We start from the raw sequence: 115,343 nt of genomic DNA on the forward strand, positions 1-115,343 counted from the left end.
TAAGGTTTTCTACACCTTCTGTTGTGCTTTCTCTTTTCTTTACAAGCATTGGGTTAAAAGAACCTTCTCTATCTCTAGGAACTTGGATCTCTGTTTCTCCTAAGGTGGTTTTTAATTTCTTTTTTGAGTAACCATTTCTAGAATTAGTAGTACTACTCTTTTTATGCTTTTTATAATCTAAATGAGCGGATAATTCGCCTTCTAAAATCTTTTCAACTCCTCGCTTGTGAAGCTGTTCTAGAAAACTGGTTAGCTCTGAACCGTTTTTAAATTGTTCTAAAAAAGCGTCGTTTAATAAATCTTCTGGTTTCATAAATGTGTTAAAGTTAATAAATAAAAAAATCTCGAGGGTGAATTAAACCCCGAGATTTTTAAACTTACACAGTTTATGAGATACTGCCCTCATAAGAAAGTGGATTTAATATAAGATACTTTAAACTAGAGGCGTTTTTAATATTGTAGAACAACATGCATATTAAAGCCATCTTACATTTTGTAAGATGGCTTTATTGTTTTAATATTCTTATTTAATTCCAACCACCACCTAAAGCTTGGTATAGTTTTACATTTGCTAAGAGTTGTTCTTTTTTTGTATCTATGATTTCAATTCTAGAATCCAAAGCTTCTCTTTGAGTTAGTAATACTTCTGTATATTCTGCTCTAGCAGATTTAAAAAGTCTAATTGATAAATCAATAGATTCTGATAAGGCTTTTACTTGGGCTTCCTTCAGTCTATAACTCTCTTTTAAATTATTAATATTAGATAGTGCGTTAGCAACTTCAATATAACCATTTAAAATAGTTTTCTCATAGTCGTAAACAGCTTGTAATTGCCTGCTATTTGCATTTTTATATTCCGCTTTTATTGCATTTCTATTAATTAAAGGGCTCACAACATCACCGACTAAAGAATATAAAAGGGATTCAGGTGTACTTGTAAGATATTTAGGTTTGAAGGCTTGTAAGCCAACTCCAGCCTTAATACCTATACTGGGGTAAAAATTAGACTTCGCTACTTTAACATCTAATTTATAGGCTTCTAATTCATATTCAGATTGCTTAATGTCTGGTCGATTAGCTAGAAGTTGAGACGGGACACCTGTATGGATAGGATTTATGATTTTATTTAAAAAATACTTCGGATCTCTATCAATAGTTTGCGGGTAACGCCCTAAATAAAAATTAATGTTATTTTCGATTTCAACTATTCTTTGTTGAATTTTGGATTTATTACTTTTATTTTTATAAACCTCTGCTTCAAAACGTCGCACGGCTAATTGTGTTACTCGTGCAGCTTCTTTCTGAAGTTTAACCATTCTTAAGGCATTTTGCTGAATATTTAAGTTTTGCTCAATAATCGTTAACTGATTGTCTAAAGCTAATAATTCATAATAAGAATTCGCAATTTCAGAAACCAAATTAGTAACCATAAAGTTTTTACCTTCAATGGTACTAAGATATTCAAAAACGGCAACTTTTTTACTATTGCGTAGTTTTTTCCAAATATCTAATTCCCAGGATGCTGAGAGTCCAATAGAAAAATCGGTTAAAGGTTCAGGGAATGCTTCATTTTCGCGAATATTTAAATGTTGTTCAACAGCTCCTTTTCGAGTAAATTCGCCTACTTTTTCTAGCTCTGCGCCTGCATATACATCTACAAAGGGTAAATACTCTCCTTTTCTTACTTTAATTTCATTATTGGCTCTAACTATTTGTTGCAACATAATGTTAAGCTCTTGATTGTTAACTAATGCTGTGTCTATTAATTTAACAAGATTAGCGTCTAAAAAGAAATCTCTCCATTTTACAGTAGCTGTATTAAGTGTATCTGCTAATTCTTTTTGATATTGCTTAGGTACCGTTTTGTTTTCTTCTCTAACTGCTATTTGCGTTGGAACACAAGAGTAGAGAAGTAGGATGCTAAGTATATTAAATAGAACCGTTTTTTTTATTTTAATGATTTTATTCATCGTTCTTGTTTTTTCTTAGTTTTCTTAGCAGATTTGTTAGTTTGCTAATTTTTAATGCATTTTTACGACTTTGGCTTTCGGTTTCACTATTCCGTATAAATTCTTCAGAAAGCGGTTCACTAACTTCATCTTTAATAAGGCTTTTCCCTTCTGACATTTTTGCGAAAATATAGTAAAGTCCAGGGATGATTAAAACACCAAAAAGAGTTCCAATGAGCATACCGCCTAAAGAAGAGCTCCCTATAGTTCTATTACCTATAGCACCTGCTCCAGAAGCAACAACTAAAGGGATTAATCCTGCAATAAAAGCAAAAGAGGTCATTAAAATAGGTCTAAATCGTGCTTTAGAACCTTCAATGGCTGCTTGTAAAACTGTAGCACCTTGCCTGTGTTTTTGGACAGCAAATTCAACAATAAGAACGGCGTTTTTCCCCAATAACCCAACAAGCATAATAACGCCAATTTGCGCATAAACATCATTAGCTAATCCCATTGTTTTTAATAGAATAAACGATCCAAATACTCCAATAGGTAATGATAATATAACAGCAAAAGGTAACAGGAAGCTTTCGTATTGCGCTGCGAGTATAAAATAGACAAAGACAAGTACGATAATAAAAATGTATATAGATTCATTGCCTCTTTGAGCTTCATCATAGGTAAGCCCTTCCCATGCAATATCATAACCTTTGGGTAATTCTTTTGCAGCCACCTCTTTAATTGCAGTAATAGCATCTCCACTAGTAAAACCGGGAGCCGGTAATCCTCTTATAGATGCAGAATTGTATAAATTATATCGTGTTATTTCATTAGGACCTAATTTTTTTTCAATACTCATAAAAGCAGAATACGGAACCATTTCACCGGCTTCATTTTTAACAAAAAGTTTTTCGAGGTCACTTGGTAAACGTCTATATTCTGGCGCAGCTTGTGTGTAAACTTTAAAAAACCTTCCAAAACGAATAAACCCTTGTTCGTAAGTACTCCCTATTAAAATATTAAGGTTTTCCATTGCTTTTCCAATAGTTACCCCTTTTTGCATTGCTATTTTGTTATTTATTTTTAACTGATATTGTGGATAATTTGCTGAGAAAAAAGTAAATAATCCCGTAAGTTCTTTACGTTTGGATAATGCAGCTATAAAGGCATTATTTATGGATTCAAAATGGTGATAATCTGTTGAGTTTGTTTTATCTAATAAACGCATAGCAAATCCGCCAGAAGACCCAAATCCAGGCACAGCTGGGGGTTCAAAATACTCTATTACAGCACCTAAGTTTTTGGTTTCTTCTTCTAGTTCTTCCATTATTTCATGGACAGAATGTTGTCGTTTAGACCATGGTTTTAGATTAATTAAACAGGTCCCTGCATTAGAGCCTCTACCTTCGGTCATGATCTCATATCCAGCCAAGGATGTTACCGATTCTACACCTTCGGTTTCTTCACAAATTTTTTGAAGTTTTTTTGCTACTTCATTTGTGCGTTCTAGAGTTGCTCCAGGCGGTGTTTGTATAATAGCATAAATCATTCCTTGGTCTTCGTTAGGAATAAAGCCAGCAGGTAATACTTTGTTTGTAAAGAATATTCCTGCACAAAATGCGGCTAATATTCCGAAGGTTACAAGACGTCTAGCTACAATTTTGGTTAAGAGGTTAGTATATTTACCTGTTAAGTGTTCAAATCCTTTATTAAACCAATTAATAAACCTGTCTATTGGTGTTTTTCTTTTTTTATTATGATTGTTCTTTAATAACATTGCGCAAAGCACAGGAGTTAGTGTGAGAGCGACAATAGCAGAAATAACAATAGCCCCAGCCATAGTTATCGAAAATTGTCTGTAAAAAACACCTACAGGTCCTGTCATAAAAGATATTGGGATAAAAACAGAAACCATAACTAATGTAATGGCTACAATAGCACCTCCAATTTCTCCTAAAACCTCATAAGATGCTTTATATGGAGAGCAGTGTTCTTCTTCCATTTTTACATGAACAGCTTCTACTACAACAATGGCGTTATCTACAACAATACCAATAGCGAGTACCAATGCGAAAAGTGTAATAAGGTTTATAGATAACCCGAAAATCTGCATTACAAAGAATGCGCCAATTAACGAGACAGGAACTGCTATTATGGGAATTAAAGTAGAACGCCAGTCCCCTAAAAACAAGAATACAACAATAGCAACTAAAATAAATGCATCTCTAAGAGTATGAATAACCTGCTCAATAGAGGCGTCTAAGAAGTTTGAAACATCGTAGCTTATTTTAAAGTTTACTCCTGGAGGCAAATCTATTTTTAGTTCCTCTAATTTTTCTTTTACGTTGGCAATAACAGCACTACCATTACTTCCAAAAGTTTGCTTTAAAACAATGGAGGCAGAGGGTTCACCATCTAAATTTGAATAGATGTCAAAAAATTCACTACCTAGTTTTACATCAGCGACATCGGCTAGTTTTATAATGTGACCTTCTTTGTCGGCACGAATTATAATATTTTCGTATTGGCTGGGTTTATCATACCTATTTTGATAGGTTAAAACATATTCTAAAGATTGTGCTGTTTGTCCTGAACTTCTTCCTAAACGCCCTGGTCTAGCAAGAATACTTTGTTCTTCCATAGCTTCTAACACATCTTCTGCCGAAATGTTATAGGCACGCATTCTATCTGGTTTTAGCCATACACGCATAGCGTATTTTCTGCTTCCTAAGATTTTTGCGCTTGCAATACCTTTTATACGTTGAATTTCTGGAATTATTTTTGTGTATGCATAGTTATATAAAAACTTTTCGTCGTTATTTTTATTTGTGCTAGAGAGGTTAACGTACATTAACATACTTGGTTGAACAGGAGTAATAATAACCCCTTCTCGCTGAACCAGTTCAGGAAGTAAAGGCATAACTTGATCCACTCTAGTTTTTATTCTAACTACAGCTTCGTTGGGGTCTGTTCCTGGTTCGAAAATAACACGTAATGTTCCTTCCCCTGCGCTGGTAGCATCAGAAGCAATATAGCGCATATCTTGAACACCATTTATAGCTGTTTCTAAAGGAATAAGTGTTGAATTAACTAATACATCAGCACTCGAGCCTGGATATGCTATAAAAATATTTACTGTAGTAGGCGCTATTTGTGGAAATTGAGAGATAGGCAATTGCTTTATCGCTAGGCCTCCCATAAATAGTATTATAACCGAAATGACAATCGCCAAAACGGGTCTTTTTATAAATTGTTTAAACATGTTTTTATGGATTTAATAAATACTATTCTGCGTAAAGCTCTAAATTGGATAAAACCATTTCTGGTTTTATAAATTTAGTATGTATCTGTTCTTTATTTTTTACCATCCTAATGCCTTCAAGGAGGATTTTATCATTTACAGATATTCCTTTTTTTATAATAAATAAGTGAGGTATTTCTGCTTCAATTTCTATTTCTTTTTGTGTAACAGTATTGTTTTTATCGACTATAAAGACGTATGTTTTATCTAAGATCTCAAAGGTGGCTTTTTGTGGTATAATAATAGCACCTTTATAAGGTGTTGTCATTAGAATACTTCCTGTTTCTCCGTGTCTTAACACGTTTTCAGGGTTTGGAAAAGTCGCTCTAAATGCGATATTACCTGTTTCATTATTGAATTCACCTTCAATGGTTTCTACAATTCCGCTATGACTAAAAATTTTATTGTTGGCCATTAAGAGTTTAACTTCTTGATTACTCCTGTTTTTATTAGTAATGTAATTTAAGTACTGGGCTTCTGGCACATTAAAATAAACCCACATTTTACTATTGTCTGAAAGTGTCGTTAATAATTCCCCTTCTTCTAAGAGACTTCCTTCTCTTACTTCAAGCAGGTTCATAATTCCGTTAAATGGGGCTTTTACACTCGTGAAATTTAAATGTGTTCTAGCGAGTGTGACTTCAGCATTCGCTTTATTAAAATGAGCTTTAGCCATAGCGAGCTCATTAGGAGATACAACATCACCATCTGCTAATAGCTTAGTGTTTCGTAGTTCGATTTCAGCTATTTTAGATTCTGATTTAGCTTTTTGAAGTTCTGCTTGATAGATGTTAGGCATAATTTGAAACATATTTTGCCCTTTTTTTACATACTGTCCTTCATCTACAAAGATCTGTTTTAAATAACCGCGTTCTAAAGCTCTTAATTCTATATGCTTGATGGCATGAATTTGACTCACATAATCTTTAGTTATACTAGTATCTTTTTTTAGTGGATTTGTTATGAGAAATTGGACTTTTTTTTCTTTTTTTTCTTTTTTTGTTTCGCAGTTTGTTAGAAATAAAAATGCGAATAAGCCTATGAAAACGGCAGTTTTCTTAATAATTTTCACTTGTTAAGTTTTTTGTAAAATGATAATGATTTATAATCAACCCCGAAATGATGGGGGATTATTTAAAATTCTAAAAGGTTAGATTTAAAATAGACTTATATGCTAAAAAGTCTGATTTATTGTTATCAAATTAAGAAAACTTGGAAGCGTAAGTGAAGCTTTACTTTTTGTGCTTTAACAATCCTTAGCGGACGTGCTACGTTTTTTTGAAGTTCATTAGAAAAACTTTTAAGAATAAAAGCAGTGCTTAGGCGGTCTTTAACATATAACTGTTTTAAAGGTGTGGGTTCCTCATTTTCTATTTCGTCATGCTCTACAAGGTCAAAAAATAAGTTGTGTTTTGAATGTTTGTGGAATGAGTTATAAGAAAGTACAGTTGTATTCTGATTAAAGGCATGTTCTACAGAATAATCTAATGAATTAGAATACTGAGTAACAACATTGCTATCTATAGTACCAGTAACATTATTTGCTTGTACATTAGCAAATGTGTTTAGTATTAGAACAGCAATTAAATATAGATATTTATTGAAAACAATATTCACTTGAATAGCAAAATTATACTAATTGATTTATATAACCAAAGATGAGCTGCCTAAAAAAGACAATTCTTTTATTAGTATTAAATAAAAGTTTAGTTTTAAAACGGAATAGTTTTAGAATATTAACAGGAGTATTCCTAATAAAAAAAACAAAAAATTAAAGTTATTCTGTAGATTTGAAATGAATGTTATCTTATTGTAATACAGTGGATTCAATGTTTTTTATTCTATATTAGGCAATATGGTTAAAAAGTAGTATTTTTGCACTCCTTTTAACGAATTATAGGAAGAAGAAAGGCACTTAAAAACGAAATTAAACTTAACACTTCTGTGTGTTATCGTTAACCATCTTCCAAAGCGTACAGAATACAAATTATTATCTGCAATGGCTGAAAAAGCAAAACAAGCAGAAGTTGAAGCTAAAGAAGCAACAACAGTAGAGGCTCCAGTAATTTCTGAAGCACAAGCAAACCCAGAAAAATTCTTAGCAGAATTCAATTGGCACAATTACCAAGAAGGAATTGATGAAGTTGAAGATTCTCAATTAAAAGAATTTGAAAAATTAGTATCAGAAAACTTCGTAGATACTTTAAATGACGAAGTTGTAGAAGGAGAAGTAATTCATATTACAGATCGCGATGCTATTATCGACATTAATGCGAAGTCTGAAGGTGTTATTTCATTGAATGAATTCCGTTACAATCCAAACTTAGCAGTAGGAGACAAAGTAGAAGTATTAATTGATGTTCGTGAAGATGCAACAGGACAATTAGTATTATCTCACAGAAAAGCACGTGTAATTAAAGCATGGGATCGTGTAAACAATGCGCACGATACAGGTGAAATCGTTAATGGTTTTGTAAAGTGTAGAACTAAAGGTGGTATGATTGTAGATGTTTTCGGAATCGAAGCATTCTTACCTGGTTCTCAAATTGACGTTAAACCAATTAGAGATTACGATCAATACGTAAATAAAACTATGGAATTCAAAGTGGTGAAAATTAACCACGAATTCAAAAACGTAGTTGTATCTCATAAAGCACTTATTGAAGCTGATATTGAAGTACAGAAGAAAGAAATTATTGGTCAATTAGAAAAAGGTCAAGTATTAGAAGGTATTGTTAAAAATATTACTTCTTACGGTGTATTTATTGACCTTGGTGGCGTTGATGGATTAGTTCATATTACAGATTTATCTTGGTCTAGAATTAATCATCCAAATGAGATTGTTGAGTTAGATCAAAAATTAAATGTTGTAATCCTTGATTTTGATGAAAACAAATCAAGAATTCAATTAGGTCTTAAGCAATTAAGCAAGCACCCATGGGATGCTTTAGGTGAAGAAGTAAATGTTGGAGACAAAGTAAAAGGTAAAGTTGTTGTAATCGCAGATTACGGTGCATTTATTGAAGTAGCAGAAGGTGTTGAAGGATTAGTTCACGTTTCTGAAATGTCATGGTCTACACACTTACGTTCTGCTAACGATTTTGTATCTGTAGGCGATGTTGTAGAAGCACAAGTATTAACATTGGATAGAGAAGATCGTAAGATGTCATTGGGAATCAAGCAATTGTCTCAAGACCCATGGACAGATATTACGACTAAATACCCTGTAGGTTCTAAGCACTCAGGGATAGTACGTAACTTTACAAACTTTGGTGTATTTGTAGAATTAGAAGAAGGTATCGATGGATTAATTTACATCTCAGATTTATCTTGGACTAAGAAAATTAAACACCCATCTGAGTTCTGTGCCGTAGGCGATAAATTAGATGTAGTAGTACTTGAGTTGGATGTTGAAGGACGTAAATTATCTTTAGGTCATAAACAAACAACAGAAAATCCATGGGATAAGTATGAAACTGAATTTGCTTTAGATACAACACATACAGCAGAAATTGCTGAGGTTGTAGATAAAGGGGCTACTATTGAATTTAATGACGATATCGTTGCTTTTGTTCCTTCACGTCACCTTGAAAAAGAAGATGGTAAGAAACTTAAGAAAGGGGATACCGCTGAATTCAAAATTATAGAATTTAATAAAGAGTTTAAGAGAGTAGTAGCATCGCATACTGCACTTTTTAAAGCAGAAGAAATGGCAAATGTGAAAGCTGCTGCTAAAAAAGCTGCGAATCAAGCTGCAGAAGCAAAACCTACTTTAGGTGATGCTAATGATGCTTTACAAGCTCTTAAAGATAAAATGGACGGAAAAATATAATTCATTTTCCTGTTTAATAGCAGGGAAATACCATCCTAAATATAAAGGCCTCTCGATACGAGAGGCTTTTTTATTTTACAATTGTAGCCGTACTAATCTTTATTACGTGTAGGCTTAATAGTGTTTTATATACATAAAGTATGACTATAACTACAGTCTGTAAATCACTTTTAACTAGGGGAAAATAAACCACACTATTTCTTTTGTTAATGACGCAATATAATACTAACAGAAAACAGCTTTTAATATCTAAATATTTACACTAACTTTGTATACCAAATACGTTTGGAAAATATGAGTCAAAAAGTGTTACTTAACGCAACAGAGGTAAACATCATTCTACATAGATTGGCTTGTCAACTTATTGAAAATCATCATGATTTTTCTAATACAGTTTTAATAGGAATTCAACCCAGAGGAAAATATTTAGCCGATCGTTTGGCTGAAATACTAAAAATAGAATATAAAATTAAAAATGTAGTGCTAGGACATCTAGACATTACATTTTATCGTGATGATTTTCGTCGTGGGGAAAAAATACTAGAAGCCAATACCACACAGATTAATTTTGAAGTAGAGAATAAAAAGGTTGTTTTTATAGACGATGTTTTATATACAGGCCGGAGTATTAGAGCCGCATTAACAGCAATTCAATCTTTTGGAAGGCCTAAGGAAATAGAATTACTTACGTTAATTGATAGGCGATTTAGCAGACATTTACCTATTCAACCAGATTATAGAGGTAGACAAGTAGATGCAATTAATAAAGAAAAGGTAAAAGTAAACTGGGAAGAAAATGAAGGAGAAGATTGTGTTTACTTAATTAATAATTAAGAGCGGTAATAAATAACTAAACGCATTGGTTTAGATTTCAGTACAGTAATAAAATAACAGGCAGCGTAATGTGCGCTTACAGAATACTTAAAAAAGATGAGCGAATTAAGTGTAGATCACTTATTAGGAATAAAATACCTTCAAGAAAAAGACATTCAACTTATTTTTGAAACAGCCGACCATTTTAAAGAGGTTATTAATAGACCGATAAAAAAAGTCCCTTCGCTTAGAGATATTACCATAGCCAATCTGTTTTTCGAAAATTCGACACGAACAAAATTATCATTCGAGTTAGCAGAGAAACGCTTATCGGCAGACGTGATTAATTTCTCGGCAGGACAATCTTCTGTTAAAAAAGGAGAGACTTTAATAGATACAGTAAATAATATATTATCTATGAAAGTAGATATGGTTGTAATGCGCCACCCTAATCCAGGGGCAGGTGTATTTTTGTCTAAACATATCAATGCTAATATTATAAATGCAGGCGATGGTGCCCATGAACACCCAACACAAGCTTTGTTGGATTCATATTCTATTAGAGAGCGTTTAGGAGATGTCGCAGGAAAAAATGTAGTAATTGTTGGCGATATATTGCATAGTAGAGTCGCATTGTCTAATATTTATGCTTTAAAATTGCAAGGCGCAAATGTTATGGTATGCGGTCCAAAAACACTAATACCAAAATATATAGATAAATTAGGCGTTACTGTAGAAACGGACCTAAGAAAAGCACTTAATTGGTGCGATGTAGCTAATATGTTACGCGTTCAAAATGAAAGAATGGATATTAGCTACTTTCCATCCACAAGAGAATATACACAACAATTTGGAGTGAATAAAACCATTTTGGATTCACTAGATAAAGACATAACTATTATGCACCCAGGCCCTATAAATAGAGGTGTAGAGATTACAAGTGATGTTGCAGATTCTAAGCAAGCTATTATTTTAGATCAAGTACAAAATGGGGTTGCCGTTAGGATGTCAGTTATTTATTTATTAGCTTCAAAGATAAAACAGTAGATTATGATTTTAAACAAAGACGGAAACATTTCCATAATTACGCAAGAGAAGGCTACTATAATAGAACTAGTAAAGAAAATAAATGTACTATATCCCAAATTTAAGAATGACAATATTATTGTAAATCTAAGTGCTTTAGACGGCATAAGTATTGAAGATATTGTTGAGTTTCTTCAAATTTCTAATACGCATAGACGTCATCATTTGTCATTTGTATTGGTAACATCTAATACAAACTTAGATGAAACACCAGATGAGATTATTGTGGTACCAACGTTAAAAGAAGCTTATGACATTATTGAAATGGAAGAGATGGAGCGCGATCTAGGATTATAACTATATTCTATGAATTTGTAACACCTTGTTGCTGTTGTTCTATGTTTCTTTTTAAGCGTTTGCTATTAAAGTAAAAACAAAATTATAACTATAGTATGTCAATACAGAAAACTATAATAAATAAAATCATTAGATATTAAAAGTACCAATTTGAAACTAAACATTCTAGGCTGTTATAGCGCAACACCCCGAACATTTACTAACCCTACAGCACAAGTATTAGAAATAAATAATCATATTTTTTTAATAGATTGCGGCGAAGGAACACAAGTACAGTTACGTAAGCATAAAATAAAATTTAATAGAATCAAGCATATTTTTATTTCGCATTTACATGGGGATCATTTTTTTGGCTTGATAGGTTTAATCTCAACTTTTAGATTGCTAACTCGTGAAGCAGATTTACATATTCATGGCCCTAAAGGGTTAAAGGAATTAATAACTCTTCAACTTAAATTAGCGAATTCTTGGACTAATTATAACTTATATTTTCATGAACTTACCAGTGATGTTTCTGAAGTTGTTTTTGAGGATGATAGCGTGGAAGTAAGTACAATACCTCTCGATCATCGCGTGTATACTAATGGGTTTTTGTTTAAAGAAAAGGAAGGGGAGCGCAAATTAGATATGAATGCTGTTTTAAATGCAGATATAAATACCGCTTATTATAGAAAATTAAAACAAGGTTTTGATGTAGAGAATGAAGCAGGACTACTTATAAAGAATGAAACGGTTACAAAATCAGGAAGAAAACCAAAGAGTTATGCTTTTTGTAGCGATACCGCTTATAAAGAAGACATTGTCCCGCTTATAAAACATGTGGATGTACTATATCATGAATCTACCTTTTTAGAACAACATGCTAAATTGGCTCCTAAAACTAAGCATAGTACAGCAAAAGAAGCCGCTAAGATTGCAAAACAAGGACATGTAGGGATGCTAATACTTGGACATTATTCTACACGTTACAATAATCTAAACCTATTTAAAGAAGAAGCTAATGAGTATTTTGAAAATGTAGAATTGGCAGACGATGGGAAAATATTTGAGTTTTAAATTTGTAGATAAATTATAAGCATTTAATTATTTTAATACTAAAAGCAGGTTTTATAAAATTAAATAAGCGATCATAAAGGTGGCATTGTTTGTAATATTTTGTTGTATGTCGGAATTAAATTAGAAACTAAAAACAATTAATAAGTCACCTAGTATTGTTTGTGGAAAATCAATTTTGTTCAATATAAGATTTAAACTGTTCTAACCATTTTTGTACTTGCCTTTTAAACATTTTAGGATATACTTTAGCAAGTACTTTTATAAACAAATTATTAAATTTGGTGTACTCAATTTCGGTTATATATTGTGTTTTATCGTTGAGTAAAGGCCGTAATTTAACAGACATAGTATTAGTCATATCTTCATGTTCATAAAGCCCTATAAACTCTTTAGGTAAATCATTTTTAATGATTGTTTCTATTAATTCGAATTTTTTATAGATTATTTTAGATTTAGCTCCTTTTGTGTTAATAACACCACTAATATATTCTTTAGACTTGAATCCATCCTGGTAGTATTGTAGTGTGTTATTATCTAAAAAAGTATCTTGAACTTTATCTATTTTAGCATTAATGTTTATAACGCAAGTAAATTTCATCAGAGTACATTTTGTATAAAGTTACTAAAAATCATCTTTAAAATAATTTAAAATCTTGTAAATTGCACTATGGAAAAAGACTTAGGCGATTACAGAAGATCTTATGAAAAAGGGGAGTTGTTAATAAATAATACTCCAGAAAACCCTTTAGAATTATTTAGAGATTGGTTTCATGAAATAGATGCTAATTTTCCCGAAGATGAAACCAATGCAATGACTCTTTCTACTACAGGAGTCGATGGTTTTCCAAAAAATAGAATTGTGCTTCTCAAGAAATATACTTACGAAGGGTTTATCTTTTATACTAATTATGAAAGTGAAAAAGGCAAGGCTATAGAAGCAAATCCTAATGTTTGTTTGTCCTTTTTTTGGGCAGGCGCAGAGCGGCAAATTATTATTAAAGGAAAGGCCGAAAAAATAGCAGCAAATCTTAGTGATGGTTATTTTGAATCTAGGCCACGAGGAAGCCAACTAGGAGCTATAGTTTCTAACCAAAGTGCGGTTATAAAAACAAGAGCGTATCTAGAGTTAAAAATGAAAGAATTAGAGCAAAAGTTTGAAGGAAAGGAAATTCCTAGGCCAGAATTTTGGGGCGGCTTTATAGTCAAACCTATAGAAATTGAATTTTGGCAAGGCCGCGCTAATAGATTGCATGATAGAATAGATTATAAGTTGAATTCTGATTGGGATTGGGTGAAAACTCGATTGTCGCCATAATAAATCGAAATCACTTTTTAATCACGCAATGAATGGAATTAAAAGCGCAATGAATTTATAAGCAATCAAGGCTATAAATTTTGTAATGTAATAGGTGTTTATTTTAAATTAGTAAAAGCTATGAAAACTTTATATTTAGTAAGGCATGCTAAGTCTTCATGGAAATATAATCTTGAAGATCATAAAAGACCATTAAAAAAAAGAGGTGTTAAAGATGCTCAAAACGTTAGCGCTTTTTTAAAGCATAATATTTCATCCCCAGACTTTATTCTTTCCAGCACAGCTACTAGAGCGAGAGAAACAGCAACTATATTTATAAAAAATCTAGATTTAGGAACTGTAGATTTTTTATTAAATGAGAGTCTTTATGATTTTTCAGGAAATGAGTTAACTAATGTTATAAGGTCTTGTGAAAATGCTGTTGACAAGCTAATGGTTTTTGGACATAACTATGCTATGACTCATTTTGTAAATACTTATGGGAATTTAATAGTCGAAAATGTGCCAACATCTGGTTTTGTTGAAATTCATTTTAATATTAACTCCTGGAAGGAGCTTAAAAAAGGAAAGACCGTTAGAACTGTGTTTCCAAAAGGATTAAAATAGTTATTACAATAAAGAATATTTAATTAAATTTATACGAAAAATATGATGAAGAACACGCCAGGTAATGTTTATATAAACAGAGAATTAAGTTGGTTACAATTTAATGCACGTGTCCTTCAAGAGGCATCAGATACAACGGTTCCTTTAATAGAGCGTCTTCGGTTTTTAGGTATTTTTTCTAATAATTTAGATGAATTCTTTAAAGTAAGGTACGCAACAGTAAAACGTATTGATTTCGCTGGTAAAGGGGGGAAAAATCAATTGGGTGGTATTAAGGCCTCAGAATTATTAGAGATAATCACGCAAACGGTTATTAAGCAACAAGCGCAAAGTTTAAAAATTCTAAAAAACATTCAATGCTACTTAGAAGACGAGGACATCTTTATAATTAATGAAACACAAATAACGCCTTCCCAACATCTTTTTATAAAAGCATATTTTATTCAAAAAGTAAGCCCAGCCTTAGTTACTATTATTTTAAATGATTTAATACAATTACCGCATTTAAAGGATAGTGCTGCATATTTAGCCATAAATATGGCTTTGGAAAGTAACGGAAATCAGTTTGCTTTAATAGAGATTTCAAAAAACATGGAACGGTTTATAGTTTTACCAGAAGAAAATGGTAAAAGCTATATTATTATGATAGATGATTTACTGCGGTATTGCTTAGATGATATTTTTAATATTTTTGATTATAAGTCCATTTCAGCTCATATGATAAAAATTACTAGAGATGCAGAGTTAGATCTAGAAAGCGATTTGAGTAAGAGTTTTATGGAAAAAATAAGCAATAGCGTTAGAGATAGGCAAGATGGAGAGCCTATTCGTTTTGTGTATGATAAAACAATTGCCAATGAAACCCTTCATTTTTTAATGAGTAAAATGGGAATTGAATCTAAGGATAGTATTATTCCAGGTGGACGCTATCATAATAGAAGAGATTATATGGGGTTTCCAAGTTTAGGGAGAGAAGATCTACTTTATGATAAAATAGAACCTTTACCTATAAAAGGTTTGAGCCTACAAAATAGTATTTTTGAAGCTATTTCAAAAAAAGATTATTTGCAATATGCACCTTATCATACTTTTGCTTATGTTGTTAAGTTTTTAAGAGAGGCAGCCTTAGATCCAAAGGTAAAAACCATAAAAATTACTATATATCGATTAGCGCAAGTTTCACATGTCGCCAGTTCATTAATAAATGCCGTTAAGAATGGAAAAAAAGTGACTGTTTCTATGGAAATCCAAGCACGTTTCGATGAACAAGCAAATATTGATTATGCCGAGCAAATGCAACGTGAAGGAATCAATTTATTATTTGGAGTTCAAGGGTTAAAAGTACATAGTAAAATGTGTATTATTGAAAGAGAAGAAGCGAATAAAATAAAGCGATATGGTTTTGTAAGTACAGGAAATTTCAACGAATCTACAGCTAGAATTTATACAGACTATACGTTGTTTACAGCTAATCAGAATATATTAAAAGATTTAAATAAGGTCTTTAGTTTTTTTGAAGTAAATTATAAAATATACCGATACAAGCATATTATTACATCGCCGCACTATACGCAAAAATCTTTTTTTAGATTAATAGATCAAGAAATTTTAAATAAAAAAGAGGGGAAGCCTGCCTATATAAAACTTAAAATGAATAGTATATCTAGTTATAAGATGATAGATAAACTATATGAAGCTAGTAGAGCAGGAATACAAATAAAAATGATAGTAAGGGGCATTTGCAGCCTAATTCCAGGGGTAAAAGGAATGAGTGAAAATATAGAAGTTATTAGTGTTATCGATAAGTTTTTAGAGCATACACGATTGTATATGTTTTGCAATAATAATGATCCAAAGGTGTATATTTCTTCAGCAGACTTTATGACTAGAAACATTGAAAATAGAGTAGAAGTAAGCTGCCCTATTTATGATAAGGAAATAAGAGAGGAGCTTATAGATACCTTCGAGATTTGTTGGAATGATAATGTAAAAGCACGGATTTTAGATGAATCTCAATCTAATCTTTATAAATTCAATACTCATGAGAAAGTAAGATCTCAATATGCAACTTATAATTATTTAAAAAACAAGTTAGAAAATTAGAATGCTTAAAATTGAAAAATATGCAGCCATAGATATAGGATCTAATGCTGTAAGATTACTTATATCAAATATTATAGAAGAAGAAGGGAAACCAGCAAGATTTAAAAAAAGTTCATTGGTTCGTGTACCTATTCGTTTAGGTGCAGATGTATTTTTAAAAGGTGAAATTTCTGAAGAAAATAAGATCCGTATGATGGATACAATGCAAGCGTTTAAATTACTTATGAAATCCCATAAAGTAAGTAAATATAAAGCCTGCGCAACATCTGCCATGCGTGAAGCTAAGAATGGAGAATTAGTTACAAAAGCAATATTAAAGAAAACAAGTATTAAAATAGATGTTATCGAAGGAGATGAAGAAGCAGCAATAATTGCAGCTACAGATTTACATGCCCATATCGATAGTAATAAAACGTATTTATATGTAGATGTAGGAGGCGGAAGTACAGAATTTACTATAATACATAATGGGGAAAATAAAATATCCAAGTCTTTTAAAATAGGAACTGTTAGATTACTAAATGATATTGTAAAAAAAGAAACTTGGCAAGAATTAGAAGCTTGGATTAAAGCACAAACAAAGGGCTATGATAAGATAGAAGTCATGGGATTTGGGGGGAATATTAATAAAATTTTCAAAATCTCAAGAAAAGCTGCAGGCAAGCCATTGACATATTTTTACTTGACCTCTTATTACAATATGTTACAGACTTATTCTTACGAAGAACGTATCTCAGAATTAGATCTAAATCAAGATAGAGCAGATGTAATCATACCAGCAACTAGAATTTATTTGTCTGTAATGAAGTGGAGCGGAGCCAAAGATATATATGTACCTAAAATTGGATTAGCTGATGGAATTATTAAAAGTATATATAATGATACGGTTTTGAGTTATACACAGTTAAAATAATACACTTTATCTTATTATTGTATCTTATTTATGAAAATAATATATATTAGCGGCACTTAAATTAATCAAATAAAAACAAAATAATTATGAAAAAAATACTACTCTCTTTAACATTATTCACTTGTATGTTTTACGGATTTTCGCAAGAATCTATGATAGGAGCAAGAATCGGGTTTAATATGTCTAATTTAAATTTTGATCCAGAGGTTCCTGAAGGTATAGCGAATGAGCATAGAAATAGTTTTGCAATTGGTTTTTTTGGAGAGTATAGTTTGTCAAAAAGTTTGGCAATAGCGCCAGAGCTTCAATTTTCAGCTGAAGGAGCTAAAGATGAAAATTTGGACATAAATTACATACAGCTACCAGTACTTTTTAAATATGGCGTAAGTGATAAAATAGCTTTAGAAGTCGGTCCACAAGCAGGTTTAAAGACGCATAAACACGAAGATAATTTTGAAGATATTGCATTTTCTGGTGTTGTAGGTATTGAATATATGTTGACTGAATATTTCTTTTTAGATGCAAGGTATACTTACGGATTTACAAATGTTTTTGATGATGAAGTAAACATAGAAGCAGTAAATACTAATATCCAAGTCGCATTTGGAGTAAAATTCTAAACCACAATCAAACCAACTAAATCTTAAAAGCCAATGCACTTAAGTGCATTGGCTTTTTTAATTTACTTATAAAACATAAAAACAAAATACTGTATTTATATGTTTAAAAAGTAATGTAAAATAAAAGCGTCTTATTTTAGGCACTTTTATTTCATTATTCGGTTAAAGTTATGACTCTATTTAGAACATAACCTTATTTATTTTTTAAAATCGGCAGGACTTATATTTTTATTATTAAATGTTATATCAGACCAATTCACTTGTATCCATGATGCATCATTTACAACTGCATCCCAATTGGATTGCTTATATTTACGCTTTGTTGGAATTAATAAACCTTCAATATTTTCATATTCTATTTGCATTAAAAATGGATCCATTTTATCAAAATCCGCAACAGTAAAAAGAAACTGGTCAACTAATGTTGTGTTTTTATTAATATAGAGCTGATAAATATCTTTAGGTTTATTGTCCTTAATCTCAAAAGTAACTTTTACAATATCATAGTCAACGCCATTAATATTTTTTTCTCCTAAATAGTCATAATGTAATCCTGGATCTAATAGTTTAGGAAGCATCGCAAACCAATAAAAATTTGTAGGTCTATTAAATGCAACTTTTTTTAATAGTTTTTTATCAGTAACAAAGGTGTCATTGTATTTAAGCCAATAACTACTACCATCGTAACCTTGCTCTACTATTCCTTCTAGTTCAGGGTAACTACGTTCATGTTTTTTGTAAGCTCCATAAGATAATTCGCCATTAAAAATATATTTTTCTGTAGACATATCCGTTTTTCCATCTGGTGTTTGGTAGGTATATGTGTACATTACATTTTTCTTTTTAAGAAAGGCATTATAATCTCCTACTTTTTGTACCATATTATAAACTAATTGGTAACCTTTATTTTTAGAATTTAAAATCGTATCCTCAGCATTATTTACCGATGATTGCTTTTCTATTGGCTGGTTTTCATTTTTGCATGCAGCCAAAGCATATAGCATAAATATGCTACTTATTAGTGTATTAAATTTCATTGTGTCATTTTTAGTGTTGTGTATTATAAAGCTAATCAATTATTTAAAAGGATTAATTCCTTTTTTTAAAAGATGATCTAGTGCCCAGTCATTATAACTTAAATGCCATAAAAGAAAAGCAAAAATTGCAGCATGGATTAATTGAGAATTAATGACAGACCAATTTTCTATCATTGTACTCCCAAAAACCAAAAGTAACATCGTGATAATACTTGCTACTAATGCTTGTTTTGTAAAAAAACCTATGATTAATAGTAATCCTAAAATGAATTCCATTAATGTTAAAAGGTATCCAAAAGGTTCCACTAAAATGGTTGGTAACATTGAATCCCCAAACTTTTTTACCATATAGTTGCTAAACGCTACAATTTTAGGGAGCCTTACTAAGCCGTGGCCAAACATACTAATGCCTATAATTATTCGCATTAAAAAATAGGCTGATTTTTTGTCCTTAATGCTTTTTGAATAAATATTATTAATCATAAGTTTTTAATTAATGTAACTGCAATTTTTACTTTATTTTTAAATTAAGAAAAACTCTCAAATCTTTTATCTAAAGGTGTTTTGGCAATATGATTTGTATAATTACTAATCACTTTTTGGGATAAGCCTAGAATGATTTCAAGTAAATGTTTTTGATTGAAGCCAGCATTATAAAAGGTATTTAGCTCTTCCTGTGATATATTACCTCTATTTCTAACCATAGATAAAGTAGTATCGTGTAATACTTGTAAATGCTGTGTTGGCAATTCTGTTCTATTTCTTAATGCAGTAGTAATGGCATCGTCGACTTTCATCAAGCTGGCTATGGCTGCATGAGCAGGAATACAATAATGGCATTCATGTTCTACGTTTATGGTTTGCCAAACAACAGTAAGTTCATCATTATTAAAGGAAGAGTTTAAAAATAACTCATGTAATGTTTGATAAGCATCTAATAAGGCTGGTGATTCCGCTAGTACGCCATGTAAATTTGGAATAGAACCAAACGATTTTATAGATTTTTCTAATAATACTTTGCTTTCTTCTGAAGCAGATTCAATAGTATGAATTTTTAGTGTGTTATTTGTTTGTAAAGTACTCATAATTTTTATTTTTCAATTGTTATTTATATTAAATAACTAAACAAGTGTTTAGTTATTGGGTAAAAAAAAGTTATAAATTTTTAAATATATTTTCTATATAATGATTTAGCTGTAGGGTGTTAAAGACTCGGGTTGCAGCAGATAATCCAAACATTGAGATGATTAAAAAATCGGCTTGTTGTTCAATAATAGTTAAGGTCTTTGTTTTATCTTGTTTTAAACTATCCTTAAATACTTCTCTTACCTCATTTGTGAAATTTATCAATACTTCTTTAATTTGTGAGTCTGCATTCTCACCTAATTCATTAGCTGTATTGGTTACTAAACATCCTTTTCCGTATTCTGTTTCTTTAGAAAATTCTATAAAGTTGTAAAAGTATTGCTTAATACCATTAACACCATTTGTCGATGCTTTTAATGGGGAAATAAGCGTGTTTAACTTTTGTTTGTAGCACTTTAAACTTTCAATAAAGAGCCCTTTTTTATTTCCAAAACTAGAATAAATCGAAAATTTATTTATTCCCATTTCCTTTTCAAGCATTTGCATAGATGTCGTTTCATAGCCATTACGCCAGAATACATTCATGGCTTTATCAATAACTTCATTTTCTTTATATTCTTTTTTCCTGGCCATACTTTCTAATTACCATACAAATCTAAACAATTGGTTAGTAATAAAAAAAAGTTTAACTTTTCTATAATTTTATGAAAGGAAATGAATTGCGTATAAAGTATTGTTTTTAATAATCTAAGGCCTTATGTTATGACGTTATATTTAATCCAAGATTTTAACCTTTCTATATAGAACATTTTAAGATAGTTTTGAGTTAAAAAAATATTAGAGTAATCAAATCTTTGAGCTTGAATGCCAAGGTAAAAGAGAAACACAGCTAATCCTGCTTTAGGAATAAATGCTAATTCGTTATTAGAAAGCGGGCGAATACTTTGGTAGCCTTGTAAAAAAGAGTGCTTTTTTAACTCATATTCTTTTTTGTCGGTTTCTATATGAAACAAATGTTTACAAAAATAACCAAGATCTAAAATTTGTACCCCATTTCCACAAAAATCAAAGTCATATATTGTAATCTCTTTTTCGTTTGTAATGGACATATTATCATACCATATATCCATATGAACGATTCCCTGAGGAAAGTTTTCAAAATCGGATTTTTGAAATAAAGAACTTAGTGATTTAATATACTGCATTTCAGAGAGGTTCTCTTCAAAAAACGGTTTTAAATGTTCGTAAGGTTTTTCTATGAGGGACTGTTTGTTATAATGAACACGGTTAATCGTTTTTTGAGATGTAACCTTATGAATTTTAGCGATTAATGTTCCAATAAGTGCACAAGTTTCTTTGTCTATAAATCTAATTTTTTCTCCTTTTGCGAACGAAAAGAGAACAACATACCTAATTCCTTCAGGCGCCTTTATCTCTTGAATATAATCGCCATTTGTATCTGAAATAGGAAAAGAAATACTCAAATAATTATTTTGTAATGTTTTTAAAAGGTTAACTTCTTCAATAATTTCAGTTTTTGATCTCCAATTATAGCAATACACTCTTATTAGTATATTGCGTTTCATGATTAGAAAGGAATTAGGTATGATTCATTCCTGTTCTAAATAATTTACAATTAAAATCTGGATGTAATTGGTATTTTTCTTTTATAAATTCACCGAGTTTTTTAGGGGTAATTATAGATTTTGTTACAGGTAACACTTTCATCGTTTTGTTGTTAAAAAAAACTTAGCAGATAACTGCTAAGTTTTTTATGAATTTATTTTAAGTTTTCTTTAAATCTTATTTTTACTGGTTACCAAGAAGCGCTATTATTTGCGTGGCTAATTCGGTTCCTATTCTATCTTGAGCTTCATTAGTAGCTGCACCAATATGCGGTGTTAAAGAGATCCTTCCATTCATTAATAATTGTACTGCTGGTTTGGGTTCGTCTTGAAAAGTATCTAAACCAGCAAAGGCAACTTTACCGTTTTCTAAAGCTTTTACTAATTCTACTTCGTTTACTATACCACCACGAGCGGCATTAATTAGCCCTACACCATCTTTCATTATGGCAAATTCTTTCTCAGCAATAATGTAGTCTTTTTGAGCAGGAATATGTAAGGTAATAAAATCCGATTGCTTTAAAACATCTTCCATAGATTGAGTTTCGAGAGTAAAACTTAAAGATTGTCCGTCAAAAAACTCAAGAGCAACATTTGTTTTATCAATATATAAGTCACTCGCTATAACACGCATACCAACACCTAAGGCAATTTTAGCAACTTCTTGACCTATACGCCCTAAACCAATAATTCCTAATGTTTTTCCTCTAAGTTCTATACCTTTAGCATAATTCTTCTTCAGTTTTTTAAATTGAGTATCGCCATCTAGAGGCATATTCCTGTTAGAGTCATGTAAGAAACGGACACTTCCATATAAATGTGCAAAAACTAATTCTGCAACAGATTGTGAAGAGGCTGCTGGTGTATTGATAACTTGTAATCCTTTTTCGCGTGCGTAGTCTACATCTATATTATCCATACCAACGCCGCCACGGCCAATAATTTTTAAGCTAGGGCAAGAGTCGATAACATTTTGTCTTACCGTTGTGGCACTACGTACCAAAAGAACAGCAATAGTGTTGGTGTTAATATAATTTATTAGTTGTTCTTGTGCTACTGTTGTTGTTGACACTTCAAAACCTGCGGCTTCTAAAGCATCAATTCCACTTTGTGAAATACCGTCGTTTGCTAATACTTTCATAGAAAATTTATTTTTTCATTTCCGATTTATGGGAAATATTAAAGTGTTTATAATTTAAATTATGCTTTTGCTTCAAGTTCACTCATAACTTCAACAAGTGCCTTTACACTGTCTAGTGATAAGGCATTATACATAGAAGCTCTATAACCACCAATACTTCTATGTCCATTAATACCATTAATACCAGCTTCTTTACACATTGTATCAAAGGTTTCTTTTAAATCTTCATTTAAAAGTGTGAATGTTGCATTCATGTAAGAGCGATCTTCTTTAGCAGCATAGCCTTTAAAAAGAGGGTTTAGATCTATTTCAGAATACATTAAACGCGCTTTTTTTTCATTTTCCTCCTCTATAGCTTTAATCCCTCCAAGATTTTTTAGCCATTGCATCGTTAGCATCGAGGTATATACCGCAAAAACAGGAGGGGTATTAAACATACTACTTTTACTAATTTGTATTTTGTAATCCATCATAGAAGGAATTTTACGCGATACTTTCCCTAAAATAGCTTCTTTAACAACAACTAAAGTTGTTCCTGCAGGCCCCATATTTTTTTGAGCTCCAGCGTATATTAAATCAAATTTTGAAAAATCTAGAGTACGTGAAAAGATATCACTACTCATATCGCAAACCATTGGAATGTCGCATTTCGGAAATTGCTTCATTTGCGTACCATAAATGGTATTATTGGAGGTACAGTGAAAATAATCGTAATCTGAAGGGATATCGTAGCCTCTTGGGATGTAATTATAACCGGCATCCTTGGAAGAGCCTACTTCGTATATATCATCATATAATTTAGCTTCTGTAATGGCCTTGTCACTCCATGTTCCTGTATTTAAGTAGCCAGCTCTTTTTTCTAGCAAATTTAAAGCGACTTGTAAAAATTGCATACTTGCGCCGCCTTGTAAAAATAAAGCTTTATAACCTTTGCCTTCTAAGCCTAAAAGCTCTAGAGCTAATGCTCTTGCTTTCTCCATAACATCTACAAAAGCTTTACTTCTGTGCGATATTTCAATTAGTGACAGACCATTATCAAAATCTAAAAGTGATTCTGAGGCTTTAATAATGACTTCTTTAGGTAATACGCAAGGTCCTGCGCTAAAGTTATGTATTTTCATAAAAAACAATATTTTGTATTTTCGTAGATACGAATTTTTTTAATTTAACCTTTACAAAGGTGATAATTTATGTTGTGAATTTTACTAATAAAATAATAATTTATAAACTATAAAGCTAATAAGAATGCGATAGTATCTTTATTATCGGCATAATCCCATAGCGCTGGTTTTTGTGTGTTTCCAAATTTAACAGTGTTATTTGTAATGTGTTTACTCACAACGCATTGAATGTTGTCTTTTTCGTTTTCTATCTTTTCTTTTAGTAACTGTTTATCATCATAATATTCATAGAATATGGTGGCAATGGGTGAGGCATAACTCTTATCTTCTTTTACCATTAAAAAGCCATTTTCTAACATATCAAACTCACTCATTAAATAAACCGCTTTATTATAATCATAATTGTTAGCATATTTAGCTTCGTCTATAATGGAATGCCAAGAATACATTGCTTTAAAAAAAGCATCAAAATTATAAGCTTTAGGGACAAAAAGTTTAGATACATTTCTACAGCCCAAACCATAATATCTAAAAATATCTTCAGAGAGATTTTTCATCTCTTCTTCACTTTCTTCTCCGGTTATTATGGCGACCGAATTTCTGTTTTTACGTATAATGGAAGGTTTATTTTTAAAATAGTACTCGAAATACCTTGCTGTATTATCACTACCAGTTGCAATAACAGCATCAAAATTTTCCACTTTACCTTCTGTAAACTCTATTAAACCCTTAAAATCAGGCGCAACATATTCCAAGTATTTTGCTAAAAAAGGCAGCAGGTGTTTGTCGTTAGACGATTGTTTAACTATAACAGAATGCCCAGAAATTAAAACACTTAAAAAATCATGAAACCCAACCAAAGGGATATTACCAGCCATAATGATGGCTACTTTTTTTTGCGATACAGTGTTGATCTTGTAGGTATTAAGCCATTGGTTTAATGACTCTGTTTGTAGTAATTCCGACCAGCCTTTCAAAGCAAATTGAATGTTTGTGGTAGTAAACCAACCATTGTGTTCATTGGCTAGTTTTATTTGATGTTTAAAGCCTTCAAAAAACAGATCGTTATGAGGGATGTTGTTTTGTTTCTGAAATTCTCCTGAAGAAAACTGATCGATAAAAGCACCTAAGCTCACAAAGGCGTTAATTCTTTGTTGTAAATTCATTTCGTATTTGCGTAAGACTAGTTTTGTCGTTATTTTTGCAATTGCAAATTTAAGCAAACAAAAGATAAGAATTACTATGGCGATTATTATAACAGATGAATGTATAAATTGTGGTGCATGTGAACCAGAATGTCCTAACACAGCAATTTATGAAGGAGCAGATGACTGGCGCTATAAAGATGGAACGAGTTTAGACGGTACTATAGTGTTACCAAACGGAAAATCGGTTGATGCTGATGAAGCACAAGAACCTATTAGTGATGAAATTTATTATATCGTTCCAGATAAATGTACAGAATGTAAAGGATTTCATGAGGAACCACAATGTGCAGCGGTTTGCCCTGTAGATTGTTGTGTGCCCGATGATGAATATGTAGAAACAGAAGACGTACTTTTAGGAAAGCAGCGTTTTATGCACCCAGAGGAGTAAAATAAAAATATTTTCAAAAAAAATCTCAAGTTTAGCTTGAGATTTTTTTTTGAATTAAACATTAAGTGATTCTCTTTTAATAAAACCTGCTTTTTATATTTTAAAATAGGAGTAGCTGTAATGTAGTAAATGGATATTAATTTAGAGCTCTGAAAGTTCAAAAACAAAGAACTCCATAACTCTATCTAAATCTGTAAATCCTTCTGCAGTTCCATGTGTATGAAAAGAAGAGTAAAATACGCCACCATTTCCAACTTGAAACGTGAATGCTAAGTCTTTCTCTTCAGAAATGATACTAGCATCATTATCGGTATAACTAACAGGACCTTTTAGCCAAGGTAGAGTTGTCTCTGGGTTAAAGGAATCGACCACTTGCCATTGTGGTAAAAAACCATCTATTTCAATAACACCATCTATAGTAATTCCAAAATTACTAAATAACCACTCTGCAGCATTCTCATTTAAAAGAGTTGCTTGTGAACTAAGTGAAGTTCCACTTTTTTCCGGTTGGTAAAATTCTAAATAGTCTGTATTATCATTAGTAATAGCACTTAGGTATTTAAAGGCCCAATCTGTAGCATATAAAATACCACCGTTATTAACATAATTATATAGATTGGTATTGAAATCTGTTTTAGAGTCATCCAATCCACAGTTTAAAAATATAATATCATATTGTGCTAAAAGTTCTGGGGATGCTATTAAATCTCCAAAATTAAAGGTTACGTTTGGTAATAAATTCGCGTTATTAGTTTTTTCTACTCCTATATTTCTATGGGAATAATGGTTTTTATTAGAAATATTTATCCCTTCTACAATGTCAAATAACGGCATTTGTGTAATGGGATTAACCAAACCTATATTGTACAATATATTTTCAATATTATCAAAATGCCCAGTTACTACAGCAATTTTAGGTAGGATGTCTAAACTAAAACTAGGGAGGTTGTTTTCTTCGGTAACAATAATTTCTTTTTGAGTAGAGAATTTTCCTTTTTTTAGTACAATACTATAAGTTCCTTTAGGAACCTTTAACGAAAAAAAACCTTGATTATTTGTAATAGTTTCTGCAACTATTGCATTATTTTTATTAAAGGAAACGGCACCACCAGAGATAGGATCTATTGCATTTGGAGCTAATAATTGTCCTGAAATAGTCACCGTTTCGGAAAGAGGTACTGCGTCTTCATCTTTAGAACATGACGCTAGAAAAAGTAACGTTAAACACGATAATAGAAATGATTTCATAATAGTTTGTTTTAAATTAAATCAGATTAAATTAACCGCATTCTGTATTGGTTAGGGATAAATAAGTCCGTCGGTTTTATAGTATAACAACTTAAAAGTAAAAAATCCTAACATTTTTTTTAAATAAATTCAGGTTTAATTAATTGATAATTAGTGGTTAATGTGTTTTTTGTGTTGGGGGTGAAATATAAATTCATAAAGTGATAGGTCGTTTTGTAGAAATAATATTTCGCTTCTCTATGGAAATAAGTATTAGAAAAACTTTCTTTAATAAAGATGGTTATAAAGTATAAAAACGGTTATTTCTTATTAGAATAACCTCAGAAGAAATAGTATATTTGCGCTTCAATAAAATTACAATATGAAAGCAGGAATCGTAGGCTTACCAAATGTAGGAAAATCAACTTTATTTAATTGTTTATCTAATGCTAAAGCACAAAGTGCAAATTTTCCATTTTGTACTATAGAGCCTAATATTGGCGTGGTTAACGTACCAGACCCTAGGCTTCAAAAGTTAGAAACTTTGGTAAATCCGGAGCGAGTACTGCCTGCTACGGTAGAGATTGTGGATATTGCAGGACTGGTAAAAGGAGCAAGTAAAGGCGAAGGTTTAGGAAATCAATTTTTGGCTAATATTCGTGAGACAGATGCCATTTTACATGTATTACGTTGTTTTAATAATGACAATATTGTTCATGTAGACGGTAGTGTAAATCCAATACGAGACAAAGAAACTATAGACATAGAGTTACAACTTAAGGACTTGGAAACAGTAGAGAAAAAACTTGAAAAAGTAAAACGCGCTGCAAAAACAGGTAATAAAGAAGCTCAGAAAGAAGAAGCTGTTTTATTAAAATTGAAAGACGGGCTAGAATCAGGGAAATCGGTTAGAGCTTTAGAGTTTACTGAGGATGAGTATGATGAAATCGTAAAGCCTTCACAGTTAATTACAGATAAACCAGTTATGTATGTTTGTAATGTAGATGAAAATGCCGCTGTTTCTGGTAATGAATATGTAGCGCAAGTAAAAGCCGCTGTAAAGGATGAAAATGCAGAAGTTTTAGTCCTAGCAGTAGGAACAGAAGCCGATATAAATGAATTAGACGACTATGAAGAACGCCAAATGTTTTTGGCAGATATTGGCTTGGATGAGCCAGGATCGGCTAAATTAATACGTTCTGCATACAAGTTATTGAATCAACAAACCTACTTTACAGCTGGTGTTAAAGAAGTGAGGGCTTGGACTATTAATATAGGAGCTACTGCGCCTCAAGCAGCAGGAGTTATTCATACAGATTTTGAAAAAGGATTTATTCGAGCAGAAGTAATAGGCTATGATGATTACGTAACTTATGGTAGTGAATCTAAAGTAAAGGAAGCTGGTAAAATGCGTGTAGAAGGTAAAGCTTATACTGTAAAGGATGGAGATGTAATGCACTTCTTATTTAATGTTTAATACAGCACATATTAACTCGTAAAAAGCGATTGTTTTAATTCGAGTAAAAATTTAAAAAAAGTGAGGCAAAATTATATGCCTCGCTTTTTTAGTTTAAGGTTTTCTTGTAGAAGTTACCTAATGTGTATGCTATTTACTAGGCCGTTTTTTTATATAATACATTTATACTATTAAAAACAACAGCGGCTTAAACTATAAAAGAGTTTAGCCGCTGTTTGTTAATTTCTATACTTTTTGAATCACAGGTTTATAGCGTTGTAATTAAAAAAGCTATCCTTCAAAATCATCACTGCCATTTGCTCCACCGCCGCTGCGTTGCGATTTCTTTTTTTGATTGAATCTATAGGTGAAAGCAAGATTAAAGCTACGCTCTCGCCATTGAAACTCACTATCACTTATAAAAGTGCTAGTGGTTGTTATTTGCTGACGTTTTCTAGAGTTAAAAACATCACTAATGTTAAAAGCTAATGATGCTTTTTCATTGAATAAATCCTTGCTAAAGGCTAGATTGGCAGAAAATAAACCTTCTCTTTTGTTTTGAGCATCTTCGTTAGGGCCACGATATACTAGGCGTGTTTGCCAGTCGATATTACCTGGTAAAGTATATTTATTATTTATACGAGCAAACCATCTGGTGTCTTTATTTCCTAAGTTTTCTCCATTAGGAGTCTCACCTTCTGTTTCACTTTGGAAAAAGTTGAAATTCCCATTAATATTCCATTTCCTTGAAGCTCTATAACTTAAAGTAAATTCAAAACCTAATCTGTCTTGAGAAGCTAAGTTTATTGGTGAGCGCTGTATAACGGGAATTTCTTGATTGTTAACGATTGCAGTTTCTCCAGAGTCAAAACTGATAAATCTAAAGACGTCTGTTGCATGTGAATAGTATGTAGAACCATTAAAAGTAAATCTTCCAAAACGCTTTAAATACCCTAAATCAAATTGTCCAGAATAGCTAGGAGCTAATTCGGGATTTCCTTGAAAATAACTTGTAACACTAGATCGCGAAGGGAATGGGTTTACAAAAAAGGAACGTGGGCGACGTAAACGTCTGTTATATGCTAACGTAAGGTTTTCACTTTCACTAAGTTCATAACTAAAATTAACTGTTGGGAACAAACCGGTATAGTTGTTTTTATTAAAATCACCGCTTGTGGGCTGATCTATTGTAATTTGTGTATTCTCTAAGCGCAATCCTAATAAATAAGAAAATTTACCAATTTTACTACCGTATTGAGAATAGATAGCTGTAATATACTCCTTATAATTAAAAAGGTTTGTTAGGTCTGGACTTACATAAAATTGATTCGTATCAGGGTTTAAAAATTCTACAGTATAATCGGTACTTTTTTCATTGAAATTACCACGGTATCCTAGTTCAATTTGACTTTTATCTTTAATAGGAAGTATGTAATCTGTCTGTAGTAGTATTCGACTTTCGTCTTCTAAAGTGGCTACTTTTTCAGAAACTAAACCATCAATATTAATGTCTGAAAATTGATCTTGAGTATTCTTTTCATATTGAAAGTCGAAGGTTAATTTATGTCCGCTGGTTTTAAATTGCTTGTCATAATTAACAGCATATTGCACGGTTTTATTATCATTTAATTCAGGGTCTAAACGTAAACTGCTTGAGGTTGGCTCTCTATTTTCATCAAATTGATTTACAATATTCGTTGTATTGTCTTCATTGTTGCCTTCACTATATAATATAGAGGTTGTTATAGATGATGAGTTATTAACATACCATTCTACACCAAGGTTCGTATTTAAATTACGACGGAAGCGATCGAATTGACTAGATTCCTCTGAAAAGGTATCTGGATTATCTACAATAAGATTATTCGAATCGTCGAATTCTTGATTAAAATATTGATTCGACGCACTGGTAGACCCAGGAACTTCACGGTAACTGTAGCTGGTAGTGTTAAAAATGTTTACATTTCCTACTCTATAATTAATGTTTCCAGAAGTTCCTGCTGAAGGATTGTAACCAATATTACTTGTAATGGCACCGTTTAAACCTTGCAATTTACTTCGTTTAAGAATAATGTTTAAAATTCCACCTGTCCCTTCTGCATCATAGCGTGCTGAAGGGGAGGTTATAACCTCTACCTTTTCAATCGCATCAGCGGGTAATTGGCGTAAAGCTTCAGTAGAATTTAATCCTACTAATCCAGAAGGTTTACCATTAATTAAGATGCGAACATTATCATTTCCGCGTAATGATACATTACCTTCAACATCAACAGAAACAGAGGGAACATTGTCTAAAACATCACTAACGGTCCCGCCTCGAACAGTTAAATCTTTACCAACATTATAGATTTTTTTGTCGAGTTTAATTTCTACAGTAGTTTTTTCTGCTACGATTTCAATTTCATCTAAGGATTCTGTAGATTCTTGGAGTAATTGTGTCCCTATATTTTCATCTTTTGTTATTTTCTTATTGGCTATGCTCGTTGTTAAGAATCCAATGTATTCAAATGAAATAGTGTAAGTGCCAACAGCAACAGGGACGCTAAAATCGCCTTGTTCATTTGTAATACCTCCAGTAACAATTTTATTATTAAATGTACTGGTAAATACAACTGTAGCGTATTCTAGAGGTGTTTTTGTTTCACTGTCAATAATCTTACCAGTAATGGTAACCTCTTTTTTTTCAATGTCTTGAGCAACAGGGCCAGATTTTTGAGCATTAGTAATTGTTGTATTAAAAATGAGGAGTAAAAAGGGTAAGATAAATTTTTGCATGTCTATATTTTTAGGGAATAAGACCACAAAAATAGAGTATGGTTTAACGGTGCTTGGTTAAAGCTTTGTTAAATAAAAAGGCTTCACATTATTTAAAACTTGAAACTTTCTCTCGATCTACATTAATAACATCGAGTATTGTTTTTGTGGTTTTACCAATAATAGCTTTTTTGCCGTTTATAATGATAGGTCGTTCTATTACATCTTGATACTCAACCATGATTTTTAGATATTCTTCTTTTGTAAAATGATGCCCTGCATCTATTAAGTGTTGAAATAGCTCTTGCCAAGTTTTAGATTTTTTTCTTATAAGTACTTCTGGCGTTATGTTTAGGAGGTTTACCACCATAGCTAGCTTAGTTTCATTAAGTGAATTAATGGTTTCATAATTATTTGAAAAGGTTTCTAGTATTTCAAGACATTTGTTAGAATCAATGGATTTTGGGTTGTGATATATTACTATCATTTAAGTAAGAGTTAAGGGATGATTAATGGATTCTTTTTTAGGTTATTCTATGAAGAGGGGTCTTACTTTTATTTAATTTATAGGATGTCTTTTATAAGGTCTGGCGGGCGACCAATAACTGCTTTGTTATTATTTATAACTATAGGACGCTCAATAAGCTTAGGGTGTTCTGTCATTATTTTTATGAGTTCATCGTTCGAAAGGTTACGTGTTTTAAAGGTTTCTTTCCACAGGGCTTCATTTTTACGAACAAGTTCTAGTGGGCTAATGTTTAAAAGCGTTATGATATTTTCTAACTCTTCAATAGTTGGAGGCGCTGTAAGGTAATTAATTACTTCAAACGGTTTTCCCGAATCTTCAACGATTTTTAATCCTAAACGGGATTTACTACATCTATTATTGTGGTAAATTTTAATCATTTTTTTATTTTTAGGTTATCTATAAAGTATCTTCTTTCGATAATTTTTGTCCCATCATCATTAAATAGGCTTTAAGAAACGGTGTGATTTCGCCGTCCATTATGGCATCAACATTACCTGTTTCATAGTTTGAGCGAACATCTTTTACTAATTTGTAAGGATGCATGACATAATTTCGTATTTGACTTCCCCACTCAATTTTCATTTTATTAGCTTCTATGTCTTCACGTTGTGCTAATTGTTTTTGTAATTCTATTTCGTAAAGTTGCGATTTTAGCATTTGCATAGCACGCGATCTATTGTCGTGTTGAGAACGTGTTTCTGAGCATGAAATCTGAATACCAGATGGTTTGTGTGTTAGCTGTACTTTGGTTTCTACTTTATTTACATTTTGACCACCAGCACCGCTAGAACGCGCCGTAGTAATTTCAATGTCGGCTGGATTTATTGCAATCTCTATACTGTCATCAACTAGTGGATAGACATATACCGAAGCAAAACTGGTATGGCGTTTGGCATTACTATCAAAAGGCGAAATACGCACCAAACGGTGGACTCCATTTTCACCTTTAAGCCAACCAAAGGCATAATCGCCTTCAATTTCTATAGTTACTGTTTTAACCCCAGCAACATCACCTTCCTGAAGGTTTAGTTCTTTAACCTTAAAGCCATTTTTTTCGGCATACATTAAATACATTCGAAGCAGCATATTGGCCCAATCACAACTTTCTGTACCTCCAGCACCAGCTGTTATTTGTAAGACAGCACTAAGATTATCTCCTTCTTCAGAAAGCATATTCTTGAATTCGAGGTCTTCAATTATATTTTTAGCCGCATCAAAACGCTGTTGAAGATCTTCTAAAGAGGCTTCTTTTTCTTTGTAGAATTCATAGATTATTTCTAAATCATCGACAAGCGTTTGAGAAGTGTTGTACTCTTCGATCCATTTTTTTTTGATTCTAAGCGATTTCATAACACTTTCTGCTGCTTTAGAATCATTCCAAAAATTAGGTGAAAAAGTTTGTTCTTCTTCGTTTTGTATTTCTATAAGTTTGCTATCTATGTCAAAGATATTGCCTTAACGCATTAAGGCGTTTAGAGAGATCTTTTATATGATCTGTTGTTACTATCATTATTTTGTTGTTTAAAACAAAAATAGAATTTATACTATTATTTGAAAGCAATTAGCAGTATATTTTATAGTTTTATACTAAAAAAAGATCAAATGGTAATAGATTTAAGAAGTGATACTGTAAGCAAACCTTCTCAAGAGATGTTGGAAGCTATGATGTTAGCTAAGGTAGGAGACGATGTTTATAAAGAAGATGACACTGTAAATGAGTTAGAATATCGTATAGCAAAACTTTTTGGAAAACCTAAAGCGTTGTTTTTTCCTAGTGGAACAATGGCTAACCAAACCGCAATAAAATTACATACTAACCCAGGAGATCAAGTTATCTGTGATAAGTATTCCCATATTTTTAATTATGAAGGAGGAGGTGCTTCTTTTAATAGTGGAGTGTCTTGTGCTTTAATTGATGGCGATAGAGGAATGTTTACAGCTAAACAAGTAGAGGCAGCGATTAATCCTCCAGATTTTTATCACAGCCCTTTATCTAGTTTAGTAGAAATAGAAAATACAACCAATAAAGGTGGTGGTGCTTGTTGGGATTTTAATGCTATTTTAAGTATTAAAGAAGTTTGTAATCAAAATAACTTAGGCTTGCATTTAGATGGTGCGCGTTTATGGAATGCTTTAGTAGCCAAAAATGAAACCCCAGAGCAGTACGGAAAGGTATTCGATACCATATCGGTATGTTTGAGTAAAGGCTTAGGCTGTCCTGTTGGTTCCGTACTATTAGGAGATGAGGAATTTATGGAAAAAGCGATTCGGATTAGAAAAATTTTGGGTGGCGGAATGCGTCAAATAGGGTTTTTAGCAGCAGCAGGATTGTATGCTTTAGATCATAATATTGATAGATTAAAAGCCGATCATATTAAAGCTAAAGAAATTGCGATTGTTTTAGAAAATCAAAATTATGTTCATACTGTAGAACCAGTAGAAACCAATATTGTGATTTTTAGCTTAAATGAAAAAATTGAAGAAAAAAGCTTTATTGAAACCTTAGAGCGGAAACAGGTGAAAATTAGTGCGTTAGGAGCAGGGAAAGTAAGAATAGTAACGCATTTAGATTATAATCTGAAAATGCATAAGCAGTTTCTAGAGATTTTAACTTCTTTTAAAGTGTAATCAAATACAGTCCTATTTATAGAAGGGAACTCGAATGGTTTTCTATATCTTAATTAGGATTAATTTCATACAAATTATTGAAAGTATAAGTTTACTTCAATAATTTGTATGAAATTATAAACATTCCCTGGTTGTGTTATTTAAACATATCCATCCCAGGGATATTAGGCATACCATCTTTAGCGGCAGCAGCCAGTTCAGCTTCATTAATGCTTGTGGCTTTTTCTATAGCTTTATTTAGCGTTAAAATTAAGTAATCTTCTAATTGTTCTTTGTCGTTCAATAGTTCATCATTAATTTCTATAGACTTTATAGCTCTATTGGCCGTTAGGGTTATTTTTAATAAACCATCATTGCTTTTTTCATCAACTAAAACGGTATTTAAACGCTGTTTTGTTTCTTCTACTTTTTTTTGGGCGTCTTGTAATTTACCCATCATTCCGCTAAGGTCTCCAAACATAATTTTATATTATAAGTTATTGCTGTGCAAATTTATTAAATTATAGGTGTTTTTTATCATATATTTAATATGAAGAATGTAACAATTATTTTAATCATAAGTTATATTTTTGTTTTCTTGTAAACAAAATCCAAATATGATAGATAAGCTTGTACTTAATAATTTTCCAGTGGCAAAAAAAGAGCCTAAAAGATTAGAAATTCACAATGATGTGAGAATCGATAATTATTTTTGGTTAAACGATAAGGACGATGAAGCGGTTATTGATTATTTAAATGCCGAAAATGCATATACTAAAGAGGTCCTAAAGCATACGGAACCTTTTCAAAAGGAGTTGTTTGAGGAAATGAAAAGTCGTATAAAGCAAGATGATGCTTCGGTGCCTTACAAACTGAATGGATATTGGTATATTACTAAATATGAGGCAGGTAAAGATTACCCGATCTACACACGTAAAAAAGAAAGCTTAGACGCAGACGAGGAGTTGTTATTCGATTGTAACGCCATGGCAAAAGGACATTCTTATTTTAAATTAGGAGGAATTTCTATAAGTCCAGATAATACAATGGCAAGTTTTTCTGTAGATACGGTAAGTAGAAGGCAATATACACTATACATTAAAAATTTAATTACAGGCGAAATCTATTCAGATAAAGTAGAGAATACAACAGGAAGTTCTACATGGGCAAACGATAATAAAACATTATTTTATTCTAAGAAAGACGAAGTTACACTACGTTCAAGTAAAATATATAAACACCGATTAAATACAGAAACTTCTGAAGATATTTTAGTGTTTCATGAAGAAGATGAAACATTCAATGCATTTGTATATAAAACAAAATCAAGAAAATATCTTGTTATTGGCTCTACAAGTACATTAACTTCTGAATATAGGATTTTAAATGCTGAGACTCCAGATGCGCCATTTAAAATATTTCAAGCACGAGAGCGCGAGTTGGAGTACTCTATAGCCCATTATGATGATAGTTTTTATATTATAACAAATAAAGACAAGGCTACGAATTTTAAGCTTCAAAAAACTTCAGAAAACAATACCGAAAAAGCACATTGGAAAGATGTATTACCATACCGAGATAATGTGTTAATAGAAGATATTGAGATATTTAAGGATTATTTGGTGATTAATGAAAGAGAAAATGGCTTAAATAAAATTAGAATTATAAGCTGGAATGGAGACGAAGATTACTATTTGCCCTTTAATAATGAAACTTATACCGCTAGTATAGGGAATAATCCAGAGTTTAATAGTACCGATTTAAGATACAGTTATAACGCACTTACAACACCAAACTCGGTTATCGATTATAATTTTAAAACAAAAAAGAAAACGATTTTAAAGGAGCAAGAAGTGCTTGGTGGAACGTTCGATAAAAATAATTATGAGTCTGAGCGTGTATGGGCAACAGCCAAAGATGGCGTTAAAATTCCTATTTCATTAGTTTATAAAAAAGGAATAAAAAGAGATGGCAACAATCCATTGTTACAATATGCTTATGGCTCTTATGGCGCAACAATGGACCCTTATTTTTCATCAATACGATTGAGTTTATTAGATCGGGGCTTTATTTATGCTATAGCTCATATTCGCGGCGGGGAATATTTAGGACGTGATTGGTATGAAAATGGGAAATTGTTAACCAAAATGAACACCTTTACCGATTTTATAGACTGCTCGAAATACCTAATTGAAGAAAACTATACCTCGACCAAGCATTTATACGCTATGGGAGGAAGTGCAGGAGGACTATTGATGGGAGCTATTATTAACCTTAAGCCAGAACTTTATAATGGAGTTATAGCAGCGGTCCCTTTTGTAGATGTTGTTACAACAATGTTGGATGATAGTATTCCATTAACAACAGGAGAATATGATGAATGGGGGAATCCAAATGAGAAGGAATATTATGATTATATGAAACAGTATTCACCTTATGATAATGTAACCAATAAGGCTTACCCAAATATGTTAGTCACAACCGGATTACATGATTCTCAGGTGCAATATTGGGAGCCTGCAAAATGGGTTGCAAAATTGAGAGATTTAAAGACCGATAATAATAACTTGTTATTTCATATCGATATGGACTCTGGACATGGCGGTGCTTCAGGACGATTTGAAAGCTTGAAAGAGGTTGCTTTAGAGTACGCTTTTCTTTTAGATTTAGAAGAAATAACCTGTTAAAAAAAAAAGTCGTATTTTTGCGAGGTTTTAGAGCATATTAACCAATTTGAATGAGCTTATAAATAACGTTTATGGAAAATAATAAACAAGTTTTTGACAATGTATTAGACCTTATCGGTAATACACCAATGATAAAACTACAAAAAATAACATCAGGTTTTAAAGGTAACTTTTTAGCTAAAGTAGAGGCTTTTAATCCAGGACATTCCTCTAAAGATAGGATTGCGTTATACATTTTAGAAGAAGCAGAGCGTCAAGGTATCCTTAAACCTGGCGATACCATTATAGAAACAACTTCTGGTAATACAGGGTTTAGTATTGCTATGGTTAGTGTAATAAAAGGATACGATTGTATTTTGGCCGTAAGTTCTAAATCTTCGGCAGATAAGATCGATATGTTAAAAAATATGGGGGCTAAAGTTTATGTATGCCCAGCCAATGTAAGTGCAGACGATCCAAGATCATATTATCAAGTCGCAAAACGTTTACACAATGAAATTAAAGGTTCCGTTTATATCAATCAATATTTTAATCGATTAAATTTAGAGGCGCATTATCATTCTACAGGGCCGGAAATATGGAACCAGACAAATGGGAAAATCACTCATTTAGTAGCATGTAGTGGTACTGGAGGAACTATTTCTGGAACCGCTAAGTATTTAAAAGAACAAAACCCAAATATTAAAATTATAGGAGTAGATGCATACGGATCTGTATTGAAAAAATATCATGAAACTAGAGCGTTTGATGCAAAAGAAATTTACCCCTATAGAATTGAAGGATTAGGTAAAAATTTAATCCCTACAGCAACAGATTTTGATGTTATAGATGCTTTTGTAAAAGTTACAGATGAAGAAAGTGCGCATTCTGCACGTGAAATTGCAAAAACAGAAGGCTTATTTGTAGGATATACATCTGGAGCCGCAATGCAAGCCATTAAACAATTGAGTGCAGAAGGAGAGTTTGATGAGAATGACGTAATTGTAACCATTTTTCCAGATCATGGGTCACGTTATATGAGTAAAGTATATAGCGACAAATGGATGAGGGATCAAGGATTCTTCGATAGTGTTAATGAAGAAGCTGCACAAAGTATCCAATACGTAAAGTAAAACATAAAACATAATAAAGATTAGCTGATTTTAATTTTTTTAAGTCAGCTAATTTTTTATGAAAAATAGATTGTAAAAAGATTATGCAAAAAAGGTAGAATTGCCTAATTTTGCAAGAACTAAACTAATTTAATGGCTTACAATAAATCATTCAAAATAAATTTTAATTAGTATGATGATTGGTATTGAGTGTATTGCTATGCCCATAAGTAAACAATGAAAACGAACCGATGAAAGATTTATTTGAAAAAATATACAAGGATAAAGGACCCTTAGGGAAATGGGCTTCAACTGCTGAAGGTTATTTTGTTTTTCCAAAATTGGAAGGTCAAATTTCTAACAGAATGAAGTTTCAAGGAAAAGATGTTATCACTTGGAGTATTAATGACTATTTAGGTTTAGCTAATCATCCAGAAGTTCGTAAGGTCGATGCAGAAGCAGCGGCAGCTTATGGTTCAGCTTATCCAATGGGAGCACGTATGATGTCAGGTCATACAGAACTACACGAACAATTACAGAATGAATTAGCCGCTTTTGTAAATAAAGAAGCTGCTTATTTATTAAACTTTGGTTATCAAGGGATGGTGTCTACAGTAGATGCCTTAGTATCTAAAGATGATATTATTGTTTATGATGTGGATGCACATGCTTGTATTATAGATGGTGTACGTTTACATATGGGTAAGCGTTTTACATATAAGCATAATGATGTCGAAAGTTTAGAAAAAAACCTTGAGAGAGCGACCAAAATGGCCGAGCAAACTGGAGGTGGGATATTAGTGATTTCAGAAGGTGTTTTTGGAATGCGTGGTGAACAAGGACGTTTAAAAGAAATCGTAGCGCTTAAAAAGAAATTTAATTTTAGATTGTTTGTCGATGATGCTCATGGTTTTGGTACTTTAGGAAAAACAGGAGCAGGAGCAGGAGAAGAGCAAGGCGTACAAGACGATATAGATGTCTACTTTGCAACATTTGCTAAATCTATGGCTAGCACAGGCGCTTTTATAGCGGCAGATAAAGAAATTATAGATTATTTAAAATATAATTTACGTTCACAAATGTTTGCCAAGTCATTGCAAATGCAATTAGTGGTAGGCGCGTTGAAGCGATTAGATATGTTGCGAACAATGCCAGAGTTAAAGGAAAACTTATGGACTATTGTTAATGCTCTACAATCTGGATTAAAGGCTCGTGGTTTTGATATCGGAACAACGCAAAGCTGTGTAACTCCAGTATATCTAAAAGGAAGTATACCTGAAGCAATGGCATTGGTTAGAGATTTACGAGAGAATTATGGCATATTTTGTTCTATTGTAGTATACCCTGTAATCCCAAAAGGATTGATTTTATTAAGAATGATTCCAACAGCTACACATACACTGCAAGACGTATCGGAAACATTAGATGCTTTTGATGCGATTAGAGACCGTTTAGAAAACGGAACATACAAACGTATGTCTGCTGCTTTAATGAAAGCAATGGGGGAATAATAAAGATTAGTATAACGTACAGTAATAATAAATTAAAGGTAGTGATGTTAGATCACTACCTTTTTTATTATAGAAACGTGTAGGTTCATTGTTAATATGTAATATTATAACAGTCTTTTAAATTAATCATATAGCGTTAATATTAATTTTGAGATTATCTATTTTAGTTTAAAAGAAAACCATCTAAGTACCATACTTAGATGGTTTTTTTATTAGTTTAGTTTACATTTGTGTTATGCAAATAGAATTTTCTTTTATTATTCCAGTTTATAATCGCCCAGATGAAATTGAAGAACTTTTATATAGTCTCAGCAATTTGGAAACCCCTTTAGGGTTTGAAATTGTTATTGTGGAAGATGGCTCAACAATACCTTGTAAGGCAATTGTAGACAAATATAATTCAATATTAAATATAGCATATTATACAAAGCCTAATTCAGGTCCAGGTGATTCACGAAATTATGGAATGCTTAAAGCAAAAGGGAATTATTTTATTGTTTTAGATAGTGATTGTATTTTACCAAAACAATACCTATCAGAAGTTACTAAAAGTTTAACGTTAGATTATGTACACTGTTTTGGTGGGCCAGATGCGGCACATCATTCTTTTTCTAATGTTCAAAAAGCAATTAATTTTTCTATGACTTCATTTATAACCACAGGAGGCATTAGAGGACATAAGAAAAGTATAGATAAATTCCAACCGAGAAGTTTTAATATGGGAATTTCTAAAGAAGCTTTTGAAGCAACCAATGGCTTTGGACGCATTCACCCTGGTGAAGATCCAGATTTATCGATACGATTATGGAAATTGGGATATAAAACAAAGCTTATTCCCGAAGCATATGTGTATCATAAACGTCGCATTTCATGGTCTAAATTTTACACGCAAGTCAATAAATTTGGTTTGGTAAGACCTATACTTAATTTATGGCACCCAGAAACAAAAAAAATTACTTATTGGTTCCCTGCCTTTTTTAGCATAGCCATTTTAGCATCAGTTGGTCTCTTTTTTTTAGGAGTTAAATGGCCTGTATATTTTGTCTTAACATATTATTTACTAGCTTTAGTTATAGCAATAGCAAAAACCAAAAGTATTCTAATCGGTTTTCAAGCATTAATAGCTTTAACAATTCAATTTTATGGTTATGGTCTTGGATTTTTAAAAGCGACTATTATGGTAGCTGTGCTTAATAAAAAACCAGAAAAAGTGTTCCCAAAGTTATTTTTTAAAATCAAGTAATGCTAGCATTGAAATCCAAAATAGTTAAAACCTTTAAAAGCGGGAAAATTAATGTTTTTTTTCTCTTTTTTTTATTGGCATTTATTATCTTGATATTAACCAAGCTATCTAAGGAATACACTAATACAATTACGCTAGATGTAGCACCTAAGAATATTCCAGAAACAGTTATTGTGTTAAACGATTCTACACATAAATTAAAAGTAACATTAACAACCTATGGTTTTAAATGGTTTAAATTTTACTTGAAACCACCTGTCTTATCGATTGATTTTAGTGAAGATGTTAATAAAACTGATGGTTATTTTATTTGGAGTGCCACAAAAGGGTTTTCAAATATTAATGATCAATTCGATACGGAAACTAAAATTAAGACGATTAACCCTAGCATTTTAAAATTTAAATACGATGTTAATGCTGTTAAGTACATTCCTATTAAAGTAAATGCTAAGCTAACATTTAGTCCAGGCTATGATATTTTAAATACAATAAAGGTTATACCAGATAGTGTAAAGGTTATTGGGCCAGCAACAATTTTATCTAAGCTAGAATCCTTAGAAACCGAAGCGTTAGTTTTAAAGGCTGTAAAAACCCCCATTAAAAATAAATTACCATTAGAAACCAAAAACATAGACGCCAAAGTTAAACTTGATTTTAACGAAGTAGAAGTTGAAGCTAAAGTAGAGCGTTTTACTGAAGGGACTTTGAATATTCCCATTCAGGTTATTAACGTACCAAAGGATTTGCAATTAAAACATTTTCCTAAAAGTACTAATGTTACTTATTATACAAGTTTAAATGCCTTTAAAGAGATTAAAACTAAGGATTTTAAAGTCATTTGTGACTATGATGATTTAGATGAGAATAGTCATTATCTAACCCCTAAACTAGTAAAACATCCAAAAACGGTAAAAAGTACACGGTTGCACCAGCAAAAAATAGAATTTATTATTACAGAATAGTTTGTTATGATCACAGTAGGACTTACAGGAGGCATAGGAAGTGGAAAAACCACAGTCGCAAGAGCATTTGAAGCCATTGGAGTTCCTATATATATAGCAGACAATGAAGCAAAGGCATTAATGAAGAGTTCTAAGGCTCTAAAAAGAAAACTAATAAAATTGTTTGGAGAACAAGCCTATATAGGAGATGAATTAAATAAAACTTTCTTAGCTCACAAAATATTTAATGATAAATCTTTATTGGAACAAATGAATGCGATAGTACATCCTATGGTAGAACAACATTTTATAAAATGGAAAAATAAACAAACAACACCATATATTATAAAAGAAGCGGCTATTTTGTTTGAAAACGGGAGTTATAAGAATTATAATTTTATAATAACGATTGTAGCTTCAGAAGCAATAAGAATAGCACGTGTGTTAAAACGCGATGATACCACAAAAGAAAAAGTATTATCTATTATTAAAAACCAATGGAGTGATACCGAAAAAGTAAAGAAATCTCATTTTGTAATCGAGAATAATAACCTTGAATCTACTAAAAAACAAGTGTTAAGCATTCATAAAAAGCTTATAGAGTACAGTTCCAACCATAAATTTTAACATTTTTGTTAATGTAAGGTTAAATCGAGGGATTGCTAAATGTTAAAATATTAATTTTGAATGATGAGTAAAAAAGTGTTTCTGGTTTTAGTCATTCTAATGAGTTTGTCTTTAATAGGGATAATCTTTGTGCAAGCCTACTATATAGTAAATTCCGTTAGAAATGAAGAACGCCAATTTGTTTCTAATGTAAAAAAAGCATTAACCTTTGTATCTAAGGAGATTGGGGATGAGGAGTACAAAGATCATATCTTTAAATTAAGAGAGCTAATAGAACAGGGTGTTGAAGTAAATATAGACACAACAGCTGTTCTTAATCTCTATATAAAACAAGATAAGGAAGACACCAATGAAACACTCATATATAAAAATGGTATTTTAGAGGAAAACTATAAGTTATCCTCAGGGCTCTTTGACATAGGTTTGGATAGTACGAATATAAAACGCATTATCAATGAAAGCGAAACCACTATTTATAGAACAGGCGATTTAGATAAATCCAATAAGACAGATGCAATGTTGTCTCAGATAGGAAATATAACAAGAACGCAAGATATTATATTTGAAACACATTATAATAATTTTGCCTATAGAAAGCCTATCCATAAGCGGGTTAGTAAAGAAAAAATAGACCGTCTTTTAAAAATTAAATTACAGGAAGACGATATCGATATAAATTATGAATTCGCTATATATAGTAATGGCTTAGCAACAAAAGTACAAACAGAAAATTTTGAATATGAAGATGCTAATTTTAGTGTCCCTTTTTTCTATAATAAAAAGGATGCTAGTAATTATTTATTGTTGGTAGATTTTCCAGAACGGAAAAAATTTATTTTATCATCTATTACAACAATGCTAATATTATCTATAGTTTTTACATCAATAATAATATTGGCATATTCTAGTGCTTTATTTCAATTGATAAAACAACGTCAAATTTCTGAAATAAAAACAGATTTCATTAATAATATGACCCATGAGTTTAAAACGCCAATCGCAACAATAAACTTAGCATTGGATGCGATTAAGAATCCAAAAATTATAGATGATAAGGCTAAAGTAATGCGTTATCTTTCTATGATTAAGGAAGAGAATAAACGCATGCATGCCCAAGTAGAAAATGTACTCAGAATATCCAAACTTGAAAAAAATGAGCTCAATATAAGTAAGGAAAGAGTAAATATTAACGACTTAATTGAGGACGCCATTTCTCACGTGGAGTTAATAATAGAAGATAGAGGAGGGACTATCGAGACCAATTTAAAGACAGAAAAAACGTCTGTCTTGGCAAATGAGACTCATTTTACTAATGTATTGGTTAATATACTAGATAATGCTATTAAGTATTCAGTAGAAGCACCAATAATAGAGGTTAAAACAGAGATTGTTGGAACAAATATTCTCATAAAAATAAAAGATCAAGGTAGCGGAATGAGTAAAGTTGCTCAAAAGCGAGTTTTTGAAAAATTTTATAGAGAACATACAGGAAATATACATAATGTTAAAGGTCACGGTTTGGGGCTAGCTTATGTAAAAAGAATTGTAGATGACCATCATGGTCATATATCAGTAGAAAGTGAAAAGGAAAAAGGAAGCATATTTACAATAAGGCTTCCGCTAATATCGTAATTACTATGGAAGAACAACAAAAAAAAATACTATTAGTTGAAGATGATCCAAATTTTGGAACGGTCTTAAAGGATTATTTGATTATGAATGAATACGAAGTTACACATGCTAAGAATGGTATGGAAGGCTTTGAAAAATTTAAGAAAGACGATTTCGATCTATGTATATTGGATGTTATGATGCCTTATAAAGATGGATTTACCTTGGCAAAAGAGATTAGAGAAAAAAATACAGATGTTCCTATCGTATTTTTAACCGCTAAGGCAATGAAAGAAGATGTCCTGAAAGGTTATAAAGTAGGTGCCGATGATTACCTTAATAAACCTTTTGACAGCGAAGTGTTGTTAATGAAGATAAAAGCGATAATGCAACGTAAGGCAACCGAAACTGTTACCGATAGTAAACAATTTGAATTTAAAATAGGTAATTTTGATTTAAACTCAAAACTACGGTTTCTTAAGTTTAAAGGAGGCGAACCTACAAAACTATCTCCAAAAGAAAATGAATTGTTACGTTTGTTAGCGTTACATGAAAATGATTTAATGCCAAGAGAATTAGCATTGACGAAAATTTGGAGAGATGATAATTACTTTACTTCTAGAAGTATGGATGTTTACATTGCTAAGCTACGTAAGTATTTAAAGATTGATGATAAAGTAGAAATATTAAATATTCATGGCGAAGGGTTTAGGTTGGTTGTAAACCATGAATAAACCTTGTCTTATTATAAAAATGTGAATCCTAGATAACCTTGTTATCTAGGATTTTTTATTTTGAGCTATAACCTAGTTATAAATAGTTTTTAATGTAATTACTATAAGTAATAATGGCTGTGAAATAAAAATCTTAAGGCCCTCTACCTCAAAAGAAATACACTTCTTTAAACAGCCTATATCGTATTCATAATATGGTTTCCTATTAATACTTTTTTCAAATACGAAATACAGAAGACAGTTACTTACTTTCTACTTACCTAATATAAATTTACACTGTAAAATGGCTGTAATTTAGACCCTTTTTTTACTTTAAAAGCACTTTTAAGCAGTTGTTTTTATAAAAAAAAAGTAAAAATAAATAGGCCAAAAAATCACTTAATTACTGCTCTCAACCTTATACTAAAAAATAAAGTATTTATCAGTGTTTATAATGCATTTTCGTGCTTTTTATCTTGTAAGTATTTATAATTAAACAGGTTGTGTTTTTTAAAAAAAAATAGGATTAAGCATTTTAAAAAAATAGAATGGCTCAAAAATAAAATTATATTTTGTTTCTATTTACGGAAACAATATTGTATTTTTAGTAAAATTATGATTATGAATGACTTAGTGGAGTTATATGTCTTAGCAGTTAAAGACGATAATTATCCTCCAGTAGCAAGTAAAATTCTAGGATTATTTTTTACCTCAAATCAAAAGCATTTTACTTTCGAGGAGTTAATGAAAGCAGTAGGCGCTAGTAAGGGGGCCATTAGTAAAGCCTTAACTTTTTTACTAGAGAAAGAAAGAGTTAATTCTGTAATATTAAATAATAATAGACGAAAACGTCATTTTTATTTAAATACAGAAGGATATGTAGAAAGATTACGGCATGTAATAGATATATATCAAATACAAATACATCTATTAAAAGGAACTCTAGAAATGCGAAATACCCAAAATAAAGAACTTAACCAGTTTATAGGTAGTATTATAGATTTTTATACTGAAATATTAAACATTGCCGAAATAAAAATAAAAGAACACTTTTAGGAATTTTCCATAGATAATAAATAATCGCTTTAATCTAATGAAAAAACACATCACACTGTTATTAATTCTGATCAGCTCAATAATTTTTGCCCAAAAAAAAAGTTATAATATTGGGATTTTAATGGATAATCATACCATTGAAACAGAACCCATATTAGAGCAATTAAAAACACAAATAAAAGCTGTAGTTGGTGAAGATGCTACTATCCATTTTCCCAGTAAGAGCACCCTAGTCAATAATTATAATTTACAAAAAGCAGAGGCTAATTACGCTACATTATTAAATAATGATACAGATATCATTTTAGCTTTTGGAGTAGTTAATAATAAAGTTATAGGGGAACAAAGTAGCTATCGAAAACCAACCATTCTATTTGGTACAATAAATCAAGATCTAAATCAGATCGATTTAGATAAAAAAACATCTGGTATTCGAAATTTTACATTTTTAATACATCCTAAATCCTTAAAAGAAAATTTACTAAAATTTAAAGAGTTAACAAATTTTAAAACGGTAGGGATTGTAATAGAAGAACCTTTGGTTGATATGCTACCGTTAACCGAAGCTTTAGATGCCGCTTTAGAAGGACAAGAGGTTACCTATAAAATTATCCCCTATACAACAATAGATGATATTACAAAAAATATAGACGATATAGATGCAATCTATTTTGCGGGTGGTTTTTTCTTAACTCAAGAAGAAGTAAAACAATTGTCTCAAATATTTATAGAAAAGAAATGTCCCTCTTTCTCTTCTTCAGGAATAGAAGATGTAAAAGAGGGAATGCTAGTAACATTGCAAGGCGAAGATGGATTTAATCAATTTTCACGTAGAGTTTCATTAATTATTGAAGCTTATATTGGCGGAACACCGCTCTCTGAAATGCCGATATCTATTGAAGTAGATGAAAGACTAACAATAAATTATAATACAGCAAAATCAATTGGAGTACCTATAAAATACAGTTTAATTGCTACGACCGATTTTGTAGGAGAATTCAAAAGCTCACTTTCAGAGCAGCAGTTTGATTTACTAGAAGTTATAGACTTAGCACTGGACTGTAACTTAACCTTACAGTCTTCTCAAAAAGAAGTGGAAATTAGCGAGCAAAATATAAGAACAGCAAAAAGTAGCTATTTACCACTTTTAACAGCAACGGTTAATGGAATATATACCGACCCTGAGTTGGCTGAAATTAGCAGAGGTCAAAACCCAGAATTCCAAACAGGTGGTAATTTAACCTTACAGCAAACCATTTATTCGGAGTCAGCTAGTGCAAACATTACTATTCAAGAAAATCTTCAAAAAGCACAGCAAGAGAACTTTAATGCAGAGCAATTAAATATCATATTTGACGCTTCCAGTATCTATTTCAACACTTTAATTTTAAAAGCTAATGCACAAATTCAATTACGCAATTTAGATCTAACAAAAAAGAATTTACAAATTGCAGAACAGAATTTTGATGCCGGTCAGTCTGGTAAATCAGATTTATTGCGTTTTAGAAGTCAATTGGCACAAAATACGCAAACTATGGTAGAAGCAGGAAACCAGCTGGAACAGAGCTTTGTGAGCCTTAATCAGTTATTAAACAATCCTGTTTCTGGCGACATCGATATTAAAGATGTTACATTAGATGAAGATATATTTGAACGCTACAACTATAGTCAGATGATCGATTTATTAGACGATCCAACATTAAGAGAACCGTTCATTATGTTTCTCATTGAAGAAGCCAAGGCAAACGTACCAGAATTAAAATCCCTAGAATATAATTTAAAAGCCGCCGAGCGTAGTTTAAAATTAAGTAAATCAGGACGATTTATACCAACCGTTGGACTACAGGCACAATACAATAGTGTGTTTAGCAGAAGTGGAGAAGGTAGCACGCTTCCGCTAGGGCTATCTTATTTAGATGAATATTATAATGCCGTTTTAGATGTATCTATACCTATATTCAATAGAAATCAAAATAATATTAATGAGCAAATAGCGACTATTCAACAAGACCAATTAAATATTAATAAAGAAAATACAGAGTTGTTAATTGCGTCTAATATGAGAGCTGGAGTTTTAGACATTATCAATCAAATTTCAAATATTGAGTTATCAAAAATTTCAGAAGAAACAGCTAAAGAGGCTTTAGATTTAACACAAACATCCTATTCAAGTGGTGCCGTAAATATTATACAATTATTAGACGCACAAAATAACTATTTAAATGCCCAACTCGCAAGAACTAATGCGGTGTATAATTATTTAATAAGTGCATTACAAGTCGAGCGTTTTCTGGGGTATTATTTCTTACTAAATACAGAAGAAGAAAACGAAGCCTTTACGCAACGCTTTTTAGAATTTATGAACACACGTAATTAATCAAATAACCAAGACAAACATGTACACTATGAAATCCATAAAAAAAATAGTAACACTCACATTTATAATAATGGTTTTATTTTCCTGTGCTAAAGAGGAAAAAGAAGAAGTGAAATTGGTTAGAACTATAGAATACTATGAAGTAGGCTATTTAGGAGGAAATAAAATTAGAACTTTTAGTGGGACAGCAAGAACGGAAAAAGTAATCAATTTAAGTTTTCGTAGTACAGGAATTATTACCGAATTCGATATTAAATTGGGGCAAAAGGTTAAAGAAGGACAATTAATAGGGAAATTGGATAATGTGCAAGCTCGATTGGCTTATGAACAAGCCATTACACAATTAAATAGTGCTGCCTCACAAATGAATACCACAAAATTGAGCTTAAACAGAGTACGTGCGCTGTATGAGAAGGGGAGTTCATCATTAAGTGATTTTGAAGCCGCTAAAAATGCCTATAAAACAGCTCAAGAAAGTCATGAGTCGGCAAAAAGAGGCGTCTCTATTCAGCAAGAACAAATACGCTATGGCTATTTGTACGCTCCAGAAAATGGTGTGATTTCTGAAGTAACAGCAGAAATGGATGAAAATGTAAGTCCAGGTCAAACAGTAGCCACCTTAAATGCTGGTACAGCTATGGAAATTACATTTGGGATCCCCGAAAGTATTATTAATGCAATAAAGGAAGGAATGATTGTAGATGTCGATTTTTCATCACTAGGCGAAGAGAAATTTAAAGCAAAGGTTACCGAAGTCGCTCCTGCGGTAGATAATAATACGGCTACATATCCTGTGAGGGTTACAGTAATAAACCCTAGTGATATTATAAAAAGTGGTATGGCAGCAAATGTTTCTTTTGATCTTGGAGAACAAAAAGCAGATAATAAAACGCTTGTCGTTCCAACAAATTCGGTAGGAGAAGATGGCAAAGGTAATTTTGTCTTTTTAATAGATGAAGATAATACGTCGATTAAAGTAGAAAAACAAAAAGTCGTTATAGGAAAATTAACAACAGATGGTTTTGAAGTGAAATCCGGATTGTTTGTAGGGCAAAAAATAGCTACGGCAGGGTTACAAACTTTGCTAGATGGGCAAGAAGTTAAATTACAATAAGTTTAAATAGATACTAACCATATGAATTTAGCAAAATTTTCCATAGATAAAGATAGAATAACCATAACCATATTATCAACCATAATGATTATGGGGCTATATATGTTTTCTGACTTGTCAAGAGATAGTATGCCTCCATATGTTGTTCGAACAGCATCTATAGTTTCTTCTTTTCCTGGTGCAGGCCCCGAACGGGTAGAACAATTGGTAACAGACAAAATTGAAAAAGTAGCACAAGAGCTCCCTGAACTAAAAGAGGTAACTAGTACCTCACGTTCCGGATTATCGGTAGTTGTTGTAACTTTAATAGATGAAATTCCAGAAGAGAAAATACAATCTGTTTGGGACCGTTTGCGGCGAAAATTAGAGGCGCTAAAAGGGTTGCCTAATACCGTAGAACCAGATTTACAAGATGATGGCACAGGTGATGTTTACGGAATTGTAGTAGGACTAACCTCAGACGGGTACAGTTATGCAAAAATGAAGGATTATGCAGACGATATTAAAGATGATTTAATAAAATTACCTTCTGCGGCTAAAGTTGTTTTAGGAGGCGTACAAGAAGAACGTGTGTTTGTGGAATTTGATAACACCCGTTTGAAGGAATATGGATTATCATCTGAAAAATTGCAGCAAATGATTTCCTCTACTAATATTTTAAGCTCAGGAGGCGAGGTTAATGTAGGAAATGAAAGTATTATTTTAGAGCCTACAGGTAATTTTAATTCAGTCGATGATATCAGGGAAATGTTAATTTCGGTTGGAGACGATGGATCACAATTGGTAAAACTTGGAGACATTACCACAAGCATAGAAAAAGGATATATTTTCCCTCCAACTCAAAAAGTATTTATGAATGGACAAGAGGCCTTATCTATTCACGTAAACCTTAAAGATAACGCCAATGTTATTCAATTGGGAGATGAAGTTGATCAAGTGGTGCTTGAATGGGAAAAGATATTGCCAGTCGGATTAGAAATAGTTAGAGTATCATCATTAGATACTTACATTGAAAATAAGGTCAATAATTTTGTTAGTAATTTGATGCAGTCTATCGGGATTGTTTTGGCTATAATGCTTATTTTCTTAGGGTTTAGAACGGGAATGGTGATTGCGAGTTTAATTCCTGTAGTAACGATCATGACCTTGATGATTATGGGGGTTATAAAAATGGGCTTGAATCAGGTAACATTAGCAGCCTTAATAATGGCTTTAGGAATGTTAGTTGATAATGCAATTGTGGTAGCGGAAACCATTATGGTAAAAATGGAACAAGGTATTGATAAAAAAACAGCAGCGGTTGAAGCTTTTTCTGAGTTGTGGATGCCCTTATTAATATCAACGTTAACAACATCTGCAGCATTCTTAGCATTCTATATGTCGCCAACATCAATGGGAGATATCGTAGGGCCAATTTTTGTTGTAATTACCATTGCCCTAGCTGCTTCTTGGTTAATTTCATTAACAATGGTGCCTTTATTTTGTTTTTTGTTTTTAAAAATGGAGCCTAAAGGAAAAAAGAAACAAAGTTTAATAGATAAAACGATTAATAAATTAAAGGAAGGGTATAAGGTTCTTATTTTAAAGGTTCTATGTTATAGGTGGATCGTGATTATTAGTACAGCAGTTGCTTTTGTGGTTTCTATATACGGTTTTACTAAGGTTGCATTTGTATTCTTTCCCGATAGTGATCGTAATATGATTACTATTGATATCAATTTACCTTCAGGTACAAAAATTGAACGTACAGAAGAAGTTGTTCGTGAGTTAGAGCAATATATGCTAGATTCATTAAAAACAAATGAAACAAGAATCCATGGTATAGTTGATTGGTCTGCTTATATCGGGCAGGGACCTGAATCTTATGATTTAGGGTATTCGCAGGATGAAACTAATTCTAGCTATGCTCATATATTAGTAAATACCTCTTCTTTTTTAGAAAATAAAGCAGTCATAACGAGAGTAAATAACTATGCCTTTAATAGTTTTCCAAATGCAGATATTAAAGTAGGGGCATTAGGAGCAGGAGGAAGTGGTACGCCTATAGAAATTAAAATCTCTGGAGACGATCCAGACGAATTAGCAAAAATAGCAGAAACGGTTAAATTAAAATTATCAGAAATTCAAGGTACTAAAAATATAAAAGATGACTGGGGGGCAAAAAGTAAAAAGTTTTTAATCGAAATAGATCAAAACAGAGCACAAACAGCTGGGGTGAGTAGTCAAGATATTGCAACGTCATTAGAAACAGCAATAGATGGTGTAAAAACTGGAGAATATCGGGAAGACGATAAATCTATTCCAATCGTTATGCGTAGTGAAGCTAATAAACAACAATCATTAGAATCATTAGAAGCTTTAAACATATATGCTCAAGGATCAGGTAAGAGTGTCCCTTTATTACAGGTGGCTACTATTATTCCACAATGGCAATATTCCAAAATTAAGCGATTAGATTTAGATAGAACTATTAATATCTCTAGTGAATTACAGCCCAGTGGGAATGCCTCTGTTATTACAAAAGAAATCACACCTTGGTTAGAAGAACAAGCTAAAAATTGGCCTCATAAATATGTTTATGAATTTGGAGGAGATGCCGAAAGCTCAGCAGAAAGTATAGGCTCTGTAGTCTCCTATTTACCTTTTTCAGGTTTTATTATTGTTATGCTTTTAATTATACAATTTAATTCCTTTAGAAAAATGTGTATGGTTATATCTACAATTCCTTTAGCCATAATTGGAGTTGTAATTGGGTTGTTACTTTTTAGAGAAGCTTTTGGCTTTATGCCTTTTTTAGGAGTCATATCTTTAGCTGGAATTATAATAAATAATGCTATTGTACTTATAGATAGAATGGAAATAGAACAAAAAATGGGACGTAAAGACCAAGATGCAGTAATTACTGCTTGTATACAACGTTTTAGGCCTATTTTATTAGCAACTTTAACCACTGTTATGGGGTTAATACCATTATATTTGAGTGGCGGAGAAATGTGGGAAGGTATGGCCATAAGTATTATGTTAGGGTTATTATTTGGGACTGTTATTACTTTAATTTTTATACCAGTGTTGTTTAGTTTATTATTTAAAATAAACTATAAAGGCTATGTGTTTGATGAAAAGTTAATGGACGAGTCATAACTTGTAATTAAAATATATATTAGATAATATACTTCTCTTTAATTACTTATGATAATATAAAATCTTAAGGAGGAGTATAAATGGCATGTGTATTCAATGGCTTATAATGAAAGTCTTAGTCGTAAAATACATTTTGTTTATCTAACTGAGACCTTAAAATGTATCATATCTAAGACTTTAGTTTCTAAAGCTAAATATGAAGGGAAACTATGGTATTACTGAAAAGAGAAATCGCTATTAGTAAATCATACTCAAAAGTGAAACGGTGTTATATAGTAGAAGTTTGAAGATTTAAGAATTTTACATTAAATTTGACAGGTAGATTCAGCTTGAAATTCATATATAAACGAAATGATTTGTGATAGCGCTACTCAGTCTTTTTTAACAGGCAGCGTTTATTTTACACTCTCAAGAATGATAAAGAAATTATATAATTATCGATTTGAATTTTATTTCGTTAGCCTATTACTCATTCTATTTGGATCGTTACTTTTTCCAATGCAATTTTTTCAGGAAAAATTATTTCATGTTTTATTTCTTGTTAATATTATAGCAGGTGTTGTATTACTATTAAAACGGAAGAAACTATTGTGGTTTTTTATTACTTTATTTATAGTCTTTCTTATTCTTTTTGGGCTTAATGCAATGCAAAATAATCTTAATAATGATTATTTGTACTTTTTATTTGGACTATACTTTTTGTTTTATATTGTTGTAACATTGTCGATAATAAAACAAGTCTGGAGAGCAAAAAAAGTAACTAGAAATGTCATTATTGGTTTAATGAGTGGCTATATTTCGCTAGGTTTAATAACATTTTTTCTTTTTATAGCCATTGAGTTACATTCTGAAGGAGCCTTTGGAGGATTAATATTCGGGATGCCACTAAATTCAAAAATAGATTCATTATTATATTATAGTTATGTTACGCTTATGACTATTGGCTATGGGGAGATATATCCAATAACTCCAATTGCTCAAAAAGCAGCGATTTTAACAGGATTGTTAGGGCAATTTTATATTGTGATTATTACGGCTGTAGTAGTAGAAAAATACATTAAGCATTCAGAAAAGTAATAGGTACATTGAAGTCTTAGAGAGGGCTATAATTTTCTTTTGTTGACCATTATATTACAGTTCTTTTTTTATAGTATCAATTAAATTGGCAATAGTATAGTTATAATCAAACCAGTACGTGTTTTTATTTCGTTTAAACCAGGTAAGTTGTCGTTTAGCAAAACGTCTAGAGTTTTTCTTTATTTCTGAAATAGCGAAATCTAAAGTCCAATCTCCATTAAGGTAATGAAATAATTCTTTGTAACCTACCGTATTTAAGGCGTTTAAATGTTGTTTAGAACGTAATGTGTTTACTTCTTCGAGTTGCCCATCTGCCATCATAAGATCTACCCGTTTATTTATACGCTCGTAAATAATAGCTCTATCGGCAGTAAGTCCTATAGTGATCGTTTTAAAAGGTCTTTGTCCTTTTTCTTTATTTAAAAATGAGGAATAAGGCTGCCCTGAACCAATACAAACTTCTAATGCACGAATTACACGTTGAGGGTTGTCTATGGCTATAGTGTTGTAAGCTATGATATCCAAAGTTTTTAACTGATCTTGAAGGGGCTTTAAACCACTCGATTTTAACTGCTCATTTAATTGAGTTCTAATCGTTTTGTCGACTTCAGGAAAATAATCTAAACCTTTTATAACCGCATCTACATATAAACCAGAGCCTCCAACCATAATGACAACATCTTTTGTTTTAAAAAGAGCCTCTAAGCATAGTATGGCATCTTTTTCAAAAGCACCAACATTATAAATACTATCCTCTATAGATTTGTGATGGATAAAATGATGTTTAGCTTGTGACAATTCGTAGGCAGTAGGTGCTGCAGTACCAATTTGCATTTCTTTGAAAAATTGGCGAGAGTCAGCTGAAATAATTTCGGTTTTGAAATGCTGTGCTAATTTTATACTTAAACTTGTTTTTCCTATCGCTGTAGGACCAACAATAGAAATTAATGTTTTATGTGGATGAGACTGATTGATTGTGTCGTGTTTTATTATATATTATGATAAGGATTTATTTCCATAGTGGATCTCCACATTTATAGCAAAATTTAGACGAGTCTTTGTGCCCCTCAACAGAACAACTTGGGCAAGATCGGGTATTACTAGGTGTTGCTATTTCTGAAGTTTTTGCTATTTCAGAAGAGACAATACCCGTAGGAACCGCGATAATACCATATCCTAAAATCATTACTAAAGAGGCTATAAACTGCCCAATAGGCGTTTGTGGTGCGATGTCTCCGTAACCCACAGTTGTTAAGGTTACTATGCACCAATACACACTTTTGGGAATGTTTGTAAAACCGTTTTCTTGACCTTCAACCAAATACATGATAGTTCCTAGAATAATAGAAATAATAATAACAGCAAATAGGAAAACAGAGATTTTAACACGACTAGCCTTTAATGCTACAATTAATTTATTTGAGGCGCCTAAATAACGTACTAACTTTAGTACTCTAAAGATCCGTAGCAAACGAAGAGCTCTTAAAGCAACTAATGCATGTGCACCAACAAATATTAAAGATAAATATTTAGGAATGGTCGATAATAAGTCAATAATCCCATAAAAACTGGTAATATACTTTAACGGCTTTCTTATTGAAATTATACGGGCAATGTATTCTATGGTAAATAATATAGTAACCACCCATTCTCCAATATCCAACAGGGTGTTGTATTTAATATTTATACTATTAACACTTTCTAGCATAACCAATGCAATACTAGCTAAAATGAAGTATAGTAAAATGACATCAAATAACTTTCCTGCAGGGGTATCTGCCTCATAAATGATCTCATAAAGCTTGTCTTTCCAGTTCTTGCTAGATATTTGTTCATTCATATATTAAAGATAGCTTATTTTTTGTTAAGTACAATTAATGTGTTTTTTTGGGTATTTACAATTGAAGCAAAAAAAGATTTTAGATAGTCATAATAAATAGCGGGGTATATAGCTTCATAGATGCTAAATTTGAATAAAATAGTAATAATACCATTATCTTGTTTAGAATTAAAGACTAAGATTCCAGAATTGTCCGGCAATTTTTGAGAGAAACTTTCAGGGAGTTCCTCCACATCATACTGGTCTTTTAAATCCAAGCTCACGGAATAAAGATAAGTCCTTTTGTATCCAAAATCTATGGGATAAGTTCTTTCTTGAAGTTTAAGCGGATTTTTAGTAAATTGCTTTATTATAAAGGGGTTAAGGTATATTTTATCTCCTATAGTTTCTGTTTCTAGAGTAAAATCTAATGTTTCTTGAAACTTATTAATGTTTTTATCTGTAGTAATATCATGAGACGTAATGCTTAGATTGGAGTATTTATCTTGAAAATTTTTAAGATATTCTTCACTATTAGTATAATAAGATTTTCTTGAAGATAAGGCAGGATATCCTGTTTTTGTAGATTTTATGTTACCTGTTAAAGTGTCGTTTTCTAAACTTAATTTAACTTTCAAAAATTGCTTCGACAGCTTGGAATTAATGGGAAGCCAAGAGCTCCCTTCTTTAAAGTCTAAAAGGCGCCCGTATTGATTAAGACATTTAAAAGGGATTTGTCCAAAAGTTAAGTAATCATCTACAGCATCTAATAGATAAGTTTTATTTCCAATACTTGCTTGAACTAATACATAATTAAAATCGGTAATAACAGGGTAAACTTTGGTGGCCAAACCATTTGACCTAGTAGAAACCAAAACAGGTTTCACAGGGATGTTATTTTGCTTAAGAAGGTTAAAAAGGAGTAGGTTTATTTCAGATGCCCTTCCAGATTTTGTTTTTATTAATTTTTTTAAAGAGACGTCTTTAAAGATGTTGTATTCTTTATTCCAAGTGTAGGTTTCTTGAACATATTTTAAAATAGCTTTAGCTTTTATTAAAGGATCTGTCTCATTGGTTATTGAAGGATTTAAAAGCGCTTTAACCAGATGTTCCTTGTTTAATTGTTTACCAATGGACTGTTCTGCTTTTAAATCTTTGTCTACGGTTTCCCATGTTTTTGTATAATCTTTAGTGTAGCCATCAAAGCCTCTATGAATTTTTAATTCATAATCTATTCTTGCAAGATAATTGTTTCGGGTTGTCATAAACTCTTCATCAACAAATGCAGGAATATCCTTCATTATATAAATAGAATTAAAGCAATCTGCATTATTACCATTGCCAACAATCAAACAATTTTTCTTTAGTTTGGATTCATTTTTATATAATTTTTTTCCTCCTATTAGCTTAATATTATATTCATAATTTCCAGGAATACTAGCACTATATTCGCTGTGTAACTTGGGGATCTCACTTTGGAATTCCCATCCTTTGTATTTAAACATAAAAGGCGATTCTATAGTATAACTATATGTAATCACTGCACCTTCTTTTATATTTGGAAGTGTGAATTTTATAAACGTATGGTTCTTATTATATTTTTCTGTGAATATTTGTTTCTTTACAAGGGGACTTTTTTCTACAACACCATTTATTATATTAGTTGTTGTACCTGTAATTTTAGAAATTTTTTCTTTTAAACTGCGATTATCATTATTGTAAAGGTCTACGGTAATATTTGCTTGATCAAAACCATTTTTATCTAATATTTTTATCTTTCGTTTAACTTCTGTTTTTAATTTAAATGAGCTTTGATCAATATAAGAATTTCCAGATTCATATATTACAAGCGCATTAGCCGTTGAGTCTTTTTTAAAAGTTTTGATCTCAAGATCGTTTTTTGAAACGTCATAGCTTTCCGAACTAAAGCTTGTTTGTGAGAAACTATTATAAATTGTAAAAAGAATAAAAAAGGGAATAAATAGGGATTTCATTAAAAGGTTAAAATTTTTAAGCGTTTATTTTGTCTTAAATAATGTTGTATGATATGTTGATTATCTTTGTTGTTTTCCATTGGTGTTATAATGGATTCTAATACTTCAATATTGTTTATTTGATAATTTAAATTATAGAAGCCTAGGCCTTTAAAGATGCCATTTTCTATTAATATAGCACTACGTTCGTCAAGCTCTCTCCCCCGATCTATAATGACCATATTTTGATTCTCATAACTGTTTTTAGCGATTAGCTTTTGTACCTTTATATTGTAAGTCTCAGCAGGTTCTTCCAAAAGGCAAGCACCTTCACATTCTTTTATTTCATATTTAAAACATTGATTTTCGGTCTTATATAAACCGACTAGTTTTTGACAAAGTTGAAATTTTTCAACGGCATTGAATAAGAATGTTTTTGCGCTTTGTTTGTTACTAAAAGTTGTGATAGATTTTTTCCTGCCATCAGCTTTATCAATTTTTAAATTAATATAACCATTGTCATCTACAAAGCTATAAAGTGCATAGTTAAATAACCGTCGCCTCATAGCACGATTATGAAGTGGTCTATTTAATTTTATTTCTTCACTTTCTTTTAAAAGCGCTACTAATTCACTTCCAGTCGTTTCATAAGTAACAGTGGCAACTTGCAATTGTATTTTTTTTGCTTTTGAATTTGTACCAGTAAAATGCTGATTGACCCTTTTTTTTATGTTTTTGCTCTTTCCTATATAGATGATTTTTCCGTTAGCATTGTGTATATAATAAACACCCGTAGCTGAAGGGAGGTCGTTAACAATATTGATAAGTCTAGGTGTTATTCGTAACTTTGGCGATTTACGAATAGAATTTTGAATAATCGTTTTTTCTACATCTTTGGCCATTAAGAGTTTAAATAACTTTACCGTAGCCAATGCATCTCCAGAAGCACGATGCCTATCTGTTACAGGAATGCCTAATGAACGCACCAATTTCCCTAGACTGTAAGACGGTTGATCGGGAATTAAACTCTTAGATAGTTCTACTGTACAAAGTGTTTCGCGTTCAAAAGTAAACCCTAAACGATTAAACTCTGTACGTAAAATTCTGTAGTCAAAGTTGGCATTATGCGCAACGAGTATGCTATCTTTTGTAATTTCTACAATACGTTTTGCTACCTCATAAAATTTAGGCGCATTACGAAGCATATTACTATTGATTCCTGTTAAATTAACAACAAAAGGCTGTATCTCTCGTTCAGGATTTATCAAGCTTATAAACTGATCGACAACTTCATGACCATCATATTTGTATATGGCAATTTCAGTTATTCCTTCTTCATTAAATTTCCCTCCAGTGGTTTCTATGTCTACTATCGTGTAAATACGCTATTCTATTTATAAGATTATGGAGCAATTTGATATGCTTTAGTGAAACGAAACACTAATTTATGTAGTTTCTCAAGCCAAATATACTACTTCCTACTCTAATCATTGTACTTCCTGATGTAATTGCTAATTTGTAATCGTTACTCATTCCCATAGAAATGACTCGTAATGGACTATAATTAGGGGCTAAAGGTTTTAAATGCTCGAAAGTCGCTTTAAGGGTATTAAATTCACTTTGTACTTGAGTTTGGTCGTCTGTAAAAGTAGTCATTCCCATAATTCCTACAATGTTTGTATGATGACACTCGGCATAGGCTTTGGACTGTAAAATAGTAGTTGCTTCTTCTGGAGACATTCCAAATTTAGAGTCTTCTGAGGCAATTTTTATTTGTAACAAGCAATCAATTACTCTATTGTGTTTTTTTGCTTGTTTATTTATTTCTTCTAACAGCTTTAAGCTTTCTACACTATGAATCAAATTTACAAAAGCGGCCATATACTTCACTTTATTACGTTGTACATGTCCAATCATATGCCATTCAATATCTTTGGGCATTACTTCATATTTAGCTGCCATTTCTTGAATTTTATTCTCTCCAAAAATACGTTGCCCAGCATTATAAGCATCCATAAGGATTTCTACTGGTTTTGTTTTGGATACAGCGACTAATGTTACATGTTCAGGAACTGTAGATTGTATTTTTTCAAGGTTTTCTGCGATACTCATAATGTGGTCTGCGATAATGATTTTAATTATTATATATATTTAAAACAAACGGTAATGTTTATAATTTAAAATTCATAAATAGTAACTCCACTTCTTAATTTAGGTTCAATATAAGTGCTTTTAGGAGGCATTTTTAAGCCATCGTCTGCAATCTTTTTTAACACATTAATGGTTGCAGGAATCATACCGAAACCAACTTTAAATTCTCCATCATCTATTTTGCTTTTTAGATTTATAATATCTTTTTTTCCACTTTGGTAATCAATGCGAGTGTCATTACGTAAATCGGAAATCCCTAAAATGGGATTTAATATCGTTTTGTAAAGTAACTGTGCATCGAGTTCGTCTAGAGATGTTTCAAATTTATAATTGGTTTTACGTAAATATAGAGAATAAAATTCCCCATCTAGATACATGCTAAAATGATGTTTTTTTGAAGGTTTATATGGTATTAAACCCCTATTTTCAATACGGTAAATGGTATCTAATTGAATAAGAAACTCTTCTTTTGTTAATCCGTTTAAATCTTTAACCAAACGATTGAATTCATGAATTTGCAATTCAGATTCAGGAATAAGATAACTCATAAAGTAGTTATAGTTTTCTGTTCCGGTATGGTTTTTATTTAGCGATTTTAAATCCTCACATAATAATTGAGATGAAGACGACCTGTGGTGTCCATCGGCAATGTATAAGGTCTCCATTTCTTCAAAAGCCTTAACGATACTGTTTATATGTTCTTCGTCTTCTATTTGCCATAGATAATGTGTATCTCTATAGGTTGTTGTAAATTCAAATTCGGCACGTTGTAATTGTATTGTTTTTAAAATATTAGCAATAGCAGTATTATCTGGATAGGTGAGTAGTACCGGTTCGGCATTGAATCCCACTGTTTTTAAATAATCTTTAAAAACAGACTCTTTACTGGTTATGGTGTCTTCATGTTTTTTTATGATATCTTTTTCATAATCTTCAACACTTGCAGCCGAGACAATACCATTAAATATTTGTTGCTCTCTATTTACAATTTTGTAAATATAAAAAGAGGCTTTTTTATCTTGAATAAAAACGCCGTCTTCTTTGAATTCTGAGTACCTATTCTTTACTAGTTGATACCGTTCTTTTCCTGAAATTTCCTTATCGTATTTATAACCTGGATTAACAATATGCAAAAATGAAAATGGATTGTGATCTAATCGCGCTTCACGTTCAGATTGGGTATAACTTTGATAGGAACGAGAAGCCACCAGACTAACTTTATCTCGTGTAGGCCTTACTGCTTTGAAAGGACGTATTTTTGCCATAATCGATCTTTATTTTCGTTACTTTTTTTATGTTAAAGAGGCGCGTTGAAATAATCGTAGGAAGCAGAAGCGCTTGTATGTTCTAAAGATAAGAACTCTTTTCTTATTTTATTAAAAAAATACAAGCGCTTAGTTATTCTAATACCTTATTAATAAGCACTTATTCATCGTTTACATAGCGTCTTCAATAATTAAGTCGTCTAAGGTTTCTATGACTTTATGTTGTTGGTTTTTTAGTATAAAACTTTACTTAATAGGAAATAACTATTATGAAAATTGCTTTGCAACGTGTTCTGCTTTTCTACTATTACTATAATCGTAAAAACCTTCACCAGATTTAACTCCTAGTTTCCCTGCGTTAACCATATTAACTAATAATGGGCAAGGGGCGTATTTAGGGTTTTTAAATCCGTCGTACATTACATTTAAAATAGATAAACAAACATCTAATCCAATAAAATCTGCTAATTGTAGCGGCCCCATTGGGTGAGCCATTCCTAATTTCATTACGGTATCAATTTCTTGAACTCCAGCAACACCATTGTATAAGGTTTCAATAGATTCATTAAGCATAGGCATTAAAATTCTATTGGCAACAAATCCAGGGTAATCATTTACTTCTGTAGGAATTTTGCCTAGTGTTTTACTCAATTCCATTATTGTTTGAGTTACCGCATCACTTGTATTATAACCACGAATAATTTCAACCAGTTTCATAATAGGTACTGGATTCATAAAATGCATTCCGATAACTTTTTCTGGCCGCGTTGTTATTGCTGCAATCTGAGTTATAGATATGGATGATGTATTGGTTGCTAGGATTGTATCTTTAGCACAAACTTCATCTAATTGTTTAAATATTTTTAGTTTTAAATCTAAGTTTTCAGTAGCAGCTTCAACAACTAAATTCGCCTGCTCTACGCCACTAGCTACATTCGTATAAGTTGTAATGTTTGCTAATGTTTGTGTTTTATCGGCTTCAGAAATCTTGTCCTTTGCAACCATTCTGTCCAAGTTTTTGGTAATGGTTGCCAAACCCTTTTTTAAAGAGTCTTCACTAATGTCTATAAGTTGAACTTTAAACCCAGATTGTGCAAAAGTATGCGCAATACCATTTCCCATAGTACCTGCTCCAATTACTGCTATATTTTTCATTCAAAAATTTATTTTTATTCTCACAACAATGAGAATCGTGTTAATTATAGTATAGAATTATGGACTGTATAAAAAATAGGGACAGTCTCTAAATAAGTTGTTTTAAAATTGATTTATAATCATTGTCGCTACACGCAAAGCTTCTGTACCATCATGTAGCGTCACTATAGGTGTTGTATTATTAGTAATAGCTGTTGCAAAGGTCTCTAATTCATCCATAATAGCATTATTTGTAGAGATTTCGGGGTTGTCAAAATAAATTTGCTTTTTAATGCCCTCAGCATTTTGTAAGATCATATCAAAATCACCAGGATTCGTTGGTGCATCTTTCATTTTTACTACTTCACATTTTTTTTCTAAGAAATCTACAGAAATGTAAGCATCACGTTGAAAAAAACGTGTTTTTCTCATGTTTTTTAATGAAATGCGGCTAGCTGTTAAATTGGCAACACAACCATTAACAAATTCTATTCTAGCATTTGCAATATCTGGTGTATCACTAATAACAGAAACACCACTTGCCGAGACATGCTTTACTTTAGATTTTACTACACTAAGAATAACATCAATATCATGTATCATTAAATCTAATACAACAGGCACATCTGTACCACGAGGATTAAACTCGGCTAAACGATGCGATTCAATAAACATCGGTTTGTCTAATTGTTCTTTTACAGCCATAAAAGCGGGATTAAAACGCTCTACATGTCCCACTTGTCCTTTTACATTATGCTCTGCTACCAGAGCACGTAAGGTTTCTGCTTCCTCGACAGTATTTGTAATAGGCTTTTCAATAAAAACATGTTTTCCTTTGGCTATGGCTTGTTTGGCACAGTCATAGTGGGAAAGCGTAGGAGTTACAATATCTACAACATCTACGGCTTCTATTAAGGCATCGATGGTATTGAAATATTTATAACCAAACTCAGTTTCAACTTTTTTGGCATTGGCTTCATCTGCATCGTAAAACCCGATAAGGTTATATTTTTCAGATTGATTAAGAAGTCTTAAATGAATTTTTCCAAGGTGTCCAGCACCCAATACTCCAGCGTTTAGCATTCTGATTTATGTTTTCAACAAAAATAGATTTTTTCTCTTAATTTGAAGACTTAAACATAGAATAATTACTAGTTTTTTAAGTGAAATTTAATTGTTAATATTATCATTTTTTATGCTTGTATTTATTTTACAATAGCGATTTTAGTGTTTAAAAAAAGCTAATATCTTGTTTTTTAATGCCTCTGAAACATCGCTTTCGGACTTTCATGGAATGCAGTATTTTTAATGTGTTTTGATAAAAATATTATATATTTTTGCACTTCAATTTATGAAAGATACATTTAGACATAAAGGACTACGATTACAATTGGTTTCTGTACTGAAATCCAAAGGAATAACTAATGAAAACGTGCTAAAAGCGATTGAGAAAATCCCTAGACACTTGTTTATGGATTCTAGCTTTTTAGATCATGCATATCAAGATAAGGCGTTTCCTATTGCCGCAGATCAAACCATTTCACAGCCTTATACAGTCGCTTTTCAAAGTGAATTACTAGAGGTTAAGAGAGGAGATAAAGTTTTAGAGATTGGAACAGGAAGCGGTTATCAAACAGCAGTGCTTTGTGAGCTTGGAGCAAAGGTTTTTAGTATTGAAAGACAACAAGAGTTATTTAAAAAAACAAGTAATTTTTTACCTAAATTAGGCTATCGGGCTAAAAAACTTATTTTTGGAGATGGTTACAAAGGGATGGTAGAAGAAGCGCCTTTTGCAAGTATTATAGTAACAGCTGGTGCCCCTTTTGTACCCAAGGCTTTATTAGCACAATTGGAAATTGGAGGGCGTTTGGTTATACCTGTAGGTCAAAACGTACAAACTATGACGCTATTTGTTAGAAAAGGACCAAAAACATTTGAGAAAACAGAACTTGGAGAATTTCGTTTTGTGCCTTTGTTGGAAGATAAAAATTAAAACACTTCTTTGGGCTTTGTAAAGGTTTGAGCATCTAAGCATCACCGAAAGAAAAGCTTTAAGAAATTAAGATAAAAAAAAGAACCCGTATTTAATGTTGCAATTTAAATACGGGTTCTTTTAGATTAAAAACTAATCCCAAACATTACCGCATCGTTTAAAAATCCACTCTGGTAGGAACGCACATAATCGAGACGGAGGAAACGGAACTTTCCAAAACCAAGATTGTCTATTCCAACAGAAAATTCGTTATACGGAGTATTGTCTTCTGTTATGGCAGCGTTGGCTCCAAGGATAAGATTAAAGTTAAGCTTGCTTAATAATGGTATTTTATTTAAAATAAAACCATTAAAGTTATGTTCTACATGAAATTCTCCATAGGGTTTATTGGTACTTAAATTATAATAGGGTAAATTTTTAAAAGCGCTTAAATAGGACCCTTTAAGTTTTACATTGATTTGATTACCATTAAAATGATGATAGTCCATAAACGCAATATTATCGGCATTTAAAAAAGTACCGCCGCTTATATTATATCTAAAAGTCCCTTTATTTCCTAGGGTTACGTGTTGTCTTAGTTTAATTTTAAATTGATCAAAATTGTAATTAGAATCTGTTGCTCCTAAGCCTTTTTCGTAACCTAAGCTTAAACTAGGATACTTACTATTAGGGATATTGTATTTTCCATCCGGATAACTTAAATAATCTTGCGCAAAGTTAATGGTTGTATTTAGGTTTAGTTTTATAATGTTATGAGTGTTAAAAGGGGCAATACCATAAGCGGTTTCATCTATAGGGTTATTACTTGTATAGCGGTCTCTACTTTCATTTATTAAAGTATAATCGGTAGTATTGAATATTGCTTTTCTGCGTTCATAAGCTAAAGCAGAATAGAGATAAAAACCATTAAATAATTCTTGAGAGTATTTTATTTGCGCATAACCTTTGTCGTAAAGCTTCATGTAATTGTCTTCAAATACTAAAGTGCTTACTGCATTTTCTAAACGCGAAATGGGTTGGGAAGCATTAAATTGCTGCGTTTTAACACCTCCAGATAATGATAATGATTGTCTGTTTTTGTTGTTAAATTTGTAACGAATAGATGCGACTCCTCTTAACCTATCATCTCCTTCTCCATAGTTTAATGTGGTATTTACCCTTAGATAGCGTTTGTAATCATCATAGCGTTTTGTGAAATTCAATTCTAGCTTTCCATTCCAGCCTTGTACGGTATTAAAACTAATGTGCTCGAGAGGCGAGCTAATACTAAAGGCGTGATCTTTATGCGAGTTTTGGTAGCTATAACCTCCTAAAATATCCCAAATTTTGAATTTGTTATTTTGTTTATCTATGGAATCCAAGTATGGTTTCGATTCTTTAACTATTTGAATGCTATCTTTTTTTACATAATCCATAGACTCAGCATCTGTTAAAGGAACAGGGCGTTTTGTTTCCCAATAGGTAGAATCTTTTTTGTTAGCGTGTTCTTCAAACGATAAAATTTCTCGGGTAAAGGTTTTTTTTGTAAATTCTGGAGAAAAATCATAATTACTATAAACAGAGGTAAAGCGCCCATTGCCTTTTATGCCTAAAATGCCAAATTTAAAATCGAAGGTTTGAGAGATTAATGCCCAAATCGTATCTGTGTCTGAGTATGAAAAAGTTTGTTTTATGGTAAATAGGTCTACGGGAGCTGTATTCACCTGTTTTCCTTTAACGGTAACCTCTACAGCATAAAGGCTCCATTGCTCTTCTACAATATAGATATAGCCCGAAAAAGCTTTGTCGTTTTTTCGCTTTGGACTGATTTTAATTTTATTAATAAGATTGCCTCTATCGTCGTAAAAGACACCTTCTAGTTTGTAACGGTAATAGTTAAAGGCCATCTCTGAAATAGGTGAAACAACCTGTGCGCCTAGCTCAAAAGTGTTTTTATAAAAATTAAAATTAACATCGCTAGCATTATTAAAACTAAAACCATTATTATCGCCGCTAACCTTTGACGCTATGATTTTCTCTTTTAGTGGTTTTGGTTTTTTGTACTCTAGTTTTGATATGGTTTCAGATAAATAGATAATTCCGCTTCGTGTTGAATCTAAGCCTCCACCAAGATTACCAACATCTTGACCAAGAATTTTTTCTGGTGCGTTTTCAATTTGTATAAGGCCACGTGAATAGAAATCTGCTGTGTATTCGCTGAGCTTTTCAAGAATTGATTTTCTATTCGCAATTGCATTTCTAATAATTTGATTTGCAGGGTTTTCTTCAGAATTAATGACCACTTCATTTAAGGCGATGTCTTCTTCCTCAAGTATGGCGTCTAAAGCAAAGGGGAAATGGGTAATATGTATCGTTTTTTTTAATGTTTTATATCCTAAATATTGAAAAACAATAGTGTAATCTCCTGTTTTAGTGGTGTTTAATTCGTATTTCCCATCGCTATTTGTAGTGGTCCCAATATAAGTGTTGTCTATAAAAATATTAACAACAGGAAGTGGGATTTGTTTTGAAGATGTTACAACTCCGGTTATTTGTGAGAAAGTAAGGTTGCATAAAAGTAAAGTAATGGTTAATTGTAGCGATTTTATCATAAGTTAAATTTTGTTTCTATAAACATAGACGTCTTTTTTTGTAAAAAGGTTGCCTACGAGCAGTTAAACTTAGAAATAAAAAGAATACGCTATTGTTATAACAATGATAAAATTGGACCAAAAAAGGTTAGAAGTTTTTCTTTATGCGGTCTAAATCCCGTTTATTATCTCTGTCCTTAATTGTTTCCCGTTTGTCATATAGTTTCTTTCCTTTGGCTAAGGCTATATTTAGTTTAGCAAATCCTTTTTCGTTAATAAATAATCGTAGCGGAACGATGGTAAGGCCTTTATTTTGTACCTCTTTTAGTAGTTTTTTTAATTCCCTCTTGTTAAGGAGTAATTTACGTTCTGCTTTTGGAGCATGATTATAATAATTCCCATAGACATATTCTTGTATCGTCATATTTATAACAAATAACTCTCCTTGCTCATTAAACTCGCAAAAGGCTTCTGCAATTGAAGCTTGACTAGAGCGAATGGATTTTATTTCGGTTCCAGAAAGCACTATTCCTGCGGTATATTTATCTAGTATCTCGTATTGGAAACGAGCTTTTTTGTTTTGTATGTTAATATTTTTTTGCATCGGAAGACAAAGCTAAACAATTTCTACATAAAGTAGTTGTGTATATTCTAAATTATCGCGGTTTTAAAACGGTCTGTATTATATTACATAGCTAAAAAAATAAAGAAGTAAGCGTTTTTTAACAAAGGTCATTTTATGGCATTCTATTTAAAACTATAAGTTGTTGTTTAATATATTGTTTTGGTGTTTTTATCTAAATTGCTACCAGATACAATTACTTTTCCCGATGAAGTGCCAATTCTATCGACTCCCATATTTATATATTTAAGAGCTGTTTTTGTGTCTTTTATACCTCCAGAAGCTTTGACTTTAATAGCGGTGTTTTGGGTTATCTTTAGCATGCATTTAACAGTGTCAATAGTTGCGCCTCCTGTACCAAAACCCGTAGACGTTTTAATGAAATTAGCACCACTGGTAATGGCTAATTCACTGGCTTTAATAATTTCTATTTCATTCAAATAGCAGGTTTCTAAAATGACTTTTAAAATAATATTGGGAGTCACTTGTCTTACGGCTTCTATATCTTGCCAGACGCCATCAAAATCCTTGCTTTTTAATAAGCCTATATTTAATACCATATCAATTTCATCAGTCCCGTCTGCAATCGCTTGCTTCGCTTCTTCAATCTTAGCTACTGTACTCATAGCACCTAGCGGGAAGCCTATAACGCTACAGATCTTTACATTACTATCTTTTAATTGTGTTTTTGCTAAGGGAACATAACAAGAATTAACACAAACAGAGTGAAATTCATGTTTTTTTGCTTCATTACAAAGTGTAATGATGTCTTGCTTGGTTGCTGTAGGACTTAATAAGGTGTGATCTATATATTTGTTAAGTGTCATGATGTTGAGTTCTATTTTAGTAAAGCTATTTATAATTTAAAACAAAATGTAAATTCAAGAATCCATACAGTCTGCGTTTATGTTACGTTTTAAATGTTGTTATTTATGCGCGTCTTTTTTATTGAGGTGTTGTTTTAATGCCTTCAATCGCTATGTCTAAGAATAGTAACTTGTGAAAGTCTGGTAATAACGCGTTGGTTTCTGTTGTTACCCAACTATTCCAGGTTGCAGCTAATCCGTTAATAGGAAGTATTGAAACCCACATTTGAAAATGTTTTGGTTTACCCGTCTCATCGAGATGCCATAAATAGGAATCTCCTGGAGTTGAACCTCCCGCGGTATAAGTTACCAAAAGGGCTTGAGTGTTATTGCTTAAAGTGATTAAACTACGTTTTACACCAGTGTCGAATACTTTGTAAGGCGCAATTAGCCAAAAGGAATCATTATTAAAGTAATCTGTTGCTTTAGTTATGAGTTTTTGTGCTTGCGCACCCTCAATTTTTATTTCATTCTGAAAAGCACTGTTTTTACTACTATCGTTAAAATAGAGTGATACTTTATAGTTTTTCCAGTACACATCACATGTATTTTTAACTTTATTCCATTTAAAATGATGCCGTTTTTTAAAAGTCCATTCTATATAGTTGGTCGCTTTATAGGCATCATAATTAAGAGCGGTAAGCATTTTTGAAGCTAATGCATCGGCTTGTTCTCCTTCAATACCTGTAGGTAATTCTTCATTGTATTTAAAATAAAGCACCCCATAGAGTAAAAATGTAGGTAAGGTTAGGAAAATTATTATTCCAGAAATTATTTTAAGAACTTTTTTTATTTTCATAATCGTTTTTCTGTTAAGAGCGGTGTTTTTTAACCTTTTTAATACCGTAAAATTAGTCTAATTTAGTTGCAATGGTTTTCGCTAATAAATCTGCTGCTCTAGGGTTGTTTCTAAACCAAAGTTCTGGTTCAATTAATTCCAACTCAGATAATGCAATGTTACCATTATTATCTTCAAAGATATCAACTCTAGCATAGATAGGAACTTCAAAACAAGCGTTTACAGCTGTTTCTGCAAAACGTATTTCTTCGGGTGTAGGTTTGTATTCATAAACAGTACCTCCAAAATCGTCCTGAACTCTAAAATCACCTTCTTTAGCTATTTTTAAAACAGCATGTGTATATTGTCCATTAATAATAATCATAGAAACTTCACCTTTGTTTACAATATTATGCTGAAACGGCTGTAGCATCATCGCTTCCTGTGCAATTAATTCTTGAAATATGGTTTCATGTTTAGTCAGGGTTTCTGCATTTAACTTGTATGTATGTCTTGCCGATCCAGAGACGCAGGGTTTTAAAACCGTACCCTCCCAATTAAGTGCATTATGCAACCATTTTAAAGTTGTAATACTGCCTTTTTCTATAAAATAGCTTTCCGCAATATGAACGTTATTTTTTTGTAAATCTAAAAGATAATGCTTGTCTATATTCCATTGGATAATTGCATTGGAATTTATTAATTGAGTTTTTTTAGCTGTTCTTTTTAGCCATTTCGAGAATTCTTCAAAGCGATCAAAATAATCCCAAGTCGTTCTAAATATAATAGACCTGGTCGTTTCCCAGTCGAAATTTGGGTCATCCCAAGCTAATCGTTTGGACTTTAGGCCTAGCCTTTTTAAGGCTTGCACAACATAATCATCTTCTTTGTATACGTTGTGTTTATATAAGTCCTTGGAATCGTTAAGATAACGCGAGTCTGTTAATACAATGCAGTCATATATTTTCATAAGTAATTTTCTTATATTAATGTAAGATAATTAAAAGCCAGCCGCGGCATCATCACCACGGTTATCTGCGCCGCCTTCTAATGTGCCGTTAGGAAGCACTAAAATACCATCTACGATTCCAATAACAGGAGAGCGTTCCTCGTTAATTTTATATCCTTTTCCTTTTAATTGATTAATGGTTTCCTTAGAAAATCTATGAGGTTCCATTCTTATCTCGTCTGGTAACCATTGGTGATGAAAACGCGCAGCGTTTACTGCTTCTTGCATGGACATATTAAATTCATGTACATTTAAAATGGTTTGCAAGACAGACGTTATAATGGTTGAGCCTCCTGGAGTTCCAACACTCATAAAGAGTTTGTTATTCTTTTCAACAAGGGTTGGGGTCATAGAGCTTAGCATTCTTTTTTCTGGTAAAATGGCATTAGCTTCGGCGCCAATTAAACCATAAACATTGGGAATACCAGGTTTACTCGAAAAATCATCCATTTCGTTATTAAGAAAAAAGCCTAATTCTTTACAAAATAATTTAGAACCAAAACCAGAATTTAAGGTTGTTGTAACAGCAATAGCATTTCCAAATTGATCGACAATAGAGTAATGTGTTGTTTCATCACTTTCTACTATGTCTATAGTGCCATGAGTGATTGTATTCGAAGGGGTTGCTTTTTCAAATGAAAAACCTAACATTCTATCTCTTAAATACGCATTACTTATTAATTTGTTTTGCGGGACGTTTACAAAATCGGGATCTCCCAGATAATAACTCCTGTCGGCATAGGCACGGCGTTCTGCCTCCGCTAGAACTTGAATGGTTTTTACGTTATTGTGTCCCATTTGGGCTAAATCATAATCTTCAACAGATTTTAAAATTTGAGCCATTGCAATACCACCACTAGATGGTGGCCCCATAGAAATAATACGTAAATCGTCATATTCAAAGGTAACGGGTGTTCTCCATTTTACGCGATATTGTTCTAGATCGTCCATAGATAAAATACCACCATTATTTTGAATGAAATGGGTGAGTTTTTTAGCCGTTTCACCTTTGTAAAACTCATCGCTTCCGTTTTTCATTATACGTGTTAATGTTTCAGCTAAATGTGGATATTTAATAGTATCGTTTGCTTTCCAGTTTTTTTCAAACAGGATGGTATCCTTATTAACTAGCTTAAAATCGTTCTGCTTTTTAGCAATACGTATTTCCTGTTTTGGAGTTACGATAACGCCTTTTTTTGCCAAGGCAATAACAGGTTTCATAATTGTTTCAATAGCTAATGTACCAAATTTTTTATGTGTTTCGAAAACGCCAGCTACAGCACCAGGAACGCCAACAGCCATAGCACCACGTGTACTCAAATTAGGAATAACATTACCTAACGAATCTAAATACATATCTTTTGTCGCTAAGGCGGGGGCTTTTTCTCTAAAATCTAAACTGCCTATATCTCCATTGTCCAATCTGTATACCATAAAACCACCACCACCAATATTCCCTGCATAGGGGTATGCAACAGCTAAGGCTAATTGTGTTGCTGCCATAGCATCAAAAGCATTTCCGCCAAGTTTAAGAATTTGTTTTCCAATAATGGATGCTTCCATACGAGCAGAAACAACCATTGCTTTTTGTGTTATAAGACCTTGTTTTTTTTCTGAATATTTTTCACAAGAAACAAAAGCTATAAATAGGAGGCAAAGTGAAATTATTTTGCGCATAATTAGATTTTTTTAATGATAATATTAAGTAACGCTTTAGGTTTTATTGTTTAATATTTTGTTTTTTAGGTAATTATATTTGTTGTTCTTTTTGTATTTCAATTAGCTTGTTTTTAGAAAAAACAATGAGTTCTTGAAAAAAACGAGTGAATTCATCTTCAAAATCACTATAAAATTCCTGAAGTTCATATATAGCCATATGCATATGAGATTTATTATTTGTGCGTCTATTCATTCCTTGCAAAACAGCGGCGATTCCTTCTATAGAAGCATAGCTTAATAGCCAATTATTGGTGATCATATGGGGCATTATTTCTTGAGTCCGTTGGGGTAATACATTAAAATTATTTTCTAAGCTATTGTAGAAGTCATTCACGTACGTACCTAATGGAACCTCAGAATAGACGGTCCAGTTTTTTGCTAGAAAATGATCATATAAAATATCAACAATAACACCGGAGTAATGGCTGTATTTTTTATGCAATCGCTTAGTGCTTTGCCTTACTGTTTTATGTGCATCTGTATAAGTGTCTATTTGGCGATGTAGTAAAATGCCCGTTTGGATATCTTTAGTGTATTTTTTGTAATCTTTACCGCGAATACCATCGGCAATAAAGTTGCCAATGGTTATGTTTTCATTGTCTCCAGAAAGATAAATATGTGCTAGAAAATTCATGCTGTGAATTTACAAATTCCGATTTAAGAATTCCGATTTTGAAATACTATATTTGTATTTCAATTTTAAAATATATTTATGACGCTTATAAAATCAATTTCAGGAATTCGCGGAACCATTGGTGGGGAGATCGGACAAAACTTGACTCCTATTGATGCCGTTAAATTTGCATCTGCTTATGGAACGTGGTTAAAAACACAAAATAATAAAGAAAAATATAGCGTAGTAGTAGGTAGAGATGCTAGAATTTCTGGAGCAATGATTCAGAATTTGGTAATGAATACTTTAGTTGGCCTAGGAATAGATGTCGTAGACTTAGGGTTGTCTACTACGCCAACAGTAGAAGTAGCAGTGCCAATGGAGCAAGCAGACGGCGGAATTATTTTAACAGCAAGTCATAATCCAAAACAATGGAATGCATTAAAATTATTAGATAATAAAGGTGAGTTTTTGAATGCAGCGGAAGGAGCTAAAATTTTAGATCTCGCAGAGTCTAATACTATGCAGTTTGCAAATGTTGACGATTTAGGAACCATAACAAAAAATGAAACTTATATAGACTTGCATATCGCTACGGTGCTGGATTTAGACTATGTAAACAAAGACGCTATTAAAGCGGCTGGATTGAAAGTTGTTGTGGATGGCGTAAATTCAACAGGAGGAATTGCAATTCCACTGCTATTAGAGCGTTTAGGAGTGGAAACAGTAAAATTGTATTGTGAGCCTAATGGACATTTCCCACACAATCCAGAGCCTTTAAAAGAACATTTAACAGATTTATCTGAAGCTGTAAAGCAAGCGAATGCAGATTTAGGGATCGTTGTAGATCCCGATGTAGATAGATTAGCGTTTATGGATGAAAACGGGGAGATGTTTGGAGAAGAGTATACCTTGGTAGCTTGTGCAGATCATGTGTTAAGTAAGAATCCTGGAAATACAGTAAGTAATATGAGTTCTACACGCGCGCTTAGAGATATTACAGAAAAATATGGTGGAAGTTATGAAGCTAGTGCTGTTGGAGAGGTAAATGTTGTGGCTTTAATGAAAAAAAATACAGCAGTAATAGGCGGTGAAGGTAATGGTGGGATTATTTACCCAGAATCTCATTATGGTCGGGATGCTTTAGTTGGTGTTGCTTTATTTTTAAGCCTATTGGCAGAACGAAAATTGAGTGTTAGTGATTTACGAAAAACGTATACGAGTTATTTTATGAGTAAGAAAAAAATAGCTCTAACTCCAGAAATTGATGTCGATGCTATTTTAAAAACAATGGAACAGAAGTATGCTAATGAAAATTTAACGACTATTGATGGTGTGAAAATTGATTTTAGTGAGCATTGGGTACACTTACGTAAGAGTAATACAGAGCCTATTATTAGAATTTATACAGAAGCCAAATCTCAAGAATTAGCAGATGAATTGGCCGATAGGATTATCTCCGAAATTAAAGAAGTGACTAATATTTAGTATTTTAGCAATCAATTTAAGGGTTATGATTAAAATAAAAGACGACAAGGTGCGCTATTCTAAATTGGAACAATATTTTTCTAAATTTAGAAAAAATATAATAGGTATAGATCAAGAGTTTGAATCTCCTTATGGGAAGCAAAAAATAATTTATACAGATTGGACGGCTTCTGGTCGCTTGTATAGGCCTATTGAGGAAAAAATAATGAACCAATTTGGCCCTTTTGTAGCCAATACGCACACAGAAACTACGGTTTCAGGTACGGCAATGACTAATGCGTATCATAAAGCCAGAAATATAATAAAAGGACATGTAAATAGTAATGCGGATGATGTTCTAATTGTCGCAGGAAATGGAATGACCAGTGTTGTTAATAAATTTCAGCGTATTTTAGGATTAAAAGTACCAGAGAATATTAGTAAATATGCTAAGATTCCAAAAGAAATTCGTCCTGTGGTTTTTGTTACACATATGGAACACCATTCTAATCATACTTCTTGGTTAGAAACCATAGCCAAGGTAGAAGTTATACCTGCGGGTAAGGATGGATTGTTTAGTTTGGAGAATCTTGAAGTGCTTTTAAATAAATATAAAGATTGTACTTTAAAAATAGCTTCGGTGATTGGAGGTTCTAATGTTACAGGAATACAAACACCATATCATCAAATAGCAAAGTTAATGCATAAGCATGGTGGCGTTTGTTTTGTGGATTTCGCTTGTTCTGCACCTTATGTAGATATTGACATGCACCCTGATGATGAAGACGCCGCTTTGGATGCCATTTTCTTTTCTCCTCATAAATTTTTAGGCGGACCAGGAACTTCTGGAGTTTTAGTTTTTAATAAAAAATTATATAAAAATATGATTCCCGATTGTCCTGGAGGCGGCACCGTAAGCTGGACTAATCCATGGGGTGAACATAAATATATAGATAATATTGAAGACAGGGAAGATGGTGGAACACCAGGGTTTTTACAAGCCATAAAAACCGCTATGGCTATTAAACTAAAAGAGCAAATGGGGGTTAAGAATATGCTAGATAGAGAACATGAATTGTTACACCAAGTCTTTAAGAATTTTGAAGGTGTAAATAATATTAAAATTTTAGCACCAACACATACAGATCGTTTAGGAGTTGTTTCTTTTTATATTGAAGATTTACATTTTAACTTGGGTGTAAAATTATTGAACGACCGTTTTGGAATTCAAACGCGAGGAGGATGTAGTTGTGCGGGGACTTATGGACACTATTTATTACATGTAGATCAAGAACAATCTCATAAACTGGTAAATGAAATAACTTTAGGAGAGCTAATACGAAAACCAGGTTGGATACGTATGTCTATTCATCCTACAACAACTTGTGATGAGATAGACTACGTTTGCGAAAGTATTATTGCCTTAGCTGAAAACCATATAAAATGGTCTGAAGATTACGAATATAACAAAGCAAATAACGAGTTTATTCATAAAACATTCATCCCTAAACAGGATACCCGTGTAGATGATTGGTTTGAGCTCTAATTTTATTTAATTAAAAAAACAGGCTCTGTTTTAAGAATAATGTATAAAAAACGATGCCAGTATAGCTTGTAGTCTCGTGATTACAACTTATACTGGCATTATTTAATAAGGGCTGTCTTTTTTTAGAAAAAAAGCGCTTTTTATTGAAATTCAGCAGGAACCTTATCGCGGTGTTTCCAGCGTTTGTGTGTCCATAAATAATATTCTGGAGCTTCTCTAATTTGCGCTTCTACCAAAGCCATAAAATGATCGGTAATACTATAGTCTTCATGATCTTTTGGTGTTTCTGCTATAGTTTCAAATGACGCTTCATAATAGCCACGTTTTATTTTTTTGACTTTAAAAAATACAACAGACATGTCCAGTCTTTTGGCTAAGGTTTCTGCACCTGTATGTATGGGAACTTTTATACCCATAAAATGATTCCAATGGTAGGCTTTGTTGTGTTTTGGAGATTGATCTGAAGCAAAGCCACTCATAGATAATTCGCCTTTTCTTTTGGATTTTATTAATGTAGGCACAGTTTCCTTTGTAGTGATGAGGTAGGTGTTATAACGCGCTCTAATACGCTTTACTAAAGCGTCTAAGTATTTGTTGTGTAGTCGTTTATATACACCAAAACCTTTGTGTTTAATATGTCTTTGTAAAATAAAAATCCATTCCCAACTCGCATAATGCGCACACATTAATATGATACTTCTATTTTTCTTTTCAAATTCTTTTACAACTTCTATATTAGAAAATGTAAAGCGTTTTTTCATTTGTGCTTCAGTTATAGTCATCGATTTTATAGCTTCTACAACCATATCCGCTACATGATGATAAAATTTTATTGTGATTCTACTAATTTCCTTCTCAGATTTATCAGGAAATACTAAATGAAGATTTTCTTTTACTGTTTTCTTTCTATAACCAATAATATGATAGATAATTATAAATAAAAAGTCAGAAAGAAGATAAAGTATGCGAAAGGGTAATATAGATATAAACCATAAAATGGGATAAATAAGAATGTAGACTAGAAATTGCATTTAGAAAGTTTAAATTTGCAGCTACAAAGATATACTATATAAAACAATAACAAAGTATTGTAAAGCGTATGGTCTGTATATTTTTTAATTATACATATTTATAAAACAAAATCACTTTTAAAACAAGTACTTTTACCACATGGGGAGTTTAAATTTAATTACATTAATTATTATAGCTGCAAATGTCATTATTTCTATGAAAGGATTTAATGATTTTTCTTTTTTTGAAAAGTATAAGTTTAATGTTGGTGCCATTACTAGGGGAGAAAAATTTAGAATGTTATCCTCAGGGTTTTTACATTTAAACACTTCTCACTTGTTTATGAATATGTTTGGGTTGTATCTTTTTTCTAATCAAGTTATAAACCAAGTAGGAGATGTTGGTTTTTTAGCGATCTATTTTGGGAGTTTGTTTACAGGTAATTTACTCTCATTATATTTTCATAAAAATGAATATCACTATAGCGCAATAGGTGCAAGTGGCGCAGTAACAGGAATTTTATATTCAGCTATAGTATTGGGACCGGAATTAAATTATTATTTTATATTTCTACCGCCAAGAATAGGTAATATTGATTTAGGAATAAAAGGTTATCTATTGGGCGTTGCATATTTATTATACACTATATATGGAATGAAACGTAGAAACGACAATATTGGTCATGATGCACATTTTGGTGGGGCTATAGGGGGGTATTTTATAACTATAGCACTAGCTAGTTGGTTATTGACCGAAAATTTATTGATGACGAGTTTGTTGGCGATCCCTATTGTTATATTATTTGTAATGAAAAAATCAGGAAAAATTTAAATAAAAAAAGCCTGCGTTAGCAGGCTTTTTTTAATTTAATAGACTCGCTATTTTATCTTCAAGAGCTTTTCCTCGTAATTTTGTGGCTATAATTTTACCGCTTTCATCTAAAATAAATGTGGCAGGAATAGAACGTACTCCATATTGTACCGCAATAGGTTCTTGCCATCCTTTTAGGTTGGATACTTGTGGCCAAGTTAGTTTATCTTTTTCTATTGCTTTTATCCAACGGTTTTTTTGATCTTCTTTATCTAACGAGACACCAATAATTTCTAAACCTTTACCGTGATATTCATTATATAGTTTTACTAGGTTTGGGTTTTCTCGTCTACAAGGTTTACACCAAGAAGCCCAGAAATCTATAATCGTTATTTTTGATTTTACATCTTTTAAAGTTAAAGCTTTCCCTTCTGGTGTAAACCCGGAAAAATCGGGGGCTGCTGCTCCAATAGTTATTGCAGATACTTGTTTAACAGGTGCAGGAGTTGCCTTTTTTTCTGAGATGAATTTTAAAACTTCTTTCGCCGAGCGTGTTTTTTTTGCTGTTTCTGAAAGCGAGTTATATAAAGCTTCCGCTTTTTCTTTATCTATTAATTTTGTTTTGGTAATACGTTCTAAGGTATAGGCTCCAAAAGCAGAGTTACTATTGTTAGTAACGTACTCTATGTCATATGCTATTGCTGCATTTCGTAAACTGTCGTAAGATTTTTTTATTGCATTCATTGCAGCTTCGTCCTTATTCATTTGAGCTTTTTGTGCACGTGCCGTTAAGCCAGCACTTACTTTTCGTAAGGGGTCAAGATTTGCTTTATATGATTTAACAAAGTCGTTTTCTTTACTTCCAGAAATTATCGATTTTTGTATGCTATCTTTGTAAACTTCTACTTTAATACTACTATTTTCAACCATTATAGGAAGCATTCCATTAATGCCGTAAACCATTAAAAAATAGGCGTCTGGTGCAGCTACAGTTCCTTCAAAAACAACTTTATTAGCTTTAACGTGTGTAGAGTCTAAAATAACCTTCACACCATTATCCATTCTAAAGAGTTCGGCTTTACTATTATCCATAGGAGTATCTATGGTCGCTTCAATTAGGAATTTTTGTTGTTCTTCCTTACAATTGAATAAAAGTAAGATTAAACTGAATAAGACAATTTTTCTAATCATAATTTAAATTTTAATATAGAAGCACAAATATAAGAGATATTATTGACCTTAGAAATGCTTTATAGCAAGCTTTACAAATTATCGCATTGTATTTACTATTTTTGCGTTATGATTTACAATGACAATATAGTAGCGTTAGCCACTGCTTCAGGAGCAGGAGCAGTAGCCATAATTCGTGTTTCTGGACCAGAAGCAATTACCATTACAGAAACTTGTTTTAAATCTGTTACAAATAAAAAAAAACTAAGCAAGCAAAAAACACATACTATTCATTTAGGACATATTGTTGAGGGACAGCGTACTGTCGATGAAGTCTTGGTCTCGATCTTTAAAAACCCTAATTCTTATACAGGAGAAAATGTAGTAGAGATATCTTGCCATGGCTCGCTATACATTCAGCAAGAAATTATTCAATTATTACTCCGTAAAGGCTGTCGTATGGCCAACGCTGGAGAATTTACTTTACGAGCGTTCTTAAACGGTAAACTGGATTTATCTCAAGCTGAAGCGGTTGCAGATTTAATAGCAAGTGATAATGAAGCATCACATCAAATTGCAATGCAGCAAATGCGTGGCGGTTTCTCTAGTGAAATAGCTAAACTTCGGGAAGAGTTGATGAATTTTGCTTCACTGATAGAGTTAGAACTGGATTTTGCTGAAGAAGATGTTGAGTTTGCAGACCGATCGCAATTTAAGACTTTAATAACGCGTATCAGTTTTGTACTAAAGCGTTTAATCGATTCTTTTGCGGTAGGGAATGTTATTAAAAATGGAATCCCTGTAGCTATAGTCGGAGAACCCAATGTAGGGAAATCTACACTTTTAAATGCTTTATTAAATGAAGAACGCGCTATTGTAAGTGATATTGCAGGTACTACACGCGATACTATTGAAGATGAGCTTATAATAGAAGGGATTGGTTTTCGCTTTATTGATACTGCAGGAATACGTGAAACGAAAGATGTTGTTGAAAGTATAGGGATTAAAAAAACGTTTGAAAAAATGGAGCAAGCACAAGTGGTTGTTTTATTATTTTCTGCTGAAGAATTTAAAACCGAAAAGCAACGACTGACAATAGAAATTGAAAAAATTAAAAATAAATTTCCATTAAAACCTTTAATTATTATTGCGAATAAAATAGACGTACTGAACGATTTGGAGATAAAAGCACTTAAGTCTGAATTTGAGAGCCTTCATTTGTTATCTGCTAAGTCGGGAGTAGGAGTAGAGGAGTTAAAGAAAAAATTGATTGGTTTTGTGAATACAGGTGCTTTAAGAAATAATGAAACTATTGTCACCAATACACGCCACTACGATTCTTTATTAAAGGCTTTTGAAGAAATAAATAGCGTAAAGTCTGGATTAGAAATGGGAACTTCTGGAGATTTATTAGCCATAGATATTCGTCAAGCTTTATATCATTTTGGTGAAATAACAGGGGAAATTACTAGTGATGATTTATTAGGTAATATTTTTGCTAATTTCTGTATCGGGAAGTAATTTCTTGTTAGATAGGTTAATAGCGGTTTTGGTTAGCATCAAAGGTAACTTTATTCTAGTGAAAATAAAACAAGGTATTAATTTATTAGAATGTATGAATATGCTATAAAAGCACTTAATATCAAAAGGATAAGAGAGGGTAAATGCTTAATTGGTGTATTTTTTATCTTGAAATGAAAATACTGAGCGCCTATCATAAAAATTCCCATAAAAATAGATGGAATTAGAACTAATGAAGGCTGCCAAATTCCTACAATAAGTAATGTAGCTAAAACTATTTTTGTAGCTCCTACTATATTTCGGGTGAAATCACTCAATCCAAATTGTTTAAATTCTTTGACGACATTATGAAATCTAAAAGTCCAAACATAAATAACTGATATTGCAATCACTATTTTTGCTAAATTTATTAAATTCTCCATTATTCTTTATTTAGTTTATCTTAACAACCAAAGCTAATATGGGATATGTATCAAAGCTCATTACCTTCAAAGATAATAGTTTTTTGATGCAGTTATATAGAATTAAGAATAAAATTTAAGTATTAATATGTTGATAATCTGTGTGTTGTGTTTTTTTTAATGGCGATTTAAAGCTGTTGACTCATTGCATTTTAGGATTAATCCTCATTGTCTTCTTATAAACAGGTAGGCCTAAAATGGTTGCTATTTTTATACAATTATAAAACGAGTTAACTAGAAGAATAAAGCTTTAATCTCAGGAGGGATTCTTGTTGGACGTTGAGTTTTTGTAGCCATTAAACACCATTTTGTTTTAGAGGTCACTAATAATCTTTTTGTATTGGCATTATATATTTCAACTATTCTTGTAGAGGTTACTCCTTCTGTGCTTAACACATAAGTTTTAATGTGTATAGTATCGTTTAAAACGGCAGCACTTTTGTATTCTATATTATGTGATAATAACACCCAAAAATATTGATTGGTAATTGTTGTAGAAGCACTTTCATACCAGTGTTTCTTCGCAATATCATTTACCCAACTCACATAGCGTACATTATTTACGTGATTGAGTTCATCGATATCTTCTTTATTAACGGTGAGTTTGGATTCTAAAATATGCATTCAAATGGGTTATAATACAAGGTAAAATGTATTTATGATTTCTAAAAACAGGATAAATTATATTTTTTTAGCTATAATAACATGTGTTCTAAAGTACACCGTTTGCATGCTTAAGTAAACGGTGTACTTATAGCGTTTGCTAATTATGTTCTACTATTTTAACCTCAAAGAGTTTATCCCAATGTTTCCCTGTTACAAAAATAGTTTTTGTATCAGGATTGTAGGCAATACCATTTAAAACATCCAAATTAGTATGTTGTTTTACTTTGCTTTTTAGAGAAGTAAAATCTATTACAGCTTCTGTAGCACCGTTGTTAGGGTTAATGATAGCAACTCCATTTTTTTCATATATGTTAGCGTATATTTTTCCGTTTATCCATTCTAATTCATTGAGTTTCCCTATTTTCCCTTTATTAGTGTATACCTGTATGCTACCTTCTTCTGTTAGGGTTTCAGGATTCAAAGTCCAAATTTTTTCACTACCATCACTTTTATATAGTAGTTTGCCATCGTTACAAATTCCCCATCCTTGCTTACTTTGTCCATATCTAAAACTACTTTTACGTTTTAAGGTTGTTAAGTCGTATACAAACCCTTTTCCTGCTTTCCATGTTAATTGGTAGATGTTGTCATTTAAAATAGTAAGGCCTTCACCAAAATATTCTGAATCTAAATCCACATTCTTTAATATTTTAGCATCTTTATAATCTAACTTCCTTAATTTAGAGTGCCCATATTGCCCTGTGCTTTCATATAATTCCCCATTGTAAAACTCTAAACCTTGTGTGTATGATGTGATGTCATGAGGGTAGGTGTTTATAATTTCAAATGTAAGTACCGAAGGAGTTTTATCATTCAATAGCGATAGATTTTGAGTTGCAACTTCTGTTTCTCCATCATACTTTATAGTAGCTTCAATAGTATGTTTACCTAACTTAAAATTGTTCAGCTTAGTTTCTTCGCTTATTTTTTGCCCATCTAAAGTATAGGAAACAGATGTTACTTCTAGCTTTTTTTGGTTTTTTAGAGACAGTTTTAAGGTCTCATTTATAGCAATAGAGTTGTTTTTTGCATTAGTTTGAATGGAAAAGTTGTTTTTTTTACTGTTAACTCCATTTCCGCATCCAATAATTAAGCTTCCTAAAAATATGACTGTGAGCGCTTTAAATGTTTTCATTTTTATTTTATAATTTTAAGCAAGATATTTATTAAAATTCAGTTTAAAAAATCATTGTGATAATATTAAAAGGTTGTATATTTGCAGCGGCAAGTCCTACACAACCAGCTCCTGTTGAATCCTCCAGGTCGGGAACGAAGCAAAGGTAAATGGTCGTAGCGGTGTGATGTAGGTAGCTTGCCTTTTTTTATGCATTATATTTAGATTCTTTTATAATGAGAATCTTTTCAAAAATAGATAAAGATTTGTTGGTTTATAACTAGCAAATCTTTCTTGTTTTATGGCGTTTAAAACAAATGCATTATTAAATTTACACTTTATAATCATTCATTACTTAATTATATGTCTAAAGTTATTTTAATTACAGGCGGATCTTCGGGAATAGGAAAATCCATTGGAACGTTTTTAACAACAAAAGGGTTTAAGGTTTATGGTACAAGTAGAACTCCAGAACGTTATAAAGAGAGTTTATTTCCTATTATAGCTTTAGATGTTAATTCTGTAGCTTCTATTAAAGAGGCTGTAAAAGAAGTGATTACTGCTGAAGGGCAATTGGACATACTTATAAATAATGCAGGTGTAGGAATCACTGGTCCTATTGAAGAAATACCAGCAGAACAGATACAACATAATTTTAACACTAATTTTTTTGGTCCTATTAATGTTATTAAATCTGTTTTACCTCAAATGCGTAAGCAAAAAAGAGGATTGGTTATTAATATAACATCTATCGCTGGATATATGGGATTACCGTATAGAGGGATTTATAGTGCAAGTAAGGGCGCTTTAGAAATTATTACAGAAGCTTTTAGAATGGAACTCAAAGATTTTAATATAAAAATGACCAATATTGCGCCTGGTGATTTTGCAACAAACATAGCTGCGGGGCGTTTTCATGCTCCAATAAAAAAAGATTCCCCTTATGCTAAGCCATACGGAAGTGTATTAAAAGACATCGATGATCATGTTGATAGTGGCAGTGATCCTATTAAAATGGCAGAAATGGTATTGAAAGTTATAAACACAAAGAACCCAAAAATTCATTATAAGGTGGGGGCTTTTATTCAAAAATTCTCGATTGTTCTAAAGTTTATTTTACCAGATAAGATGTATGAAAGGATGTTGCTTAATCATTATAAATTGTAGTTTACAGCATCTTTTTTGATTATGTTTATTTTATTTAATCGCATTTCCTGTTGAAAATAAACAGAAGTTGTAACTTCGCTTTATTAAAATAACACAACTTAAAATTAATTGATAGATGAAATTTTTTATAGATACTGCCAATTTAGGCCAAATTAAAGAAGCACAAGATTTAGGAATCTTAGATGGTGTAACTACGAATCCTTCATTGATGGCGAAAGAAGGAATTACGGGGCACGACAATATTTTAAAACACTATGTAGATATTTGTAATATTGTGGATGGTGATGTGAGTGCAGAGGTTATAGCTACAGATTACGAAGGTATGATACGAGAAGGTGAGGCCTTAGCAGAATTGCATGAACAGATCGTGGTAAAACTGCCAATGATTAAAGATGGGGTAAAAGCGTGTAAGTATTTTAGCGATAAGGGAATTAAAACGAATGTGACTTTAGTCTTTTCTCCAGGGCAAGCGTTATTAGCAGCAAAGGCTGGAGCGACGTATGTTTCACCTTTTATAGGACGTTTGGATGATATTTCTACAGATGGATTAAATCTTATTGCTGAAATTAGACATATTTATGATAATTATGCCTTCCAAACAGAAATTCTAGCAGCATCTGTACGACACACTATGCATGTGATCGATTGTGCTAAGTTAGGAGCAGATGTTATGACTGGTCCTTTAAGTTCTATTGAAGGTTTATTGAAACACCCATTAACCGATATTGGTTTGGCTAAATTTTTAGCAGATTATAAAAAAGGAAATTAAAAGAACTTAATTCTAATAAAAAAAGCTCAATCGTAAGATTGAGCTTTTTTTATTAGAATTATAATAGAAAGGATCTATTGTTTTTTGAAAGGTTTATTTTAAACTTCCCACCATATCTTCAGGTTTTACCCAAGCGTCGTAATCTTCGGCTGTAACATATCCTAAATTAATCGCTTCCGTTTTTAAGGTTGTTCCATTTTTGTGCGCTGTATTAGCAATTTCAGCAGCTTTATAATAACCTATTTTAGTATTTAAAGCGGTAACAAGCATTAATGAATTGTTCAATAATTCTTTAATAACTTCATTATTAGGCTCGATACCAGAAGCACAATTTGTATCAAAACTTCTACAGGCATCTCCTATAAGTTGTGCCGACTGTAAAATATTGGCAGCCATCATAGGTTTAAATACATTAAGTTCGTAATGTCCTTGTGTGCCTCCAATGGTTATAGCAACATCGTTACCCATCACTTGAGCACAAACCATAGTTAAGGCTTCACATTGTGTAGGATTAACTTTTCCAGGCATAATAGAACTTCCAGGTTCATTGGCAGGGATAATGATTTCCCCAATACCAGAACGTGGGCCAGAAGCCATCATTCTAATATCATTGGCTATTTTATTAAGTGATACTGCCAATTGTTTTAATGCACCATGCGTCTCTACGATAGCATCATGTGCAGCTAGAGCTTCAAATTTATTAGGAGCAGTAATAAAGGGTAGTCCTGTAAATTCGGCTATATATTCAGAAACGAGTTTTGAGTACCCTTTTGGTGTATTTAACCCTGTTCCTACAGCTGTTCCTCCTAAAGCAAGTTCACTTAAATGTAGTAATGTGTTTTCTAAGGCTTTAAGTCCGTGGTCTAATTGCGATACATAACCTGAAAATTCTTGTCCCAATGTAAGGGGAGTAGCATCCATTAGGTGTGTACGACCAATTTTTACGACATTTTTAAAATCTTCAGATTTTTTCTTTAAGGTATCTCTTAATTGACGGACACCAGGAATAGTGCTTTCTACAATTTTTTTGTAAGCAGCAATATGCATCCCAGTAGGAAAAGTATCGTTAGAGGACTGTGATTTGTTAACATCATCGTTTGGCTGGATTGTTTTTTCTCCTTCGCCTATTTGGTAACCAGCAATTTGATGTGCTCTATTGGCAATTACCTCGTTAACATTCATATTGCTTTGTGTTCCAGATCCCGTTTGCCATATAACTAATGGAAATTGGTCATCGTGTTTACCGTCTAGAATTTCTTCACAAACCTGTGCAATAAAATCTCTTTTTTCAATAGGTAAAACACCTAATTCACAATTGGTATATGCGGCAGCTTTTTTTAAGTAAGCAAACCCGTAAACCACTTCTAATGGCATAGAAGCTACAGCACCAATTTTAAAATTGTTGCGAGAACGTTCTGTTTGCGCTCCCCAAAGTTTATCAGCAGGGACTTTAACGTCTCCCATTGTGTCTTTTTCTACTCTGTAATCCATTTCGTCTTGATTAATTAAGGCTCCAAATTTACAATTTTTTGAAGTATTTGCTAATGCGTTTGCGGGTTTATTTAGGAATACTTTTTTGGGTTTGAAGTTTAGTTGTCTAAAAAATAGTGGGTTATCTCCTAAGTTTGATATTGTCGTTTTTTCTTTTTAATTAAAAGCAGATACTAAATATTAAAAGGGCTTTATTTAGTACTTAATAATTATTAAGATTGTATTGTATAAAAAAAGAGTTTAACTTATCTTTGTCGAAAGATTTAAAAAAAAGAAACATCAATTATGTTCGAGTTTGACCAATATTTAGGCTTTTTAGCATTTTTAACTATTTTAACCATAGGATTTTGGTTAATGATATTTTTATTAACATTTGTTATTCCTTATTGGATTGGAGGTGCTTTAATTGAACGTTTTAAAGAAATTAAAGAAGAAAGAAAGAAAAAAGCATAAATGATTACTTAGTAACAGTTTATAAGATATATTTAAAAAGAATGCTCATATAGCATTCTTTTTTTGTTTTAATACGTACTTTTTTTATAAAATATAGTCCTTAAATTTAGTTTTGATGGGTTCTGTATAATTAGACTGTGCTAGTTTCTTACTCTTAATTTATAATATATTTGTTTTATGAAATGGGAAAATGCTTTAAAAGACTATGAGTTTTATCTTAAAATAGAACGCGGTTTATCGCAAAACTCTATCGATAATTATAGTTTTGATGTTAAAAAATTAATCCACTATTTGGCCGATAGTACTATTACTCCTATAGCAATTACAAAAGAAGAGTTGCAACAATTTATTTATTCTATTGCCAGTGTTGTAAATGCTAGAACGCAGTCTAGAATAATATCAGGTTTAAAAGGTTTTTTTAATTATTTAGTTTTTGAAGGTTATAGAGACGTTAATCCTATGGATACTATAGAGTCTCCTAAAATTGGTAGAAAACTTCCAGACACTATAAGTGAAGAAGAAATAAATAAACTTATTGAAGCTATAGAATATGGGGCTAAAAAGCAAGGCGAACGCAATCGTGCGATATTAGAATTGTTATATGGCTGTGGTTTAAGAGTTAGTGAATTAATAGGGTTACGGCTGTCTGATCTTTTTTTTAATGAAGGTTTTATAAAAGTAACAGGCAAAGGAGATAAACAACGTTTTGTTCCTATTGTAGATACGACTATAAAATATATTAATATATATAGAAACGAAGTTAGAAATCATAAGAGTATTCCTGAGGAATTTAAAGATACTTTATTTTTAAATAGAAGAGGGAAACAATTAACGCGTGCTATGATTTTTACTGTTATTAAACAGCTTGCAGTTAAAATAAATATAAATAAAACAATTTCACCACATACATTTAGGCATTCATTTGCCACTCATTTGTTAGAGAATGGAGCAGATTTAAGAGCTATTCAATTAATGTTGGGCCACGAAAGTATTACAACGACAGAAATTTATATGCATATTGATAAAAGCCATTTAAGAGATGTTATGCAAAATTGTCATCCTAGAAAGTAACTTATATAATATTAATGAGAAAATAAAAAGCTCAAAAAACAAGATGAATTGTTTTTTGAGCTTTTTTTTATTAATGATTAACCGATCTAATTTATTTTCAGTATTAAAACAAAAGCAGATTAACCTTTTATAATACTAAAAACTATTCTGTAGCAGTCTTATCTACTACAATACGGTTTTCGCGATTAGCAACTTCCCAAGCAGTATAAAATACTAGGCGTGCACGGTTTTCTAATAAATCATATTGAATTTTGTCAGGGGTATCACCAGGCTTGTGGTAATCTTCATGTGTTCCGTTAAAATAGAATATTACGGGAATATTATTTTTTGCAAAATTATAATGATCACTTCTATAGTAAAAACGATTAGGATCGTTATCATCGTTAAAAGTATAATCCAATTCTATATTCATATACTTCGTGTTCATATTTTCTGAGATGTTATGAAGTTCTGTACTTAATTTATCGCTTCCAATAAGGTAAATGTAATTACGATCTCCTTCTTTTCGTTTAGGATCGGTACGTCCAATCATATCTATATTTAAATTAGCTATAGTATTGGCTAATGGGAATATAGGGTCATTGTCTGTATAGTGACGCGATCCTAAAAGGCCTTTTTCTTCTCCTGTAACGTTTAGAAATAATAAAGAACGTTTAGGACCATTGCCATCCTTAGCGGCTTTAGCAAAAGCTTCTGCAATTTCTAATACAGCTACTGTACCAGAACCATCATCATCGGCACCATTATATACTTCTCCATCTTTTATACCTTCATGGTCTAAATGCGCAGAGATTACAATAATCTCGTTTGGTTTTTCAGATCCTTTTATATAAGCGGCAACATTTTCAGAAGCAATTGCTTCTGATTTTTTAGTAAAATCTAAAACAACATCTGTTTTAATGGTTCTTGAAGTGTCATTTGTTTCAATGTCATCCACAAGACTTTTAGCTAAACCTTCTCCCATTAAAAAGTAATACATGTCTCCTTTTTTTCCTGCTAAAGTCATTCTACCACTAGAAGTTCCAAAACGCATTTTTGCCATAGGAAATACTTCTGGGTAATAAAAGAATACAGCGGTAGCGCCTTTGTCTTTAGCAAGATCTCTTTTTTGATTATATTGTTTTCTAAATTCAGACCATTTTGAACTTTCTGTATTCCCAGAGATTACATAAGTACCGTCTGCATTCTTTGGTTCTCCAGATTTTATAATAACGATTTTACCTTTTACATCAATATTCTTGTAGCTAGAATAATCTTTATCTTCGATCCCATAACCAGCATATACGATATCTTTAACATTAAGGATATTTGTTTCGCCAGAAGCAACAGAAACTAAATCATCTGGAGCTTTAAATTCTTTCCCGTTCACAGAAATGTTTATTTCTGGAGCAGAGATAACTTCTAAAGGGACATTTTGAAAGTAATCTCCATCTTTTTTGGCCGCAGGAATACCATATTGGATATAGTGGTCCTTTATAAAGTTTACAGCCATTTTTTGTCCTGGTTTCCCAGTTTCTCTACCTTCAAACTCATCGGAAGCATATTTATACAATGCTGTTTTTAAATCCTCAGATGTAATGGTATTGGCATAAGTGCTAGGATCGATTACCTCCGTAGCTTTTTTAGAACCATTGTTAGAGGAGCCACAAGCAACAAGTAATATTGCTATGGCTAAAACGGATAATGTTTTTCTCATAAATTTAATTTTTAGTTTTTTGATTGTTATTGAAATTTTTAAATTATTATACTACTTTACCTTATGGAGATTTAGCTACCATAAAAGTAAAACGTTATTTGATAATAGGGGTAATGGTAAAAATACAAGAAAATATACTGTTACTTAGCGGTGTTTAACATTTTTTAACAACCTATATTTCATCATTATGAATTAGTTTTTGATCTTGGTTTGCTAGATGCCAAGCCGTAGCAAATATGAGTTTAGTGCGTTTTTCTAAAAGCTTATAGTTAATCTTATCTGCGGTATCTGTAGATTTGTGATAATCTTTATGTTCGCCATTAAAATAGAAAATTACTGGAATGTCTTGTTCTGCAAAGTTATAATGATCGGATCTAAAATAGTAGTGATTAGGATCATCGATTTCATTATAGGTATAATCTAATTCCAGATGATATAGCATATCGTTTGTTTTTTCTGAAATGAAATGCAATTCTTTACTAATACGATCTGCCCCTATAATGTATATGTAATTGGGGTTATTCTTGTGCTTTTTATCTATACGACCAATCATATCTATGGTGAGATTAGCAATTGTATTTTTAAGACTAAAAACAGGGTTTTGCACATAATATTTAGAGCCTTGCAAGCCAATTTCTTCAGCTGTTAAATGTAGGAATAAGATGCTGCGTTTGGGAGGGTGTCCTGCTGCTTTGGCTATTTTAAAAGCTTGTGCTATTTCTAGTATGGCCATTGAGCCAGAACTATTGTCATCTGCACCAAAATAAATGGTTTCATTTTCTACGCCCAAGTGATCGTAATGCCCAGAAATAATAAGGAGTTCCTCTGGTTTTTCAGAGCCTTTTATATAGGCTAATACATTTTCAGAAGCGCCTATGTTCTTTGGAAGAAAAGCGGCAGGAATGGTTTGAAAATAGCTAGAGTCTATAGCTGAAGCTATTTCTTCTTTTTTGTAGTACTCTTTAAGAAAATTGGCCGCCTTTTTTTGACCTTTTTGTCCAGTCATACGCCCTTCAAATTCTGGAGCGGAAAATTTAAGGAGATTATTTTGTAATTCTTTTGCCGTTATTGTTTTCGCATAGTTAGAAATTAATGTACTATCCTTTATTTGTACACTTTTTTCAAGGTTCTTAATTTTTGTACTGTATTTGGTTGTAGCACAAGAACCAACTATGGTAAATATGGATACGATTAAGAAAGATTTCATTTTCTTTAATATAAATGGATATAAAAATAGTGCTGTTTGTTTATTCGGTAATTTCTATATCTTCTAATTCATCTATAGAATCTTCTAAGGAATCTTCATCTCTTTGCTCCAATTGCTCTGTATCCCCAATTTCAGTTGTACTAAAAATGGACTTATATGTCGCTAGTGATAAGGCTAAAATGGTAAGTAAAAAAACAAGCTGAATGGTATGGGTGGACGCATTTTCTTTTTTTCCTTTAAAAAAAGCTAAAAGGCCAAAGCCAAAGGCTATAATTCCAGGTATATATGCGAGGTTGGAAAGCGGGAGTACAGCCAATATAACAGCTATTATTGATGTTATTAATCCTAAAATAACGAATGTTTTTCTCATAAAAGCTTAGTTTTTAAGGCCTGTTGCCGATTTAATTTTTAATTCTCCATTCCCGACAGCAACTTCAAACTTTGCATAGACTGGTATTTTGTTTTCATCTGCAGTAAGCCATATTAAATTGCTATGACTTCCTTTTAAGACATTATTGCTGGTATTTATTTTAAGTTTGTAACACTCCTTTGTTCCTATAGCTGTGGTAATAGTTTCTTTTTTTACATAAGTAAAAGTAAATTGGGTTTCTTTATTATCAAACAATATTGTAAATGTATCACGAGATCCAATAGGGGCTTTTTTTATATCTAAACTTCTTAAATAATATATTGTAGAGACAATATCTCTGGTCCCAGATTTAATCGCTATCGTATTATTTTGATCCCAAAACCCAGATGCAGTATTCTTTGTTTTTTTTCGAATGAGACTCTTTACGCGCTTTGTTTTTTGATTAAAGTTGTATTTAACAAATTTATAGTAACCGCCTTCACTGATGTCTCTCTTATATAAATACGGGGTAACAGTTTTGGGGTTTACATAACTTTCGTATAAATCTCTAACTTTAAAAAAACCATCCCATTTTTTATAGGTCGAAGCAGTACATTTTAAGCGGAGAAGGGTAGAGGTCTTTGTTTTAACTTCACTGGTTTGCATTGTGACTTCCGCAATGTTTGTCATTAAGCCAGACATATTATAAGAGGCTGTGAAACTTAATTTTTCACCAGCCTGAAAGGCGTTGTTTTGAGCACTTAATAATAATGCAGAACAGAATAGTAATATTGAAAATAGCAACTTCATATTTTTCATTTAAGGTTCAAAGATAAAGAATAGATACATTAATTATGCCTAAGTATTTTGTACTACATCGAATTCTTAAAAAAAAAGGATAATCCTTTCTGTATTCATTTTATGTTTAATATAATAAAAACAATGACATTTATGTACAAAAAAACCACCAACAGCTTCCTGTTAGTGGTTTTATTTTATACTTATTTAGTTAAAAATTAACTAAAGTTTATTTTTGTACATGTATTACCGTACACAAAAGACAATACGGCTTGTACAGCTTCATCTGAAGTTTGAGCTTCTCCTATTTTACGAGTCCCTTCCATTACATCTCCATTATCTGCCCATGAAAATGTTTTGTCATTATTACCTCTATTTACAATAGTACGTTTACCATCTTTAATACTTACGCGATACGACTTGTATTCTCTATCGTACTTAACACCTGCAGGATAATAAGTTTCGGCATTAAAGAAAGATTTTCCTTTAGAAAATAAGTAACATACACAGTTTCCTATTTCACTTTCTTCTGAAACTCTTACTGTATTATTATGTGTTATTTTCCATTCTCCTTGAATTTTTGAAGCCACGATATTCATAAGAATAGTACCCTTTTCAGCAACTTTTCCTTCAATTTTAGATTCAAAATTAATAAGCGCAGAAACAGTGCCTGCTCTGTCTTTTTGAGATTCGTAAACGGTATCTCCTAACGACATTGTAAAGTTATAATTTTTGTTTTTGATGTCTTCAGCCAATTGTTCTGCAAATTGACTATAGGTTGTAGATGTTCTTTGCAATACTCCAGTTAATCCAATATAAGCAGTATTATTTTGGTAGCTTTTATCGAATAGCCCCAAGATGTCCTCAGCATCTTCAATAATACCTAATTGATTGGTAGCTTTGATATAGGACTTTAATAATTGTGTTACTGGTTTGTCTTGTGAGAAGCCTGAAATGAATGACAGAAAAGCCATCGACATTACTAATTTAGACATAGTAGGGGTTTTCATAAAGGACGTTTGGGTTTAGTGTTAATATTATAAGATGTTTTAATAAATGATGGCTAATATATGAAAAAGAAAAGTATCTGTGTAAATGCGTTTTAACAAATATTTAAAGGGTATTTTGTTTTAGAGTTAACTCCTTGTAAATAAATGTTTTATTTTTATTTTTTTAAATAGAATAAATAAATATTTAGCTGTGTTTTTATCTATTATTTTATTTTTTTTAGCATTTTTACTTCTCTGAATTTGCATTTTAACCTATAAATCGATCAGTTTATGGGGTTCTTTGAAGCTGTTAAATATGCTTATTGGTATCATAGAATTATTGTATTTGCAATTAGTTCTAGTATATTCGTATCATTATATTTATAAGAATGGATAGATATCGAGACGGGACGTGTGAAAATTGTATTATAAGTGAGTTAAATACACTAAAAGCATTAAGCAAAGCGGAACTTAAGCGATTTTCAGATAGTAAAACGACTAAATCTGTAAAGAAAGGAGAAGCCATCTTTGAAGAGGGTGAAAAGCTTAATGGCGTTTTTTGTGTGCATAGTGGTGTTTCTAAATTATCAAAAATGAGCGATAATGGAAAAGACCAAATCGTAAAAATTGCAATAAAAGGAGAGGTACTTGGGCAACGTTCTGTAATCACTGAAGAAAAAACGAACCTAAAGGCTATAGCTTTAAATGATATGGAGGTTTGTTATATCCCTAAAAATCAATTTGTGGATAGCATAGGGAATAATATAAAATTTGCTAAAGCCATTTTAAAACATATCGCAAATGACTTAAAATTTGCAGAAGATGTTATTGTTAATATGGCTCAAAAAACAGTAAAACAGCGTATTGCAGAGACATTGCAATATCTTGAAAAAAACTTTGGTACCGATCACGAAGGTTATATTGCTATGATTCTTACAAGAGAAGACATTGCAAATATTGTTGGAACAGCTAAAGAAGCTTGCATTCGAACGTTAGCAGATTTTAAAAAAGAAGGTTGGATAAAAACGACTGGTAAACGCATAAAAATAGAAAATGATAAAGCCCTCTACCGTTTGATAGCAGGGCTTTAATTATTTTTAAATCTTAAAAGTAATTACAGGTTGATTGGAGTGGTTCACAATATCTTCACTAATACTTCCTGAAAAGAAATGCGCTAACCCTTTACGGCCGTGTGTTGGGATCCCTATAATACCAGCACTTATTTTTTTAGCATAATTAAATACACCTTGTTCTACAGAAAAATCATTGTAAATAACAATATCTTCAGGAAGGACCTTATATTCCCCTTTTAAGTGTATTATAAACGAAACAATTTGTTGTTCTATTTGAGATGTGTTTTTATAGTTTTCTCCAGGAAGATTCACATATAATAACTTTACTTCAATGTCTAAAACTTTAAATAGTGTCATTGCACTTTTAAAAACGTCAAGACTCTCTAATTTATAATCACAAGCAAATACTGCTTTTGAAATATTAAAGTTGTTATCGTCTTTAATTACAAGTACAGGAACACTTGCTGTTCGTACTACTTTTTCTGTATTTGAGCCTACAAAAACCTCTTGTAAACCACTACTTCCATGGGATCCCATTATAATTAGATCTGCATTATGTTCTTTCGCAACATTATCTAATTCACTAAAAACGGTGTAGTTTTTTACTGTTTGAATAACTGTAATCCCTTTAAGGTAGTCTTTGTCTAAAAATTCTAAGAATCGTTTCTGAGTTAATTTAATCATAAACATACCTTCCATCGAACTGTCTTCTTTGGTTAATGTGGCATCACTTAGCCCCATCATATGTACTGCTATAATTTCAGCATTTTGTTTTTTAGCGATTTTAGCAGCGATTTTTAAAGCGTTTTCAGAATATTTTGAAAAATCTACGGGTACAATAATTTTATTCATAAAGATTGGTTTTTGTCAAAAATACCTGTTATTACGATTAAAAAATATGATATAAATCAGCTGTATGTTTTTTATTATTATGGTAAAGGATTTTAATAAAGGTATTGGTACACCTTTGGTAAATGGAATAACATATTCCACTTGCAGAATTAAAGAGAAGTTACTCGCCTTACAACGATGCTTTTGACAATCCTATCTTTTTTATTGATCCAGATGGAATGACTCCAATAGGAAGTAACGCCCCATCTAAATGGTTGAAAAAAATATATAGATCAGTTAAAAAAGATATTTCTAGAGAATTGGAGATGTTAAAAAAAGAGTTAACGAAGTTAAACCCCCCGATTTAATCGGGGGATAAGTCTAAAAACTTTGCGGCGCGACTAATTCACCCTTATCGGTTGGGTTGTTATCCACAATTATTGAGTTTATAAACAAAGAAAATAAAAAGAAGCAAAAACAAAAGAAAATCAATCATTTACATCATTATTAACTTTGATAAATAATCTCTATGTGAACCACTATGCTAAACTAAGGGCTGGCGCAAGTTTGTAACTTGTGCCTACACAAGAGTAAGCCTTCTCCGTTCCCTAGCATGGCTACTGTTAGCTTTTCTAACTAGTGCGATAGGTGTATTAAAGTTTATAGCGCTTTTCGATATAGCATAAAAAAGGGGGCAATTTTACTTCACTTCATTATTTAAGGAGTGAATAGACAAACTATGAAGTAGGTGTTTTTTTATTAAACCGTAATGCGCCTGTTTCAATACCTATAGCTGTTTTCGCTAATATTGTAAAAATAAATGCGCCTAATGCCCAAATTCCTAAGGTGACACCTATTTCTATATTAGTAGGAAGGTATTCAACAATTTTTCCATAAGGGCCAGGTATAAAACCGGGAACAATTAAACCAAATCCTTTTTCAATCCATATTGCTACAAAAAGCATAAAACAGCAAAAATATAGGATTTTTAAGTTGTTTCTTAGTTTGCCAAATGTAAGCATAATAGTCGCAATTACATTAAGTGGAATGGCTGTCCATATCCAAGGTAGTAATGCCTCTTTTCCATGCAGTCCAAAGAATAAGTAGTAGGCACTTTCACTATGGTGTGTAGGCGCATAAAATTCTTTAAAAAGCTCTGAAACGAGCATAATTAAGTTAATTTGTGCAGCTACAGTTACAATTAGTGCAATTTTTTTAATGGTTTTATCAGGTATTTTAAAAGCAGTAAAGGATCTAATAATAGCCAATACTAAAATAATTAAAGCAGGCCCGGCAGCAAAAGCAGAGGCAAGAAAGCGAGGTCCCAATAAAGCATTGTTCCAAAAAGGTCGTGCCTGTAGGCCTTGGTAAAGAAAAGCCGTAACTAGGTGAATTCCTACGGCCCAAAATACAGAAAGTACTGCGCCGGGAACATATATTTTTTTTCTGGCTTCTTTACCTTGATAATGTCTAAAAAGGATGTAAAAAGGAATACTTATATTAATAAATAAGTAACCATTTAATACAATAACATCCCAGGTAAGCATTGAATTTGGAAAATTAAAAATCCCTATTCCAGGTAGCATATGCCAAAGTACTGAAGGCCCGCCCATATCTGCTACAACAAAGGCTAAGCACATAATTAAGGCCGCTACAGCAAGCCCCTCTCCAATAAGAACAGCTTGTTTAAAATCGATATCTTTTAAAACATAAGTGGGCATTACTAACATAACAGCAGCGGCAGCCACACCAACTAAAAAGGTGAAATTAGAAATGTAAAGGCCCCAACTTACACGGTCTGACATTCCTGTAACACTAAGTCCTTCTTCTAATTGAATGGAATAGCAATACATTCCTATAAGCATTACTAGAGTTAAAAAACCCATCCAAAGGTGATATTTTTTGGAGCCTTTTGTTATGGTATCCAAACTATCAATGACCAAACTTCTTAATACTTTAAATTGTTTCATTCTATGTCTTTTTAAATCAATACTAGGGCGCTATTTAAAACGCTTCATAAATATGACTTATATGTTTTCTATTAAAATGTATTTCTTTTCTTAATCCATAAAATACCAGAACTTTGGTTCTGTTCCTAAATCTTCTTTAAGCCTAAAAACTTTTTTGTTTTCTAGAACCCATCTAATCGTACTGTTAGGATCTAGGAGGTTACCAAAAATCCTTGCACCAGTAGGGCAGGCTTCCACGCAAGCAGGGTTCTTGCCTTTTCTTGAGCGTTGCACACAAAAAGTACATTTTTCCATGACGCCTTTTTTACGCATTCTGTTACCTAGGTAATGCTGGTTTTTATTGACTTCTTTTTCAGGAACTTCAGGTTTACTCCAATTAAATCGTCTCCCGTCATAAGGGCAGGCGGCCATACAATAACGGCATCCCACACACCAATCATAATCTATAACAACAAGTCCATCATCTTCTCTCCATGTGGCTTGTACGGGGCAGACTTCAACACAAGGGGGATTATCACAATGGAAACATTGGGTTCCCATATAAAAATGACCTTCTGCGGGAACTTCATGATAGTAATTATCATCTGCGCTGTCAAATTTAAGCCCTTTGCCATCTTTCATTTCGTGAATGCGAATATATTGCATTTGCGAGTTCCTATCTTGATTATTTTCTTCTACACAGGCACTTACGCAATTCATATAACCTTGACACTTCGAAATATTAAACGCATAGCCAAAAAGGACGTCTTCTTTTGCATTTTCAGAAGTCATACTAATATTTTTACCTGTTCTTAATTCATAAGAGCGCATCAGTCTATTAACAGTATTCTTTTTTTCAGTATTGGTCATAAGTTTATAGTTCCCTTTAAACTGTTCTTCCCAATCAATTTGCGCTTTTTCTTTTGTCTCGTCTCCTGATGTAACACTACAAGAAGCGCTAATTGCTCCAGCACCAATGAGTAAACTGGCAGTTAGCTTTTTAAAAGCTGTTCTTCTGTCCATTTTGACATCAAAAACTTGTTCAAAACCATCTTTTTGACGTTCTTCTCCAATGGAGGCGCTTAGGGCTGCTTCATAAAACTCATCGGCATTTAATTCTTCTTTATTACTGTTGCAGTCGCCTTGAGGTTTACCACATCCACAAGAATGAGTTGTTTCTTTTGTTTTGTTAAAACCTAAGTCTAGAGAATACCATTTTTTATTATTGCTCATACCTTTTCTTTTAATGATCTAAATTGTCTTTACGGTCTATAACTTTTTGAGTATTAAATTGTACAGGCCACCTCTTACTAAAACCTGGGCTGTGTGGGTTATGGCAGTTTACACAAGTCATTGATGCTCTTGGAGGGCCCCATCCAGCAACTTTTTTTCCATGTGCGCCTCCTTTCCAATCTTTAAATTGGTTAGAATGACACTGAGCACATACTTTATGACTAAGGTTTAAATCGATACTTTGATCTGTTAGTGTGTTTAGGGTATTCATGTTTTTCCCGTTATGGCAGGTTATGCAGTTCATTACTTCACTGTTAGCGTGATTTAATTTGATATCCCAATGCGCTTTTTGTGCATTAGGATTTTGCATTTGTGAGATGGGTTTACTATGACATTCAATACAGGCATAGGATTTGATTTGACCTTTACGTTCTGGTATTAAGAAAGTATGCTCTCCTTCGGTTATTTGAATTAAATCAACTTCCAAGAGTAATTCTTCAGATGAGATATCGCCATGATAAGGTTTGCTTTCAGACTCTATTTTATCGAAAACATTATGATATTCTCCCTCTTTTTTACAGGCGTAAAAAAGCGTTAGTATAAGTAGCCCAATCCAATGTATTTTAGTTTTATTCTTCATTTGTTTGTGTAGATTGTCTAGAGAAGATACTGGTCTTCACCGTTGGTTGCTCTAATGTTTTTGGTAGGTGGCATTGTCTACAATTAATCCGTTCTGGGTGTGATACTCTAATTTCTTTTGGTGCACTAGGTCCAGCATGGCATGAAATACAGTTTTCTCTCATTTGTAATTGATGTGGGATCATAGGCGGCCCATTAAGTAATGCGTTGTTTTTGCCCTTGCCAACAGCTGGTGGTTTAGGTTTTGCATAGGCAAATGCCTTAAATGTTGAAGGGGTGTTTTTAGTGACGTGGCATTGACGGCAATTTACCATTTCAGGATGTGGTGTCACAGGAGCATATGCTTTAAATTTTTCTACAAAACCTCCATTTTGATGACATTGTAAACAAGTGTTTCCTCCTAAACTAAGTTCTTGAGTAACTGGATGTGGGATGCTTGGTGGAGCACCTAGGTAGGCTCTATTGTTATAATACGTTTTAAGAGAACGTTGATGCGCTTCGTCTACAGGCATATTTGAATAATCTAATACAAAGTCAGAGCGTTTAAAAACACCACTTTCAGAAGGCATAACATTTCCTGTAGGGGTTTCTATAATAGGTGTATAAGCTTCTTCTAACCCTTTTTGGTAACTATAATTCCAAAGGGTTATGAAAGTTATAAAGATGATAACGAAAAATGATATAATTACAAGTCTCTTTTTCATAGTCTATACCTTTTCTACTTTAACAGCACATTTTTTATAATCTGGTTCTTTTGAGATCGGACAAAAGGCATCTAGAGTGACATCATTAATTAGCATGTTTTCATCAAAAAAAGGAACAAATACTTGCCCTTTGGTAGGGAGTCCTCGCTCATTTATAGAGGCTGGTAAAACACAGGAACCTCTGCGTGAGCTTACTTTTATATTTTCGCCATTTCTAATGCCTAGTGATTTAGCATCTTCTGGATGAAATTCTATATAAGCATTAGGCATGGCTTGATGTAAAACAGGAATTCTACGTGTCATTGATCCGGTATGCCAATGCTCTATAACGCGACCTGTATTTAACCAGAAGGGGTATTCCTGATCTGGTTTTTCTGGTGCGTCTTCAAAAGGACGTTGCCATATCACTGCTTTTCCATCGGGCTTTCCATAAAAATGAAAAGCTTCTCCGTTGGAACAAGCAGGGTCGTATTTAGCATTAAATCGCCATTGTGTAGATTTACCATTTACATAAGGCCAAATGGCTCCAGATTCTTTTTTTAATACTTCTAAGGGCGCCATACCGTGTTTAGCACCTTCATGAAATTGTCGATATTCATTATAAATTTCTTCGACATGATTTTCCTTGCTATATGGAAATAAATCACCATAACCCATGCGTTTAGCAACCTCTATAAATAACCAAGCATCGGCAGTTGTTTCTCCAGGCCCATCAACCATTTTATTCCAATGTTGGGTTCTACGTTCTGAGTTTCCGTACAACCCATCTTTTTCAATATGCCAAGCTGCAGGAAGGATAACATCGGCAACGTCTGATGTGGGGGTAGGAAAAACATCAGAAACAACCACAAAGCAAGATTTTTTTTCCATAGCAGGGCGGTAACGTCCTGTTTTAGGTAAGGAAACCAAGGGATTTGTTGCTTGAGTCCATATAAATTTAATCTCACCTCGATCTACAGCTCTAAACATTTCTGTAGCATGGTAGGTTGGTTTAGAAGGGATACGCTCATAAGGCACTTTCCAAATTTTAGCCGCTAGTGCTCTGTCTTTTTTATTAGCAACAACTCCATGAGGTAATTTATGGGTAAAAGTACCCACTTCACGAGCTGTACCACAAGCCGAGGGTTGCCCTGTTAATGAAAAAGGCCCATTTCCTGGCTGCGAGATTTTACCTGTAAGCAAATGAATATTATACACAAGGTTATTCATCCAAGTTCCTCTCGTATGCTGATTCACTCCCATACACCAATAGGAAACCACCTTTTTATTAGGGTCTCCATAAATCGATGCTAAATATTTAATATCCTTAACAGAGACTTTGGAATATTTAGCGACTTTTTCGGGACTATAATCTTTTAGAAATTCTTTATAGGCTTCGAAATCTATTTTCTCAGGTTTATCAGTAAAACTATATTTATCTTTTAAGCCATAGCCCATATTGGTAAGGCCTTTGCTAAAATTACAATGCTTCTCTACAAAAGCAGTATTCACCCATTTGTTTTTTATGATTTCATAACAAATAGCATTGGCTACAGCTAAGTCTGTTTGTGGCTCAAAGAGTATAGATCTATCAGAAGCAGTACTAGAACGTGTTGTTCTTGTTGCAAAATCAATAATTTTAGCACCTCGTCTTGCTTTTTGTTCTAGCATTCTTGAAAATAATACAGGATGCATTTCAGCCATATTATTACCCCAAGTCACAAAATAATCGGCATGGTCTATATCTTCATAGCAGCCCATAGGTTCATCGGCTCCAAAAGTTGTTAGAAATCCTGTCACGGCACTCGCCATGCAAAGACGTGCATTACAGTCTAAATTATTGGTCCCAATGGCGCCTTTCATAAATTTTGAAGCAACATAACCTTCAGGAATGGTAGATTGACCAGAGGTATACATTGCAACAGAATCTTTACCATGTTTTGAAATGGTCTCTTTCATTTTATTAGCTACAATATCCAAGGCTTTATTAAGAGGGGTTTTTACATAGCGTCCATCTTTTTTAACCAAAGCATGTGTTAATCTATCTTTAGCTTGTATACACATAATTTGATGATACCCTTTTACACACAGTAGCCCTTTATTTACTGAGGAGTTTGGGTCTCCTTTTACAGCAACTGCTTTTCCATTTTCTGTTCCCACTAGTATGCCACATCCTACACCACAAAATCTACAAGGCCCTTTTTTCCAATCTAAATTAGCGTCTTTAGGAATGCCTTTTTCTTGTTCGTTAGCAAACAAAATACCTGGAAACATAGTTGCTGCTGCTGTTATTGCAGAGAGCATTGCCATTTTTTTTATAAAACTCCTTCTATTTGTTACAGATTTATACATAGTCATGTTAATTTTGTGGTGTATTGAAACCAGAGACCAAAGACAATAGTTTAAGACTTTCTATAGCTTCTATTTTTTCTTTTAAAATGGTTTCTTCCTTTTCGTTTTTAGTATCCGTTACCAAAGCTAGGACGTCTTGGTTTTCTGCAGGGATAACCTCACATTGTTCTAAACGTCTTAAAGTATTTATTAATTCTTCTTTTTTTCCTAAAACAGGATGAGCTAGATAACTTTTTATTGGCATTTCTATTAGTTTATAGGTTTTATATTATTCCAAATAAGGGTATTGCAACCAAATACCTTTCAAATGTCGTTTAATTATAAATGAAAAAGAGTGACAAAAGTCATCTTTAACTATAAAATAAATGCGCTATATTTGTAAGGGTATAACGCTTTGATTATTACTGAGATATGTATAAATATACAAAAAAATGTATTTGTATACGATGCGTTTATGAATTTAGAAATTTAAAATAGATGATAGGTACGAATAAGGCTCAAGACTTAGTTTTAATGCATAGTTCAATTATTTTAAAAACAATGGATGTAAATCTTAACAATGCTTTGAATTGTGTTTTGGCTAAAGACGCGATTTCAAAAATCGATATGCCTCCATTTAGGCAATCTGCTATGGATGGATATGCATTGAATATATGGGGTGAGTCAACTTATAATTTAATAGGCGAAGTTCAAGCAGGAACCAGTGTTAATCCTAATATGAAAAAAGGAGATGCGGTGAGAATTTTTACTGGTGCTCCTGTCCCTAATGCTGCAAATACTGTTGTAATGCAAGAGCAAGTAGTTGTTAAAGGGAAACAAATAGAAATAGAAGGAGCTTTAAAACCTCTTATGAATATTAGGCCTAAAGGGGAACAAATAAAAAAAAGACAAGTTGCATTGCCTAAAGGAACCACTATTAAAGGAGCACATATTGGGTTTTTAGCGAGTCTAGGCGTAACAACAGTTACTGTTAGAGAGAAGCCTTCGATTGCTATTGTAGTAACGGGTAATGAGTTAATATCACCTGGTACGCCTTTGTCTTATGGTGAAATATACGAATCTAATGGGGCAATGCTAACAGCTGTATTGAATACGTTAGGATATTTAAAGACTTCTATACTAAAAGTAGTCGATGATTATAATTGTACTAAGGATATATTAACAGAAGCCATAAAAAAATATGATGTAGTTATTGCTACAGGTGGAATTTCTGTAGGGGATTATGATTTTGTAGGAAAAGCTTTAAATAATATTGGGGTAACAGAAATTTTTTATAAAGTGAAACAAAAACCAGGGAAACCCTTATTTTTTGGTAAAAAGAACAATACCTCTATTTTTGGATTGCCAGGAAACCCTGCAGCCGCGTTGAGTTGCTTTTACATATATGTGTATCCGCTTTTAAAAAAGCGGGAAGGGGCTTTAAAAACGCACTTTCCAGATGTTTTAATGCCTTTGTTAACGGATTATAAGGTTAAAGGAAATCGGGCACAGTTTTTAAAAGCAAGAATAGAAGGTGATGGCGTAAAAATTTTAAATGGACAGAGTTCTGCAATGCTAAGGGCTTTTGGAGAAGCTAATGCATTAGTTGCTTTGCCAGAAAATTCTAATACACTACATAAAGGGCAAAAAGTAAAAACCATATTATTATCTGTTTAAGTAACTTTAATAATGAATCAATATAAAATTAAGAGCAGAATTTGGATAGAAGCTGGAGATAATGTGCTGTTAGGAGAAGGGCGTGTACAATTACTAAAAGCAATTGAAAACCAAGGATCCTTATCTAAAGCAGCAAAGTCTATTGGGATGTCTTATAAAAAAGCGTGGCGATTAGTAGATTCTGTAAATAGATCGGCAAAAGAAACAGTGGTTACAAAAACAGTAGGTGGCCAGAAAGGGGGAGGCGCTATCATCACGCCTTACGGGAAGATATTAATGAATGCTTTTGAAACTATTAATAAAAACTGTTGGGAATTTTTAAATCAAGAACTCAAAGCATTAGATAATATATGATTTCAAGTGTACCATATTTTTGGGTTTTTCTGTGCATTCTTCCAGTTATTGCATTTTTATATGCAGGTGTCGGTCATGGTGGTGCAAGTGGATATTTGGCATTAATGTCTTTATTTTCTTTGGCTCCAGAAACAATGAAGCCTACAGCTTTACTTTTAAATCTGTTTGTATCAGGGGTTTCATTTTACTATTATTATATGGGCGGTTTTTTTAAAAAAGAGCTCTTTATTTATTTTGCAATAACATCTATACCACTGGCCTATATTGGAGGTACACTAACGATTAATGTTAGAATATACAAAATCATCCTTGGAGTGTTATTAATATTCGCAATGCTTAAAATGTTAAATGTTTTTGGAAAGGAAACTCAGGTTATACAACAGGTTAAAATTAAGCATGCTTTATTGATTGGCGGTATAATAGGTTTTTTTTCAGGTTTAATAGGGATTGGAGGAGGTATTATTTTAAGTCCCGTAATTCTTTTATTGCATTGGGGAAAAATGAAAGAAGCCGCAGCAGTATCGGCATTATTTATTTGGGTAAACTCAGCAGCAGGATTGACAGGGCAATTTAGTAAAGGGCTTGTTTTAAATAACGACTCTTTTTTAATGGTTGGGCTAGCTGTAATAGGCGGACTTATAGGGAGTTATTGTGGTAGTAAAAAAATGTCAAATAAAGGTGTAAGCTATATGCTAACAATTGTCTTGTTTGCAGCCTCTATAAAATTAATTTTACTGTAATGAGACATAAGACCGATATCACAGGGATTATACTTTCTGGCGGGAAAAGTTCCCGAATGGGAACAGATAAAGGTTTTGTTATCTGGAAAAGAAAACCATTTATACAATATGGTATAGATGCTTTGAAACCTTTTGTAAAGGAAATAATAATAGTGAGTAATCGCAAAGAGTACGCATCCTTTGGTTATAAACTTATAGAGGACCGTATTCCAAATGCTGGTCCATTAGCTGGTGTATATAGTGGGTTGCGAGAAAGTAAAACGACTTTAAATATAGTGTTGAGTTGCGATGTCCCTTTAATTACTGTAGGAGTGGTAAAAGCCTTAATAGCATCTTATGAAGAAGGAATTCCAGCAGTTGTTTATAAAGTGGGAGAACAGGTAATGCCATTGGTTGGTTTATATGATAAAGATTGTTTTAGAAAATGCGAAATACTCTTAAAGCAGGGAGAACGAAGAATGATGTGTTTATTAGAAAATTTGAAAGATATAAAGTATATAGACTTAAATGAAGAACAACGCGGAAGTGTTAAGAATATTAATACACCACAAGATTTAAAAGACATAAAAGATGGAAGTTAAAATAAAATACTTTGGTATGTTAGCAGAAGTTACGGGCTGTGATTCTGAAGCATTAGTCGTAACAACCAAAAGTATAGCAGGATTAAAAGCATTGTTATTACAAAAATATCCAGGCTTTTTAGATAAAGATTTTAGAATCGCCCAAAATGAAGCACTGGTTTTAAAATCGGAGCGTTTAACAGGGGCCGAAATTGCAATATTACCGCCATTTGCAGGAGGGTGATTAATATAAAAAAGAATACAGATTTGAGTAGGTACAGTAGACATATTAGTTTAAAAGAAATAGGCCTTTCTGGGCAACAAAAAATTAATGCAGCAAAAGTATTGGTTGTAGGCGCAGGTGGGCTAGGGTGTCCTGTGTTACAATATTTAGCAGCAGCAGGTATTGGAACCATTGGGATTGTAGACTTCGATATAGTAGATGAATCCAACTTACAACGACAAGTTCTTTTTGGAACCTCATCGATTGGAAAAAATAAAGCAGAAGTTGCAAAAAAGGTATTATGGGATCTTAATCCAACAATTACCGTTAAAGCTTATCCCGAAAAGCTAAGTCCAGAAAATATCACGACTATTTTTAAGTCGTATACTATCGTGGTAGATGCTACAGATAATTTTGCTTCACGTTATTTAATTAATGATGCTGCTGTAGTAATGGAAAAGCCTTTAGTATATGGTGCCATATATAAGTTTGAAGGGCAAGTATCCGTTTTTAATTATAAAAACGGACCTAGTTACCGTTGTTTATTTCCAAACCCACCAGAAAAAGGAACAATGCCCAATTGTTCCGAAGTAGGTGTTTTGGGTGTATTACCTGGTATTATAGGAACATTACAAGCGAATGAAGTTCTTAAGCTTATTTTAGGTATTGGGGAGACACTTTCAGGGGTATTATATTGTTTTAATGCGCTTACTAATACAGCAAACACCATTAAATTAATACGTAATGAAGCAGAGGTAACTAAAATAAAAACACGACATCAAAATTTTGAAGTTTTGGAAGAATCCTTTTTTTGTTCTGTAGAAATAACTGAAGAAACTATAGAGGCTATTACTGGAGAAGATGTTCAATATATAGATGTGAGAACGTTAGAAGAACAACCACGCGTAGATTTGAAAGCAGTACTAGAAATTCCATTGCAGGATTTAACAAATCAATTAGAAAAGATTTCAAAAGAGAAGAAAGTCATTGTTTTTTGTAAATCAGGAATACGTAGTAAGCAAGCAGTTGCTATTTTAAAGGAATATGGAATTTCAAATTGCTATAGTTTAAAAGGTGGGGTTTCTGCTTTTATGAAAGAATACAATGTATGAGTTCATAAAATAACAGGAGTAAATCTAAAGTAGCAAGTATTATAAAAGAAGAAGAGTTATGAAAACAATTTATAAAAATGTATTTAAACAAGGCGCTATATCTTCCGAATTTATAGCAAAATCGATAGCGAAACATCAGTCTAAAACCAATATAGGCGCGCACAATATTTTTTTAGGACAAGTACGAGCAGATGCCATAAATGGAAAAGAAGTTGTTGCTATAGAATACACTGCTTATGAGGCAATGGCAAACAAAACGTTTCATGAAATAAGAGAAGCTACTTTCGAAAAATTTAACTTAAGCTGTATGCATATATACCATAGTTTAGGAACAGTAGAAAAAGGCGAAGTCTGTTTATTTGTATTTGTGTCTTCTCCGAGACGTAAAGCTGTTTTTAATGCATTAGAATATGTTGTAGAACGTATTAAGGCTGAGGGTCCTGTTTTTGGAAAAGAAATATTTGAAGATAAGTCACATCAATGGAAAATAAATAGTTAACAAAATGGTAGATATTACGCATAAAAACAATAGCCTAAGAGCGGCAGTGGCTCAAGCGATAGTAAAGGTAAGTCACAAAGAAACCATTCTAGCAATAAAGAATAATACAGTACCTAAGGGCGATGTTTTTGCGATGAGTAAGGCCGCAGGTTTATTGGGCGTTAAGAAAACCCCCGATTTACTACCAGATTGTCACCCGTTACCTATTGAGTATACAGGGATTGAATATGTAATAAAAGGGTTAGAGATTCATATTTTAGTAACTGTAAAAACTATTTATAAAACAGGCGTTGAGGTAGAAGCCATGCATGGCGCTAGTATCGTGGCTTTAAATATATACGATATGTTAAAGCCTATAGACAAAGGAATTGAAATTCATCAGATTAAACTTCTAGAGAAAAGTGGTGGAAAATCGAGTTTTAAAGATAAATTTAAACGGGATTTAAGTGCAGCTGTAATTGTTTGTTCAGATTCTATTTCTCAAGGTAAGAAAGAAGATAAAGCAGGTAAAGCCATCCTTTCAAAATTGGAGCAGTGTGCGGTAAATATTAAAGATTATATTATTATTCCAGATGAGCAGACCATTATTAAAGAAAAAGCTAAATACTATCAAGCTCAAGGCGTAGATTTAATTATTTATACGGGTGGCACAGGCTTGTCTCAAAGAGATGTAACCCCAGAAGCTTTAAAACCATTGTTAGATAGAACAATTCCAGGAATAGAGGAAGCCATTCGTAAATATGGCCAAGAACGTATGCCATATGCTATGCTCTCAAGAAGTGTTGCAGGTACAATTAAGAATACATTAGTTCTAGCGTTACCTGGTTCCACTAATGGAGCACGTGAGTCTATGGATGCTATTTTCCCTTCAGTTTTACATGTTTTTAGAATTTTAAAAGGCGCAAAACACGATTAATATGAAAAAAGAAAGCAACAAACTTACAGATACTTTTGGTAGAGGGCATAACTATTTGCGAATATCTCTTACAGAACGTTGTAATTTACGTTGCTCTTATTGCATGCCTGCAGATGGCATTAAACTGTCTCCAAAGGGACATATTATGACTTGTGAAGAGATTTACACAATTGCACAGACGTTTGTTGCTAAAGGCGTAACTAAGATTAGGCTTACAGGTGGCGAGCCTTTAGTGCGGAAAGATGCGGCTTTAATTATGGAAAGATTGGCTTTACTTCCTGTGGAGTTGGCTATTACTACCAATGGTGTAATAGTAGATCGGTTTATAGATCAATTTAAAAAATGTGGCATTCGAAAAATTAATGTAAGTTTAGATTCGCTTGATCTCGAAAAAAATAAATTAATTACACGAAGAGATTATTATACGAAAGTCTATAATAATATTAAACTTTTGGTTAAAGAAGGTTTTCAAGTGAAAGTGAATTGTGTGTTAATGAAAGGATTTAATGACAATGAGATTATTGATTTTATAGAGTTTACTAAAAATCAATCTTTACAGGTTAGATTTATAGAGTTTATGCCTTTTGATGGAAATAATTGGCATATGGATAAACTAGTTTCTCTTGAGGATGTCTTAAAACAGGTCTATAAATATTATGATAAAGGACGTTTTAAGAGGCTTAATGATTTACCTAATGATACCGCTAAAAACTATCAAATCGAAGGATATAAAGGCTCTTTTGCCGTAATTAGTTCTGTAACGAATCCCTTTTGCGATAGTTGTAATAGACTACGGTTAACAGCCAATGGACAACTTAAAAACTGTTTATTCTCAACTTCAGAATCAGATATACTTACAGCATTACGTCAAGGAGAGGCTATTACTCCAATTATTGAAAAAGCAGTATTCTTAAAGCGCAAAATAAGAAATGGGATGAATACTATTGAAAAGTTTGAAAATATTGATGAACATGGTAGAAATAGAAGTATGATCGCTATAGGCGGTTAAAAAAGTCCTCACGACTAATATCGTGAGGACTTTTTTTAAGCTTCAAACGAAATAAGGGAAAATTATTATTCTTTATTCAAATTAGTGCTAAATAGCTTTGGATTTATTGTAAGTTGTACCCAGCCCCAATTATTTGTATTGTCATGGGGTCTTCCTTCTTTTATTAAACTCATGCTTTCAGATGCAAACATATGCGAATAGCCAACATTAAGTTTTACATAAGGCATTAGTTTTTGAGTATAAACCATATCTATTTCTGTACCTAAATAATTATCAGCATCATTAGCTAAGTTAGCGTTTGAAGCAAAATAATGGCCTTTTAAAAGTAAATTTGATTTTTCTCCAGTGGTAAATATCATTTTAGCATAAATATCATTAAGCCCCACGTTATTAACGTGATTGCCCACATAAAAATAATCCATAAACCCATTGAATTTATGGTTTGTTCCGTACAAAGGAAAAAACGATTTGTTTTTAGAATCTCCCTCTTGATCTGTTCCACTCAAGAGTTCAAAACCTAATCCGTATATCATTTTGTTTGTTTTGTAAGTGCCTTCCAAAGCAATCTGGTAAGCCTCTAAATTTGTAGTGGCATCAGCTTCACCAAATTGATAATATGCACTTCCCGTTACATTTACTTTTTTAATAGGAAACTTAACGAAAGTACCCGCCGTTTGTCTGTATGTAACACCATCAGCGATATCATTATCAACGCCAGTAAAATTTTGAAATCCAGTATTTAAAAAAAGAATACTAGCAGACAGTTTATCCCAAGATTTTTTTAAATGTACATATTGCATAGCTTTGTATGTGAAAAAGCCTTGAATATTGAAGGTATTACCTTCATTTGCAGGTTGCTCTTGATTAAAAGCACCACCTAAGTCGGCCATAAAATTATCTTTTTTATACTTAATAATAGCAGCATCATGAAAACGGCCTTGCATTGCCCAATCTAATTCACCAAAAATACGCTGATCATCATAAGCAATCGTTTGCCTTCCTAATTTAGTAGACCAATTTTCGTTAAAATGTAACTGTACATAGGCTTGAAATACCGAAAAGGAATCGTTTCCATCAATAGGTAAGGTTTGGCGTGTATCTCCCCAAGTACTTACATCTTGTAGAGCCATAAATAGTTGAAGTTTTTCTGCTTTATAGTCAATATTTAAACGTGTCCGTTGACTTACAAAGGCCGCAGGATCGGTATCATTTGGGAATAGATTATTGAAACCATGGCGATATTCGAAACGCGCTCGTACGTCGGCATCAATATCCAGTGTTTGCGCCTTTATACTTATAGATGATAATATAAGTATGAAACATAATAAACTTGAAATTCTGAGGTTGGTCATAATAATTAATTTTAAATGCTAGACACAAATATCTTTTATTTAACAAACAATAATGATGACTTTTATCATTTTGAAAGAAAATAATTGCAATAAATATTATAATGTAGGAAAGTGGAATTACAACATTTTATAAAAAAAGAATTTTAAGTCAAGTCATATCTAAATTTTAATTTAACCTATAAAAAGGTAATTATGTGTTTAAGATATGAAAAAAAGACCCAATGTGCTAAAAATTAATTTGTTAAGTTTTAAGTGTTATGGGGTGAAATTTACAAAGGGGAACATAGCTTGCTAAAAAGTGTTATTAATAAGCTAATTTTAAATGCGCTTACTGGCGATTATCAATTGGGGAATTATGGCTTAATAATAGCTTTATATTCCTCAAAAAAAGCTTCAAAAGCACTCATTTTTTCATTAAAAAAAGCCATGACTTCTTGCCAATTATTTTTGTTGTGAATTGATACTTTTTTGTCTAATGAAACATAAACTCTAGATATTTCTTTTCCGTTTTCTAAATAGTATTCCTCTTCAAATAGAGCTTCAGGAAGAAAATCATTCAAGATAATAGTCTGTAACGATTGTAATTTTTCCCAGTAGTTTATTCTATTTTCTAAATCATCTTCTAAATCAAGAAAAACAGCAGCAGTTTTATTATCAAAATGAAATTTAAAACTAAAACCTTTAATTTTAGTATCGTATAAAATCCATTTTCTTGGAAACGATTTTCCAAAACTGGTCCAAAAGAGTTGTCGAATTTGTCTAGATTCTTCTTTAGAAAACATGTATAAATAAATTATTAAATGCTAAAATACTTATTATATAATATACGCTAAAATAATAGCAGATACAATGGTTAGTAATTTTGTAATATTAAATTTATGACCTTCATTACTTTCAAACAATATCGTTGTTGATATGTGTAAGAAAATACCTATAACTATAGATGAAATTTCCATGAAATAGGTTTCAATAAACGTGAAATTGGCCGCCAAGAAAACGCCAAATGGCGTCATTAAAGCAAAAAGTAATAAAAAGATAATACTAAAGGCTTTGCTTCGTTTGGAAGTTAAAAAGAACGTAGCCAAAATAATAGCTACAGGTAGTTTATGAATAATAACACCATACATTAAATTATGATGTGTTTCTATAGGAACGCCTTCTAAAATACTATGAATACTTAAACTAATAAATAATAACCAAGGGAAACTAGCTTCATTCTTATCTAAATGGACATGTCCATGCTCTGCACCTTTAGAGAAAAACTCTAAAATTATTTGTAATAAAATACCAATCATTATAAATAAGCCAACATGCTTACTGTGGTGGTGATATACCTCGGGTAAAAAATGAAATACGGTAATAGATAGAAGAAAAGCCCCGCTAAAAGCAAGTAGAAGCTTAAGGTTTTTATGTTGTTTTGGTTTTAAAAACCAAACGATTAAATAACCCAGTACAACGGACAAAATAGGTAGTATGGTAGCTAGCATTCTTTATTTAAAGATAAGAATTAGACGTTCAGATGATTTTTTGTCAAATTTACGTAATTTATAATCGCCAAAAACATCGATTAAATATACGCCTGCTTGCTTAAAATACGATTCAAAATCGGCCATGGATAGTGCCTTAACACGTTCTTGATATTGATGATTTTCATTTTCGAATGTAAATGAAATGTCTTTTATAATGAATCCATTTTCAACACGTCTTTTTTGGTGGAAAGCGATACCATCTACGGTTTTTATATCTTCAGGTACTAAGTGTTCTATAACGTATTCACTGTTTAAGAAATCGATGACTCCAAATCCATAAGCATTTAAATTGGCCTTTATAGCTTTTATTGTACTTAAATTGTCTTCAGGTTTTTCAAAATACCCAAAGCTAGTAAAGAGATTAAAAACAGCATCAAATTTATTGTCGTAAGGGTTACACATATTATGCACGTCAAATTTGAGCATGTTATTTTCATATTGTTTAGCATAATCGATACTGTTTTTAGATAAATCTACACCAGTAACATCGTAACCTATACTATTTAAATAAACAGAGTGTCTGCCTTTACCACAGGCCAAATCAAGAATTTTTCCATGCTCAGGAAGATTTAAATATTCTGTAAGATTATACATGAAATTCTCAGCTTCGCTGTAATCTCTATCTTTATATAAAATGTGATAAAATGGAGTATCAAACCAAGAGGTATACCAAGTTGTTTTGTCTTTCGTCATAATATTTCTCAAAAAAATGAGAATCTCGTTTTACTTAATTGTATGTTTAGTACAAAAATAGATTATTTTTGCAATCTATTGGACGAAAAGAATGGAAGAAAATTTCAGAATGGTTGCCAAAACCTTATTTGGCTTTGAAGAATTATTATCAAAAGAATTAACTCAATTAGGAGCTCGAGAGATTAAGGCTGGGGTGCGTAACGTTAGTTTTGTTGGAGACAAGGGCTTTATGTATAAAGCCAATTTGGCTTTACGCACAGCAACAAAAATATTAAAACCCATACATACGTTTAGAATACGAAACGAAAAAGATTTGTATGATCAAGTGTATAAAATGGATTGGAGTAAATATTTGAAACCTACAGGAAGTATTGCTGTAGATTCCACATTAAACTCAGAGGTATTTACACATTCGTTGTATATTTCTCAAAAAACGAAAGATGCTATTGTTGATAAATTTAGAGACGAGACAGGCGAACGGCCAAATGTAGATTTAAAATTTCCAGATTTAAAGATTAATGTGCATATAGACAGGTATGTTTGTAATATTTCTTTAGATTCCTCGGGAGATTCTTTACATAAACGCGGCTATAAAATGGCGACTAATATAGCCCCAATTAATGAAGTTTTAGCAGCAGGCTTAATTATGCTTTCAGGCTGGGATGGGCAATCCGATTTTATGGATCCTATGTGCGGTAGTGGAACAATGTTAGCAGAAGCGGCAATGATAGCCTGCAATATTCCTCCAAATTTAATGCGTAAAGAGTTTGCTTTTGAACGTTGGCAAGATTGGAATGTAGAATTATTTGAGAAAATAGAAGAATCTTTATTAAATAAAACACGTGATTTTCATTACAAAATATATGGGTTTGATAAGTCACCAAGTGCCGTTACTAAAGCCAAAGATAATGTGAAGAATGCGCATTTAGATGAGTTTATTACCATAAAACATGAAGATTTTTTCAAGACCCAAAAAGGAGGTGATAGAAAGTTACATATGGTTTTTAATCCACCATACGGAGAGCGTTTAGACATTAAAATGGAAGAATTTTACAAGAATATAGGGGATACCTTAAAACAAAATTATTCAAATACTGATGCTTGGTTTATTACTTCTAATATAGAAGCGATTAAGCATGTTGGTTTGAGACCTTCAAGAAAAATTCACCTGATGAATGCGAAATTAGACTCCCGTTTATTAAAATATGAAATTTACGCAGGTAGTAAAAAGGGAAAATATATGAATAATAATAAATAAGCGTTATTTTAAATATACCAAAAGCGTCTACAAAATTGTAGACGCTTTTTTTTATCTCAGTATTAAACTAAACTAACTAATAAGATTAAGAGATAAAGGATATGATGGGCTTTCGCCATTGTTTACTTTTATTGCATTAATAATGGGAAATATAATTGCTATAATACCTAGAATGATGAACCCTAAGATACCTAATCCAAATAATAGAATTAATGGAACACAAATAATAGCATATATTATTAAGCTTAATTGAAAATTAATAATACTTTTTCCATGAGAATCCATTTGGTACACGCGTTCTTTTTGTGTGACCCAAAGAATTAAAGGAAGGATTAAACTTCCAAAACCTGTTAATAGTGTTACTAATTGACTTAAATGGGTAATGACTAATAATTGTTTATCTTCTCTCATCGCTCTTTGATTTTTTTGATTGATACTGATATGACGCACAATTTTTTAAAATGTTACAAGTGATTTATAAAAAGATTAAATTTATTCTAGGTGGCTTTATTATAACTTACTGTAACGATACATACTCTTAAGGGATATAACTATAAAATGATCAAACGCTAATGTGTTTGATCATTTTTATATAGGAAATTATGTTGTGTTGTTTTTAATGCGGAAGTTTATCTTTAATAAGGCCATAGACAAATGTACCTAGTAGTGCACCAAAAATAAGTATAAGAATACTAGCAAATCCAGAGCCTAATAATACATACATAGGACCAGGACAAGCACCAGCTAAAGCCCAACCTAATCCAAAGATTATTCCACCAGAAAGATATCTTACTACACCTTTGTCTTTTTCAGGTATTACAATGTCTTCACCGTTAATATCCTTGGCTTGTGTATATTTTAAATATTTAACAGCAATAATACCCAATACTATTGCAGAGCCAATGATACCATACATATGAAAACTTTTAAATTGAAACATCTCATAAATGCGAAACCATGACGCAACTTCCGATTTAATAAATAGGATGCCTAAAAATAATCCTATTCCAAAAAAATATAATGTTTGTCTCATATTAAAAAATTATAGGGAAAATAAAATGAACCATAACTAAACCTCCTATAAAAAAGCCTATTACAGCAATTAAAGAGGGGAGTTGAAGATTGCTTATACCAGAAATAGCATGCCCAGAAGTGCAACCACCTGCATAACGCGTTCCAAATCCAACTAAAAAGCCTGCTATTAATAAAATAGAAGCCCCTTTTAATGATAATAAGTTGTCTAAACTAAATAATTCTAAGGGTAAATAGGATTTGTTAACACTATTAAAACCAAGGTCGTGTAATTGTATTACAACCTCTTGATTTATTTGCGGAGGCCTAGGCGTTAAAAAGTGAAAGGCTATAAAGCCACCAACAATAACACCAACAACAACCCATAGGTTCCATTTATTAGCTTTCCAATCAAATTTAAAAAAATCGGCATAGCGACCAGCACCACCAATAGTACATAACGTTCTTAAATTTGAAGACATTCCAAATCGCTTACCTAATTTAAGAAGCAAGAACATTGTAAGAGCTATTAATGGTCCAGCAATATACCAAGGCCAAGTATTGTATATTAATTCCATAAATTATTTAGATGTTGAAGGACATACAAAGTCTGATACAGGAATCCCAGCTTTTTTTATAGCTGCCATTCCTCCTGCGATATCGACTAGATTATGTATTCCTCTACTTTTTAGTATAGATGCTGCAATTACAGAGCGATAACCACCAGCACAATGAATATAGAAATTTTCTTTTTCAGGAAACTTAGCTAAATGGCTATTAAGGTTGTCTAGAGGTGTTAAATTGGCGTTTTCAATATGCCCCGTAGTAAACTCACCTTCTTTTCGAACATCAAAAACAGGAATAGTTTCTGCGTCTAATTTAGTTTTAAAAGCTTCGGCAGAAATAGAGAGAAGAGCATCAGTTTCTTTTCCAGAAGCTTTCCAAGCTTCAATACCTCCTTCAAGATACCCTAGTGTATTATCAAAACCTACACGAGATAATCTGGTAATAGCTTCTTCTTCACTACCTTTATCTACCACTAGTAATAATGGCTGATTTACATCTGCTATTAAGGCACCAACCCAAGGGGCAAAACCTCCTTTAAGACCAATAAAAATAGAACGTGGAATATGGCCTTTGATAAAATCAGATTGGTGACGTACGTCTAAAATTAAAGCTTCAGTATCATTGGCTGTAGTCTCAAAAGCTTCAGGTGATAAAGCATTAGTTCCTTTCGTTATGACTTCATCTATATGAGTATAGCCTTCTTTGTTAAGTTTTACATTTAAAGGGAAGTAGAGAGGCGGTGGCAAAAGCCCATCGGTAACTTCTTTTACAAACTCTTCTTTGGTCATATCTGCTCTAAGAGCATAATTCACTTGTTTTTGATTTCCTAGAGTATCTACCGTTGCTTTCATCATGTTTTTACCACATGCAGAACCTGCGCCATGGCCAGGGTATACGATAATATCGTCGGCTAGTGGCATGATTTTACTACGTAAGCTATCAAAAGATAAGCCTGCGAGTTCTTCCATAGTCATATTTGCAGCCTTTTGAGCTAAATCTGGACGCCCAACATCTCCTAAAAATAAAGTATCTCCACTAAAAATGGCATAATCTTTTCCTGTTTCATCTTTTAAGAGGTAAGTTGTACTTTCCATAGTATGCCCAGGTGTATGTAAAGCCTTTATGGTTATTTTACCTAATTTAAATTCTTGACCATCTTCGGCAATTATTGCTTCGAATGCTGGCTTAGCTGTAGGACCATATATAATAGGAGCATCAGTTTCTTTAGATAGCGTTAAATGTCCACTAACAAAATCTGCATGGAAATGGGTTTCAAAAATATATTTAATTTGTGCCTTATCATTTTTAGCTTTGGTTAGATAATCTTTAACCTCGCGTAAAGGGTCTATTATGGCAACATTGCCTTCACTTTCTATATAATACGCTCCTTGGGCAAGGCATCCAGTGTATATTTGTTCTATTTTCATGACATCAAAATTTAAGTTTGCAAATTACAACATTCATTGGCAATAAAAAACTACTTTCTTTTCGCAGGGTTTTGCTGGAAACACTCTTGTAGCATTTTATATAATTTAGGATGCTTCCGTTTAAATAATTGAGGTCTCTCGAAGAAATAT

109 protein-coding genes and 1 other RNA gene (1 of these 110 running past the window's edge) are annotated in these 115,343 nt (G+C 32.3%); 47 read left to right on the forward strand and 63 right to left on the reverse strand.

The window, feature by feature from the left end:
* The 5 genes from AC2D8I_RS08760 to AC2D8I_RS08780 all read right to left on the reverse strand — a co-directional run.
* Positions 1-313, reverse strand: a 313-nt coding sequence (locus tag AC2D8I_RS08760; protein WP_484705625.1) for a transposase, incomplete at its 3' end; no start/stop codon positions are given.
* 214 nt (positions 314-527) lie between these two features.
* Positions 528-1,970: a TolC family protein gene (locus AC2D8I_RS08765; protein ID WP_484705626.1), complete on the reverse strand. Its 1,443-nt coding sequence runs from the start codon at positions 1,968-1,970 to the stop codon at positions 528-530.
* On the reverse strand, positions 1,963-5,211 hold the full coding sequence (locus AC2D8I_RS08770; RefSeq protein ID WP_484705627.1) for an efflux RND transporter permease subunit: 3,249 nt from the start codon (positions 5,209-5,211) through the stop codon (positions 1,963-1,965). Before AC2D8I_RS08770 ends, AC2D8I_RS08765 begins: the two co-directional genes overlap by 8 nt.
* 22 nt (positions 5,212-5,233) lie before the next feature.
* Positions 5,234-6,313 carry an efflux RND transporter periplasmic adaptor subunit gene (locus AC2D8I_RS08775; RefSeq protein ID WP_484705736.1) on the reverse strand — a complete coding sequence of 360 codons (1,080 nt, stop codon included), beginning with the start codon at positions 6,311-6,313 and terminating at the stop codon, positions 5,234-5,236.
* A gap of 134 nt (positions 6,314-6,447) precedes the next feature.
* Positions 6,448-6,867, reverse strand: a complete 420-nt coding sequence (locus AC2D8I_RS08780) for a hypothetical protein (protein ID WP_484705628.1) — start codon at positions 6,865-6,867, stop codon at positions 6,448-6,450.
* 382 nt (positions 6,868-7,249) lie between these two features.
* Here AC2D8I_RS08780 and rpsA point away from each other — a divergent pair, with 382 nt between their 5' ends.
* The 5 genes from rpsA (at position 7,250) to AC2D8I_RS08805 (ending at position 12,334) form a co-directional block, all read left to right on the forward strand.
* Positions 7,250-9,082: a 30S ribosomal protein S1 gene (gene rpsA / locus AC2D8I_RS08785; RefSeq protein WP_484705629.1), complete on the forward strand. Its 1,833-nt coding sequence runs from the start codon at positions 7,250-7,252 to the stop codon at positions 9,080-9,082.
* Between the two features lie 294 nt (positions 9,083-9,376).
* Positions 9,377-9,916 (forward strand): bifunctional pyr operon transcriptional regulator/uracil phosphoribosyltransferase PyrR, encoded by a 540-nt coding sequence (gene pyrR, locus AC2D8I_RS08790; protein WP_484705630.1) that lies wholly within the window; start codon positions 9,377-9,379, stop codon positions 9,914-9,916.
* A gap of 96 nt (positions 9,917-10,012) precedes the next feature.
* On the forward strand, positions 10,013-10,942 hold the full coding sequence (locus tag AC2D8I_RS08795) for an aspartate carbamoyltransferase catalytic subunit (protein ID WP_484705631.1): 930 nt from the start codon (positions 10,013-10,015) through the stop codon (positions 10,940-10,942).
* A gap of 3 nt (positions 10,943-10,945) precedes the next feature.
* Positions 10,946-11,278, forward strand: coding sequence for a ribonuclease Z (locus AC2D8I_RS08800; RefSeq protein WP_484705632.1), 333 nt, complete (start codon positions 10,946-10,948; stop codon positions 11,276-11,278).
* A gap of 150 nt (positions 11,279-11,428) precedes the next feature.
* Positions 11,429-12,334 carry a ribonuclease Z gene (locus tag AC2D8I_RS08805; protein ID WP_484705633.1) on the forward strand — a complete coding sequence of 302 codons (906 nt, stop codon included), beginning with the start codon at positions 11,429-11,431 and terminating at the stop codon, positions 12,332-12,334.
* Between the two features lie 169 nt (positions 12,335-12,503).
* On the opposite strand, the gene AC2D8I_RS08810 is transcribed toward AC2D8I_RS08805, so the two are convergent.
* Entirely contained in the window at positions 12,504-12,932 is a 429-nt protein-coding gene (locus AC2D8I_RS08810; protein WP_484705634.1) for a hypothetical protein, read from the reverse strand.
* A 69-nt stretch (positions 12,933-13,001) separates the two neighbouring features.
* On the opposite strand from AC2D8I_RS08810, the gene pdxH reads away from it, so the two are divergent.
* The 5 genes from pdxH (at position 13,002) to AC2D8I_RS08835 (ending at position 17,891) form a co-directional block, all read left to right on the forward strand.
* Positions 13,002-13,649 carry a pyridoxamine 5'-phosphate oxidase gene (gene pdxH / locus AC2D8I_RS08815; protein WP_484705635.1) on the forward strand — a complete coding sequence of 216 codons (648 nt, stop codon included), beginning with the start codon at positions 13,002-13,004 and terminating at the stop codon, positions 13,647-13,649.
* 120 nt (positions 13,650-13,769) lie between these two features.
* The gene (locus AC2D8I_RS08820; RefSeq protein ID WP_484705636.1) at positions 13,770-14,255 is read left to right on the forward strand and encodes a SixA phosphatase family protein; all 486 of its coding nucleotides are present in this window, start codon (positions 13,770-13,772) and stop codon (positions 14,253-14,255) included.
* Between the two features lie 42 nt (positions 14,256-14,297).
* Positions 14,298-16,358 carry a polyphosphate kinase 1 gene (gene ppk1 / locus AC2D8I_RS08825; protein ID WP_484705637.1) on the forward strand — a complete coding sequence of 687 codons (2,061 nt, stop codon included), beginning with the start codon at positions 14,298-14,300 and terminating at the stop codon, positions 16,356-16,358.
* A gap of 1 nt (position 16,359) precedes the next feature.
* Positions 16,360-17,271, forward strand: coding sequence for a Ppx/GppA phosphatase family protein (locus AC2D8I_RS08830; RefSeq protein ID WP_484705638.1), 912 nt, complete (start codon positions 16,360-16,362; stop codon positions 17,269-17,271).
* A gap of 86 nt (positions 17,272-17,357) precedes the next feature.
* Positions 17,358-17,891 carry a porin family protein gene (locus AC2D8I_RS08835; RefSeq protein ID WP_484705639.1) on the forward strand — a complete coding sequence of 178 codons (534 nt, stop codon included), beginning with the start codon at positions 17,358-17,360 and terminating at the stop codon, positions 17,889-17,891.
* 197 nt (positions 17,892-18,088) lie between these two features.
* On the opposite strand, the gene AC2D8I_RS08840 is transcribed toward AC2D8I_RS08835, so the two are convergent.
* The 9 genes from AC2D8I_RS08840 to AC2D8I_RS08880 all read right to left on the reverse strand — a co-directional run bounded on the left by AC2D8I_RS08840 (position 18,089) and on the right by AC2D8I_RS08880 (position 25,067).
* On the reverse strand, positions 18,089-18,928 hold the full coding sequence (locus AC2D8I_RS08840; protein WP_484705640.1) for a hypothetical protein: 840 nt from the start codon (positions 18,926-18,928) through the stop codon (positions 18,089-18,091).
* Positions 18,929-18,967: 39 nt separating this feature from the next.
* On the reverse strand, positions 18,968-19,411 hold the full coding sequence (locus AC2D8I_RS08845; protein WP_484705641.1) for a DoxX family protein: 444 nt from the start codon (positions 19,409-19,411) through the stop codon (positions 18,968-18,970).
* 44 nt (positions 19,412-19,455) lie between these two features.
* Positions 19,456-20,013: a carboxymuconolactone decarboxylase family protein gene (locus AC2D8I_RS08850; protein ID WP_484705642.1), complete on the reverse strand. Its 558-nt coding sequence runs from the start codon at positions 20,011-20,013 to the stop codon at positions 19,456-19,458.
* Positions 20,014-20,083: 70 nt separating this feature from the next.
* Positions 20,084-20,647, reverse strand: coding sequence for a TetR/AcrR family transcriptional regulator (locus AC2D8I_RS08855; protein WP_484705643.1), 564 nt, complete (start codon positions 20,645-20,647; stop codon positions 20,084-20,086).
* A 122-nt stretch (positions 20,648-20,769) separates the two neighbouring features.
* The gene (locus AC2D8I_RS08860) at positions 20,770-21,600 is read right to left on the reverse strand and encodes a phosphotransferase (protein WP_484705644.1); all 831 of its coding nucleotides are present in this window, start codon (positions 21,598-21,600) and stop codon (positions 20,770-20,772) included.
* 13 nt (positions 21,601-21,613) lie between these two features.
* Positions 21,614-21,742 carry a hypothetical protein gene (locus tag AC2D8I_RS08865; protein ID WP_484705645.1) on the reverse strand — a complete coding sequence of 43 codons (129 nt, stop codon included), beginning with the start codon at positions 21,740-21,742 and terminating at the stop codon, positions 21,614-21,616.
* 81 nt (positions 21,743-21,823) lie between these two features.
* Positions 21,824-22,780: a D-2-hydroxyacid dehydrogenase gene (locus tag AC2D8I_RS08870; protein ID WP_484705646.1), complete on the reverse strand. Its 957-nt coding sequence runs from the start codon at positions 22,778-22,780 to the stop codon at positions 21,824-21,826.
* 59 nt (positions 22,781-22,839) lie between these two features.
* Entirely contained in the window at positions 22,840-23,901 is a 1,062-nt protein-coding gene (serC, locus tag AC2D8I_RS08875) for a 3-phosphoserine/phosphohydroxythreonine transaminase (protein ID WP_484705647.1), read from the reverse strand.
* Positions 23,902-24,008: 107 nt separating this feature from the next.
* Positions 24,009-25,067: an acyl-CoA reductase gene (locus AC2D8I_RS08880; protein ID WP_484705648.1), complete on the reverse strand. Its 1,059-nt coding sequence runs from the start codon at positions 25,065-25,067 to the stop codon at positions 24,009-24,011.
* Between the two features lie 76 nt (positions 25,068-25,143).
* Here AC2D8I_RS08880 and AC2D8I_RS08885 point away from each other — a divergent pair, with 76 nt between their 5' ends.
* On the forward strand, positions 25,144-25,497 hold the full coding sequence (locus AC2D8I_RS08885) for a 4Fe-4S dicluster domain-containing protein (RefSeq protein WP_484705649.1): 354 nt from the start codon (positions 25,144-25,146) through the stop codon (positions 25,495-25,497).
* 141 nt (positions 25,498-25,638) lie between these two features.
* Here the strand turns inward: AC2D8I_RS08885 and AC2D8I_RS08890 are convergent, their stop codons facing one another.
* Complete coding sequence (locus tag AC2D8I_RS08890) at positions 25,639-26,745, reverse strand: carboxypeptidase-like regulatory domain-containing protein (RefSeq protein WP_484705650.1); 1,107 nt, start codon at positions 26,743-26,745, stop codon at positions 25,639-25,641.
* 361 nt (positions 26,746-27,106) lie between these two features.
* On the opposite strand from AC2D8I_RS08890, the gene ychF reads away from it, so the two are divergent.
* Positions 27,107-28,201 (forward strand): redox-regulated ATPase YchF, encoded by a 1,095-nt coding sequence (gene ychF, locus AC2D8I_RS08895; RefSeq protein WP_484705651.1) that lies wholly within the window; start codon positions 27,107-27,109, stop codon positions 28,199-28,201.
* 270 nt (positions 28,202-28,471) lie between these two features.
* On the opposite strand, the gene AC2D8I_RS08900 is transcribed toward ychF, so the two are convergent.
* The 4 genes from AC2D8I_RS08900 to prfB all read right to left on the reverse strand — a co-directional run bounded on the left by AC2D8I_RS08900 (position 28,472) and on the right by prfB (position 32,970).
* Complete coding sequence (locus AC2D8I_RS08900) at positions 28,472-30,955, reverse strand: TonB-dependent receptor (protein WP_484705652.1); 2,484 nt, start codon at positions 30,953-30,955, stop codon at positions 28,472-28,474.
* A gap of 88 nt (positions 30,956-31,043) precedes the next feature.
* Complete coding sequence (locus AC2D8I_RS08905) at positions 31,044-31,421, reverse strand: arsenate reductase family protein (RefSeq protein WP_484705653.1); 378 nt, start codon at positions 31,419-31,421, stop codon at positions 31,044-31,046.
* 77 nt (positions 31,422-31,498) lie between these two features.
* Positions 31,499-31,840, reverse strand: a complete 342-nt coding sequence (arsC, locus tag AC2D8I_RS08910; RefSeq protein WP_484705654.1) for an arsenate reductase (glutaredoxin) — start codon at positions 31,838-31,840, stop codon at positions 31,499-31,501.
* 19 nt (positions 31,841-31,859) lie between these two features.
* A protein-coding gene (prfB, locus tag AC2D8I_RS08915; RefSeq protein ID WP_484705737.1) for a peptide chain release factor 2 occupies positions 31,860-32,970 on the reverse strand; the annotation gives its coding sequence in 2 pieces (ribosomal slippage) (positions 31,860-32,906 and positions 32,908-32,970; 1,110 coding nt in all).
* Positions 32,971-33,065: 95 nt separating this feature from the next.
* On the opposite strand from prfB, the gene AC2D8I_RS08920 reads away from it, so the two are divergent.
* The gene (locus tag AC2D8I_RS08920; protein WP_484705655.1) at positions 33,066-34,091 is read left to right on the forward strand and encodes a threonine aldolase family protein; all 1,026 of its coding nucleotides are present in this window, start codon (positions 33,066-33,068) and stop codon (positions 34,089-34,091) included.
* A gap of 136 nt (positions 34,092-34,227) precedes the next feature.
* On the opposite strand, the gene AC2D8I_RS08925 is transcribed toward AC2D8I_RS08920, so the two are convergent.
* The gene (locus AC2D8I_RS08925; protein WP_484705656.1) at positions 34,228-34,551 is read right to left on the reverse strand and encodes a YbaB/EbfC family nucleoid-associated protein; all 324 of its coding nucleotides are present in this window, start codon (positions 34,549-34,551) and stop codon (positions 34,228-34,230) included.
* Positions 34,552-34,687: 136 nt separating this feature from the next.
* On the opposite strand from AC2D8I_RS08925, the gene AC2D8I_RS08930 reads away from it, so the two are divergent.
* The 13 genes from AC2D8I_RS08930 (at position 34,688) to AC2D8I_RS08990 (ending at position 53,259) form a co-directional block, all read left to right on the forward strand.
* Positions 34,688-36,757 carry a S9 family peptidase gene (locus tag AC2D8I_RS08930; protein ID WP_484705657.1) on the forward strand — a complete coding sequence of 690 codons (2,070 nt, stop codon included), beginning with the start codon at positions 34,688-34,690 and terminating at the stop codon, positions 36,755-36,757.
* Between the two features lie 71 nt (positions 36,758-36,828).
* Positions 36,829-37,869 carry a cysteate synthase gene (capA, locus tag AC2D8I_RS08935; protein WP_484705658.1) on the forward strand — a complete coding sequence of 347 codons (1,041 nt, stop codon included), beginning with the start codon at positions 36,829-36,831 and terminating at the stop codon, positions 37,867-37,869.
* A 230-nt stretch (positions 37,870-38,099) separates the two neighbouring features.
* Positions 38,100-39,359: a cysteate-C-fatty acyltransferase gene (gene capB, locus AC2D8I_RS08940; RefSeq protein WP_484705659.1), complete on the forward strand. Its 1,260-nt coding sequence runs from the start codon at positions 38,100-38,102 to the stop codon at positions 39,357-39,359.
* A gap of 235 nt (positions 39,360-39,594) precedes the next feature.
* On the forward strand, positions 39,595-40,602 hold the full coding sequence (locus AC2D8I_RS08945) for a glycosyltransferase family 2 protein (RefSeq protein ID WP_484705660.1): 1,008 nt from the start codon (positions 39,595-39,597) through the stop codon (positions 40,600-40,602).
* Positions 40,602-41,564: a CdaR family protein gene (locus AC2D8I_RS08950; RefSeq protein WP_484705661.1), complete on the forward strand. Its 963-nt coding sequence runs from the start codon at positions 40,602-40,604 to the stop codon at positions 41,562-41,564. Before AC2D8I_RS08945 ends, AC2D8I_RS08950 begins: the two co-directional genes overlap by 1 nt.
* Positions 41,565-41,570: 6 nt before the next feature.
* Positions 41,571-42,170: a dephospho-CoA kinase gene (gene coaE, locus AC2D8I_RS08955; RefSeq protein WP_484705662.1), complete on the forward strand. Its 600-nt coding sequence runs from the start codon at positions 41,571-41,573 to the stop codon at positions 42,168-42,170.
* Positions 42,171-42,233: 63 nt separating this feature from the next.
* Positions 42,234-43,802 carry a sensor histidine kinase gene (locus tag AC2D8I_RS08960; RefSeq protein WP_484705738.1) on the forward strand — a complete coding sequence of 523 codons (1,569 nt, stop codon included), beginning with the start codon at positions 42,234-42,236 and terminating at the stop codon, positions 43,800-43,802.
* 5 nt (positions 43,803-43,807) lie between these two features.
* Positions 43,808-44,515 (forward strand): response regulator transcription factor, encoded by a 708-nt coding sequence (locus tag AC2D8I_RS08965; protein WP_484705663.1) that lies wholly within the window; start codon positions 43,808-43,810, stop codon positions 44,513-44,515.
* 600 nt (positions 44,516-45,115) lie between these two features.
* Complete coding sequence (locus AC2D8I_RS08970) at positions 45,116-45,550, forward strand: hypothetical protein (protein ID WP_484705664.1); 435 nt, start codon at positions 45,116-45,118, stop codon at positions 45,548-45,550.
* 121 nt (positions 45,551-45,671) lie between these two features.
* Positions 45,672-47,927: a TolC family protein gene (locus AC2D8I_RS08975; protein WP_484705665.1), complete on the forward strand. Its 2,256-nt coding sequence runs from the start codon at positions 45,672-45,674 to the stop codon at positions 47,925-47,927.
* A 28-nt stretch (positions 47,928-47,955) separates the two neighbouring features.
* Positions 47,956-49,041, forward strand: a complete 1,086-nt coding sequence (locus tag AC2D8I_RS08980) for an efflux RND transporter periplasmic adaptor subunit (protein WP_484705666.1) — start codon at positions 47,956-47,958, stop codon at positions 49,039-49,041.
* A gap of 21 nt (positions 49,042-49,062) precedes the next feature.
* Positions 49,063-52,182, forward strand: coding sequence for an efflux RND transporter permease subunit (locus AC2D8I_RS08985; RefSeq protein ID WP_484705667.1), 3,120 nt, complete (start codon positions 49,063-49,065; stop codon positions 52,180-52,182).
* A gap of 414 nt (positions 52,183-52,596) precedes the next feature.
* Positions 52,597-53,259 (forward strand): ion channel, encoded by a 663-nt coding sequence (locus tag AC2D8I_RS08990; RefSeq protein WP_484705668.1) that lies wholly within the window; start codon positions 52,597-52,599, stop codon positions 53,257-53,259.
* Positions 53,260-53,313: 54 nt separating this feature from the next.
* Here the strand turns inward: AC2D8I_RS08990 and miaA are convergent, their stop codons facing one another.
* From miaA to AC2D8I_RS09030, 8 genes are all read right to left on the reverse strand, one after another.
* Positions 53,314-54,234, reverse strand: a complete 921-nt coding sequence (gene miaA / locus AC2D8I_RS08995) for a tRNA (adenosine(37)-N6)-dimethylallyltransferase MiaA (protein WP_484705739.1) — start codon at positions 54,232-54,234, stop codon at positions 53,314-53,316.
* Between the two features lie 34 nt (positions 54,235-54,268).
* Positions 54,269-55,099, reverse strand: coding sequence for an ion transporter (locus AC2D8I_RS09000; RefSeq protein ID WP_484705669.1), 831 nt, complete (start codon positions 55,097-55,099; stop codon positions 54,269-54,271).
* A gap of 14 nt (positions 55,100-55,113) precedes the next feature.
* Positions 55,114-57,072 carry a transglutaminase domain-containing protein gene (locus AC2D8I_RS09005; protein ID WP_484705670.1) on the reverse strand — a complete coding sequence of 653 codons (1,959 nt, stop codon included), beginning with the start codon at positions 57,070-57,072 and terminating at the stop codon, positions 55,114-55,116.
* Positions 57,072-58,433 (reverse strand): exonuclease domain-containing protein, encoded by a 1,362-nt coding sequence (locus tag AC2D8I_RS09010; RefSeq protein ID WP_484705740.1) that lies wholly within the window; start codon positions 58,431-58,433, stop codon positions 57,072-57,074. The genes AC2D8I_RS09005 and AC2D8I_RS09010 overlap by 1 nt, the downstream gene beginning before the upstream one ends.
* A 58-nt stretch (positions 58,434-58,491) precedes the next feature.
* Complete coding sequence (locus AC2D8I_RS09015) at positions 58,492-59,163, reverse strand: YggS family pyridoxal phosphate-dependent enzyme (protein ID WP_484705671.1); 672 nt, start codon at positions 59,161-59,163, stop codon at positions 58,492-58,494.
* 65 nt (positions 59,164-59,228) lie between these two features.
* The gene (locus AC2D8I_RS09020) at positions 59,229-60,467 is read right to left on the reverse strand and encodes a DUF1015 domain-containing protein (protein ID WP_484705672.1); all 1,239 of its coding nucleotides are present in this window, start codon (positions 60,465-60,467) and stop codon (positions 59,229-59,231) included.
* Positions 60,468-60,734: 267 nt separating this feature from the next.
* Complete coding sequence (locus AC2D8I_RS09025) at positions 60,735-61,622, reverse strand: 3-hydroxyacyl-CoA dehydrogenase family protein (RefSeq protein ID WP_484705673.1); 888 nt, start codon at positions 61,620-61,622, stop codon at positions 60,735-60,737.
* A gap of 102 nt (positions 61,623-61,724) precedes the next feature.
* Positions 61,725-62,684, reverse strand: a complete 960-nt coding sequence (locus AC2D8I_RS09030) for a Gfo/Idh/MocA family protein (protein WP_484705674.1) — start codon at positions 62,682-62,684, stop codon at positions 61,725-61,727.
* Between the two features lie 268 nt (positions 62,685-62,952).
* Between AC2D8I_RS09030 and AC2D8I_RS09035 the strand changes: the two genes are divergently transcribed.
* A complete protein-coding gene (locus AC2D8I_RS09035; RefSeq protein ID WP_484705675.1) occupies positions 62,953-63,594 on the forward strand; it encodes a protein-L-isoaspartate(D-aspartate) O-methyltransferase in 642 nt (213 codons plus the stop codon).
* A 125-nt stretch (positions 63,595-63,719) separates the two neighbouring features.
* Here the strand turns inward: AC2D8I_RS09035 and AC2D8I_RS09040 are convergent, their stop codons facing one another.
* From AC2D8I_RS09040 to AC2D8I_RS09070, 7 genes are all read right to left on the reverse strand, one after another.
* Positions 63,720-66,185 carry a DUF5686 and carboxypeptidase regulatory-like domain-containing protein gene (locus tag AC2D8I_RS09040; protein ID WP_484705676.1) on the reverse strand — a complete coding sequence of 822 codons (2,466 nt, stop codon included), beginning with the start codon at positions 66,183-66,185 and terminating at the stop codon, positions 63,720-63,722.
* A gap of 127 nt (positions 66,186-66,312) precedes the next feature.
* On the reverse strand, positions 66,313-66,768 hold the full coding sequence (smpB, locus tag AC2D8I_RS09045) for an SsrA-binding protein SmpB (protein WP_484705677.1): 456 nt from the start codon (positions 66,766-66,768) through the stop codon (positions 66,313-66,315).
* Positions 66,769-66,935: 167 nt separating this feature from the next.
* Complete coding sequence (gene deoC / locus AC2D8I_RS09050) at positions 66,936-67,613, reverse strand: deoxyribose-phosphate aldolase (RefSeq protein ID WP_484705678.1); 678 nt, start codon at positions 67,611-67,613, stop codon at positions 66,936-66,938.
* A 118-nt stretch (positions 67,614-67,731) separates the two neighbouring features.
* Positions 67,732-68,451, reverse strand: coding sequence for a hypothetical protein (locus tag AC2D8I_RS09055; RefSeq protein ID WP_484705679.1), 720 nt, complete (start codon positions 68,449-68,451; stop codon positions 67,732-67,734).
* A gap of 52 nt (positions 68,452-68,503) precedes the next feature.
* The gene (locus AC2D8I_RS09060) at positions 68,504-69,400 is read right to left on the reverse strand and encodes an ATP-grasp domain-containing protein (RefSeq protein WP_484705680.1); all 897 of its coding nucleotides are present in this window, start codon (positions 69,398-69,400) and stop codon (positions 68,504-68,506) included.
* 30 nt (positions 69,401-69,430) lie between these two features.
* Positions 69,431-71,116, reverse strand: coding sequence for a gamma-glutamyltransferase (gene ggt / locus AC2D8I_RS09065; protein WP_484705681.1), 1,686 nt, complete (start codon positions 71,114-71,116; stop codon positions 69,431-69,433).
* Positions 71,117-71,189: 73 nt separating this feature from the next.
* Positions 71,190-71,792, reverse strand: coding sequence for an acyl carrier protein phosphodiesterase (locus tag AC2D8I_RS09070; RefSeq protein WP_484705682.1), 603 nt, complete (start codon positions 71,790-71,792; stop codon positions 71,190-71,192).
* Between the two features lie 78 nt (positions 71,793-71,870).
* Here AC2D8I_RS09070 and glmM point away from each other — a divergent pair, with 78 nt between their 5' ends.
* Together glmM and AC2D8I_RS09080 are read left to right on the forward strand one after the other, a co-directional pair.
* On the forward strand, positions 71,871-73,259 hold the full coding sequence (gene glmM / locus AC2D8I_RS09075) for a phosphoglucosamine mutase (protein WP_484705683.1): 1,389 nt from the start codon (positions 71,871-71,873) through the stop codon (positions 73,257-73,259).
* 25 nt (positions 73,260-73,284) lie between these two features.
* Positions 73,285-74,784, forward strand: a complete 1,500-nt coding sequence (locus tag AC2D8I_RS09080; protein ID WP_484705684.1) for an aminotransferase class V-fold PLP-dependent enzyme — start codon at positions 73,285-73,287, stop codon at positions 74,782-74,784.
* 140 nt (positions 74,785-74,924) lie between these two features.
* On the opposite strand, the gene AC2D8I_RS09085 is transcribed toward AC2D8I_RS09080, so the two are convergent.
* Positions 74,925-75,815 (reverse strand): lysophospholipid acyltransferase family protein, encoded by an 891-nt coding sequence (locus AC2D8I_RS09085; RefSeq protein ID WP_484705685.1) that lies wholly within the window; start codon positions 75,813-75,815, stop codon positions 74,925-74,927.
* A 139-nt stretch (positions 75,816-75,954) separates the two neighbouring features.
* Here AC2D8I_RS09085 and AC2D8I_RS09090 point away from each other — a divergent pair, with 139 nt between their 5' ends.
* Entirely contained in the window at positions 75,955-76,626 is a 672-nt protein-coding gene (locus AC2D8I_RS09090; RefSeq protein ID WP_484705686.1) for a rhomboid family intramembrane serine protease, read from the forward strand.
* Positions 76,627-76,656: 30 nt separating this feature from the next.
* On the opposite strand, the gene AC2D8I_RS09095 is transcribed toward AC2D8I_RS09090, so the two are convergent.
* A complete protein-coding gene (locus tag AC2D8I_RS09095; RefSeq protein WP_484705687.1) occupies positions 76,657-77,796 on the reverse strand; it encodes a redoxin domain-containing protein in 1,140 nt (379 codons plus the stop codon).
* Positions 77,797-77,904: 108 nt separating this feature from the next.
* Here AC2D8I_RS09095 and mnmE point away from each other — a divergent pair, with 108 nt between their 5' ends.
* Positions 77,905-79,296, forward strand: coding sequence for a tRNA uridine-5-carboxymethylaminomethyl(34) synthesis GTPase MnmE (mnmE, locus tag AC2D8I_RS09100; RefSeq protein ID WP_484705688.1), 1,392 nt, complete (start codon positions 77,905-77,907; stop codon positions 79,294-79,296).
* A 77-nt stretch (positions 79,297-79,373) separates the two neighbouring features.
* Here mnmE and AC2D8I_RS09105 read toward each other — a convergent pair whose 3' ends face one another.
* The 3 genes from AC2D8I_RS09105 to AC2D8I_RS09115 all read right to left on the reverse strand — a co-directional run bounded on the left by AC2D8I_RS09105 (position 79,374) and on the right by AC2D8I_RS09115 (position 81,558).
* Positions 79,374-79,718, reverse strand: a complete 345-nt coding sequence (locus AC2D8I_RS09105) for a DoxX family protein (protein WP_484705689.1) — start codon at positions 79,716-79,718, stop codon at positions 79,374-79,376.
* Positions 79,719-79,991: 273 nt separating this feature from the next.
* Positions 79,992-80,381, reverse strand: coding sequence for an acyl-CoA thioesterase (locus AC2D8I_RS09110; protein ID WP_484705690.1), 390 nt, complete (start codon positions 80,379-80,381; stop codon positions 79,992-79,994).
* 139 nt (positions 80,382-80,520) lie between these two features.
* Positions 80,521-81,558 carry a glutaminyl-peptide cyclotransferase gene (locus AC2D8I_RS09115; protein WP_484705691.1) on the reverse strand — a complete coding sequence of 346 codons (1,038 nt, stop codon included), beginning with the start codon at positions 81,556-81,558 and terminating at the stop codon, positions 80,521-80,523.
* Positions 81,559-81,645: 87 nt separating this feature from the next.
* Here AC2D8I_RS09115 and ffs point away from each other — a divergent pair.
* The 3 genes from ffs (at position 81,646) to fsa (ending at position 83,473) form a co-directional block, all read left to right on the forward strand.
* Positions 81,646-81,744: signal recognition particle sRNA small type (gene ffs / locus AC2D8I_RS09120), an RNA gene on the forward strand.
* Positions 81,745-81,900: 156 nt separating this feature from the next.
* Positions 81,901-82,704, forward strand: coding sequence for an SDR family oxidoreductase (locus AC2D8I_RS09125; RefSeq protein ID WP_484705692.1), 804 nt, complete (start codon positions 81,901-81,903; stop codon positions 82,702-82,704).
* Positions 82,705-82,819: 115 nt separating this feature from the next.
* On the forward strand, positions 82,820-83,473 hold the full coding sequence (gene fsa / locus AC2D8I_RS09130; protein WP_484705693.1) for a fructose-6-phosphate aldolase: 654 nt from the start codon (positions 82,820-82,822) through the stop codon (positions 83,471-83,473).
* A 93-nt stretch (positions 83,474-83,566) separates the two neighbouring features.
* On the opposite strand, the gene fumC is transcribed toward fsa, so the two are convergent.
* The gene (fumC, locus tag AC2D8I_RS09135) at positions 83,567-84,964 is read right to left on the reverse strand and encodes a class II fumarate hydratase (RefSeq protein ID WP_484705694.1); all 1,398 of its coding nucleotides are present in this window, start codon (positions 84,962-84,964) and stop codon (positions 83,567-83,569) included.
* A 285-nt stretch (positions 84,965-85,249) separates the two neighbouring features.
* Between fumC and AC2D8I_RS09140 the strand changes: the two genes are divergently transcribed.
* Entirely contained in the window at positions 85,250-85,417 is a 168-nt protein-coding gene (locus AC2D8I_RS09140) for a hypothetical protein (RefSeq protein WP_484705695.1), read from the forward strand.
* Between the two features lie 177 nt (positions 85,418-85,594).
* A complete protein-coding gene (gene xerA / locus AC2D8I_RS09145; RefSeq protein ID WP_484705696.1) occupies positions 85,595-86,488 on the forward strand; it encodes a site-specific tyrosine recombinase/integron integrase in 894 nt (297 codons plus the stop codon).
* Positions 86,489-86,630: 142 nt separating this feature from the next.
* Here the strand turns inward: xerA and AC2D8I_RS09150 are convergent, their stop codons facing one another.
* From AC2D8I_RS09150 to AC2D8I_RS09170, 5 genes are all read right to left on the reverse strand, one after another.
* Entirely contained in the window at positions 86,631-88,184 is a 1,554-nt protein-coding gene (locus tag AC2D8I_RS09150) for a M28 family peptidase (RefSeq protein ID WP_484705697.1), read from the reverse strand.
* Positions 88,185-88,356: 172 nt separating this feature from the next.
* Positions 88,357-89,391: a M28 family peptidase gene (locus tag AC2D8I_RS09155; RefSeq protein ID WP_484705698.1), complete on the reverse strand. Its 1,035-nt coding sequence runs from the start codon at positions 89,389-89,391 to the stop codon at positions 88,357-88,359.
* Between the two features lie 40 nt (positions 89,392-89,431).
* Positions 89,432-89,761 carry an FUSC family protein gene (locus AC2D8I_RS09160; RefSeq protein WP_484705699.1) on the reverse strand — a complete coding sequence of 110 codons (330 nt, stop codon included), beginning with the start codon at positions 89,759-89,761 and terminating at the stop codon, positions 89,432-89,434.
* A gap of 6 nt (positions 89,762-89,767) precedes the next feature.
* Positions 89,768-90,559, reverse strand: coding sequence for a DUF3108 domain-containing protein (locus AC2D8I_RS09165; RefSeq protein WP_484705700.1), 792 nt, complete (start codon positions 90,557-90,559; stop codon positions 89,768-89,770).
* Between the two features lie 197 nt (positions 90,560-90,756).
* Complete coding sequence (locus tag AC2D8I_RS09170; protein WP_484705701.1) at positions 90,757-91,548, reverse strand: hypothetical protein; 792 nt, start codon at positions 91,546-91,548, stop codon at positions 90,757-90,759.
* A 368-nt stretch (positions 91,549-91,916) separates the two neighbouring features.
* On the opposite strand from AC2D8I_RS09170, the gene AC2D8I_RS09175 reads away from it, so the two are divergent.
* Positions 91,917-92,618: a Crp/Fnr family transcriptional regulator gene (locus AC2D8I_RS09175; protein ID WP_484705702.1), complete on the forward strand. Its 702-nt coding sequence runs from the start codon at positions 91,917-91,919 to the stop codon at positions 92,616-92,618.
* Positions 92,619-92,624: 6 nt separating this feature from the next.
* On the opposite strand, the gene AC2D8I_RS09180 is transcribed toward AC2D8I_RS09175, so the two are convergent.
* From AC2D8I_RS09180 to AC2D8I_RS09210, 7 genes are all read right to left on the reverse strand, one after another.
* The gene (locus AC2D8I_RS09180; protein WP_484705703.1) at positions 92,625-93,452 is read right to left on the reverse strand and encodes a universal stress protein; all 828 of its coding nucleotides are present in this window, start codon (positions 93,450-93,452) and stop codon (positions 92,625-92,627) included.
* A 716-nt stretch (positions 93,453-94,168) separates the two neighbouring features.
* Entirely contained in the window at positions 94,169-95,401 is a 1,233-nt protein-coding gene (dsrP, locus tag AC2D8I_RS09185; protein ID WP_484705704.1) for a sulfate reduction electron transfer complex DsrMKJOP subunit DsrP, read from the reverse strand.
* Between the two features lie 90 nt (positions 95,402-95,491).
* A complete protein-coding gene (locus AC2D8I_RS09190) occupies positions 95,492-96,613 on the reverse strand; it encodes a 4Fe-4S dicluster domain-containing protein (protein WP_484705705.1) in 1,122 nt (373 codons plus the stop codon).
* Between the two features lie 10 nt (positions 96,614-96,623).
* The gene (locus AC2D8I_RS09195; protein WP_484705706.1) at positions 96,624-97,253 is read right to left on the reverse strand and encodes a cytochrome c3 family protein; all 630 of its coding nucleotides are present in this window, start codon (positions 97,251-97,253) and stop codon (positions 96,624-96,626) included.
* Positions 97,243-97,956, reverse strand: coding sequence for a nitrate reductase cytochrome c-type subunit (locus tag AC2D8I_RS09200; RefSeq protein WP_484705707.1), 714 nt, complete (start codon positions 97,954-97,956; stop codon positions 97,243-97,245). Before AC2D8I_RS09200 ends, AC2D8I_RS09195 begins: the two co-directional genes overlap by 11 nt.
* Before the next feature lie 3 nt (positions 97,957-97,959).
* On the reverse strand, positions 97,960-100,287 hold the full coding sequence (locus AC2D8I_RS09205; RefSeq protein WP_484705708.1) for a molybdopterin-dependent oxidoreductase: 2,328 nt from the start codon (positions 100,285-100,287) through the stop codon (positions 97,960-97,962).
* A gap of 7 nt (positions 100,288-100,294) precedes the next feature.
* Positions 100,295-100,531: a KH domain-containing protein gene (locus AC2D8I_RS09210; RefSeq protein ID WP_484705709.1), complete on the reverse strand. Its 237-nt coding sequence runs from the start codon at positions 100,529-100,531 to the stop codon at positions 100,295-100,297.
* Positions 100,532-100,764: 233 nt separating this feature from the next.
* Between AC2D8I_RS09210 and AC2D8I_RS09215 the strand changes: the two genes are divergently transcribed.
* From AC2D8I_RS09215 to moaA, 9 genes are read left to right on the forward strand one after another with little or no spacing between them, the layout of a single operon-like run.
* A complete protein-coding gene (locus AC2D8I_RS09215; protein ID WP_484705710.1) occupies positions 100,765-101,943 on the forward strand; it encodes a molybdopterin molybdotransferase MoeA in 1,179 nt (392 codons plus the stop codon).
* Positions 101,944-101,955: 12 nt separating this feature from the next.
* On the forward strand, positions 101,956-102,297 hold the full coding sequence (locus AC2D8I_RS09220; protein WP_484705711.1) for a winged helix-turn-helix domain-containing protein: 342 nt from the start codon (positions 101,956-101,958) through the stop codon (positions 102,295-102,297).
* Positions 102,294-103,037, forward strand: a complete 744-nt coding sequence (locus AC2D8I_RS09225; protein WP_484705712.1) for a sulfite exporter TauE/SafE family protein — start codon at positions 102,294-102,296, stop codon at positions 103,035-103,037. Before AC2D8I_RS09220 ends, AC2D8I_RS09225 begins: the two co-directional genes overlap by 4 nt.
* Complete coding sequence (mobA, locus tag AC2D8I_RS09230; protein ID WP_484705713.1) at positions 103,037-103,618, forward strand: molybdenum cofactor guanylyltransferase; 582 nt, start codon at positions 103,037-103,039, stop codon at positions 103,616-103,618. The genes AC2D8I_RS09225 and mobA overlap by 1 nt, the downstream gene beginning before the upstream one ends.
* Positions 103,608-103,841 carry a MoaD/ThiS family protein gene (locus AC2D8I_RS09235; RefSeq protein WP_484705714.1) on the forward strand — a complete coding sequence of 78 codons (234 nt, stop codon included), beginning with the start codon at positions 103,608-103,610 and terminating at the stop codon, positions 103,839-103,841. The genes mobA and AC2D8I_RS09235 overlap by 11 nt, the downstream gene beginning before the upstream one ends.
* A gap of 23 nt (positions 103,842-103,864) precedes the next feature.
* Positions 103,865-104,932: a molybdopterin-synthase adenylyltransferase MoeB gene (moeB, locus tag AC2D8I_RS09240; protein ID WP_484705715.1), complete on the forward strand. Its 1,068-nt coding sequence runs from the start codon at positions 103,865-103,867 to the stop codon at positions 104,930-104,932.
* A gap of 58 nt (positions 104,933-104,990) precedes the next feature.
* Positions 104,991-105,431 carry a molybdenum cofactor biosynthesis protein MoaE gene (locus AC2D8I_RS09245; protein WP_484705716.1) on the forward strand — a complete coding sequence of 147 codons (441 nt, stop codon included), beginning with the start codon at positions 104,991-104,993 and terminating at the stop codon, positions 105,429-105,431.
* 4 nt (positions 105,432-105,435) lie between these two features.
* Positions 105,436-106,347, forward strand: coding sequence for a bifunctional molybdenum cofactor biosynthesis protein MoaC/MoaB (moaCB, locus tag AC2D8I_RS09250; protein WP_484705717.1), 912 nt, complete (start codon positions 105,436-105,438; stop codon positions 106,345-106,347).
* A 1-nt stretch (position 106,348) separates the two neighbouring features.
* Entirely contained in the window at positions 106,349-107,356 is a 1,008-nt protein-coding gene (gene moaA / locus AC2D8I_RS09255) for a GTP 3',8-cyclase MoaA (RefSeq protein ID WP_484705718.1), read from the forward strand.
* Positions 107,357-107,421: 65 nt separating this feature from the next.
* On the opposite strand, the gene AC2D8I_RS09260 is transcribed toward moaA, so the two are convergent.
* From AC2D8I_RS09260 to AC2D8I_RS09275, 4 genes are all read right to left on the reverse strand, one after another.
* Positions 107,422-108,708: an alginate export family protein gene (locus tag AC2D8I_RS09260; RefSeq protein WP_484705719.1), complete on the reverse strand. Its 1,287-nt coding sequence runs from the start codon at positions 108,706-108,708 to the stop codon at positions 107,422-107,424.
* A 353-nt stretch (positions 108,709-109,061) separates the two neighbouring features.
* Complete coding sequence (locus AC2D8I_RS09265) at positions 109,062-109,490, reverse strand: DUF4268 domain-containing protein (RefSeq protein WP_484705720.1); 429 nt, start codon at positions 109,488-109,490, stop codon at positions 109,062-109,064.
* A 33-nt stretch (positions 109,491-109,523) separates the two neighbouring features.
* Entirely contained in the window at positions 109,524-110,195 is a 672-nt protein-coding gene (locus AC2D8I_RS09270; RefSeq protein WP_484705721.1) for a ZIP family metal transporter, read from the reverse strand.
* A gap of 3 nt (positions 110,196-110,198) precedes the next feature.
* Entirely contained in the window at positions 110,199-110,930 is a 732-nt protein-coding gene (locus AC2D8I_RS09275) for a class I SAM-dependent methyltransferase (protein ID WP_484705722.1), read from the reverse strand.
* A 91-nt stretch (positions 110,931-111,021) separates the two neighbouring features.
* On the opposite strand from AC2D8I_RS09275, the gene AC2D8I_RS09280 reads away from it, so the two are divergent.
* A complete protein-coding gene (locus AC2D8I_RS09280; RefSeq protein WP_484705723.1) occupies positions 111,022-112,188 on the forward strand; it encodes a THUMP domain-containing class I SAM-dependent RNA methyltransferase in 1,167 nt (388 codons plus the stop codon).
* A gap of 72 nt (positions 112,189-112,260) precedes the next feature.
* Here AC2D8I_RS09280 and AC2D8I_RS09285 read toward each other — a convergent pair whose 3' ends face one another.
* The 5 genes from AC2D8I_RS09285 to AC2D8I_RS09305 all read right to left on the reverse strand — a co-directional run.
* Positions 112,261-112,599: a DUF4870 domain-containing protein gene (locus tag AC2D8I_RS09285; RefSeq protein WP_484705724.1), complete on the reverse strand. Its 339-nt coding sequence runs from the start codon at positions 112,597-112,599 to the stop codon at positions 112,261-112,263.
* Positions 112,600-112,804: 205 nt separating this feature from the next.
* Entirely contained in the window at positions 112,805-113,221 is a 417-nt protein-coding gene (locus AC2D8I_RS09290; protein ID WP_484705725.1) for a DUF6691 family protein, read from the reverse strand.
* Between the two features lies 1 nt (position 113,222).
* A complete protein-coding gene (locus tag AC2D8I_RS09295) occupies positions 113,223-113,777 on the reverse strand; it encodes a YeeE/YedE family protein (protein ID WP_484705726.1) in 555 nt (184 codons plus the stop codon).
* 3 nt (positions 113,778-113,780) lie between these two features.
* Positions 113,781-115,193, reverse strand: a complete 1,413-nt coding sequence (locus tag AC2D8I_RS09300) for an MBL fold metallo-hydrolase (protein WP_484705727.1) — start codon at positions 115,191-115,193, stop codon at positions 113,781-113,783.
* A gap of 50 nt (positions 115,194-115,243) precedes the next feature.
* Positions 115,244-115,343: the end of a M90 family metallopeptidase gene (locus tag AC2D8I_RS09305; RefSeq protein ID WP_484705728.1), read on the reverse strand. 680 nt of this gene lie beyond the right edge of the window; the window shows 100 of its 780 coding nt (coding positions 681-780); its start codon lies beyond the right edge, outside the window; it ends in the stop codon at positions 115,244-115,246.

The sequence above is a fragment of the Lacinutrix sp. YIN62 genome (assembly GCF_057219185.1).

What these genes read in the sequence shown, in the direction of transcription:
- AC2D8I_RS08765 (WP_484705626.1), bottom strand. Translation starts at nt 1,970, where the DNA reads ATGAATAAAATCATTAAAATAAAAAAAACGGTTCTATTTAATATACTT.
- AC2D8I_RS08770 (WP_484705627.1), bottom strand. Translation starts at nt 5,211, where the DNA reads ATGTTTAAACAATTTATAAAAAGACCCGTTTTGGCGATTGTCATTTCG.
- rpsA (WP_484705629.1), top strand. Translation starts at nt 7,250, where the DNA reads ATGGCTGAAAAAGCAAAACAAGCAGAAGTTGAAGCTAAAGAAGCAACA.
- pyrR (WP_484705630.1), top strand. Translation starts at nt 9,377, where the DNA reads ATGAGTCAAAAAGTGTTACTTAACGCAACAGAGGTAAACATCATTCTA.
- AC2D8I_RS08795 (WP_484705631.1), top strand. Translation starts at nt 10,013, where the DNA reads ATGAGCGAATTAAGTGTAGATCACTTATTAGGAATAAAATACCTTCAA.
- AC2D8I_RS08800 (WP_484705632.1), top strand. Translation starts at nt 10,946, where the DNA reads ATGATTTTAAACAAAGACGGAAACATTTCCATAATTACGCAAGAGAAG.
- AC2D8I_RS08810 (WP_484705634.1), bottom strand. Translation starts at nt 12,932, where the DNA reads ATGAAATTTACTTGCGTTATAAACATTAATGCTAAAATAGATAAAGTT.
- pdxH (WP_484705635.1), top strand. Translation starts at nt 13,002, where the DNA reads ATGGAAAAAGACTTAGGCGATTACAGAAGATCTTATGAAAAAGGGGAG.
- AC2D8I_RS08820 (WP_484705636.1), top strand. Translation starts at nt 13,770, where the DNA reads ATGAAAACTTTATATTTAGTAAGGCATGCTAAGTCTTCATGGAAATAT.
- ppk1 (WP_484705637.1), top strand. Translation starts at nt 14,298, where the DNA reads ATGATGAAGAACACGCCAGGTAATGTTTATATAAACAGAGAATTAAGT.
- AC2D8I_RS08830 (WP_484705638.1), top strand. Translation starts at nt 16,360, where the DNA reads ATGCTTAAAATTGAAAAATATGCAGCCATAGATATAGGATCTAATGCT.
- AC2D8I_RS08835 (WP_484705639.1), top strand. Translation starts at nt 17,358, where the DNA reads ATGAAAAAAATACTACTCTCTTTAACATTATTCACTTGTATGTTTTAC.
- AC2D8I_RS08840 (WP_484705640.1), bottom strand. Translation starts at nt 18,928, where the DNA reads ATGAAATTTAATACACTAATAAGTAGCATATTTATGCTATATGCTTTG.
- AC2D8I_RS08845 (WP_484705641.1), bottom strand. Translation starts at nt 19,411, where the DNA reads ATGATTAATAATATTTATTCAAAAAGCATTAAGGACAAAAAATCAGCC.
- AC2D8I_RS08850 (WP_484705642.1), bottom strand. Translation starts at nt 20,013, where the DNA reads ATGAGTACTTTACAAACAAATAACACACTAAAAATTCATACTATTGAA.
- AC2D8I_RS08855 (WP_484705643.1), bottom strand. Translation starts at nt 20,647, where the DNA reads ATGGCCAGGAAAAAAGAATATAAAGAAAATGAAGTTATTGATAAAGCC.
- AC2D8I_RS08860 (WP_484705644.1), bottom strand. Translation starts at nt 21,600, where the DNA reads ATGAAACGCAATATACTAATAAGAGTGTATTGCTATAATTGGAGATCA.
- AC2D8I_RS08865 (WP_484705645.1), bottom strand. Translation starts at nt 21,742, where the DNA reads ATGAAAGTGTTACCTGTAACAAAATCTATAATTACCCCTAAAAAACTC.
- AC2D8I_RS08870 (WP_484705646.1), bottom strand. Translation starts at nt 22,780, where the DNA reads ATGAAAGTATTAGCAAACGACGGTATTTCACAAAGTGGAATTGATGCT.
- serC (WP_484705647.1), bottom strand. Translation starts at nt 23,901, where the DNA reads ATGAAAATACATAACTTTAGCGCAGGACCTTGCGTATTACCTAAAGAA.
- AC2D8I_RS08880 (WP_484705648.1), bottom strand. Translation starts at nt 25,067, where the DNA reads ATGAATTTACAACAAAGAATTAACGCCTTTGTGAGCTTAGGTGCTTTT.
- AC2D8I_RS08885 (WP_484705649.1), top strand. Translation starts at nt 25,144, where the DNA reads ATGGCGATTATTATAACAGATGAATGTATAAATTGTGGTGCATGTGAA.
- AC2D8I_RS08890 (WP_484705650.1), bottom strand. Translation starts at nt 26,745, where the DNA reads ATGAAATCATTTCTATTATCGTGTTTAACGTTACTTTTTCTAGCGTCA.
- ychF (WP_484705651.1), top strand. Translation starts at nt 27,107, where the DNA reads ATGAAAGCAGGAATCGTAGGCTTACCAAATGTAGGAAAATCAACTTTA.
- AC2D8I_RS08900 (WP_484705652.1), bottom strand. Translation starts at nt 30,955, where the DNA reads ATGCAAAAATTTATCTTACCCTTTTTACTCCTCATTTTTAATACAACA.
- AC2D8I_RS08905 (WP_484705653.1), bottom strand. Translation starts at nt 31,421, where the DNA reads ATGATAGTAATATATCACAACCCAAAATCCATTGATTCTAACAAATGT.
- arsC (WP_484705654.1), bottom strand. Translation starts at nt 31,840, where the DNA reads ATGATTAAAATTTACCACAATAATAGATGTAGTAAATCCCGTTTAGGA.
- AC2D8I_RS08920 (WP_484705655.1), top strand. Translation starts at nt 33,066, where the DNA reads ATGGTAATAGATTTAAGAAGTGATACTGTAAGCAAACCTTCTCAAGAG.
- AC2D8I_RS08925 (WP_484705656.1), bottom strand. Translation starts at nt 34,551, where the DNA reads ATGTTTGGAGACCTTAGCGGAATGATGGGTAAATTACAAGACGCCCAA.
- AC2D8I_RS08930 (WP_484705657.1), top strand. Translation starts at nt 34,688, where the DNA reads ATGATAGATAAGCTTGTACTTAATAATTTTCCAGTGGCAAAAAAAGAG.
- capA (WP_484705658.1), top strand. Translation starts at nt 36,829, where the DNA reads ATGGAAAATAATAAACAAGTTTTTGACAATGTATTAGACCTTATCGGT.
- capB (WP_484705659.1), top strand. Translation starts at nt 38,100, where the DNA reads ATGAAAGATTTATTTGAAAAAATATACAAGGATAAAGGACCCTTAGGG.
- AC2D8I_RS08945 (WP_484705660.1), top strand. Translation starts at nt 39,595, where the DNA reads ATGCAAATAGAATTTTCTTTTATTATTCCAGTTTATAATCGCCCAGAT.
- AC2D8I_RS08950 (WP_484705661.1), top strand. Translation starts at nt 40,602, where the DNA reads ATGCTAGCATTGAAATCCAAAATAGTTAAAACCTTTAAAAGCGGGAAA.
- coaE (WP_484705662.1), top strand. Translation starts at nt 41,571, where the DNA reads ATGATCACAGTAGGACTTACAGGAGGCATAGGAAGTGGAAAAACCACA.
- AC2D8I_RS08960 (WP_484705738.1), top strand. Translation starts at nt 42,234, where the DNA reads ATGAGTAAAAAAGTGTTTCTGGTTTTAGTCATTCTAATGAGTTTGTCT.
- AC2D8I_RS08965 (WP_484705663.1), top strand. Translation starts at nt 43,808, where the DNA reads ATGGAAGAACAACAAAAAAAAATACTATTAGTTGAAGATGATCCAAAT.
- AC2D8I_RS08970 (WP_484705664.1), top strand. Translation starts at nt 45,116, where the DNA reads ATGAATGACTTAGTGGAGTTATATGTCTTAGCAGTTAAAGACGATAAT.
- AC2D8I_RS08975 (WP_484705665.1), top strand. Translation starts at nt 45,672, where the DNA reads ATGGATAATCATACCATTGAAACAGAACCCATATTAGAGCAATTAAAA.
- AC2D8I_RS08980 (WP_484705666.1), top strand. Translation starts at nt 47,956, where the DNA reads ATGAAATCCATAAAAAAAATAGTAACACTCACATTTATAATAATGGTT.
- AC2D8I_RS08985 (WP_484705667.1), top strand. Translation starts at nt 49,063, where the DNA reads ATGAATTTAGCAAAATTTTCCATAGATAAAGATAGAATAACCATAACC.
- AC2D8I_RS08990 (WP_484705668.1), top strand. Translation starts at nt 52,597, where the DNA reads ATGATAAAGAAATTATATAATTATCGATTTGAATTTTATTTCGTTAGC.
- AC2D8I_RS09000 (WP_484705669.1), bottom strand. Translation starts at nt 55,099, where the DNA reads ATGAATGAACAAATATCTAGCAAGAACTGGAAAGACAAGCTTTATGAG.
- AC2D8I_RS09005 (WP_484705670.1), bottom strand. Translation starts at nt 57,072, where the DNA reads ATGAAATCCCTATTTATTCCCTTTTTTATTCTTTTTACAATTTATAAT.
- AC2D8I_RS09015 (WP_484705671.1), bottom strand. Translation starts at nt 59,163, where the DNA reads ATGAGTATCGCAGAAAACCTTGAAAAAATACAATCTACAGTTCCTGAA.
- AC2D8I_RS09020 (WP_484705672.1), bottom strand. Translation starts at nt 60,467, where the DNA reads ATGGCAAAAATACGTCCTTTCAAAGCAGTAAGGCCTACACGAGATAAA.
- AC2D8I_RS09025 (WP_484705673.1), bottom strand. Translation starts at nt 61,622, where the DNA reads ATGAAAAATATAGCAGTAATTGGAGCAGGTACTATGGGAAATGGTATT.
- AC2D8I_RS09030 (WP_484705674.1), bottom strand. Translation starts at nt 62,684, where the DNA reads ATGCTAAACGCTGGAGTATTGGGTGCTGGACACCTTGGAAAAATTCAT.
- AC2D8I_RS09035 (WP_484705675.1), top strand. Translation starts at nt 62,953, where the DNA reads ATGAAAGATACATTTAGACATAAAGGACTACGATTACAATTGGTTTCT.
- AC2D8I_RS09040 (WP_484705676.1), bottom strand. Translation starts at nt 66,185, where the DNA reads ATGATAAAATCGCTACAATTAACCATTACTTTACTTTTATGCAACCTT.
- smpB (WP_484705677.1), bottom strand. Translation starts at nt 66,768, where the DNA reads ATGCAAAAAAATATTAACATACAAAACAAAAAAGCTCGTTTCCAATAC.
- deoC (WP_484705678.1), bottom strand. Translation starts at nt 67,613, where the DNA reads ATGACACTTAACAAATATATAGATCACACCTTATTAAGTCCTACAGCA.
- AC2D8I_RS09055 (WP_484705679.1), bottom strand. Translation starts at nt 68,451, where the DNA reads ATGAAAATAAAAAAAGTTCTTAAAATAATTTCTGGAATAATAATTTTC.
- AC2D8I_RS09060 (WP_484705680.1), bottom strand. Translation starts at nt 69,400, where the DNA reads ATGAAAATATATGACTGCATTGTATTAACAGACTCGCGTTATCTTAAC.
- ggt (WP_484705681.1), bottom strand. Translation starts at nt 71,116, where the DNA reads ATGCGCAAAATAATTTCACTTTGCCTCCTATTTATAGCTTTTGTTTCT.
- AC2D8I_RS09070 (WP_484705682.1), bottom strand. Translation starts at nt 71,792, where the DNA reads ATGAATTTTCTAGCACATATTTATCTTTCTGGAGACAATGAAAACATA.
- glmM (WP_484705683.1), top strand. Translation starts at nt 71,871, where the DNA reads ATGACGCTTATAAAATCAATTTCAGGAATTCGCGGAACCATTGGTGGG.
- AC2D8I_RS09080 (WP_484705684.1), top strand. Translation starts at nt 73,285, where the DNA reads ATGATTAAAATAAAAGACGACAAGGTGCGCTATTCTAAATTGGAACAA.
- AC2D8I_RS09085 (WP_484705685.1), bottom strand. Translation starts at nt 75,815, where the DNA reads ATGCAATTTCTAGTCTACATTCTTATTTATCCCATTTTATGGTTTATA.
- AC2D8I_RS09090 (WP_484705686.1), top strand. Translation starts at nt 75,955, where the DNA reads ATGGGGAGTTTAAATTTAATTACATTAATTATTATAGCTGCAAATGTC.
- AC2D8I_RS09095 (WP_484705687.1), bottom strand. Translation starts at nt 77,796, where the DNA reads ATGATTAGAAAAATTGTCTTATTCAGTTTAATCTTACTTTTATTCAAT.
- mnmE (WP_484705688.1), top strand. Translation starts at nt 77,905, where the DNA reads ATGATTTACAATGACAATATAGTAGCGTTAGCCACTGCTTCAGGAGCA.
- AC2D8I_RS09105 (WP_484705689.1), bottom strand. Translation starts at nt 79,718, where the DNA reads ATGGAGAATTTAATAAATTTAGCAAAAATAGTGATTGCAATATCAGTT.
- AC2D8I_RS09110 (WP_484705690.1), bottom strand. Translation starts at nt 80,381, where the DNA reads ATGCATATTTTAGAATCCAAACTCACCGTTAATAAAGAAGATATCGAT.
- AC2D8I_RS09115 (WP_484705691.1), bottom strand. Translation starts at nt 81,558, where the DNA reads ATGAAAACATTTAAAGCGCTCACAGTCATATTTTTAGGAAGCTTAATT.
- AC2D8I_RS09125 (WP_484705692.1), top strand. Translation starts at nt 81,901, where the DNA reads ATGTCTAAAGTTATTTTAATTACAGGCGGATCTTCGGGAATAGGAAAA.
- fsa (WP_484705693.1), top strand. Translation starts at nt 82,820, where the DNA reads ATGAAATTTTTTATAGATACTGCCAATTTAGGCCAAATTAAAGAAGCA.
- fumC (WP_484705694.1), bottom strand. Translation starts at nt 84,964, where the DNA reads ATGGATTACAGAGTAGAAAAAGACACAATGGGAGACGTTAAAGTCCCT.
- AC2D8I_RS09140 (WP_484705695.1), top strand. Translation starts at nt 85,250, where the DNA reads ATGTTCGAGTTTGACCAATATTTAGGCTTTTTAGCATTTTTAACTATT.
- xerA (WP_484705696.1), top strand. Translation starts at nt 85,595, where the DNA reads ATGAAATGGGAAAATGCTTTAAAAGACTATGAGTTTTATCTTAAAATA.
- AC2D8I_RS09150 (WP_484705697.1), bottom strand. Translation starts at nt 88,184, where the DNA reads ATGAGAAAAACATTATCCGTTTTAGCCATAGCAATATTACTTGTTGCT.
- AC2D8I_RS09155 (WP_484705698.1), bottom strand. Translation starts at nt 89,391, where the DNA reads ATGAAATCTTTCTTAATCGTATCCATATTTACCATAGTTGGTTCTTGT.
- AC2D8I_RS09160 (WP_484705699.1), bottom strand. Translation starts at nt 89,761, where the DNA reads ATGAGAAAAACATTCGTTATTTTAGGATTAATAACATCAATAATAGCT.
- AC2D8I_RS09165 (WP_484705700.1), bottom strand. Translation starts at nt 90,559, where the DNA reads ATGAAAAATATGAAGTTGCTATTTTCAATATTACTATTCTGTTCTGCA.
- AC2D8I_RS09170 (WP_484705701.1), bottom strand. Translation starts at nt 91,548, where the DNA reads ATGAAAACCCCTACTATGTCTAAATTAGTAATGTCGATGGCTTTTCTG.
- AC2D8I_RS09175 (WP_484705702.1), top strand. Translation starts at nt 91,917, where the DNA reads ATGGATAGATATCGAGACGGGACGTGTGAAAATTGTATTATAAGTGAG.
- AC2D8I_RS09180 (WP_484705703.1), bottom strand. Translation starts at nt 93,452, where the DNA reads ATGAATAAAATTATTGTACCCGTAGATTTTTCAAAATATTCTGAAAAC.
- dsrP (WP_484705704.1), bottom strand. Translation starts at nt 95,401, where the DNA reads ATGAAACAATTTAAAGTATTAAGAAGTTTGGTCATTGATAGTTTGGAT.
- AC2D8I_RS09190 (WP_484705705.1), bottom strand. Translation starts at nt 96,613, where the DNA reads ATGAGCAATAATAAAAAATGGTATTCTCTAGACTTAGGTTTTAACAAA.
- AC2D8I_RS09195 (WP_484705706.1), bottom strand. Translation starts at nt 97,253, where the DNA reads ATGAAGAATAAAACTAAAATACATTGGATTGGGCTACTTATACTAACG.
- AC2D8I_RS09200 (WP_484705707.1), bottom strand. Translation starts at nt 97,956, where the DNA reads ATGAAAAAGAGACTTGTAATTATATCATTTTTCGTTATCATCTTTATA.
- AC2D8I_RS09205 (WP_484705708.1), bottom strand. Translation starts at nt 100,287, where the DNA reads ATGTATAAATCTGTAACAAATAGAAGGAGTTTTATAAAAAAAATGGCA.
- AC2D8I_RS09210 (WP_484705709.1), bottom strand. Translation starts at nt 100,531, where the DNA reads ATGCCAATAAAAAGTTATCTAGCTCATCCTGTTTTAGGAAAAAAAGAA.
- AC2D8I_RS09215 (WP_484705710.1), top strand. Translation starts at nt 100,765, where the DNA reads ATGATAGGTACGAATAAGGCTCAAGACTTAGTTTTAATGCATAGTTCA.
- AC2D8I_RS09220 (WP_484705711.1), top strand. Translation starts at nt 101,956, where the DNA reads ATGAATCAATATAAAATTAAGAGCAGAATTTGGATAGAAGCTGGAGAT.
- AC2D8I_RS09225 (WP_484705712.1), top strand. Translation starts at nt 102,294, where the DNA reads ATGATTTCAAGTGTACCATATTTTTGGGTTTTTCTGTGCATTCTTCCA.
- mobA (WP_484705713.1), top strand. Translation starts at nt 103,037, where the DNA reads ATGAGACATAAGACCGATATCACAGGGATTATACTTTCTGGCGGGAAA.
- AC2D8I_RS09235 (WP_484705714.1), top strand. Translation starts at nt 103,608, where the DNA reads ATGGAAGTTAAAATAAAATACTTTGGTATGTTAGCAGAAGTTACGGGC.
- AC2D8I_RS09245 (WP_484705716.1), top strand. Translation starts at nt 104,991, where the DNA reads ATGAAAACAATTTATAAAAATGTATTTAAACAAGGCGCTATATCTTCC.
- moaCB (WP_484705717.1), top strand. Translation starts at nt 105,436, where the DNA reads ATGGTAGATATTACGCATAAAAACAATAGCCTAAGAGCGGCAGTGGCT.
- moaA (WP_484705718.1), top strand. Translation starts at nt 106,349, where the DNA reads ATGAAAAAAGAAAGCAACAAACTTACAGATACTTTTGGTAGAGGGCAT.
- AC2D8I_RS09260 (WP_484705719.1), bottom strand. Translation starts at nt 108,708, where the DNA reads ATGACCAACCTCAGAATTTCAAGTTTATTATGTTTCATACTTATATTA.
- AC2D8I_RS09265 (WP_484705720.1), bottom strand. Translation starts at nt 109,490, where the DNA reads ATGTTTTCTAAAGAAGAATCTAGACAAATTCGACAACTCTTTTGGACC.
- AC2D8I_RS09270 (WP_484705721.1), bottom strand. Translation starts at nt 110,195, where the DNA reads ATGCTAGCTACCATACTACCTATTTTGTCCGTTGTACTGGGTTATTTA.
- AC2D8I_RS09275 (WP_484705722.1), bottom strand. Translation starts at nt 110,930, where the DNA reads ATGACGAAAGACAAAACAACTTGGTATACCTCTTGGTTTGATACTCCA.
- AC2D8I_RS09280 (WP_484705723.1), top strand. Translation starts at nt 111,022, where the DNA reads ATGGAAGAAAATTTCAGAATGGTTGCCAAAACCTTATTTGGCTTTGAA.
- AC2D8I_RS09285 (WP_484705724.1), bottom strand. Translation starts at nt 112,599, where the DNA reads ATGAGAGAAGATAAACAATTATTAGTCATTACCCATTTAAGTCAATTA.
- AC2D8I_RS09290 (WP_484705725.1), bottom strand. Translation starts at nt 113,221, where the DNA reads ATGAGACAAACATTATATTTTTTTGGAATAGGATTATTTTTAGGCATC.
- AC2D8I_RS09295 (WP_484705726.1), bottom strand. Translation starts at nt 113,777, where the DNA reads ATGGAATTAATATACAATACTTGGCCTTGGTATATTGCTGGACCATTA.
- AC2D8I_RS09300 (WP_484705727.1), bottom strand. Translation starts at nt 115,193, where the DNA reads ATGAAAATAGAACAAATATACACTGGATGCCTTGCCCAAGGAGCGTAT.